This window comes from Ochrobactrum teleogrylli (assembly GCF_006376685.1).
Classification (GTDB): domain Bacteria; phylum Pseudomonadota; class Alphaproteobacteria; order Rhizobiales; family Rhizobiaceae; genus Brucella; species Brucella teleogrylli.
Genome location: NZ_VEWL01000015.1, coordinates 1 through 100,715, shown reverse-complemented (window position 1 = coordinate 100,715; position 100,715 = coordinate 1). Strand labels below are relative to the sequence as shown.

Sequence of the window (100,715 nt, the reverse complement as noted above, 5' to 3'; positions counted from 1 at the left end):
TCGCGTCTCTCGTGTCCACATCGTTAATGTGAATCACGAACCAGAGACCAAGGAAACTAAATTCTCAAACGGACTCTAATCACATTGGGAGAACCCTGCCGATTTTACTGCGGCAGGGATATCTTCTTCGCAGCAAATCACACGACACCGAGCATATGGATCAGTCCGAGGCTGATGATGCCGAGCGCCAGCAGCGAGAGAACCGCCGTCAGCGTTACCCGCCCGCCAGCCTGTGCGACCGAGCGCACATCGACACCAAGACCAAGCGCCGCCATCGAAATGATGGTCAGGAGCGTCGACGCATATTGAATGCCGGGAAGGAGCGCTTCCGGAATGAGACGCAACGAGTGCAGCGCCATCATTCCAAGAAAGCCAATGATGAACCACGGCACCAGTTGGAAAAAGCCAGGCTTTGCATCCGCGTTTTTATTACCGGCAAGAACCGCCAGCGCCAGAATGACCGGACCGAGCATCAGCACGCGCACCAGCTTGACCAGCGTGCCCAACTGCACACTGATGGCGGCGACCGGAGCCGTCGCGGCCAGCACCTGCGGCACAGCATAGACCGTCAGGCCTGCAAGCACGCCATATTGCGTATGCGACAGGCCGAGAAGCGGCACCAGCAATGGCAGGCACAGCACGACAACCACGCCGAGGATCGCCGTGAACGCGATGGAGGCGGCAACATCTTCGCTTTCGGCCCCGATGACCGGGGCCGTCGCCGCTATGGCCGAGTTACCGCAAATCGAGTTGCCGCAAGCCACCAGCACCGCCATGCGATGCGGCAGCTTGAGCAGCCGCCCGATACCGTAGCTCAATCCAATCGCAAGAATGACCACGCAGGCGATGCCAAGTATAAGGCCCGAACCTGCCGCGATCACTGCGCTGACACTGATCGAAGCGCCGAGAAGCACCACGGCGATTTCCAGAATCATCTTTGCCGAGAAGCTGATGCCCTTGCTGAACTGTTTGCCCGGACGCAGGAAAGTCCGCACCGCCGTGCCAAGCAGAATGGCAATCACCAGCGCTTCCAGCCATGCTCTGCCCGCATAATGCACTTCGATCTTCTCGAGACCGATCGCCATCGCGGCGACACCGACGCTGAGCGCAAGTCCGGGCAGAATGTTCTGGATTTTTGAGTATGTCATTATCGGCATTTCATATCGAATGAGAATTTCATTCCGATCTGATGCCTTATTTCCCCTGTTCAATCCATTTCATTATATGGCATACTTCATTCGATAAAATCGAACGAATAACGCTATGACCCTGGAACAACTGCGTATTTTCATTGAAGTGGCGGAGCGGGAACATCTGACCCGCGCCTCCGAGGCTCTACATCTGACGCCCTCGGCCGTCAGCTCGGCAATCCGCACCCTCGAAGAGCGCTATGGTGCAACATTATTCAACCGCATCGGACGTCGTATCGAACTGACCGGAGACGGACGGCTGTTTCTGGATGAAGCACGCGCAACGCTGGCGCGCGCGCGTTCTGCCGAACGTATGCTGTCTGAATTCGGTGGCGGCAAGCGTGGCTTTCTCTCCATCCATGCCAGTCAGACCATCGCAAGCTATTGGTTGCCGCCCTTTCTGGCACAGTTTCACAGCATCTTTCCGCTTGTCGAAGTGCGGCTGACCGTGGGAAATACGGAAAGCGTGACTGCGGCAACGCAGGAAGGCGCAGCCGATATCGGCCTCGCGGAAGGCTCCGTGCACGCGTCAGCGCTCTCCATAAGCAAGGTGGCGACGGATCAGCTTATTCTGGTCACGCGCCCTGACCACGCATGGAGTGGAGCGGGACGTCTCTCGTGGGACCGGCTGTTTGAAGGAAAATGGATATTGCGCGAACAGGGGTCTGGAACGCGCAGTGTCTTTGAAGATGCCATGCGCGCTAACGGTTATACCCCCGCGAGGTTGAACGTGGCGCTGGAACTGCCCTCCAACGAGGCCATTTGTTCGGCCGTGCGTTCCGGCGATTACGTCACCGCCATATCGGAACTGGTCGCTGCCCCGCATCTTGCCGCAGGAACGCTCGTCAAAGCAGACTTCATCCTGCCGCATCGTCAGTTTCTTATTCTACTGCACAATGACCGCTACAGAACAAAAGCGCTTCAAGCCTTTGTCAACTTACTAATTCCATAAAAAGAGCAGCCAAAGCAGTGCAACCCACCGGGCTTATCAAAGATTAACTTAAAAACAAAAATAATAAACTGACAAAAATCATAAGCAATATAACGGCCATTTGGACAAGTTTTACTTTTGAAAACAATGCAATAACAATAAGAATAAAAACAAAAAATAATTCTATATAATTAGTAAAATTATTTCTTACATCAAAATTGTGAATTACAAAATTATTCATGTATGATATCATGAATATGAAAAATAGCCACAATCTTCTCGAAAAGAAATAATCATAATACCCGTCATAATCGTCTATGTTCTCCGGTGTAATGGTTACACATATAAAATACAAAAAAGCTATATTTAAAACCTGAAGAAAATAGAATATACCATCATCTAAATAGTTCGCTCCATCTTCGAGAATTTCCCACCAATATGATGCAACATATATGAATATAAAAATAAGCCAAGCCGTATGGATAGCCGACAGACGCTGCTTTGTTGGATGCTGAATAAATCCCGCAGCGAAAGCGAGAAGTCGAGACATACACAATCCGACACCAAATCCGCTTATAATACGGATGTGAAAAAAAACGTCGGCAGTGCTTAGACCTTTTTCGGAAATAAGCAACGTAAAATCCCAATATTAATATATAAAAACAATAAATAATATATAATACAGATTTACTTAATCATATTTTCTGTTGGGAAGCAAGTCGAAGCCAAGCCGTTCTTTGCCTGCCACATACCGATGGAGCGGCGCGTCTTGAAGCCCGGCAGCCCGTCCGGCTTTCCAACGTCATAGCCTTGTGCCTGCAAGCGCTTCTGCATCGCCCCGATATCCGAGCGATATATCGTCCCGACATTGCCCCATGACTGCTGGAAATCGCCTGCACCATAGGCGATGCGGTCGCCGACATGGCCTATGAAGAGCGCATAGAGATCGCTCATATTATAGTCCTTGAGCACGTAGAAATTCGGGCTTACGATGAAGGCCGGGCCAAAACGACCGGCGGGCATGAGCAGAAAACCTTCGCCCTTCATTTCGCTGGCTGGAAAAGCCTTGCCATTGACGCGGGTGATGCCAAGCCTGGCCCATTCGGCAATCGGCTTGCCCTGATCCGGGCCTTCCAGCGAGCAGGACACGCTCTGCGGTACATTGACCTCAAAGCCCCAGTCGCGCCCCTTCTGCCAGCCGTGCAGCTTCAGATAATTGGCGATGGAAGCCAGCGTATCTGGCACGGAATTCCAGATATCGCGCTTGCCATCGCCGTCGAAATCGACGGCATGTTTGAGATAGGAAGTCGGCATGAATTGCGGTTGGCCGAGCGCGCCAGCCCATGAGCTTTTCATGGCGCTTTCGTCGATATAGCCTTTGGACGCAATTTCGAGCGCCGCGATCAGTTCCTTGCGGAACATGTCCTTGCGCGTCGCCATAAAGGCCTTCGTGCCCAGAACTTCAAACACATTATAGGGAATCTTGACCGTGCCGAAGCCCGATTCACGGCCCCATATCGCAACAATGATCGGGCCCGGAACGCCGTATTTCTGCTCGATGCGTTTCAGAAGACTGGAATACTGGCTGTAACGCGCCTGACCACCGCTTGTGACCGAGGCCATGGTCTTGGCATTGAAATACTTGCCCGGCGCGCCGAACTCAGCCTGTTTCTGCTCTTTGGGCGTCGACGGCTTTTCCCCGGGGATGACCAGATCCGGCAATTTCCAATTGATGGCCACACCGGCAAAGGCCTGATCGAAGGTAGCGCGCGAAACACCCGCCGCCTTGGCCTCAGGCCAGAGATCTTGCTCGATCCAGTTGCGATACTGGCTTTCGACCTGCGCCTTGGAGGGCGCTGCGACGGCAGGAGAAACAGCAAGAATGACGACAAGCCCCAGAGCAGTTTTCAAAGCATGCTTCCAACGGCTTGCTGCCATCATGTTTCTCCTGAATAACTAAAGGGTGGTTCTCGCTCGCAAGGCGGCAGCCAGCGTGCCCTCATCCAGATAATCGAGTTCGCCGCCCACCGGGACGCCATGAGCGAGCCGTGTGACGCGAACCTCGAAATTCGCCAATTGATCGGTAATGTAATGCGCGGTGGTCTGGCCTTCGACAGTCGCATTGACTGCGAGAATCACTTCTTTGATTTCGCCGGTCGCGACACGTTCCACCAGCCCCTTGATATTGAGGTCGTCAGGACCGATGCCGTCGAGCGGCGACAGGCGACCGCCCAGGACATGATAACGGACATTCATCGTGCCCGCCCGTTCCAGCGCCCAAAGATCGGACACGTCTTCCACCACGATCAGCGTGGTGGGGTCGCGGCGCTCGTCCGTGCAGATGGTGCAGGGATCGGACGTGTCGACATTGCCGCAGCACGAACAAATGCGCACCTTTTCGGCAGCTTCCTGCATGGCGCCGCCCAGCGGCACCAGAAGCGCTTCCTTCTTCTTGATGAGATGCAGCGCCGCACGGCGCGCCGAACGCGGCCCCAGACCCGGTACACGGGCCAGAAGCTGGATCAGTCGTTCGATTTCGGGACCGGCGATTCGTTTGGACATTTTTTGTAAGGGAGTAAGGGAATAGGGGAATAAGTGAGTAGGGGACGAGAATGAGGGATATGCGACATGGCGGCAACCAGCCGGCCAAACATACTCCCCTATTCCCTTATTCCCCTACTCCCTTAAAACGGCAGCTTGAAACCCGGAGGAATCGGAAGACCCGCCGTCAGCGACTGCGTCTTTTCGGCCATTACGGCTTCAAGCTTTGCCTTGGCATCGTTGTGGGCCGCGATGATCAGGTCTTCGAGGATTTCGACCTCGTCTTCCTTGGCCAGCGACGGATCGATCTTCAGCGCCGACAAGGAGCCCTTGCCGGACAGGGTGATCGTCACCAGACCGCCACCGGAAGAGGCCGTGGCTTCCAGATTGGCGATTTCGTCCTGCATGGCCTTCATCTTGGCCTGCAATTCCTTCGCCTGCTTCATCATGCCCATCATGTCACGCATGGGTTTACTCCATAGTCTTCAATAATTCAGTCGTCTTCAGACGGCACACCGGGCACGTCAGCAACGGCGTCGAGGTCAATGTCCTCGTCATCGTTCTGTTCCGCCACGGCAATGCGCACGTCGGTGATTTTCGCGCCCGGAAAGGCCGCGAGAATGGCTGCCACATCCGGATCGGCGCGGGCATCGGTGACAAGATTGTCGCGACGCTCCGTTTCCGCTTCGGCAACCGTCTGGCTCGCGACGTCACGCGCCACCGTCACCACCCAGCGAATGCCGGTCCAGTTCAAAAGATGCTGCGCGATCTCGCTCGGCAGCGATTTCGGCGCATCGTCGGTCAGGCCGATTTCAAGTCGTCCCGGCGCGATGGAGGCCAGACGCACGCAGTTCTTGACCAGAATCTTGAACTGCATGTTGCGATGCTTGTCGGCCATCGCAACAATGTCGTTCAGGCTGTTGACCGGCACGGAAGGCTGCGCTGCACTCTCGGCGACCGGCTGCGGAGCAGGCGGCTGAACCGGTTGTGGAGCCGTTTCCACGATACGCATGGCCGTGGCCGGGCCGCCCGAGGCGGATGCCATCGAGGCCGAACCGACGGCATCGGCCGCGAAACGTGCTTCCGGCGCGCCGTTGCCATTGGAGCGAGGATTGCCCGAAGGTTGCGGACGCGGAGCAGAAACAGAACCGTTTTCAAGGCCGCGCAGGGCTTCGTCCAGCGTCGGCAGATCGGCAGCATGCGCCAGACGGATCAGCAACATTTCGGCAGCCTGCACCGGCCTTGTCGCCGTATCCACTTCCGCAATGCCCTTGAGTAGCATCTGCCAGGTGCGCGACAGCACGCGCACGGACAGCTTTTGCGCAAAATCGCGACCGCGCACGCGTTCATCTTCCGACAGCGACACATCTTCCGCCACATCGGGCGTGAAGCGCAGTCGTGTTACCAGATGATTGAAATCGGCCAGATCAGTTAGCACCACCGAGGGATCGGCACCCACATCATATTGGGCGCGAAACTCGGTGAGAGCGCCAGCCACATCGCCGCGCATCAGCATTTCGAACAGGTCGATAATGCGGGCGCGGTCGGCAAGCCCCAGCATGGAACGCACGGCTTCCGCACTGACCTGACCGGCACCATGCGCGATGGCCTGATCGAAGATCGACAGCGAATCGCGGGCGGAACCTTCACCGGCTCGCGCAATCATGGCGAGCGACGCATCATCGACTTCGATCTGCTCGGCCTCCGCAATGCGGCGCAAATGCTGCGCCAGCGTGCCCGATTCGATGCGGCGCAGGTCGAAGCGCTGGCAGCGCGACAGAACCGTGATCGGCACCTTGCGGATTTCGGTGGTGGCGAAGATGAATTTCACATGCGGCGGCGGTTCTTCCAGCGTCTTCAACAGACCATTGAAGGCCTGATTAGAGAGCATGTGCACTTCGTCGATGATGTAGACTTTGTAGCGCGCTGAAACCGGGCGATAGCGCACCTGCTCGATGATCTCGCGAATATCGTCGATGCCGGTATGCGAGGCAGCGTCCATCTCGATCACATCGACATGGCGGCCTTCCATGATTGCCTGACAATGCTCGCCGGGCACGGAAAGGTCGATGGTCGGCTGATCGACAGTATCGGTCTTGTAATTGAGCGCCCGCGCCAGAATGCGCGCCGTCGTCGTTTTGCCAACGCCGCGAACGCCGGTCAGCATCCAGGCCTGCGCGATGCGACCGGTCTCGAACGCATTTTTGAGCGTGCGTACCATCGGCTCCTGGCCGACGAGATCGTTGAAATTCTGCGGACGATATTTGCGGGCGAGAACGCGATAGGCCCCATCGGCAGCAATGCCAGCGGATTTCGTATCCATGGCGACCCTTCCGTTCTTCCTGTTACGCTTTTTTCTCGACCGACAGTTTGGACCGGACGCATGAGCAAGGTCAACAACGGACACTGTTCATCAACAGCCGCCAGATAGCCAAGAAAAGTGGCGAATGAGAAAAAGGTGGGAGGCTGGCACGGCGACCCGTGCCTGGCTCGTTAGGGCTGCTTCCTTCCGGACCTGACCCGGTTGGCGAGTGGCTCGTCCACCACCAACCTCCCACGCTGCATATCGTCAATCGCAGCGCAAAAAGCAAGCGCAGAACGAAAAAAACTGGTAAGTGTCTGAAGCAAAAAGCGGCAGGCCGAGGCGAAAATGGTGATTTCGAGAACCGGAGCGCAGCGTACATAGAAGTACGTGAGCACCGGAAGCGCAGAAATTGCCATTTGCAGCCCGGCATGGCGCTTTTGGATCAGACACGTAGAATCAGCTTATGACACAGTATGAACTCGATAAGCGGCTTGATGCCGACACTTTTTCCGTCGCCGTGCTCGGCCTTTGCGAGTTGCGGCTGATGAATGACCGCCGCTGGCCGTGGCTTATCCTCGTGCCGCGCAGGGCCGATCTTTCAGAAATTCACGATCTGACGCCGCTCGACCAGACGATTCTCACCTTCGAGGCCGGATTGGTAGCGCAGGCGCTGAAAACCGTGACCGAGTGCCAGAAAATCAACACCGGAGCCCTCGGCAATATCGTGCGCCAACTTCATCTCCATGTGATTGCCCGCAACGAGGGCGATGCGGGATGGCCCGGCCCCGTCTGGGGTCATGGCACACGTGAAACCTATGACGAAAAAGACGCCCGCAAGCTAATCGCCGACATTCGCGCGGCGCTGTAATTTTCCCAACAACAGCAATTCGAGAGCATCATGGCTTTCCGCCTCTACGATCTGCCGGAAATAGAACCGAGCCGTTTTGTCGGCTTTGGTGGCAACCGCATCGACCGCCAGTCCGAAAAACGTCAGGACGATTCGGCCTTCACCGCGCTGGAACTGCCGGAAACGCGCGTCATGCTTTTGGGCGGCAACAAGCTTCTGCTCGATTACACCTATGAAAAGACGCCGCGGGCGCTGTTCCGCTTCAGCGAAGCGAGGGACTTTGCACCCGATCTGCATGAGCCGGTGTTTCTGGGGTTGCAGGATGGCACGCCGCTCGTCGCCCTGATGGCCCCCATCGATCCCGAGGCGCTGGAAGTACCGTTTCGGGCGCAGGACTATCGCAGCATCTATATGGAAGGGCTGGTTTCAGCCGATCTGCTGGGCGCGCTGGCGCAAGCAGCGGCACTAACTGCCTGGCACAACAATCACCGTTTCTGCGGGCGTTGTGGCACAAAGACCGAAATGCGCGCCGGTGGTGCCAAGCGTCAATGTCCAAATTGCAGCGCCGAGCATTTCCCGCGCACCGATCCGGTGGCGATCATGCTGCCGGTGCGCGGTGACAAATGCATTCTCGCGCGCAGCCCGCATTTTGCTGCCGGTTCCTATTCCTGCCTTGCTGGTTTCATCGAACATGGCGAGACGATTGAAGCAGCGGTTCGTCGTGAAAGCCTTGAGGAAATGGGGCTCGCCATTGGTCGCGTCGGATATCACGCCAGCCAGCCCTGGCCGTTTCCCTATTCGCTGATGATCGGCTGCCATGCCGAAGTGCTGTCGGACGACTTCACCATCGACCGCTCGGAACTGGAAGACGGACGCTGGTTCGGCAAGGATGAAGTCCGCACCATGCTGGCGGGCACCCATGAAAATGGGCTGCGAGTGCCACCATCCGGCGCCATCGCAACCCATCTGATCAAGGCATGGGCGGAAAACTGATTCTGCCCGATATTTTCGTGAATTATTCCGCGGCGAGCAACTGCGTGCCGCGAATGTCGCTGCCCCGATAGACGCCGAGAATACGTACTTCCTTGGAGAAGAATTCGAGCTCCTCCAAAGCGAGCTGTACATTGCGGTCTTCAGGGTGGCCCTCAATATCGGCATAGAACTGCGTGGCAATGAAACGCCCGCCGATCTGATAGCTTTCGAGCTTGGTCATGTTGACGCCGTTGGTGGCAAAGCCGCCCATCGCCTTGTAAAGCGCCGCCGGAACGTTGCGCACGCGAAAAACAAACGTCGTCATGATGCGTTCGCCGTTTTCCGGGCGTGGTGCCCATTGCTTTTCCTTGGAAAGAACCACGAAGCGGGTCACATTGTCTTCCGCGTCCTCGACATTTTCTTCCAGAATATCGAGGCCATAGAGATCGGCGGCCAGACGCGGCGCGAGCGCTGCCATCGAACGGTCCTGCATGTCGGCGACGAGACGGGCAGCGCCCGCCGTATCACCCGCGATGACCGGCTTCCAGCCGTTCTGGCGGATGACCTTGCGGCACTGGCCGAGCGCGTGAATATGGCTGTGAACCGTCTTGATTTCCTCGCGCTTGACGCCCGGAAGCACCATCAACTGAAAATGGATCGGCAGGAAATATTCACCCACAATGTGCATGTCGGCCAGCGGCAGCAAATAATGAATATCCGCAACGCGACCAGCCAGCGTATTCTCGATCGGGATCATCGCCAGATCGGCAGCACCGGTCTCGACCGCGTTGAAAGCATCTTCAAAAGTCGGACACGGCAAAGGCTCCATACCGGGAAACATGTTGCGCGACGCCGTATCGGAATTGGCACCCGCTTCACCCTGAAAAGAAATCCGGTTGGTTTTCATCGTCGTCGTACTTTCTCAAACGCCCCTCACTCGCGGGGCTTTCCTGGTTGTTGACCTTGTCAAAGACCCTTTGCGACAAGAAGTCGGGCGCGGTCAAGGTCGGCGGGCGTATCGACGCCCAGCGGCACCGTTTTCACCACTTCGACATCGATGCGCATGCTGGCTTCCAAAGCGCGCAATTGCTCAAGCTTTTCGCGCTTTTCCAGCGGCGACGGCCCGAGTTTCACGAATTTCTCCAGCGCTGAACGGCGATAGGCATAAAGACCGATATGATGATAAAGCGGGCCTTCGCCATAAGGCGCCGTGGCGCGGGTGAAATAGAGCGCGCGCAGACGCGAACTGCCCGCCAGCGGCGAGCCGACGATCTTCACCACGCTCGGATTGGTCTTTTCCGATTCTTCCTCAATCTCGACGCCAAGCGTCGCAATATCTGCCGGGCCGTCTTCGAGCGGCAGCAGAGCGCGGCGGATTATGTCGGGATCTATGGTCGGCAAATCACCCTGCACATTGACCACGGCATCGAACTCGCCAGCCGGATCGAGCTTCAAAAGCGCTTCATAGATGCGGTCCGAACCCGATTCGTGATCGGTGCGGGTCATGACGGCTTCGTGGCCATGCGCAGTGACGGCGGCAAAAATTTCCTCGCTATCGGTCGCAACGACGGCGCGCCCAAGTTTGGCGGCGGCGGCTCTGTCGGCCACATGCACGATCATCGGCTTCCCGCAAATATCGGCCAGCGGCTTGTTCGGCAGGCGCGTGGCGGCCAGTCTTGCCGGAATAAGAGTGAGGGTCTTTAGGGTCTGAAGCATGGTCGCCTCTTGTTGTCTCGTCGGATCGTGGCCGTCTTTCGAGGAGTTTTATCCGCACTGTAAATGCTGCAAAAGTGTCAAAAAGTCACGGGTCTGGTTACCCTTATAGGTGTTGCATCGCCCTGGTAAAAGACCTAGTTTCCGCCCGATGCCGCGGAGAGAATTGCAACCTCATATGAGGTGCGCATGTCGGCTGAGGAGAGCGTTCTCGGGGAGAGCGTTTTGGTAGAGGGAGCGCTGACCGGCGATGAATTCAACCCGGACTAACAAGTTTATCATGGCTTTTCTGGCAACGGTTTTCGTTGTCATGACGACGGGCATCCTGTCCGATGCGCTGTTTCATTCGCCGGCACCGGAAAAGCCCGGCTTTATAATCGAAGCGGCGGAAGCGTCGACCGGTGAAGGGGGAGCTGCACCGGCCAAGGAAGAAGTTTCCATCGCAACATTGCTGCAATCCGCCGATCCGGCGCGCGGCGAAGCAGTCTTCAAGCGCTGTGCTGCCTGCCACACCGGCGAAAAGGGCGGCGCAAACAAGGTCGGCCCGCATCTGTGGGATGTCGTGAACCGTCCGGCGGCTTCCGTTGAAGGTTTTGGCTATTCGTCCGCCATGAAGGAATTCGGCGCAGGCGGCAACAAGTGGGACTTCGAGCATCTCAACAAGTTCCTGACATCGCCAAAGGGCTTCATCAAGGGCACGGCCATGGGCTTTGCGGGCGACAAGAAGGACAATGAGCGCGCCGATCTGATCGCCTATCTGCGCACGCTGTCCGACAACCCGGCTCCACTTCCAGCCGCTGATGCCGCACCGGCAGGCGGCGATGCCAAGCCTGCGGATGCAGCGCCTGCACCGGAAGGCGAAAAGCCAGCCGCACCGGCGAACTAATAGCGCAAGAATGATCGAAAAGCCCGGTTTTAACCGGGCTTTTTCATTTGGACGATGAAATTTATTGTCCCGCTGCCTTTCTTCCTCCGCAAAAACCCATAAGACTCATACAGATGATCCGAAGCAGAAACGGAGAGACTGGATGAAAGCGTTTTGGGCGGGTGCATTTGCGGTTGCCATGCTTGCAAGCACAATGTCGTTAAGCCATGCGAGCGACGTGGAACCCCAATGGCGCAGTTCTTCCAGCCTGCTCGGCGAGCCCAAATATCCGGCTGATTTCAAGCATTACGACTACGTAAACCCGCAAGCGCCGAAGGGCGGCACGCTCAATCAGGTGGCCGTCGGCACATTCGACAGTCTCAACCCGTTCGTCGTGCAGGGCGTCGCCGCAGCGGGCCTGTCAGACTTCGGCGGCGGCATGCTCTACGATACGCTGATGACAGATTCGCTCGATCAGGGATCGACACAATATCCGCTGATCGCCGAAGCGCTTCAGTACCCGGATGATTATTCCTGGGTGAAGTTCAAGCTCAACCCGAACGCCAAATGGCATGACGGCAAGCCGATCACCGTGGAAGACGTGATCTGGTCCTTCAATGTGCTGAAAAAGCAGTCGCCACTTTACAACAAATATTATGGCGACGTGGAAAGCGCGGAAAAGACCGGCGACCACGAGGTGAAGTTCAACTTCAGCCAAAAGGGCAATCGCGAATTGCCGCAAATCATGGGCCAGCTTGCCGTGCTGCCGCAGCATTGGTGGGAGGGCAAGGACGCGCAGGGCAAACAGCGCGATATCAGCCGCCCGACGCTGGAAATTCCGCTGGGTTCCTCTGCCTACAAGATCGACCGCGTTGCGCCGGGACGCTCCATCACCTGGGCGCGCGTTGATGATTACTGGGGCAAAGACCTGGCCGTGAATGTCGGTCGCAACAATTTCGACCGCGTCGTCTACGAGTATTACTTCAACGAAGATGCAACCTGGGAAGCCTTCAAGAAGGGCGGCCAGTATGATTATCGTAACGAAAACCGCGCCCAGCGCTGGGCGGAACAGTATAATTTTCCGGCAGTCGAGCGCGGTGACGTCGTCAAGAAGTCCTTCCCGTATAATGCCGTCGGCCGCATGCAGGGCTATTTCCTGAATACGCGGCGCGACAAGTTCAAGGACCCGAAAGTTCGTCAAGCGCTGACCTATGCTTTCGACTTCGAATCCATGAACCGCATGCTGTTTTTCAATCAGTATAACCGCATCAACAGCTATTTCGCTGGCAATGAATTGCAGCTGAGCGGCCCGCCGACCCCGGCGGAGCAGGCCATTCTCGAAACGGTCAAGGATGCGCTCCCCGCAGATGCACTGAGCAAGGAATTCAAGCTGCCTGTTTACGACACGCCGCAGGCCACCCGCGATAATCTGCGAACGGCTCTGAAGCTGTTTGCGGAAGCGGGTTGGAAATTGCAGGGCAACAAGCTGGTCGATGCGAATGGCAATCCGTTCACCATCGAATTTCTCGGCAAGGATCCGACCGACGAGCGCATCTACAATCCGTTTGCGGCGAGCCTGCGCAAGATCGGGATCAATGCCACGGTGCGTATCGTCGATACCGCCCAATATCAGGGGCGGGTCAATGATTTCGACTATGATATCATCACCTCGGTCATCGCGCAGACCGCCTCGCCCGGCAATGAGCAGCGCGACATGTGGGGCTCGAAGGCCGCAGATTTCAAAGGCAGCCGCAATTATGCCGGTATCAAAAACCCGGCCATCGACACGCTGATCGACCGCGTGATCTATGCCAAGGATCGCGAGGAACTGGTGGCCGCAAGCCATGCGCTCGACCGGGCGCTGTTGTGGAATTATTACGTGATCCCGCAATGGTATTCCGACCACATCAATGTGGCCTATTGGAACAAGTTCGGCATGCCGGAAAAGCAGCCGGATTATCTGGGCATCGATCCATTCTCATGGTGGGTCGATCCCGCGAAGGAAGCCAAACTGAAGACCGGCAGCGAATAGGGACAAGCGGAGAATGACGATGCTTCGCATGAACCGCCGCCATTTTCTGGGTGTTTCGGGCAGTGCCGCAATCGCGGCCTGCCTGCCGGGTCAGGCTGTCATTGCCAACGCCTATGCGGAGGTGCCGACCGGCAAGTCCCTGCATGGCCTGTCCGCCTTTGGCGAGCTGAAATATGGCAGCGATTTCACCCATTTCGATTACACCAGTCCAGACGCGCCGAAAGGCGGCACGTTCAGGTTTGCGCCAGCAAGCTGGACCTGGAACCAGAACACGCAGACCTTCAACACGCTCAGCACCTTTACCTTCAAAGGCGACGCGCCGCCGCGCATGGAGCTGACCTATGACAGCCTGATGGTCCCGGCGCTCGATGAACCGGATTCCGTCTACGGACTTCTCGCTGAAAGCGTCACGCTGTCGAAAGATCGTCGGGCCTGCACCTTCAAGCTGTGCAAGGAAGCGCGGTTCCATGACGGATCACCGATCACGGCGAAAGACGTGCTGTTCACCTATACGGTGCTGAAGGAAAAGGGCCACCCGCTCATACGTCAGTCGCTCGCCGGGCTGGAAAAGGTGGAACTGACGGGCAAGAACGATATTCGCATGCGTTTTGCGACGGATCGCGGCCCCAACGCCATCCTTGACGCCGTGGTGCTGCCGATCCTGTCGGAGACCTGGTTCAAGGATCGCGATTTCGAAGCGACCACGATGGAACCGGTGCTCGGTTCGGGCGCTTACAAGGTGGGGAATTTCACCGCCGGTCAATTCATTGAATATGATCGTGTCGAAGACTACTGGGCCAGGGATTTGCCAGTGCGGCGCGGCTCCAGCCATTTCGACCGCATCCACATCGAGTTCTTCCGCGACCGGCAGCCGGAATTCGAAGCCTTCAAGAAAGGCGATATCGATTTCCGTTCGGAAAGCGTGTCCAAGAACTGGGCTACCGGCTACGACTTCCCGGCCATTCAGGAAAAGAAAATCATCAAGCGCACCTTCCCGAAAGAGAAGAGCCCGCTGATGCAGGCCTGGGCGCTGAACCAGCGTCGCGAGCGTTTCCGCGACCCGCGCGTGCGGGAGGCAATCAGCCTCTGTTTTGATTTCGAGTGGACCAATAAGAACCTCTTCTTCGACACCTATGAGCGCTCGCAATCGAGTTTCAACGGGTCGGATTTTCAGGCCAGGGGCCTTCCCACCCCGGATGAGTTGAAAGTGCTGGAACGCTATCGCGGCAAGCTTCCCGATGCCGTGTTCGGCGAGGCCGTCACCCTGCCGGTTTCGGATGGAACAGGGCGGGACCGCGCGCAATTCGGCAAAGCCGTCAAACTGATGGAAGAAGCCGGTTTCGAGCGGCGCAACGGGCAGTTTCACGACAAGGACGGCGCGAAATTCGCGCTGGAAATTCTCAGCGATTCGGAAGCCTTCACGCGCGTCTACAATCCGTTCATCCAGAAACTGCGGGCCATCGGTATCGATGCCAATTTGCGGCTGGTGGATGCCAGCCAATATCAGGCACGGATGCAGGATTTCCAGTTCGACATGGTGGGCATTGCAATGCTGTTTGGCGCGACGCCGACGTCAGAATCGCTTTCCAGCATGTTTGGTTCGCAAGCGGCCAAGACGCCCGGAAGCTATAATCTGCCCGGCACTGCCGACCCGGTGATCGACGCCCTGATCGACGATGCCGGAAAGGTTACGACCCGCGACGATCTTGTCGCGACCATCAGAGTGCTGGATCGGTACTTGCGTATCCGGCGCGACTGGATTCCAAATTGGACAACAGCGAATCATCTCGTCGCCTATTGGGACCGGTTCGGTTTCAAGGAACCGAAGCCCGATTACGGCTTTCCGGTCGAGACGCTGTGGTGGATTGAAGAAGAAAAGGCAAAAGTTGTTGGTAAGCCATAAGAGAAACACGGATCTAACGCGAGAGCCAAGCTAATGGGCGCCTACATCCTCCGCCGCTTGATCTTAATGATCCCGACCATCTTCGGCATCATGGCTATTTCCTTCGCCGTTGTTCAATTCGCTCCCGGCGGTCCGGTCGAGCGCGTGATCGCGCAGCTTTCCGGTCAGGGCGGCGACGCGCTGGACCGCCTTTCCGGTGGGGGCAGCGATTTTGGCCAGAGCGCGGTCGATAGCGGCTCGGTCAATTCGAAATATCGCGGTGCACAGGGGCTCGACCCCCAATTCATTGCCGATCTTGAAAAGCAGTTTGGCTTCGACAAGCCGCCACTGGAACGTTTCGGTCAGATGCTATGGAATTATCTGCGTTTTGATTTTGGGCGCAGCTATTTCCGCGACATCAGCGTCATCGATCTGATCAAGGAAAAGATGCCGGTTTCAATCTCGCTCGGCCTGTGGCTGACGTTTCTGTCCTACATGATCTCGATCCCGCTTGGCATTCGCAAGGCAATCAAGGAAGGCACGCGCTTCGATACATGGACCAGCGCGGTCATCATTGTCGGCTATGCTATTCCAAGCTTCCTGTTCGCCATCCTGCTGATCGTGCTGTTTGCGGGCGGTTCCTTCTTCGACTGGTTCCCGCTGCGCGGCCTCACCTCGCCCGACTTCGCGCAAATGTCGTTCTGGGGCAAGATCGGCGACTATCTCTGGCACATGGTTCTGCCGGTCACGGCGCTGGTGCTTTCCGCCTTCGCCACCACAACACTTCTGACGAAAAACTCGTTTCTCGAGGAAATCCGAAAGCAATATGTGACGACGGCGCGCGCCAAGGGCCTTACCGAAAATCAGGTGCTTTATCGCCATGTCTTCCGCAACGCCATGCTGATCGTCATTGCCGGTTTTCCGGGCGCTTTCATCTCGGCTTTCTTCACCGGCTCGCTTTTGATTGAAACCATCTTCTCGCTCGACGGTCTTGGCCTGCTCGGCTACCAGTCGGTCATCAACCGTGATTATCCGGTTGTATTCGCCAATCTCTTCATCTTCTCGCTGATCGGCCTGCTTGTCGGGCTCCTGTCCGATCTGACCTATACGTGGATCGATCCGCGCATCGATTTCGACCGGAGGGACGTGTGATGACGGATGCTGCCCTCACCCCCACCGTCAAGCCCGTAAAGCGTCCATGGCTGTCGCCGCTGAACCGTCGTCGCTGGCAGAATTTCAAGGCCAACAAGCGCGGTTACTGGTCGCTGTGGGTTTTCCTGTTCCTGCTCATTGCCGCCCTTTGCTCGGAATTCATCGCCAATGATCGCCCCATTCTCGTTTCCTACAAGGGCGAGTTGCTGGCGCCGGTTTTTGTCGATTATCCGGAAGAGAAATTTGGCGGCTTCTATGCGGTGACCGACTATCGCGATCCGGTGATCCAGGAAGAAATCGCCAATAATGGCTGGGCGATCTGGCCGCCCATTCGCTATTCCTACAACACCGTGAATAATGAAATCCCGGAAGCGGCGCCGTCCAAGCCTTTCTGGCTCTATTCCGCCGAGGAACGCTGCCAGCGCTATCCGCAAGGTGTGAGCGATCCCAATTGCCGTTTCGGCAATTTCAACCTGCTTGGCACCGACGATCAGGCGCGAGACGTCTTTGCGCGCGCGCTTTATGGCTTCCGCATTTCGGTGCTGTTCGGCCTGATCCTCACCTTCTTCTCGGCCATCATCGGCGTGACGGCAGGCGCGGTTCAGGGCTATTTCGGCGGTTGGGTCGATCTGATCTTCCAGCGCATCATCGAAATCTGGTCGTCTATCCCCGTGCTTTATCTGTTGCTGATCATAGCGGCGATCCTGCCCCCTGGCTTCTGGGTACTGCTTGGCATCATGCTGCTGTTCTCATGGGTGGCGTTCGTCGGCGTGGTGCGCGCTGAATTCCTGCGCGCCCGAAATTTTGAATATGTGAACGCGGCGCGCGCGCTCGGCGTGAAGAACGGCACCATCATGTGGCGGCATCTTCTGCCCAATGCCATGGTGGCGACGCTGACCTTCCTGCCCTTCATCCTCAACGGCTCGATCACCACGCTGACCTCGCTCGACTTCCTCGGCTTCGGCCTGCCACCCGGCTCGGCCTCGCTCGGCGAACTTCTGGCGCAGGGCAAGAATAATCTTCAGGCGCCGTGGCTCGGCATTACCGGCTTCGTGGTCATCTCGGTCATGCTGTCGCTGCTGATCTTCATCGGCGAGGCGACCCGCGACGCATTCGATCCGCGAAAGGCATTTCAATGAGCGGATCCATGAACAAAACCCTGCTGTCCGTCCGCGACTTGTCGGTGGCATTCCGCCAGAATGGTGAAGAGCGCATTTCCGTAGACCGTGTGTCCTTCGACATTGCCGAAGGCGAGACCGTGGCACTGGTCGGTGAATCCGGCTCCGGCAAATCCGTTTCCGCGCTTTCCGTGCTGAAACTCCTGCCCTATCCGGCGGCCAGCCACCCTTCCGGTGAAATCCTTTTCAACGGCAAGGATTTGATGCAGGCCTCCGAGCCGGAATTGCGACGCGTGCGCGGCAACGACATTGCCATGATCTTTCAGGAGCCGATGACCTCGCTCAATCCACTGCACAGCGTCGAGCGACAGGTGGGCGAAATCCTGCGTGTGCATCAGGGCATGGGCGACGCTCAGGCGCGGGCGCGCACGCTGGAGCTTCTGAACGAGGTTGGCATTCGTGAACCGGAGAAGCGCCTGTCGGCCTTCCCGCATCAGCTTTCGGGCGGACAACGCCAGCGCGTGATGATCGCCATGGCGCTGGCCAACAAGCCGAAACTGCTGATTGCCGATGAACCCACCACCGCGCTTGATGTGACGGTGCAGGCGCAGATTTTGAAGCTGCTGGCCGAGCTCAAGGCCGCGCAGGGCATGTCGATGCTGTTCATCACCCACGATCTCGGCATCGTGCGCAAGATCGCCGACAAGGTCTGCGTGATGAGCAAAGGCAAGATCGTCGAGGCTGGACCGACAACGGAAATTTTCGACAATCCACAGCACCCCTATACAAAACATCTGCTTGCCGCCGAACCAAAGGGCGAGCCGCCCGCTGCCGATCCGGCAGCGAAAACGGTGATGGAAGGCAAGGGTATCCGCGTCTGGTTCCCGATCAAAAAGGGGTTCATGCGCAAGACCGTCGACCATGTGAAGGCAGTGGACGGTATCGATGTCAATCTGCGTGCCGGTCAGACACTCGGCGTCGTCGGCGAATCGGGCTCTGGCAAGACCACGCTTGGCCTTGCCCTTTCGCGCATGATTTCATCAAAAGGCGATATCCACTTTGAAGGGTGCGATATCGCGAAATTCAGCTTCAAGGACATGCGTCCGCTGCGTCGTGAAATGCAGATCGTGTTTCAGGACCCGTTCGGCTCGCTCTCACCGCGCATGACCATTGCGGACATCATCGCCGAAGGTCTGCTGGTGCATGAGCCGAAACTCTCGGCAGACGACCGCGATGCGCGTGTCGTCTCGGCGCTTCAGGAAGTGAACCTCGATCCCGAAACCCGCTTCCGCTATCCGCATGAATTTTCCGGCGGCCAGCGCCAGCGCATCGCCATTGCGCGCGCCATGGTGCTGAACCCGCGGTTCGTGATGCTGGATGAGCCGACCTCGGCGCTCGACATGAGCGTGCAGGCGCAAGTGGTCGATCTTTTGCGTGGATTGCAGAAGAAGCATGATCTCGCCTATCTTTTCATAAGCCACGATCTCAAAGTGGTGCGGGCACTGGCCAATGATGTGCTGGTGATGCGCAACGGCAAGGCGGTTGAATATGGTACGGCGAAGGACGTCTTCGCCAATCCGAAGACCGACTATACCAAGGCGTTGATGGCGGCAGCCTTCCATATGGAGGCGCTCTAGTGGAGTGAATTTGACATTTGGACACCGCCCGACCGATACGCAGGTTCAAATGTCAAATTCAAAACTCCACTAGATACAGAATTGATAAGTGGTCCTTTGATTCCGACATTTGCTCGGAGCTAAAGGCAATTGAAGGCAAATGTCGGAATCGGACCACTTGGGGAGGAGTGAGGCAATGACCACGAACAACGACAAAGGCAATATTCTTCTGGCGATCACCGATTGGGATCCGGAAATCTGGCTGAAGACATTCAAGGACAATGCGCCGGATCGCCCCGTGGTGACCGAGCGCGCCGAGACCGATCCTTCCGTCAAATACGCGCTCGTATGGAAGCAGAAGCCCGGCTCGCTCGCCAATCTGCCCAATCTGAAAGTCATCTTCTCGCTTGGCGCTGGCGTGGACCATGTGTTCCGCGATGACCGCATTCCCGATGTGCCGCTGGTGCGCATCATCTCCGACGATCTGACCATGCGCATGACCGAATATGTGGTCTGGCAGGTGCTGGATCATCACCGTCTGGGCTCGCGCTATCGCAAGCAGCAGCAGAACCACGTCTGGCACGAAGATCGCCGCCAGCCTGCCGCCCATGAGGTGACGGTTGGCATTATGGGGCTTGGCGTGCTGGGTCGCGATGCGGCTGAAAAGCTGACCGCGCTCGGTTTTAACGTGACCGGATGGAGCCGCCGCCCTCAGGAAATCAAGGGCGTCAAAACCTATCACGGTCGCGACGGCTTTGGCGCTTTCCTCAAGACCGCCGATATTTTCGTCTGCCTGCTGCCGCTGACGCCGGACACCAAGGGCATTTTGTCCATGTCGATGTTCGCCCAGTTGAAAAGCGACGGGCCGTTCGGCGCGCCGGTATTGATCAATGCCGGCCGTGGCGGCTTGCAGAACGAGGCTGATATTCTGGCGGCGCTCGACCGTGGGCTGCTTTCGGCAGCAACGCTCGATGTGTTCAATCAGGAACCGCTGCCGGCCACCAGCGCGCTCTGGGATCATCCGCGCGTGACGATCACCCCGCACGCCGCCGCAAGCTCGTCAGCGACCGCGCTGGTGCCGCAGATCATCCGGCAGATCGAAGCTTTCGAGCGCAATGGCACGCTGGAGCATATCGTCGACCGCAACACGCAGTATTGATGTTGATATTCGGCTTGATCGGCAGCCACCGGCTGCCGGTCATTTTGCGCAATCTCCTGGCAACGGTACTCGAAAACGGGCACCGTTGCCTTTTCAATTTCTGCTGTTTCGCTCTCAGCTGGCCCATTCGCCGCGACGCATCACCGGCTCGCGGCTACCATCGGCCTTGATGCCATCAACGTCGATTTCACCGGAACCGATCATCCAGTCGATGTGGATGAGGCTGGAATTGCCGCCCTGCGCCTTGATCTGTTCCGGCGTCAGCTTGGCGCCGTCGATGAAGCACTTGGAATAGCACTGGCCGAGCGCGATATGGCTTGCAGCATTTTCATCGAACAGCGTGTTGTAGAACAAGAGACCGCTTTGCGAGATCGGCGACGAATGCGGCACCAGCGCCACTTCGCCGAGCCTGCGCGCGCCTTCGTCCGTGTCGAGTACCTTCGACAGCACTTCCTCACCACGGCTCGCCTTGGCTTCGACAATCCGGCCCGCTTCGAAACGCACGGCGATATTCTCGATCAGTGTGCCCTGATGCGAAAGCGGCTTGGTGCTGGCGACATAACCATCGACGCGCAAGGCGTGCGGTGTGGTGAAAACCTCTTCCGTTGGAATATTCGGATTGCAGGTAATGCCGTTTTTCGCCGTTGATGCGCCGCCGTGCCACTCGTGGCCGTCGGCAAGCCCGACCGTCAGGTCCGTGCCCGGGCCCTTGAAGTTCAGAGCGCTATAAGCCTTGCCGTTCAGGAAACGGGTGCGGGTGCGAAGCGCTGCATTATGCGCGGCCCATGCGCCGATCGGATCTTCGACATCCACGCGTGAAGCGGCAAAAATGGCTTCGGCCAGCTTGCGGGTCGCAACCTCTTCCGGCTCATTCGGGAACATCAGCTTCGCCCATGCCACATTTGGATAGGAAACGATGTTCCAGTTGATATCGAAGCCCGCGATCTTTTCCAGCGCAGGCTGATAGGCCTTGGAATTTGCGCGATTGGCACGCGAAACCTTGGCGGCGTCCTGGCTGGACAGGAGCATCGGGTTGTCGGCAGCAATCGCAAGACGCGCCGCACCTTCCGAATAGGCCTTGGCCATACCCTGATAGAGCCAGTCCGCGGCGCGGTCGAAGCTTGCATCGGGCGCGTTTTCATAGCGGGCCAGCGCAATCTGATCATCGGCGAAGAACGGCGTCACCAGACCTGCGCCAGCCTTATAGGCGTGTTTGGCAATCAGCCGCACCAGCGGCAGGGCGACAACCGGCGCCGTGATGATCAGATCCTGTCCCTCGCGCAATTGCAGGCCGACGCGCACGGCGACTTCCGCCAGACGTTCGAGCTTTACCGGATCGATGACAGGATTTTGCATATCGTGAGCCATGAGCTGCGGGACCTCTTTTGATGCGAAGACGCGTCCCTTTAAAAAAAGAGCGCGGTTTGGAATCAGTTCTATACTCTCGTTATCAGTTTACCAAACGGCATAATTTCACCACTCTTTTTCATGCACCTGCGCTATTATTGAAGCAGCGGGCAGTTACACAGGACGAATGACGATGAACCGGAAACTACTTGTTTTGTTGGGGCTCGCAGGCCTGCTGGCTGGTTGTGTCACCATGACACCGGAAGAGCGCCGCGCCGCCGACGAACAGACATGTCTCGGCTATGGCTTCAAGCCACGGACCGACGCATTTGCCAACTGTCTGCAGCGGCTCGATCTCGACCGCCGGGCGGATCGCCGCGCCTGGGAAAACCGCGTCGATTTCTACGATCAGCCCATCATGCTCTATCAGCCGATCTATCGTCCGGTCGTGGTTCGTCCCCGCTAATAGCGATGGAATGCAGAGCTCAAATGAAAAATGCGGGCCAATCGGAAAGATTAGCCCGCACCAAATCTGTTCAACTCAACTTATAGAGGCGTTTCCGGACGGTCCTGCGAGAGAAGCAATGCGCCGATTGCATCGACCTGCTTCTGGTCTGCCGCCGCATAGCCAAGCGATTGCGGCTGGCTTGCCGGTGCCGACGTATCGAATTGCGGCTGATAGGATGCGACCTGCTGAATTTGCGGCTGCGCCGTCGCTACACCGTTCTGATGCGCAAGGCGATTGCCCCGCGCCTGCGGTCCAAGGCCGCTGCCACGCACAGAGGTTTCCATCTTGGACGCATCCGCCAGCGCGACCTGTACGGTTGGCGCTGCTGCCGGAACCGGCCCGGCCTGCGGCAAGGTCACGTCATAGGACGGGTCTTGCGGCAGCGAAGGCGATTGCGGCGAATAGGCGAGCGCGAGGTTATACGGTTCCTGCGGGACCGGGTTCTGCAACGAGCCGTCGCGATTGCGTTTTTCGTAGAAGGAATTACCGCCGGCAACCAGCACATAGTGCATGTTGTTGTAGGGGAACTTCAGGCCTGCCGTATGGAAGAACATCGCGTTCTTCAGTTTCGGATGGCGCTGGCCTTTCAGCACGGCGTCGGCTGCGGCCTGAACATCAGGCAGCTTGCTGGATTCCATCTTGCGGGTGAGAACGCCGGGTGCGAACTGGTTCTTCTGGCCGACGACGCCGCAAATCGTATCCGGATAACGGCCCGATGCGAGGCGGTTCATCACAACCGTGCCGACAGCCATCAGACCATCGGAACTGGAGCGGTTCGATTCGAAGAACATGGCGCGCTCGAGACACTCCTTGTCCCTTGCCGTATAGGTATAGGTCTTCACACCGTTGACCGACTTGACGTGACTTACGGCCGCCGTCTTCTCGGTCTTGGCTGTGGTGCCGGTCGTCGTGCAGCCCGTCACTACGAAGGGCGCTACGAGCAGTCCTGCCAATACAGGCAGCTTCCAATTACCAGCGCGCGTCAACGGCTCAGTCTCATATTCAGGACCCTTAACTGAAGCAGTCGATCCGAAGGCCAAAAATGACCAATACGGGTCTAGCTGCGGTGCAAGTCAAAGCAGGCGAAGATCAAAAATCAAACAACCTGCCGTCGCTCGTCTTCTTCAAGGTTTTGGAATTTTTAGGCCAAAAAAAGGCAATGGGTCAAATTCCGAAATTGCTGAAACCATCGAAATGGTCGCAAATGAAACCCGAATCACGAGCGCAATTGTCCACACAAACCATTCAAAACTATTAATATTTTCTTAATGAACCTACGGAAAAGAGATAAACCTTTGATTTGATGGAAATGATATTTCCTCAATACAGGTCACAACCCTGCCTTAATTCGCAACTGCTGTAAAATTTTGATATATCTTGCTTCATCAGATTGGGAAAATCTGCAGCGTAACTGTTTTAGAAAGTCCTGCGCCGGTTCCTTCAACTTTGATACAAGAAGCGTAACATTCCGTGAGATTAGCGATTTTCAGCCTTTTCAGCGTCTCGCCGGACCGAATCGGCTGGCAAGGATAACAGGCCGCAAGAGCGCTTCAGAAAGTGATCGAGCCCGCCTTTCGATGAGGAAAGACGGGCTCGAAAAGAAGTTTTTTATCGACGCACGATCAGCCGAAAGAATATCCCGCGCCGCGTACCGTGCGGATCGGATCGAGCGCACGACCGAGATTGATAGCCTTACGCAGGCGTCCGACATGGACGTCCACGGTGCGATCATCGACATAGATATCCGGTCCCCAGACACCGTCGAGAAGCTGACTGCGCGAGAAAACGCGGCCCGGCGACATCATGAAATATTCGAGCAAACGGAACTCCGTCGGTCCAAGACGGACTTCCTTTTCCTTGCGGTAAACGCGGTGCTGCTGACGGTCGAGCACCAGATCGCCTACTTTCAGAACATGCGACAGCAGGCTTGGATTGGCACGGCGCAGCATCGCCTTGACGCGGGCCAGGAGTTCCGGCGTCGAGAAGGGCTTCACGACATAGTCGTCGGCCCCGACGCTTAAACCCCGAACGCGTTCGCTTTCCTCGCCGCGCGCGGTCAGCATGATGACCGGCAGGCGTTCCGTCTCCGGCCATTGGCGCAGACGGCGGCACAGTTCGATGCCCGATACGCCGGGAAGCATCCAATCGAGGATGAGGAGATCAGGGACGTTCTCGCGCAGCGCGATTTCAGCCTCGTCGCCGCGCAGCATCGTGTCCACCTGATAGCCTTCGGCCTCAAGATTGTAGCGCAGCAGAACGCTCAGCGCTTCTTCGTCTTCCACCACAGCGATTTTGGGTACCTGTGACATCCATTATTCCCTATCTTAAACCGGCGAGCGGAAGATACACGTCCCCCCATCGACCGCGTGCCGCCGCGCTATTCACACATTCTCCACCGCATTTGGGAGCAATCCGGCCATCTGCCCTGATCGCTTCAAATGCAGCGCTTACTCAGGGCTTGCGTGCCTCATCCACGACGATGCCGTGGCTCAGGTCTTCCTTCGGTCGTTCGGCAGGCATCTGCAGGCCGGTCACGATGTAATAAACGGTTTCCGCGATGTTGGTCGCATGGTCGCCGATGCGCTCGATATTCTTGGCGCAGAACAGAAGATGCGTGCAGGCGGAAATATTGCGCGGATCTTCCATCATATAGGTGAGCAGCTCGCGGAACAGCGAGGTGTACATGGCGTCGATCTCGTCGTCGCGATCACGCACGACATTGATCTGCTGTACCGAGCGCGACGAATAGGCGTCGAGCACGTCTTTCAGCTGGGTCAGCGCCAGTTCGGCGAGCGTTTCCAGACCGCGATAGAGCTTGACCGGCTGGCGGGATTCCGAAACGGCGGCAACGCGCTTGGCAATGTTCTTGCCCAGATCGCCAACGCGCTCCAGATCGGCGGAAATGCGAATCGAACCGATGATTTCGCGCAGGTCCACCGCCATCGGCTGGCGCTTGGCGATGATCATCACGGCCTTGTCGTCGATTTCGCGCTCGCTGGCATCCAGGATCAGGTCGTCGGAAATGACGCGCTGCGCAAGAGCGTTGTCGGCATTGACGATCGCTGCGACCGACTGTTCGACCATACGTTCCGCATGTCCGCCCATTTCGGCGATCTTGTGGGTGAGAAACTTCAGTTCCTCATCGTAGGAACGAACGGTATGCTGAGACGGCATGGTAGACCTCGTAATATAAATTGCGGGGAAGCCGCACTTCTGTTTGTTCTGACGCAATCCGCGCGCAAGGGTTGCTTTCCCCTGCCCCCGGTTTGTTAGCCGAAGCGTCCGGTGATGTAATCCTGCGTGCGCTTTTCCGTCGGCGCAGTGAACATCGTTTCCGTGTCGCCCACTTCGACCAGATTGCCGAGATGGAACATGGCGGTGCGCTGCGAAACGCGGGCCGCCTGCTGCATCGAGTGCGTGACGATAACGATGGTGTAGTTCTGGCGCAGTTCGTCGATCAGCTCTTCCACCTTGGCGGTGGCAATCGGATCAAGCGCCGAGCAGGGTTCGTCCATCAGGATGACTTCCGGGCTAACCGCAATCGCACGTGCAATGCACAGGCGCTGCTGCTGGCCGCCGGAAAGGCCCGTGCCCGCATCGTGCAGGCGATCCTTCACTTCCTCGAACAGGCTGGCCTTCTGCAGGCTGGTCACGACGATTTCCTCCAGATCGGCCTTCGTGCGGGCCAGACCGTGAATGCGCGGGCCGTAGGCGACGTTCTCGTAGATCGACTTCGGGAACGGGTTCGGCTTCTGGAACACCATGCCGACACGGGCGCGCAGTTCCACCACGTCGATCTTCGGATCGTAGATATCCTCATTGTCGAGCGTGATCTTGCCAGCGATGCGGCAACCTTCAATCGTGTCGTTCATGCGGTTGAGCGAACGAAGGAAGGTGGACTTGCCGCAGCCGGAAGGACCGATCAGCGCCGTCACCATCTTTTCCGGAACATCCAGATTGACGTCGAAAAGGGCCTGCTTCTCACCATAGAATACGCAAACCTTGTCGCCGCGCATCTTTACGGAACTGGCGTTGGCGTTCATCTTTTCTCCTACGGCTTTCTCGAGAGTTCGTTCAGTCATCAAATTCATAGCTTCGACTCCCGTTTACCAGCGGCGCTCGAACCGGCGGCGCAGAATGATTGCTGCAATGTTCATCACGGCCAGGAACAGAAGCAAGACGATGATAGCGCCGGACGTGCGTTCCACAAAGGCGCGTTCTGCTTCATTGGCCCACATATAGATCTGGACAGGCAAGGCGGTCGCCGGGTCCATCGGCGTGGACGGAACATCCGCCACGAAAGCCACCATGCCGATCAGCAGAAGCGGCGCGGTTTCGCCCAGCGCATGGGCAAGCCCGATGATCGTGCCCGTCAGAATGCCGGGTGCGGCAAGCGGCAGCACGTGATGAAACACCATCTGCGTCTTGGAAGCACCGAGACCGAGCGCTGCTGCGCGGATCGACGGCGGCACGGCGCGCAGGGCGGCACGCGTTGCGATAATGATCGTCGGCAGCGTCATCAGCGTCAGCACCAGACCGCCGACCAGCGAGGCTGAGCGCGGCAGGTTGAAGAAGTTGACGAAGACCGCAAGCCCCAGCAGACCGAACACGATGGACGGTACGGCTGCGAGGTTGTTGATGTTCACCTCGATCATATCCGTCCAGCGGTTCTTCTTGGCGAACTCTTCCAGATAGATCGAAGCGGCGACTCCGATAGGCAGAGCCAGACCCAGCACGATCAGCATCATGTAGAGCGAACCGACCAGCGCCACGCCGAGCCCCGACGTTTCCGGGCGGCTCGATGCGCCATAAGTGAAGAGACCGGTGTTGAATGCCTCCTTCATGACGCCTTCTTCCGAAAGCGTCTTCATCCAGTCAACCTGACGGTCCGATACCTTGCGGCTCGTTTCAGGGACGGTCAGATCGATCTGCCCCTTGAAGGCGGAATCGATATCCGCACCGGCCAGAACCGGAACAGTTTGTGTCGTGCCGATGATGGCGGGATTGTCCATCACCATCTGGCGCAGCTGAACGCGCACGCCGTCGGAATAGAAGCGGCCAAGATCGCGCATGGCCGGGCGGTCGGTGGTTGCGACGCCGAGCTTTTCAGCCAGCGCATTGCGCACCAGAAGCGGATAGTTCGCGGCGATCAGCACGTTCGGATCGGTCGCCCGCTTGTTGCCCGGATCAATCACCTGCGCGTCGATCTGGACCGGAAGGTAGAGCGTCGTCTGCCAGAAGGCGGTGTAGCCCTTGGAGAAAACCGAGAACAGCAGCGCGCAGAGGAAGAACACGCCAATGGCGATTGCTGCGATGCCATAGAGGCGGAAGCGGCGTTCGGCAGCGTAGCGGCGTTTCAGTCCGATATCGCGGCGGGCGGGTTGTGCAGTCGCCGTACCGCTTGCGTTGAAGGTCGTATCGGTCATTATTCGTACTGCTCCCGGTACTTGCGCACGATATGCAGCGCAAAGATGTTCATGATCAGCGTCAGGACGAAAAGCGTGATGCCAAGTGCAAAGGCAACCAGCGTCTGCGGCGAGTTGAACTCAAGGTCGCCGGTCAGCTGATTGACGATTTTCACCGTGATGGTGGTCATCGCGTCGAATGGGTTGATGTTGATACGCGCCGCAACGCCTGCCGCCAGAACCACGATCATGGTTTCGCCGATGGCGCGTGAAGCGGTCATCAAAAGTGCGCCGACAATGCCCGGCAGAGCCGCTGGCAGGACAACGCGCTTGACGGTTTCGGAGCGGGTGGCGCCAAGACCGAGCGAGCCGTCGCGCAGCGTGCGCGGCACGGCGGTGATGATGTCGTCGGAGAGCGACGACACGAATGGGATGAGCATCACGCCCATGACAAGACCAGCGGTCAAAACGCTCTGCGCCATGATGAAGCCCTGACCGCCCGCAATCGCGGCGGAAAGATCACGCAGGAACGGGCCGACCGTCACAAGGGCGAAGAAGCCGTAGACGATACTGGGAATACCGGCGAGCAGTTCAAGCACCGGCTTGACCACCGTGCGCACGCGCGGCGAGGCATATTCGGCCATGTAGATGGCGGCGAACAGACCGACCGGAACCGCGAACAGCATAGCGACCAGCGCGATATAGAGCGTACCGGCCAGAAGCGGGATCAGGCCGAACTGGCCCGTCTCACCGCCGGAACCGGCAGCAGCAAAGCGGGGATCCCAGACCGTACCGAAGAAGAAATTCCACGGCGAAACCGACTGAAAGAAGCTGATCGTCTGAAACAGCATCGAACAGATGATGCCGACAGTGGTCAGAATGGCGATGCCCGACGCGGCGATCAGCCCCCACAGCACGATGCGCTCGACATTGTTGCGGGCGCGCATGCGGCGGTTGATCGTGGAAAGACCGAAAATCAGACCGGCAACCGCAATGACCAGCGCCACGGCAGCGCCGATCGTGTGCGTGAGGTCCGTCGCCTTCTTCAGATAGAGGGCGATCGGCACCATATAGTCCTGCCCCTCGGTTGCGAGAGCCACGCCCTTGTTGCCGAGAACCGAGCGCGCATCCTGATAGTTGGTCGGGAAGCTTTCCAGCTCAGCCGGTGTCAGGCGCTCAAGCCCGTTGGCGAGGCCGCGCACCATTCCGAGCTGAAGGCTGCGATTGGTGTAAGAACCATCCTCGACGGCATCGGGTAGTCGTGCGGTGGCGCTGTGATCGAGATAGACGGACGATCCGACAGCCCAGACGGCAAGAAACAGCACTGCAGGCAATGCAGAAACGAGGAAAACCCACCAGCCATGATAATGCGGGCGGGAATGCATTTTCTCGGCCGTCGATCCTTGCCCCGAACCTTGGGGCGCGACAGGCTGCGCTTTGTCCAGTGCAACGGCGCGCTGACGGCCAATAAAGAAGCCGACCAACCCGATTGCAATGACGCTGACGAGAACCAGAAAGAAGGACATTCAATTTCCCCGGTTGCCCTGAAAAATGCGAAACGACATAGACGTGTCCCCAATGACCAGACTGTCAGTTCCGCGCGATTGCGCCTCTCATATTAGAATGGCGCGAAAGGAGAAGAACGCGGGGAGGTTTCATCCCCGCGTTCCACAGATTTAGACTTACTTTGCAGCCAGCGTCTTGCCTTCGGTGAAGGCGGCGCGCTGTGCTTCGCGTTCTGCATCCGGAGCCGGAACCAGACCATATTCAGCGAGCGGGCCGTCAGGACCGATCATCTGGTCGTTCAGGAAGAAATCGACATATTCCTTGAGGCCCGGCACGACGCCGAGGTGAGCCTTCTTCACGTAGAAGAACAGCGGGCGCGAAACCGGATATTCACCCGAGGCGACGGTCGCAGCCGATGGCGTGATGTCGTTGACGGTCGCAACCTTCAGCTTGTCGGCATTGTTTTCGAAGAAGTAGAGGCCGAAAACGCCAACGCCGGTCTTGTTGGAGTCGATGCGCGCCAGCGTTTCAGCATAGTCGCCGTCGATGTCGACAGCCTTGCCGTCCTTACGCACTGCGATACAGGCCGAAGCGGCGGCCTTGTCGTCAAGACCGGCCTTCTTGATTTCGTCCAGAGCGCCGGAGTGCTTGCAGCCGTCGGCCAGAACCTTTTCTTCGAAAACTTCACGGGTGCCGTGCTTTTCGCCCGGGATATAGGCAGCAATGTCCCAATCCGGCAGGTTCGGGTTCACCTGGTTCCACTTGGTGTTTGGATTGTCGACCAGCTTGCCATCGACAACAACCTTGGCGGCCAGAGCCTTGTAGACGTCTTCCGGCTTCAGCTTCCAATCCGGACCCTTGGCGTCGGTTGCGAAGACGATGCCGTCATAACCGAAGCGCACTTCCTGAACGTCCTTGACGCCAGCGTCAACGCACGACTTCAGTTCCGAATCCTTCATGGCGCGCGATGCATTGGCGATGTCGATGGTGTTTTCACCGACGCCCTTGCAGAATTCCTTGATGCCGGCGCCCGAACCGCCCGATTCAACAACCGGCGTCTTGAAGTTCGGATAGGTTTCGCCGAAGGTTTCAGCGACGATCTTTGCATAAGGCAGCACGGTGGAGGAACCGGCAACCTGAATCTGATCGCGCGCCTGGGCAGCGGAAACCGACAGAACGGCGGCAATGGCCAGCGCCGCGGTCGAGGAAATCATCTTGTTCATGAGCAGCAGCTCCTGTTGTAAAAAGCCTATGACGATTAGCGTCAGTAGCCGTCTACGCGCTCTATATTACATTCATATGACAGTAATGTTACAGGTTTGTAGCAATCCACCCTCCACCAATTGTGTGGGACTTTGGATGCCATGGAAGAGCTGCTGGAACTGTTATGGGAATCAAAGCCGTAAGCTTGGCAAACGGGCTCCCGTGGCTTCGATGCCCGCCACATCGGCGTTGGCAAAGGCAAAGCGCAGAAAGGCTTCCTGTCCTTCACCGAAGAAGACACCCGGCAATGTGACAATGCCGAGCGACTTCGCAAGGCGCTCTGCAACCGTCACCGATGATAGGCCCTCGAAAGGGTGCCGCACGAAGGCGAAATAGGCCCCAACCGCTTCAACACGCCAGCCATCGACAGCCGCCATGACGGAGCGAAGTGCTGCAGCCCGGCGCGCGATTTCCTTGCGGTTCTCGTTGCGCCATGCTTCCAGCGGCGTAAGCGCGCGGGCAACGGCCACCTGCGGCGCACGTGTGGCGCAGATTTGCAGATTATCCATCACCTTGGCTATATTGGCCACCATATCGACGCCTGCAACAATGGCCCCCAGACGATGCCCCGGAATGCAGAAGGATTTCGAGAAGCTGTAGAGCTGGATCAGATGCGACGGCCAGTCGGCCTCACCGAACAACCCATGTGGCGCATCTCCAGCATTCGGCAGAAAATCGCGATAGGTTTCATCGAGGATCAGCCACGTGCCGTTGGCGCGGCACAGCGCATAGATCTGGCCGAGCAGTTCCGGCGGGTAGACCGCGCCGGTCGGGTTGTTCGGGGAAACAAGCGTCAGCGCCTTCACACCGGGATGCAGCGCCGCCCGCACATCCTCAACCATCGGCACAAAGCCATTTTCAGCACGGCAGGGAAAGGAAGCCGGCTTGATGCCAAGCATTTCCAGTGACGAACGGTGGTTGAAATAGAACGGGTCGGTCGTCAGCACCGTATCGCCGCTCCCAGCCACGCACATGATGGCCGCGATGAAAGCCTGATTGCAGCCGGATGTGACATGCACATTGCGCGCTTCAATCGAAGCGCCATAAAGCGAGCCGACATGTCCGGCATAGGCCTGACGCAGCCCAGCCTCGCCTTCAATCGGCCCGTAGCCTGCGCAGGCGAGCGAACCCGCCGCCTCGCCCAGAAAGCGCAGCATGTCGGGATGCGGCGGATAGCCCGGAACCGCCTGCGAAAGATCGATCAGCGGGCCGTGGCTGCCGTCATAATCCCGCGCCCAGGCCTGCACAGCCGGAATGGGCGGCGCGGAGAGTTGATCGATCAGCGGATTGACGGCAGGCAAATTCATCAGTGGCTCCCATAACGATGACGCCACTCTTATCGCGAAGGGATGAGGGTTTAAAGCGGTTACTCGCTGGGCCGAGAAAGCACATAGGCGGCAGAGCCCAGCATGAAGATGGTCACCGCAATCGCCAGCAGCGGACCAGGACGGGCGCCCCACCAGAAAAAACCGTAGCCGACAAGCATGCCCAGGCAGGCATAGAGCTTTGCCTTTGGTGGTATCGCGCCACGGTCACGCCACTTGACGATCAGCGGGCCGAAACGCGGGTCGGCAAGAAGCCGCGCTTCAAGTTTGGGCGAAGACCGCGCAAAGAACCAGGCCGCCAGAATGATGAAGATGGTCGTCGGCATGACTGGCAAGACGGCGCCGATGATGCCAAGCGCCAGCATGACAAAGCCCAGTACGAGATAGAGCGCCCGCTTGCCAGCGGATATCGCCGGAACGGAGGCATTCTTGTTCGTGTCGGGATGATCGTCCTGCATGTTTTCCGTTGAAATCGCACCTGTTCGCAACAGGCTTATAGCAGGATTTCTTCCATAAATTGCACTGGCTGCACGGTCAAAGAAACGTCATAAGCGCCGTTTTCCGGCCTGTGGATAAGAAAAAACCGACCTGTAAAAATTGCCACACACACGGCGAAATTGCATTTTTGCCCGGAAAACGCCGCATTTCGACAACTTTTAGAAGAGGCTTTAAAACTTGCGCTACAAATAAAAATTGTAGGATCAGGCGACAGCGGTAGAACCGCTAAAAGCAGTTTTTCTTGGATTCCACCGCATAAAACAAGGCCACACGAAGCGACGCGTCAGATTCCTAACGAATCGTAAACGCCTTTACAGCAACAGAACCGAATCCTTCAAAATATTCCTCAGTTATGTTTCGAAATATAAGTAAACAACGCATAGTATAGGATGATATTCCGCTGCGGATATAGATTCAATTATCGCATAATGTTCTCATTCGAACCACGTCATCGCCACATTTAGATTCCACTTCGCTCAGGTCTTTCTCAGCAAAACTGTCAAAGCGCCCCGTTAACAACTAGTGGAACTGGTATGAACTTCAAGACCCGTATGGCTATGCTCGGCTTTGCAGCAACCAGCCTTCTCGCTGTCAGCGCAATCGAAGCCTCGGCACAGCAATGCGGCGGTGCCTCCTGGTACGCCCTGACCTCCCGCACGGCTTCGGGTGAACGTATGAACCCAGCCGGATTGACCGCAGCGCACCGCTCCCTGCCGCTTGGCAGCAAGGTCAAAGTTACCAATCAGAGAAATGGCAAGTCGCTCGTCGTGCGCATCAACGACCGCGGCCCGTTCATCAAGGGACGCGTGCTGGATCTCTCCAAGGGTGCTGCAAGCCGTCTCGGCTTCATCGGCGCCGGACATACCAAGGTCTGCTTCACGCCGATGTAATCCGGCGTAAAGCAATGATCAGATTTTAGAGCGCATCCCGAAAAGCGGGAGCCGGTTTTCGGAAAAGATGCGCGTAAAAACGAAGAATTAGAGCAGTACCAGCCTGGGCTGGGCAGGTACTGCTTTCAACTCTTCCGGGATACGCTGTTTGCGATCCAGCCGATCGATGAACCAGCGGGTCAGATTGATCCAGACGTCGTCTTTTTCCGCCGCATCCTCGATGCCGTGTTCGAGATTGGGATTGTCATTGACTTCGATCACCACGACACCGTCATCCGTCTCCTTCAGATCGACACCGTATAATCCATCGCCAATACACCGCGCAGCGCGCAGGCCGGTTTCCAGAACCGCTTTGGGCGCATCCGCCAGCGTATAGGTGCGAAAGCCGCCCTCAAGCGGTTTGCCGCCCGTATCGTGCTTGACGATCTGCCAGTGGTTTTTCGCCATCATATACTGACAGATGAAGAGCGGCTTGCCGTCGAGGACGCCCACACGCCAGTCGAACCGGGTCGGCATATATTTCTGCGCCAGCAGAAGATCGCTGTCCTGAAGCCACAGCATCGCCAACGCCTTCAGCTCGGCAATATCCTTCACCTTCTTCACCCCGCGCGAGAAGGACGAATCCGGTATCTTGATGACCAGCGGAAAGCCCAGCATATCGGCGGCCCGCTCCAGATCCTCCTCGCCCGCAATCATCACGGTCTGCGGCACGGCCACATCGTTGGCCTGCATCAGTTCGTGCAGATAAACCTTGTTGGTGCAGCGGATCATCGAAATCGGATCGTCGATGACCGGCATGTTTTCCTGCTGCGCCCGTCGCGCAAAGCGATAGGTATGGTTGGAAATCGACGTGGTTTCGCGGATGAACAACGCATCGTAATTGGCAAGTCGCGACAGGTCCTTCCTGCCGATGGGGTCCACTTCAACGCCGAGGCGCGCTGCGATCTTCGCCCAATGCTTCAGTGACGCCATGGATGAAGGCGGCATCGCCTCTTTCGGATCGCAGAGCGTGGCGACCGTATAACGGGCCGGAACCTTTGGCTTGGCCGCCCGCCATTCGCGCTGCGTATAGCGGTCGAGCGCATCCTCGAAACGCTCCTTTTGATGTTTTGAGAATTTCGCAATATTGGCAAAGCCGATTTTCTGGATACGCGCCCACTCGCCGGGCTTGACCGTTACTTCCAGCGACGGCGCACGGAACCAGTCGAACAATAGCCTGCCGAAACGCTCGAATTCCGGGTTCTCGGCCAGCCCGAAATGGACGTGGATGGTTTCTGGCGCTTTTTCGGGATGCTTGCCCAACGCCTTGTTGAGCATGTCTTCCAGTTCGGGAATGGCATTCTCATAGAGCCGCCGTTCGGACAGATCAATCATCGTCTCGACGGACGGAATGATCCGGTGACCGCGCGCCTCCGCCAGAAGCGAGGCATAATAGCCGCGGCTTTGATAGGTATAGCTCCGCGACAGGTTGATAATGCGCGGGCGCTGCTGGCCGTTGAACAGGGCCGGATGTGCGAGATAATCGCGATTGGTCATGACCTTGTGCGGTGTCGCGCCATTGTCGATATCCGAGAGGCGCCCAACGAGAATGACGCAGATCGTCATCAGTCTGTCCCTTTTTCGAGAATCACAGCTGCTCTCAGCCCATCGCTGCCGAAGCGGGCGATGCGGTCGAAGATGTGGAAGGGAACCGGCACATTGGCCGCATCGGCGATGCTTTCGCCCTGTTTCTCTTCCACCCACGGATCATGAATAAAAATGTGACGGCCATCTTCGCCATGGACGAGCACCCAATGCGGCACCTTGTTGCCGAACATGAGATAGCCGCTGATCAGAACGATCACCGACGCGCCCCGCCGCAGCGCCGTGATGATGTCGAACAAAGTGAAACCGCGATATTCAACCGGAATGCCATAGGCTTCCGTGCGCTGGCGGAAATCGGTTTGCGCAAGCCGCATCACCCGGCGCTTCTTTTCCGAACGCACCGATTGCAGAAACAGCATATCCTCAATGGAGACGATGATGGATGCCTTCAATCCATGCTCGTGCCCGGCGACGGCAAGGCCGAAAGGTTCGCAGCCGCCCGGCCCGGACATCATGTAGATCGTGGTTGCATCGCGCCACAGGCGGATTTCCAGCACCGGATCGAGCGCGGTTCCGGGCTTGTGCCGGGCAAGCGCCATCATCAGGCAGGCCGCACCACAGGTGAAATCGGTCGTCTGCCGGTAATAGGCAAATGGTGTTGCCAGAGGCACGCCTCCGCGCACCGTCTTTTCGAAACGCAAGGCGTTGGAATGGTCGGCATAATAATCGAGATAGCGCCCAATCGGGCGATAGCCGTGGCGCTTGTAAAGAGCGATCGCCCGCGCATTGTCCTCGCGCACTTCAAGCCGTAGCAGCGGACGGTCATGCTCAAAGGCGGCCGTCTCTGCCGCCTGGAGCAAAAGCGCGCCGATCCCCTTGGCGCCTGCATCCGGATCAACGGCAATCGAATAGAGCCGCGCCAGTGCCGTACCGTGCCGGAAAAGGATCATCGCATAGCCGATGATCTGGCCGTCAGCTTCCGCAATGATGGTTTCCGCAGTGGGGCGCGCGATCAGGGCGCGAAAGGAGCGTCGGGAAATGCGGTCTGTTTCGAAACAGCGCTCTTCGATGCGCAATAACGCATCGATGTCGTCTGCCGTGGCCTTGCGCGTGGTTGCGCTTGTCATCCCGTGGCCTTTGCAAATGGACCCTCAAAGGTCCGGTGGAATGTGCCAACCATTGGCATATTCGCTGGCAAAAACAAGCTCCCTCAGCATGGCAAAATTATGAGTGGTCACCAAGCGTACACAACGCTCAAAAAACCCAGTAGATTCAATCCAGGATTGCATTATCGCAGACCACCCGCGTTAACCATTAATTAAGATGTTGGGCGATGAAGCGGCAAATCGAATTGACTCGCAAGTGTTTCAGATTTTAACGTTTCGTTAATAAAAGAGTTTCCGGCAAGGGCGTTTAGTATGTTTTGCGTTGTTCGCTCGACCAAGAAAATGATGGCAGCAGCTGCTTTCGCGGCTTCGGTGCTGATGACAGGCTTTAGTGCTGAAGCAGCCTCTGGCGACTTCATGCATACCGGGAAGGTCACTTCCCAGCCAATCGGCCATTACGAATTCTGCAAGCGCGAAGCGCAGGAATGCAATATCGTAAGCCGGGACACCAGCCCGTTGCCGCTTGACCATGCCAACTGGCAGCGCATTGTCGAAGTCAATCTCTCGGTCAATGAACGCATCAAGCCGATGACCGATATGGAAATCTACGGCGTCGAGGAATATTGGACTTACCCAACCACCGTCGGCGATTGCGAAGACTATGTGCTTCTCAAGCAGCGCGAGCTGCAAAAGGCCGGTATTCCGATCAGCGACCTTCTGATCACCGTCTTGCGCAAGCCGGATGGCGAAGGCCATGCCGTGCTGACCGTGCGCACCGACCGCGGCGACTTCGTTCTCGACAATCTGACCGACGAAGTTCTGCGTTGGAACGAAACCGACTACACCTATCTGAAGCGTCAGGCCACAAACAATACCGGTCGCTGGGTCACCATCGAAGCACCGGACAATCTGCTGGTCGGCTCGGTTCGTCATTAGAGCGGTTCCGGTTAGCACGGAATCGTGGAACCGCTCTGTCTATTTGTTTTTGCGCATTATCCCACGCAAAACCGCTACGCACTTTTGCTGGAAATGCTCTAAATCGAAAGCTTACCGAAATTGAATTCAGGCCCGGAACGTGATAGACAGTCCGGGTCTAAAAAGGAGAGGTCGGTGCGGTTAGCCCGGCTCCCGTGCAACGGCATAGTATGATGCCAGACACGGGTCCTGACCTTCGCGGTTCTGCGATCGCAATGTGTCCCCTGACCTTCAACTCCGGAGCAATGGTGCGCCGGAGGATCAAGGGTTTGGACAATGAAACAGCAAATTTCCGTTATTACACTCGGTATTGCCGACCTCGCCAATTCGCGTCGCTTCTATGTCGAAGGCTTCGGCTGGACGCCGATATTTGAAAATGACGAGATCATCTTCTACCAGATGAACGGGTTCGTTCTCGGCACCTTCCTCAGATCATCGCTCGAAGCCGACATGAACCGTCGCGGCCTTGTGCAACCGGGGGCATTTTCGCTCGCCCATAACGTGGAGCAACAAGCAGATGTCGCGCCGCTGATGCATCGGCTGACAGAGGCAGGCGGGACGCTGCTGCGCGCCGCCGACGCGCCCCCGCATGGCGGCTTTCGCGGCTATGTCGCCGATCCCGACGACCACGCCTGGGAAATTGCGTGGAACCCGGCCTGGCGCATCGATGAAAACGGGCTGGTGACCTTCGGGATCTAAGCCCCGGAACGCGACCATCTGCGGCGTGAGCAATCACGCCGCAGAAATCAGCCGTTCCGCACCGATGCGGTAGGAAATTGCGCCAGCCAGATGAATGCGGCTGATTTGATCCACCCCATCGAGATCGGCCAGAGTGCGCGCAACTTTCAGGATGCGGTGATAGGCACGGGCGGAAAAGCGCATCTGCTCGCTGGCGTCGCGCAACAGCTTCATTCCCGCTGCATCCGGTCGCGCCACCTCCTCGATCAGATTCGCCGAGCAATAGGCGTTCGCCATCGACGGATCGAGCCCCAGCGCCGCATAGCGCGTGGCCTGCACGGCGCGGGCGCGGGCGACACGCTGCGCCACGGTCTCGCTGCGCTCCGACTGCGCGGGCTGGATCAGGTCGAGCGCCGAGACAGCGGGCATGTCGACACGCAGGTCGATGCGATCCAGAAGCGGGCCGGAAATCCGCGCCTGATAATCCGTCTGGCAGCGCGGCCCGCGCGCGCAACCGTGGCCGGGTTCGCCCGCCATCCCGCATCGGCATGGGTTCATGGCGGCAATCAGTTGAAAGCGCGCCGGATAGCTTGTGCGATGATTGACCCGGGCGATCAGACATTCGCCCGTTTCGAGCGGCTGGCGCAGCGAATCCAGCACCTGCGGTGAGAACTCCGGAAACTCATCCAGAAACAACACGCCATTATGCGCCAGCGACACCTCACCCGGGCGGGCGCGCAAGCCGCCGCCGACCATCGCCGCCATCGAAGCGGAATGATGCGGCGACCGGAATGGTCTGCGGTCGGACAGTTTTCCGCCCGCAAGCTCGCCCGCAATGGACGCGATCATGGACACATCCAGCAATTCGCGCGGCGCAAGGCGCGGAAGGATCGACGGCAGGCGTTGCGCCAGCATCGACTTGCCGGAACCGGGCGGGCCGACCAGAAGCAGATTGTGATTGCCTGCTGCGGCGATTTCCAGCGCGCGTTTGGCCGTTTCCTGTCCCTTGATATCAGCAAGGTCGGGCAGGTTTTCGCTGGAAACCCGCATGGACGGATCGGGCGGCGTCAGCACCTGCGTCCCGCGAAAATGATTGGCCAGCGCAATCAGGCTGCGCGGCGCGAGAATGTCGATATCGGCACCAGCCCAAGCAGCTTCCGGACCGCAGGCATAGGGGCAGATCAGCCCCTTGTCTTCCCGATTGGCACCGATCGCAGCGGGCAAAACACCCGCGACAGGCGTAATCGACCCGTCGAGCGAAAGTTCGCCCAGCACCAGATAGGATTGGATGGCGTCTGCCGGAATGGCGCCGATGGCCGCCATCAGCCCGACCGCTATCGGCAGATCGTAATGCGAACCTTCCTTCGGCAGATCGGCGGGCGCCAGATTGACCGTGACCCGCTTGGTGGGCATGGATAGCCCGGAAGCATGCAAGGCCGCCTGCACGCGCTCGCGGCTTTCCGCCACCGCCTTGTCGGGCAGGCCGACAATCGACATGCCCATCTTGCCCGGCGCGACCATGACCTGCACATCGACAGGCACCGCTTCTATGCCCTGAAAGGCAACCGTTCCAACCCGCGCGACCATAAGCCCCCACTCGCCACGCAGCACATCCCTAAAGTGAGAAAATGCTTAAATACAACCAGAGGATTTAAGCATTTTTCCCGAAACAGATCAAGAACGCTGTGTCGCCAGTGAGGCCTGAATTTACCAGGAAACGCGTGCGCCTATGCGACCGGAAAGAAGCCTGAAGCGCTCGCCGCCGAGGTTGAACTCATAGGATGCATTGGCATACAGCGAGGTATTGTCGGCAACCTTGGTCGTGAAACCGGCACCGAGTTCAAGGCTGGTTTCCTCCCAGGAAGGACGAAGCCTGTCATTGTTGAAATAGATCGTATCGCTCGCCTTGAACTGATGCCAGACATTGGCCAGCACGAACGGATTGAACGGCCGCTCGTTGATCGTGTAATTGCCTTGCAGGCGCGCGCCGACACGGCCTGTCCAGCTATCGTTATTGTCGTAACGGATGGTGCCGCCGGGATCGTTAGCCTCATCGAAATTCTGATACTGCCAATAGATCTGCGCCTGCGGTTCGATCACCCATTTTTCGCTGATCGCGAATTTCTTGCCCGCTTCGAGAGAGGCCGTCCATTCCTTGCCATGGAAGCTGGAACTATAATCTGCGACCGATTCCGTATCGATGCTGAGCCATGAATGCATGACGATGGCGTCGATATAGGCTTCGTCTTCCCAGGTATGGGTCCAGTAGGCGCCGAGGCTGTAAGCATCGACATCGATATTGCCGATCTCGATATTGTTGCCATAGATGTTTCTGGCGCGCATATCGCCCCAGCCGCGCGCATAGCCAGCCATCAGGCCGAGCGTATCGAGCTGACCGTCATCATGTTCGGCACGATAGACCGGCACGCCGAACTGCATGCCCCACTGGTTACCCTTGTAGCGCTGATCGGCGAAGGTGCTGAGATTCTGGCGATATTGATCGCCGAACATGCGGCCCCAGATGACATGCTTGTTTGCCTCATCACCGAACCAGGACTGTTCGCCGTGCCGTTCGTGGAATGTGCCGAGCGCCACGCGCAACAACCCGCGCACGACGGTTGGCGTTGCGCCCAGGATCGGAACTTCGGGACGAACCAGCGTGATGCTACCGCCATCGTCGCCACCGCCCGAACCGCCTCCGGTCCCACCGCCGCTGCCGCCACCCGTGCCGCCGCCAGAGCCGCCGCCTGTACCACCTCCGGAACCACCGCCAGAGCCGCCACCTGTGTTGCCATTGCCGTCGTCGTCATCATCGCCATCGTCAGGGCCGGGCAATAACCAAATCGGCAAATCAGGATTGGTTGCGTCGATGCCGTCGAAATTGTTGCGCAGATACCAATTGTTCTCGGTTCCCGCCGTCACACCGCCTTGCACCAGCTGGTATTCGTAAATACCGGCGGAAGCGCGCCGCGCGAGGTTAAACGTACCTTCGCCGGTGGTCGCTCCATTGATCGCCTCCACCACAAGAATACCGTTCTGCTGGGTTTGCGCACCCGTACCGCCGACATTGGTCACCACGATGCCGGTGGAGCCGGTCGTGGTGCCGTTCGAAATGACCAGCTTGTCGGACGGCGCATTGTCGCTGGCCAGAACCGTGTTCAGCCAGAGCTGGCCCGAATTGCCCTGATAATTGCCGACGATGGTGAGGCTGTCCGACGTGGAATTGGAGCCATTGGTGAGATCGATCACGCCTGCATTCACCACCTGTGTGAGACTGCCACCCACCGCCGGGCTGATGGTCCAGCTGCCGCTGCCAGCGCGAAGATAGCTGCTCGAATCGATGGTGAGCGTGCCGGTAGCGGTGCCGCTGTCGCCAAGCGTCAGATTGCTGTTCATCGTCAGCTCGGACGCATTCTGAAGCTCGATAAGCTCCCAGTTGATCAGGCGCTGCGGATTGCTGCCCTTGGTGTTCTGCCAGGTCAAACGGTCTGTGCCGAGGCCGCCATTGATCTGGATGCTTTTCAGCTGCGTATCGGTCAGCCCCTGAAACACCGCGACATCATTGTCGGCGCCCATGTCGATGCCGCCGATCAGACCACCGGTCCACAGCATGTAATCGGCACCATTGCCCGCCATCAGCGAGCCGGTTACTTCGCCACCAGACAAGAGGAACCGGTCATTGCCGTCATCCTGATTGACCGTCGCACTGACACGACCGCCGCGCATGTCGAAAAGATCGTCGCCAGCCCCTTGCGAAACGCTGCCATTGATCTGGCCGGGATCATAATTGATGATCGTGTCGTTGCCGGAACCAAGCGCAATCGTGCTCTGGATCGTGCCGTAATTTTCCACGAAGGTCTGGCTGGCGCCATTGACGAAAATGCCGTTATTGAAGAATGCGCCGGTGGTGTTGGTGATATTGGTCGCGCCATCGCCATTGATGGTGACGCCATTGTTCAACGTGCCATCATTGGTGATGATGTTCGTGCTGTTGCCGGTGAAGCTGAACGCCGAATTGATATGCGAATTGGCATAATTATGGACCACATAGGTGCCGTTGCCGCTCACAGTCAGGCCGCCATTGATCGTGCCGCGATTGTCGAAAACGAGGCTGGTCGCATCGTTTATGGCAACGCTCTGCGCATTGCCCGAATGATCGACCGTCAGCGCGCCCATGCTGCTGGCCGTGAATGGGCCATTCAGATTGGTGTTCTGCTCGATCACGACATTGAGGCTGCCAAGCCCGCTGGTGCTGAACCCGCTCGGATTACCGTTACAGACAACCGTATCGCCCGATGCAGGCGAGGCAGGCGTACAATCGGCAAGCGCCGTTTCTGTATAGGGGAAGAGAAGAAGAACCCCGATGACCGGTATCGGCATTTTGAACTGAGGGGCGGTAAGGCGCAGTAACGGAAAGGCGTGACTTTTTCGGTTCTCAGTCGAATGACGCATCAAGGTCCCCTCGAATACTATTCGCAAATAACTGAATAGACCGAATTCTGCACTAAAGAACGGGATTGGCAATATTATAAATTAGGGTGTTCTAAATTTGTTGGACGGTGTGTCCCAAAATCGTACAGGGGGTGCAAGCGGCGCAGTCACTTTGATTTTGCAAGTCTGCTCAACGCAATAGTCAATCGAAGTGCATATCTGGCTAAAAAGAAACGGGCCCCCATTGCTGGAGACCCGTTTCACTATACTGGTGGTTCGCAGTCAAAACATCGGCGCCACGGATTTGCGGGGGCCGAGTTTGTCTATTACCGCTTTGCTTCCACTGCGTCCCAGAACAGAGCAGCAATATTGGTGCCGTCAAAACGCTCGATCTCGCGTATGCCGGTCGGCGAGGTGACGTTGATCTCGGTCATGTAGTCGCCGATAACGTCGATGCCGACCAGAATGAAACCGCGCTCCCGCAGGGACGGTCCGATGCGTGCGCAGATTTCACGTTCGCGCGCCGTGAGCTTGCTCTGTTCGGGCCTGCCGCCGACATGCATGTTGGAGCGCGCATCGGTTTCTGACGGCACGCGGTTGAGCGCGCCGACCGGCTCGCCGTCGATCAGGATGATGCGCTTGTCGCCTGCGCGCACGTCTTTCAGATAGCGCTGGGCGATGAACGGCTCGCGGAAAAGCTGGCCGAACATTTCGAGCAGCGAAGTGAGGTTACGATCACCGTCGGCCAGATGAAACACGCCCGCGCCACCATTGCCATAGAGCGGCTTGAGAATGATGTCGCCAAATTCGCGGCGGAAATCCATGACTTCCTGCGGGTCCTTGGTGATGAGCGTTTCCGGCATCAGGTCGGGAAATTCAGTGACGAAGATCTTCTCGGGGCTGTTGCGCACCCAGGCCGGATCGTTGACCACCAGCGTCTTCGGATGGATGCGCTCCAGAAGATGCGTGTTGGTGATGTAGTTCATGTCGAAGGGCGGGTCCTGACGCAGCAGCACCACATCCATTTCCAGCATGTCGCGGCGCTCAGGTTCGCCCAGCGTGAAGTGATCGCCTTTGACGTCGCGCACTTCCAGTTTTTCGAGGCGCGCCGAAACGACGCCGTCGCGCATCGACAGGCGGTCAGGCGTATAATGATAAAGCTCGTGGCCGCGCTTCTGCGCCTCCAGCGAAAGCGCGAACGTTGTGTCGCCCGTGATGTTGATCGTGCTGATATGGTCCATCTGGACCGCGACTTTGAGAGCCATGATTTCCTCGCGATTCGAAGTTGCGGGAAATCTAAAACGGAATGCACCGGCGATATAGTGCCTTTCTGCCGCCGAAACCGTGCCAATTCAGGCTTTCCGGCGTCCACAAAACACAAAAAAGTGTTTGCCATGGGGCCTCACTTCCAAACGAGGCAACCCTCCCCATATGATGGATCACAAATAGATACCCCTAGAATCAAGAGAACCTCATGAAAAAGATTGGCTTTCTCTCGTTCGGCCATTGGTCGCCCTCCCCGCAGTCGCAAACCCGTTCGGCTGCCGATACGCTGCTGCAATCGATTGATCTGGCGGTAGCCGCTGAAGAACTGGGGGCCGATGGCGCCTATTTCCGCGTGCACCATTTTGCGCGCCAGCTCGCCTCGCCTTTCCCGCTTCTGGCGGCGGTCGGCGCCAAGACCAGCAAGATCGAGATCGGCACCGGCGTCATCGATATGCGTTATGAAAACCCGCTTTACATGGCGGAAGATGCAGGCGCTGCCGACCTGATCGCTGGCGGACGCTTGCAGCTTGGTATCAGCCGCGGATCGCCCGAACAGGTGATCGACGGCTGGCGCTATTTCGGCTACGCGCCGGAAGAAGGCCAGACGGATGCGGATATGGGCCGCAAACATGCGGAAGTGTTTTTGCGCACGCTGAAAGGCGAAGGCTTTGCGCAGCCCAATCCTCGACCGATGTTCCCCAACCCGCCCGGTCTGTTGCGCCTTGAGCCGCATTCGGAAGGATTGATCGACCGCATCTGGTGGGGCGCAGGGTCGAACGCCACCGCGGTCTGGGCAGCCAAGCTCGGCATGAACCTGCAAAGCTCCACGCTGAAAGACGACGAGACGGGCGAGCCGTTCCATATCCAGCAGGCAAAGCAGATACGCGCCTATCGCGAAGCCTGGAAGGAAGCGGGCCACAGCCGCACGCCGCGCGTTTCGGTGAGCCGCAGCATCTTCGCGCTTGTCGATGACCGCGACCGTGCCTATTTCGGCGCTGGCGGCAAGGAGCAGGACAGCATCGGCTACATCGATGAGAATACGCGGGCGATCTTCGGTCGCTCCTATGCCGCGGAGCCGGAAGATCTCATCAAGGAACTGGCGCAGGACGAAGCGATTGCCGAGGCAGACACCCTGCTTCTGACCGTCCCCAACCAGCTTGGCGTCGACTATAATGCCCATGTCATCGAAGCGATTTTGAAACATGTCGCTCCGGCGCTTGGCTGGCGCTGAATTGCCGCATTTATGCCATGCCGAAGCTTTTCATTTGGCGGGAAAATGCTCTAGACACAGCGGTTGAATGATACTTTTCGGGAGGAAAAGGTGACGTCCGTCAAAACTGTCATATTCGCCGACCATATCGCAGAACTGGGCGAAGGCCCGGGTTACGATCCGCTGACAGGCCATGTCTGGTGGTTCGATATTCTCGGGCACAAACTCATCGAGCGAAACTGGGAAAGCGGGGCAATGGAGGTCCATGACCTCGGCATGAAAGCCAGCGCCCTTGCCGTCATCGACCGCGAGCGCCAGCTTCTGGTCAGCGAACACGGGCTGTTCATCCGCGAGCGCGCCAATGGTCGTCTGACGATGCATCATCCGCTGGAAGCCGACAATCCGGTGACGCGCTCCAATGATGCGCGCGTCCACCCCTCCGGCGCATTCTGGATCGGCACCATGGGCCGTAAGGCCGAGAAGGATGCCGGTTCCATCTGGTGGTATCGCGAAGGCCAGGTGAAGAAGCTCTTTTCCGGCATCACGATCACCAATTCGATCTGCTTTTCGCCGGATGGAAAGATCGCCTATTTCGCCGATACCGACCGCAATATCATCTGGCGTGTCGATACCGATCCTGAAACGGGGCTGCCGGTTTCGGAAAAGAGCGTCTTTCATCACCGTGTCGATGAAGGCGGCGTTGACGGATCAGTCGTGGATGCGGAAGGCACCGTCTGGAACGCCTGCTGGGGCGGAAAAGCGCTTCACGCCTATTCACCACAAGGTCGCCTGATCCGATCGATAGAACTGCCTGTAAGCCAGCCGTCCTGCCCGGCCTTTGTCGGCCCGGATGCGGCGGTGATGATCGTGACCAGCGCCCATGAAGGCATGAACGACGAGGCTCGTAACGCCGATCCCCATGCCGGAAAGGTGCTGCTGCTTGATCTCACATTGGCGGGGCGGCATGACCCGCCGGTAGCGCTCTAAAAGATAAAGGCCCCTTCCGAGGCCTTTTTCATTGTGGTGTCAGATACCCTCGACAATGACGATCTCACCATCCGCTACGGTCTGGCGAATAGCTTTCGCCGCCTGATATTCCGGCGAGTTGTAGCAATCGAGCGCGTGCTGCATGGTCTCGAACTCGATGATGACATTGCGCGCACGTCCTTGTCCTTCGACGGCTTCCGCCTTGCCGCCGCGCGCAATGAAATTCGCGCCATAGCGTTCGAAGGCGGGTTTGGCTGTGGACACATAATCCTTGTAGCGTTCCGGGTCGCGAACATCCACGCGGGCGATCCAATAGGCTTTCGTCATGCTTTCCTCCTCGAAAACTATTTACGCAGCGGAGCGCATTTCTTCCAGAATGGCAAGGGCAGACGCTTTGCGATCCGCTGCGCCGACAATCGGTCGCGCCACGACAAGATGGCTGGCGCCGGCACGAAGCGCATCCGCTGGCGTCATGACACGCTTCTGATCACCCTTCTCCGCGCCTGCGGGACGAATGCCCGGCGTCACCACCGCCATATCCGGTCCGATGGCCTGACGAATGGCGGCAGCTTCGGCTGCGGAAGCGACGATACCACCCATGCCGGCGTCCAGCGCCTGACGCGCGCGCTTCAGGACCAGCGTTTCCGCATTGTCGGAATAGCCCGCTTCGCGCAGGTCGGCATCATCCATCGACGTCAGAACCGTCACGCCGAGCAAGCAGAGATCTGACCCTCTGGCGGCTTCGACGGCAGCGCGCATGGCTTTTGGATAGGCATGGAGCGTGAGCATCGAAACGCCCATCTTCGCAACATTCTCCACGCCCTTGGCGATGGTGTTGTCGATGTCGAGCAGCTTCATGTCGAGGAAGACTTTCTTCTTCGCCGCAATCAGGCTCTTCGCAAAATCGAGACCGCCCGCAAAAACCAGCTGATAGCCGATCTTGTAGAAGGACACGGCATCACCGAGTTCCTCAACGGCTTTTTCCGCTTCGGCGATAGTCGGCACGTCGAGGCCCACGATCAGCTGATCGCGCAATTCTGTCGTCGTCATGAAATTCTCCGCTGCAATTTTTGTTCTAATCGCACAACGGGGCGCGGTACGAAAGATACCGCGCCCCGAAATATGCAGATTGAACGGAGAATCAGCCTGCCCGGCTGATCACGCTCTGACAGACGGCTGTGAGCATTTTGGCGCTGCGCTCATCCTTGAGGGTGCCGTCCTCGTTGAATGCCACCGAGGCGCGACCGACCGAACATTGTTCGGTCACGACCTGCGTTCCAACCGCCATCAACACCGCGCGCAGGTGGTAGAGCCCGCGCATACCGGCGAACATACCGTCCGACGTCGAACACAGACCGACCGTCAGCCCGCTATAGGGCCGCAGCGGCTGGTCGCCATCCTTGGAAATCCGGCTGACCCAGTCGAGCGTGTTTTTCAGCAGCGGCGGGATCGATGCATTATATTCCGGCGAGCAGATCAGAAGCGCGTCGTGTTCGGCAAAGAGCCGACCGAGCTTCATGGCGTTTTCGGGAACGCCATGCTCCTTTTCCAGATTCTGGTCCATCAGGGGCAACGGATAATCAGCAAGCGTGATGCGGGTGACTTCCGCACCCTGCGCCCGCAATTCCTGTTGGGCGGCATCCGCCATATGACCCGAGAAAGCGCCGATACGGATCGAACCGGCGAAGACAAGAACACGTGCGGTCATGGACAACTCCGAGAATCAGCAAATACAATCACGGACAGTCAATCAGCCGAGTGGCCTGCGGTAAACCCACAGCTGTGCTGGCGGAACATTACGCATGACGAAATCATAGTGCTGAACCGTATAGTTTCCGCGACCGGCTGGAACCGGCGGCAGAGGTCCATAAGTGATCTGCATGAACGGACGGCCACGCGGAATGCGCGTCAGCATATCTTCGATAAGCTGCACACGGCGCGCCATCGGGAAGTTGAGCAGCGGCACGGCAGAAATAATACTGTCGAACTGCTGGTCCTTCATGGTGCCGAGCGTGGTGTCGAGATCGAACGCATCGCCCTGGATGATGTTCACCTCAGGATAGGTCTTGTTCAGATGCTCGACGAAATCCTGCGAATATTCGATCGAATAAAGATCGGATGGCTTCACGCCATGCTTGAGGATCGCCTTGGTGATGACGCCGGTGCCCGGCCCAAGTTCGAGAACCGGCAGGCCGGAATGGATATCGATCACGCTTGCCATGCGCCGCGCGGTGATGGAGCTGGTCGGCAGAATGGCGCCTACCGCTTTCGGCCCGTCAATCCACCCTTTGAAAAAACGGATTTCCTCGTCGAATTTCGCGGCGAGTTTCCTGCCGAGTTGACCTGCCATTCCGCATGCTCCCATTGTCGTTATTGGACAAGCTTATGCCGCTTTCAATTCCTTAAGCAAGGCAGGAATAAGGAAAATATGAAAAAAGGGAGCCGTTTGGCTCCCCTTTTTTACTCACCTATTCCCTCGAAGAATTCCTTCATCCGCGAGAAGAACCCGGCTGATTTCGGGCTGTTCTCCTGCGAGGAGAGCTTTTCGAATTCCTCCAGTAATTCGCGCTGGCGCTTCGACAGGTTCTGCGGCGTCTCAATATCGATCTGGATATAGAGATCGCCCACCGCCTGCTGGCGCAGAACCGGCATGCCCTTGCCCTTGAGGCGGAACTGCTTGGCGTTCTGCGTGCCTTCGGGAACCTTCACGCGGGTCTGGGTGCCGTCCAGTGTCGAGACTTCGAACTGGCCGCCCAGCGCCGCCGTGGTCATCGAGATCGGCACCTTGCAATAAAGGTCGGAGCCGTCGCGCTGGAAGAACTCGTGCGGCTTGACCGAAAGGAAGATGTAGAGATCACCCGACGGACCGCCGCGCATTCCGGCTTCGCCTTCGCCTGCAAGGCGAATACGGGTGCCGTCCTCGATCCCGGCCGGGATATTGACCGAAAGCGAACGCTCCTGCGTCACGCGGCCCTGACCGTGGCACTTGCCGCAAGGATCCTTGATGACCTGACCGCGACCATTACAGGTCGGGCAGGTGCGTTCCACCGAGAAGAAGCCCTGCGCCGCGCGCACCCGGCCCGAGCCCGAGCACATGGTACAGGTGGTGGGCTGCGAACCCGCCTTGGCACCCGAACCGGAGCATTCATCACAGGTGATGGAGGTCGGCACGCGAATCTGCGCCGTCTTGCCGGCGAAAGCTTCTTCGAGCGTCACTTCCATATTATAGCGCAGATCGGCGCCGCGTTCGCGACCGTTGCTGGAACGGCGGCGACCGCCACCCATCATCTCGCCAAAAATATCTTCGAAAATATCGGCAAAACCGCCCGCGCCCGCAAAGCCATTGCCAAAACCGGCACCTGCGCCGCCATTTTCAAAGGCAGCATGGCCGAAACGGTCATAGGCTGCCCGCTTCTGCGGGTCCTTCAGCGTTTCGTAAGCTTCGCCGATTTCCTTGAACTTGCGTTCAGCTTCCGGATTATCCGGGTTGCGATCAGGATGGTACTGCATGGCGAGCTTGCGAAAAGCCGCTTTCAGCGTCTTGTCATCGCAGGACTTTTCTACGCCCAATGCTTCGTAATAATCGATCTTCATACGTCCGTTACCCCGGCGGCTGGACCGGACTCCCAACCGGAGCCTTCGTTATTATTCATCGTCTGCCGAATACCGAAACTGGCAAAAGCCCGGCATGGAGCCGGGCTTTCACTGTCAGCGGCAGATGATTACGACTTCTTCTTGTCGTCGTCGATTTCTTCATAGTCGGCGTCAACGACATCGTCCTTGGACGAAGCCTGCTCGCCGCCTTCGGCGTCCGCACCTTCAGAAGCCTGCGCTGCCTCATACATGGCCTGACCGAGCTTCATCGCCGTTTCAGCGAGCGTCTGGGTCTTGGCCTTGATGTCTTCGGCATCGTCACCTTCAAGCGAGGTCTTGAGCGCAGCGATCGCGCCTTCGATGGCCTGCTTGTCGTCTTCCGAGACCTTGTCGCCGTAATCCTTCAGCGACTTTTCCGTCGAGTGGATCAGGCTTTCGGCCTGGTTCTTGGCTTCAACGGCATCGCGGCGCTTCTTGTCGGCGTCGGCATTGGCCTCGGCGTCCTTGACCATCTTTTCGATGTCGGCATCCGACAGACCGCCCGAAGCCTGAATGCGGATCTGGTGCTCCTTGCCGGTGCCCTTATCCTTGGCCGATACGTTGACGATACCGTTGGCGTCGATGTCGAAGGTCACTTCGATCTGCGGCACGCCACGCGGTGCAGGCGGAATGCCCACGAGGTCGAACTGGCCGAGGATCTTGTTGTCGGCAGCCATTTCACGCTCGCCCTGGAAGACGCGGATCGTCACAGCCGACTGATTGTCTTCGGCAGTGGAGAAGGTCTGCGACTTCTTGGTCGGGATGGTCGTGTTGCGGTCGATCAGACGGGTGAACACGCCACCGAGCGTTTCGATGCCGAGCGACAGCGGGGTCACGTCGAGCAGCAGAACGTCCTTGACGTCGCCCTGCAGAACGCCGCCCTGAATGGCCGCGCCCATGGCGACGACTTCATCCGGGTTCACGCCCTTGTGCGGTTCCTTGCCGAAGAAGGCCTTCACGACTTCCTGGATCTTGGGCATGCGGGTCATGCCGCCGACCAGAACCACTTCGTCGATTTCACCAGCCTTGAGACCGGCATCCTTCAGAGCGGCCTTGCACGGCTCAATCGTGCGCTTGACGAGGTCTTCGACAAGGCTTTCGAACTTGGCGCGCGACAGCTTGATGGCCAGATGCTTCGGACCCGTTGCGTCAGCGGTGATGAACGGCAGGTTGATTTCGGTCTGCTGGGCAGCCGACAGTTCAATCTTGGCCTTTTCGGCAGCTTCCTTGAGGCGCTGCAGAGCAAGCTTGTCGTTCTTCAGATCGATGCCGCTTTCCTTCTTGAACTCGGTGATCATGTAGTCGACGATGTGCATGTCGAAGTCTTCACCGCCGAGGAACGTGTCACCGTTGGTGGACTTCACTTCGAACACGCCGTCACCGATCTCAAGCACCGACACGTCGAAGGTGCCGCCGCCAAGATCGTATACGGCAATAGTCTTGCCTTCGCTCTTGTCGAGACCATAGGCGAGCGCGGCAGCGGTCGGCTCGTTGATGATGCGCAGCACTTCCAGACCGGCAATCTTGCCAGCGTCCTTGGTGGCCTGACGCTGGGCGTCGTTGAAGTAAGCCGGAACCGTGATAACGGCCTGCGTGACGGTTTCGCCGAGGTAAGATTCAGCCGTTTCCTTCATTTTCTGAAGGATCATCGCGGAAACCTGCGATGGCGAATACTTCTTGCCGTGAACTTCTACCCAGGCATCGCCATTGTCGCCCTTGACGATGTGATACGGGACAAGATCCTTGTCCTTGGTGACCATCGGATCGTCGAAACGGCGACCGATCAGGCGCTTGACTGCAAACAGGGTGCCTTCCGGATTGGTGACGGCCTGACGTTTCGCAGGCTGACCAGCGAGACGTTCGTCACTATCGGTGAAAGCAATGATGGAAGGCGTCGTGCGGGCGCCTTCGGCATTCTCGATGACCTTCGCGCTCTTACCGTCCATAACGGCGACGCAGGAGTTGGTCGTTCCCAGATCGATACCAATAACTTTAGCCATATTTCTCTCCATTCAGCAAACCGCCAAGACCTCTACCGAGCGTTCCATGGGCGGCTCCTACGGTTTTTCACAATGCCCGCTTCAAGGTTGGGTTTCCGGAGGTTTTTTCAAGACCCCTCGGCCTGTCATCGAAGCCCTGTGCGAGGCGTATATAAGAAAGGCGCTTTTTCACTGCAAGTCAGAACAGCCGGACAGTCATAAATTCCTTCCCGGCTATTCTGACAGGTCTTTATCCGGACGATCCCTACAGGGAACCTAGAGGTCTACGAAACCATTATTTTTGCCCGCCCGATAGATCGCGTCGATGACGCGCTGATTGGCCTTGGAATTCTCCAATGAAAACAAGGCTACATCCTCGCCCTGCACCGCCCGCACAAAATTTTGCGCCTGCAACTGATAATGGTTTGCGTCCGAAAACGACCATTCCGTCGCTTCCGTATGGCCTGCGTCGTTGAGCGTCACGCGGCCATGACCGTATTTGCCGGTGTTGAACGGCGCATGAACCTCGATGAAGCCCTTGTCGCCGTGGAAAACCATGAACTGACGCCCGGCAAGCTGCGTCGCTACATAGAAAGTCATGTCGAAGCCGTCGAATCGGGCCGCGACATTGGCATAGCGGTCAGTGCCGAAATTCGGGTCGATTTCGACGGAAGCCTGCACGGAGAGCGGCTCCTTGCCCGTGACCATGCGGGTTACGACCATCGGATAAACGCCAATATCCGGCAGCGCGCCGCCGCCGAGGTCGGGCTGGTTGCGCATATTGCCGGGATCGACGTTGAAATAGCTGAAAGCGCCCTGAACATGGCGCAACGTGCCGATGGCGCCTTCGGCCACCAATGCGCGCACCTTGATCCATTGCGGATGGTAATAGACCATGAAGGCCTCGGCGATTGTGACCTTGTGCTTGTCGCGCGCGGCGATGAGCTGGTCGATATCGTCGGCTTTCAGCGCTATCGGCTTTTCACACAGCACATGCTTGCCGGCTTCCGCCGCCTTGATCGTCCATTCGATATGCTGCGATGTCGGCAGCGGGATATAAACGCCGTCCACCTGATCGCTGGCCAGCAATTCCTCATAGGAGCCGAAGGCAAGCGGGGCACCGAAACGGTCGGCCACGGCACGGGCACGGGCGTGATCGCGGCTCGCTATCGCATGGACCACGCCATTATCCGACGCGGCCAATGCGGGAATCACCTGCGTGACGCCGATTTTGGCGGTGGAAAGAATACCCCAACGGAACATGCCATTTCCTTCGTTCAGATCGTTACTCTCATTGCCCGGCGACAATTCATTCTGCTGCGTCCCAGTCCTGAAAAGTCAGTTCCGGCCAGTATGAAAGCGCGCGGCGCGCCTTGGCGCGATGCGTTGCGGCGTTATCGATGGCACGATTAGGCCTGAGACGAAACGAAAAAATGTCATCGAGGCCGAAGGGTGCGTGTAACGTCAGCGTGCCATCGCTTTCCGACCGGGCACCGACACAGTGCGCGATGGTCGAAAAGCGCCCGATTGATTCCGTTGCTGAGCGTAGTGGCTCATAGGGCTGGCCGAAGCGCTGTTCGAACCACAGATGCACCCGCGCCTGATTGCGTATTTCCACCGGCAGGGGAAAATCGCTGAAAACCGCCTTTCCCAGTTCGATCAGCCGGCCTTCCGCCTCCCAGGAGAGATCCCGCGCATCGAAATAGAAAAGATCGACATCCTTGATGCCGTGCAGCAAAGGCCTCTCGGTGAGATGATTCCAGACACTGTTATAGAGCGCGCCCGAGACGATCCAGAATTCCACAGTTTCGGGACCGTCTACAGCCTGAGCGGCAAGGTCTTGCACACGTGAAAACGCGTCAATCAGGAGCGCGTTTTGCAGGACGATTTCCGAGAAGATCGCCCGTTGTTCCTGTTCCGGTAATCCGACATAGCGCAGGTGGTTCATCCTATTCCTCGCATCGGCTAATGAAGCCTATCGATTGCATGATCGTAAACGCAAGAAATAGAAAAACCGGGGATAGCCCCGGTTTTTCACTATCGTTTCGAATTGCAATCACATCCGCCGCAAGGCTGGCGGCGCAAGCGTCAACAGCCCGCCGAGCGTCATGGCGAAGCCAACCCACAGCGGTGCATGGAGACCATATCCCGCTTCCATCGCCAGACCGCCGATCCATGGACCAAGGCCAAGGCCGATATTGATAACCGATGCGTGCATTGCATTCACCAATGCGCCGGGATGGGCAATGCGCATCACACGCGCCACGAAAGCCGGGTTCAACGCAATGCCGGTCAGGCCGATCATCACGATGGCGAGGATTGCAGCAGGCTTGAGTTCGGCGAAAAGCGCGAAGATCAGCATGGCTGCAAGCATCACCACAAGACCTGCAAAGATCGTCACGATCGTGTGCCGATCGGCAAAGCGCCCGGAAACATAGTTGCCGACGATGTTGGCCGCACCATAGATGGCGAGCAGGAATGGAACCTGCATGGCCGAAAATCCGGCCAATTCCACGGTGATCGGCGACAGATAGCTGTAAACCGCAAAAGACGAGCCGATGACCAGCGCGCTGGTGGCATAGGCCGCCCAGAGTTTTGGCTTGCGCATTTCCGCCAATTCCGAACGCAGATCGGCCTGCGGTCCGTCACGGGTCGTTTCGATCTTGAGCGCGATGACCAGCGCGCAAAGCAGAATCAGCACCACGATGCTCCAGAAGCTGGCGCGCCAGCCGAACGCATTGGTGATCGCCGTTGCAATCGGCACGCCCAGCACGGTGCAGAGCATCAATCCGGCAAAGACCAGCGAGGACGCGCGTCCCCGCAGTTCCGGCGCGACCAGCTGCGCCGTAATGGCGAGCATGAGGCCGAAACTGGTTGCGGCGGCCATGCCGGTCAGCACGCGGGCGGCCAGAAGCACCTGGAAATTGCTGGTGGAGGCGGCAACGCTCTGCGCAAGCGCATAGAAGATCAAAAGGCCGAGCAGTCCGCGCTTGTTCTCGATCTTCAGGGCCAGAAACAGCACCGTTACCAGCGGACCGCCGATCATCATGCCCAAGGCATAGAGCGAAATCAGATTGCCGATATCGGCAATGGAGCGGCCAAAAGCTTCCTGAAGCGAGGGCATCATGCCCGAAATCATCAGTTCGGAGGTCGTCAGCGCAAAAACGCCGAGACTGAGACAATAGACCACCAGCGGTATTGCCCGCGCCTCTTTACGGGACGCAACCGTCCCATCCGCCGCAAGGGCAGAATCGCACGAATCGTTCATGGAGACGAATCCTATTTATGTAATAATGATTATATAATTCATATCGACTTGTTCGAGCGCGTCAAGAGAATTATATAAGACAGACTACAGAAAGGGAGGAAAAATGGTTTCGCGCGGTCGCCCGCGCAGTTTCGATCGCGATGCTGCGCTGGACAAGGTCATGAAAGTTTTCTGGGCCAAGGGCTATGAATGCGCCCAGATCAGCGATTTCACGGCAGCCATAGGCATTACGCCGCCGAGTTTCTATGCCGCATTCGGCAACAAGGAACAGGCGTTTCGCGAGGCCGTTGACTATTATCGGCGCACCATCGGCGCTGCCCCCTTCAGAGCTTTGGAAGACGCCGTCACCATTCAGGACGGCATACGCCTCTGGCTTGAATTGAGCGCAGACAGCGCTTTTGCGTGTCCTGCTGGCGGCTGCATGATCAGCGTCAGCTCGATCCAGTGCAAACCGGAGAACGTCCCGGTCAAGGAATTCCTGACAGCCATTCGCCACACCAATCAGGACCTGCTTTCCAAGCGCCTGCAACGCGCCTTGCGCGAGGGCGACCTGCCGCCCGAAACCGACATCGCCCAGATGAGCGAATTCTACCACGCGATCCAGCAGAGCCTCTCCTATGAGGCGCGCGACGGCAGTTCGCGGGCCGCGGTGCAAAACATCATCGACATGGCCATGCGCGCCATGCCCGCAAAAGTAAAGAGCCCGGCTTGAAGCCGGGCTCTTTACTTTTTGCTTATCCGCGCAGCACGCCGCCGGTCTGTTTGGCGACACTTGCCACAACCTGTTTCGACAATGCGTCCAGATCTTCGTCGGTCAGGGTGCGGTCCTGCGGCTGAAGCAGCACTTCAACCGCAATCGACTTCTTGCCTTCGCCAAGCGATGCACCGGTGAAGATATCGAACACCTGAACGCCGACGATCAGCTTCTTGTCGGCTGCCGAAACCGCCTTCACGACATTGCCCGCTTCGACAGTGGCATCCACCACAAAGGCATAATCGCGTTTGAGGCTCTGGAACTGCGACAGGTTGAGCGCAGGCTTGGTGCGGGTCGCCTTTGCCTTCGGCTCAGGGATCGCATCGATATAGATTTCGAAGCCGCAGAGATTGCCCGACACGTCGAGGGCTTCCAGCGTGTCCGGATGGAACTCGCCGAAATAGCCAAGCACGACCTTGGGGCCGAGCTTCAGCGTGCCGGAACGGCCCGGATGGAACCATTCCGGTCCACCGGCTTCGATCTGGATGCGATCAACCGGCGCACCGGCAGCTTCCAGCGCCGCCAGCGCATCGGCCTTGGCGTCGAACACGCCAACGGTCGCCGCATTGCCCGACCAGAAGCGGCCAGCGCCTTCAACGCCCGCCGTTCCGCGACGGATACCACCGGCCACACGGCGCTGCTTCTCCGGCGTGTCGCCTTCATAGATGCCCGAAACCTCGAACAGAGCGATATCGCCAAAACCGCGATCCGCATTGCGCTGTGCCGCAGCCAAGAGGCCCGGCAGAAGCGACGGACGCATATCCGACATGTCGGCTGCAATCGGGTTCGCAAGCTTCAGCTCCGGCTGGCCGCCGCCAAATGCCCTGGCGTGTGCTTCGGAAATGAAGGAATAGGTCACCGCTTCCAGCATGCCGCGCGAAGCGAGCATACGGCGGGCATGGCGCGTGCGAATCTGCAAGGTGGTCAGGATACGGCCATTCACGGCGCCATGGTTTGGCAGCGGCTGCGGCTCGATCTGGTTGATGCCGTGAATACGCATGACTTCTTCAACGAGGTCGGCCTTGCCTTCCACGTCTCCACGCCATGTCGGCACCGTTGCCTTGATGACCTTGCCATCGCCTTCGACACCGAAGCCGAGACGCTTCAGGATATCGAGCGAAGCGTCGTAGGAAACCTCGATACCTGTCAGGCGCTTTACTTCCGTGACCGGGAAATCGATGACGCGCGCAGCTGGCGCCTTGTAACCGACAACGTCGAGAACCGTCGGCTGTCCACCGCACAGGTCCAGCACCAGCTGGGTTGCAATTTCCGCACCCGGAACCATCATTTCCGGATCGACGCCGCGCTCGAACCGATAGCGCGCATCGGTGACGATGCCGAGTTCGCGGCCCGTGCGTGCAATCATGCGCGCATCCCAAAGCGCGGATTCGATCAGCACATCGACAGTGTTCTCGTCGCAGCCAGAATGTTCGCCACCCATGATGCCGGCAATCGATTCGGGACCGTTTTCATCGGCAATGATGTACATGCCGGGCTTCAACTTATACTCGCGCTGGTCGAGCGCCAGAATGGTTTCGCCTTCACGCGCCGCACGCACCGTCAGATTCCCCTTGACCTTGGCCGCGTCGAAAACATGCAGCGGACGGCCCTGATCGAAGGTCACGTAATTGGTGATATCCACCAGCGCATTGATCGGGCGCAGGCCGATTGCCTTCAGACGCTGCTGCATCCATTTCGGGCTCGGGCCGTTCTTCACGCCCTTGACCATGCGCAGCGCAAAGCCAAGGCAGAACGGGTTTTCCGCATCCTGATCGAGAACGATCTTCACCGGCGTTTCGCCTTCGCCCTTGGCGGCGGCTGGCAGCGTGTTCTTCAGCGTGCCGAGACCGGCGGCTGCCAGATCGCGGGCAATGCCGTGAATACCGGTGCAATCGGCGCGGTTCGGCGTGAGGCCGATTTCGATAATCGGATCGTCAAGGCCCATATAGGCCGCAAAGCTTGTGCCCACCGGTGCATTTTCTGGCAGATCGATAATGCCGTTATGCTCGTCGGACAGTTCCAGCTCACGTTCGGAGCACATCATGCCAAAACTTTCGACACCGCGAATCTTGCCGACCGACAGCGTGACATCGAGACCCGGCACATAGTCGCCCGGACGGCCCAGAACACCGACCAGACCGGCGCGGGCATTCGGCGCGCCGCAAACGACCTGTACCGGCTTACCATCGCCCGTATCGACGGAGAGCACGCGCAGCTTGTCGGCATCGGGATGCTGGGTGGCACTCACCACCTTGGCGATCTTGAAAGCCTTGAAGGCGGCGCGGTCATCGACCGATTCCACTTCAAGACCGATATCGGTCAGCTTCTCGACGATCTGGTCGAGCGTCGCATCGGTTTCAAGGTGATCCTTGAGCCAGGAAAGCGTGAATTTCATGATCGTGTTCTTTCCTAAAAATCAGCGTTTGAGCACTTCGACAACGCGAAAGCGCTCGCAAAGCAATTCCATATCTGGAGAGAAGCCGCCGTTGCGGCGAAAATAGGCTTCGTGGCCCTTTCGCCATTCTTCCAGCGGGCCTTCGCCCTCCTGTTCCGCAAATGCGGCATCAACCTCATCAAAGCGGCGGACCGTCAGTTCGACGGTTTCGACCACCGCAGCGGGTCGGCCAAGACCATCCAGAACCACATCGCGACGACCGATGACCGGCATCGGCTCGCCGTCTTCACCGAATGAGGCAAGCGCGGCGCAGGTCGCAGTCTTGCGACCTGCCAGAACCAGCGCAAGCAGCTCATCGGCGAGTTCCGGCGAATCGCCAAAGGCGAAAGTCACGGCATCGCGATAAGGTTCGGGCAATTGCGTCATGCGCTGAGGCCACCAAACAGCGTCGGCAGATCGAGCGGACGGAAACCGTAATGGTTGATCCAGCGCACATCGGCGTCGAAGAAGGCGCGCAGATCCGGCATGCCGTATTTCAGCATGGCGATGCGGTCGATACCCATGCCCCAGGCAAAGCCCTGATAGACGTCCGGGTCATAACCCGAAACGCGCAGCACATTCGGATGCACCATGCCGCAGCCCAGAATTTCGAGCCAGTCATTGCCCTCGCCGAACTTCACATGCGGACCGGAGCGGTCGCACTGGATATCCACTTCGACAGATGGTTCCGTGAACGGGAAGAAGCTCGGACGCATGCGCATCGTCACCGACGGCACTTCGAAGAACGCCTTGCAGAACTCTTCCAGCACCCACTTCATGTTGGCGACATTGGCCGACTTGTCCACGACCAGACCTTCGACCTGATGGAACATCGGCGAATGGGTGGCGTCGGAATCCATGCGATAGGTTTTGCCCGGGATCACGATGCGGATCGGCTCGTCGCGGCCTTCCTTGTCGCGGATCGCTGCGAACTTCTCCATCGTGTGCACCTGCACCGGCGATGTATGCGTGCGCAGAAGCTTGCGCTCGCCCTTTTCATCCGGATTGAAGAAGAACGTGTCGTGCATCTCGCGCGCCGGGTGCCCTTCCGGGAAATTCAGCGCGGTGAAATTGTAGTAATCAGTTTCGATATCCGGACCTTCGGCAATCGAGAAACCCATATCGGCGAAGATCGCCGTGATTTCGTCCACCACCTGCGAAATCGGATGAATGCGGCCGCGCGAGGCAGCGCTTTCACGAACCGGCAGCGTCACATCGACTTTTTCGCGTTCCAGACGGGCCGCAACCGCAGCCTTGCGCAGCGCAGACTTGCGCTCCGTCAGCGCATCGGTGACGCGGTTCTTCAGGCCGTTAATCGCCGGGCCCTGAAGCTGGCGTTCTTCCGGCGACATGGTGCCGAGCAGTTTCAACTTCTCGGAAACCGTGCCCTTCTTGCCCAGTGCCGCGACGCGGACCGCTTCAATCGCCTGCTCATCGCTGGCGGCGGCGATTTCGCCCATGATCGTTTGTTCGAGTTGTTCAAGATCGCTCATTGTCTATATCCCTCTCGTGTCCAAGGGACACTCGACGCCTCTTGTTTACATCCCTGTCGTGCCTTCGGCACTCCACGCCTCTTGTTTGCTTCCCTGTCGCGCCGATGGCGCTCCACGCCTCTTGTCTATTTCCCTGCGCGCCTGCAACACCCACGCCTCTTGATCGGCGATATCGGCACCGGGCACCAGATAAGAAAGAAAAACCCGCGCCAGCCGAGCCAGCGCGGGTTCCCCAAATTCACAATGTCACTTGGGAAGGGCTGGCTTAGCGGACAGCGCCTTCAAAAGCGTTCGGCGTTTCGGTGTTCTTGAGGTACTCAAGAGCCTTCTTTGCCGATGCAACCAGCGCACCGAATGCATCCGGTTCGTGGATTGCGATATCGGACAGGACCTTGCGGTCGATTTCGATACCAGCCTTGGCCAGACCGTCGATGAAACGGCCATAGGTCAGGCCCTGCTCGCGGACAGCAGCATTGATGCGCTGGATCCAGAGAGCGCGGAACGTACGCTTGCGATTCTTGCGGTCGCGATAAGCATACTGCTTCGAACGGTCAACTGCAGCCTTAGCGGTGCGGATGGTGTTCTTGCGACGACCGCGGAAACCGGCAGCCTGATCGAGAACTTTTTTGTGCTTGGCGTGTGAGGTAACGCCGCGTTTTACGCGTGCCATATCATGATCTCCTTAAAGGACAGCGGCTTAGAGGCCGTTAGGCAGGAACTGTTTTACGATCTTCGCATCTGCTTCCGAGAGCACCATGGTGCCGCGTGCATCGCGAATGAACTTGTTCGAGCGCTTGATCATGCCATGGCGCTTGCCTGCAGCCGCAGCTACAACTTTGCCAGTGCCGGTGATTTTGAACCGCTTCTTCGCGGCCGATTTGGTCTTCATCTTGGGCATTTTGCTACTCCTTAATTGCGATCCCCGTCGTGCCTGCGGCACTCCACGCCTCTTGTTATGGAAGGCGCTCGTGCCTGAAACCGACCGAAATCTGTTTTTACTTTCAGACAGACCAAGCCTGAAAAGCATACGAAACCGCCACGGCATGCCCTGCCGGGCGGTTCGAACGCGGCCTTATAGGCTTAAAGCCCATAAAACGCAATGGCTGAATCAACCGAAATTGATCAATAAAGCCGCAACAAAACCGACAAGACATGGATGTCCTGCAGGTACTCGATAAATTCGAAGAACGGATAGGCTACGAAGAATACCAGCCCATCTATGAAAGTACGATAGAGCCGGTCCGGCTTCACCGTGACCGTCGCGTCGTCGCTATAGATCGAAAACTTCGGGAAGAAGCGTGGAACCTCACGGCAATAAGCGCGGTAAGGCTCGCCGAAATTCTGCTCCAGAAATTTTTCTTCTGTGCGGATGACGATGGAAAAGGCGATATAGCAAAGCACGCCGAAGCCGGCTGCCACGATGATACTGCCCGTCTGCGCGCCGATGCCCATCGCACCGATGGTGCTGAACACATAAAGCGGGTTGCGCGTGATCGAATAAGGACCGCTGCGCACGATTTCCGCGCTCTTGCGCCCGCCGATATAAAGCGTGCACCACAGGCGCCCGAGAATCGCGGCGACGATGAAGCTGATGCCGATCGCCTCGATATATTCATGCGCATGCCCGACCCAGGCCGAGCGCACGAAAAGCAGCGCGATCACCAGCAGCGCAATCACAACGCCAATCGCCAGACGGCGACGTTGCTGATATCTTCCCAGTTCACCTATCGTCTTCATAATTGTTCCACGATTGCCACATTGGTTGCCGCCCATCCGATTGCGGGCAAATTTCCGGCAAAGAAAAACCGCCCGAAGGCGGCTTTTCCAAGACAATTCTGAAAAATCAGCGCGGTGCAAGCACCATCATCATCTGACGGCCTTCGAGCTTCGGCTCGGACTCGACCTTCGCGATTTCGACAGTGTCTTCCTTTACACGCTGCAGAAGCTTCATACCGAGCTCCTGGTGCGCCATTTCACGGCCACGGAAACGCAAGGTAACCTTTACCTTGTCGCCTTCCTCAAAGAAACGCACGGCGGCCTTCATCTTCACCTCATAATCATGGGTGTCGATGTTCGGTCGCATCTTGATTTCCTTGATTTCAACCGTTTTCTGCTTCTTGCGTGCCTCGGCGGCCTTTTTCTGGTTCTGATACTTCAGCTTACCAAGGTCTACGATCTTGCAAACCGGAGGCTCTGCGTTCGGCACGATCTCAACGAGATCAAGGCCCGCTTCCTCTGCCATAGCAATCGCTTCCTGAATGGAAACATCACCATGGTTCTGGCCTTCGGCATCGATAAGCTGGACCCGGGGAACCCGGATGTCACGGTTGGAGCGCGGTCCGTCTTTCTGGACCGGCGTCGCTCTGAACGGTCGGCGAATGGTCGTTATCTCCTGATTGTTAACGTTCATACGGCAAGAACTTTTGTCGCTCACACGACATATCCCCGATCAAACCGCAGTTGATCGCGGAAATGTCGTCAAGCAAGCGGCGAAGTCAATAGCATCTTTGACAGGAAAAATCACCCCCACTTGATAAAGAGCTAAATCGGGGGCTGAAAGCGACATATCGGTCACATTTCCTGCAATTTCAAGGGCTGCCAAGCGGTTGGGCTGATCGCGCGGGTTTCCTCGCCAGACAAGACATGGCAAAAGTCATCCCAACAATCAGGAGACTCAGATGAGCAGTGCGGGGCCAGAACTGGAGCCAGAATTTCTTGACGTGGACGGCGCGAAGATTGCCGTTCGCCACAGAGAGGGTAAAAATCGGCCCGGTGTCGTCTGGTTAGGTGGCTATCGTTCCGACATGCGCGGCACCAAGGCCCTCGTTCTCGATGAATGGGCCGAAAAGACCGGCCATAGCGCGCTGCGGCTCGACTATTCCGGTCACGGCGAATCCGGCGGCGATTTCAATCAGGGCACGATTTCGCGCTGGCTCAACGAAAGCCTTGCCGTCTATCGCCATTATGCCAAAGGCCCGCAAATTCTCGTCGGCTCGTCCATGGGCGGCTGGATTGCGCTGCGAATGGCGCAGGAATTGAAGAAGGAAGGCAAGGAGCCCGCCGGCATCGTGTTGATTGCGCCCGCCCCCGACTTCACGGCGGTGCTTGTCGAGCCAACCCTTTCTGACGCCCAAAAGCGCGACTTACAGGAAAAGGGTTATTTCGAAGAGCCTTCCGACTATTCGCCCAATCCGTACGTCTACACACGTGCGCTTCTCGAAGACGGCCGCCAGAACCTCGTACTCAAGGGCATTATCGAAACCGGATGCCCGGTCCATATTCTGCAAGGCATGCAGGACCCGGACGTGCCGTACAAGCACGCGCTGACGCTGGTGGAGCATCTGCCGGTCGATGATGTGACGCTGACGCTTGTACGCGACGGCGACCACCGGCTGTCACGCCCGCAGGATCTCGATCTTCTCATCCGCACGGTCTCCGGTTTGGCCGAACGTGTGACCACAACAGCATAACGGGGCATCATCATGCGCTTTTCGGTCATCGCGTCATCGGCGGTTGCGGCCATTGTTGGCTTCGGGGGCACGCTGGCGCTGATCATCGCCGCCGCACAGGTTCTGGGCGCCACACAGGCCGAAACAGCGAGCTGGGTCACGGCCATTTGTCTTTCCATCGCCGCCACCTCAGCCTGGCTCAGCACGCGCTATCGCATGCCGATCATCGCGGCATGGTCGACGCCCGGACTGGCGTTGATCGGCGCAAGCGCCGGTTTCACCATGGCGGAAGCCGTCGGCGCCTTCATCGTGACGGCGATTGCGCTGATCGCGACCGGACTGATCCGCCAGCTTTCGGTGCTGGTCTCGCGCATACCGGCCTCCGTCGCCTCGGGCATGCTTGCGGGCGTACTGCTCAGCTTCGTCATCGCCGCCGCCAAGACTGTTCCCTTCGATCCCGTTTTCGTGCTGCCGCTGGTAGCGCTGTTCTTCCTGATCCGCCTCTTCAACCCGTCGCTGGCAGTCATCGCCGTTCTGGTGGTTGGCATGATCTTCGCGCTTGTTTCAGGCCGCTCGCCAACCCTGCCCGCACCGGAAATCTCGACGCTCACCCTCGTCTGGCCGGAATTTCACTTAAGCGCGATGATCGGCCTCGCCTTGCCGCTCTATCTCGTCACCATGGCGTCGCAGAACCTGCCCGGTTTTGCGGTGCTGCGCGCATCCGGCTATGAACCGCCGACCAGCGCCTGCCTGCGCGTGACGGGTCTGTTTTCCATACTGTCGGCACCGTTCGGTGCATCCACCACCAATCTGGCGGCGATTTCGGCAGCACTTTGCACCAATCCCGATGCCCATCCCGATCCCACCAAGCGCTGGCTGACCGGGCCGGTCTATGCGGCAATCTATGTTGTGTTCGCTTTGTTCGGCGCATCGCTGGTTGCGATTTTCGCCGTGCTGCCGACAACGCTGATCGCGCTGGTCGCCGGTCTTGCCCTGACCGGCCCGTTCATCAACGCCATGTCGCTTGCCTTGAAGGACGAACCGGAGCGCCTTGCCGCCACGATCACTTTCGCTGTGACCGCCTCCGGCATGGCATTCTTCGGGGTCGGTTCGGCCTTCTGGGCCCTGATAGCCGGGCTTGCCGTAACTTTTCTCGAACATTTTCGGAAAAAAATTTCGAGATAATCACATTGGTTAGCTCTGACTCCCTCTGAATCGGACTGGAATCGGATTGCGACATGCTTGAAATGCCGCAATCCCCTCACCAATTCGAAATCAAGCCGCCAAACACGAAATGTCCGCATGATGTGGACCTGGCAGGCCTGATTTTATGGAGCAGACCATGACCAATTCCGCATTGATACGACCGGCATGGACGCCAGCCACGATTGCGCTGATGGTGCTCGGCTTCTTTCTCTTCTGGCCGCTTGGCCTTGCCATGCTCGCCTATATTCTTTGGGGCGACCGCCTCGAAGGGTTCAAGCGCGGCGTCAACGAGAAGACCGATTCCATGTTCGGTTCTTTCCGCAACTGCCGCAAAAGCGAGAGCTTCAACTTCGGCAGCGCAACTGGCAACGCAGCCTTCGACGACTGGCGTCGCGAAGAACTGAACCGCCTTGCCGAAGAGCGCCGCAAGCTTGACGAAGCCCGCGCCGAATTCGAATCCTATGCCGCAGAGCTTCGCCGCGCACGCGACAAGGAAGAGTTCGACCGCTTCATGGCTGAGCGTCGCGCTGCAGCCAAGAAGACGCCAGCAAAGGGCAACAAGAATGACATCACCGATCTTTGATCGCGGATAACAGCTTGAAAACTATTGAAACGGCGCGGGTTTTCCGCGCCGTTTTGCTTAAAACAGCTTTTTTGTCTGGCTTTTCGCACGAATCGCTTATTCTTACGCGATGGGCTTATCCTTCCTTCGGCAAATCAGCGGCAACAGGGCATCTGCCAATACGGCAACTGTCCGGAGCGAACGCATCCATGCGGTGGCCGGTCGCGAGCTGTCATTGCGTGTCTTCGAAAACCCGCGCGCCAAACGGCTGACGCTGCGCATCGAAGCTGGCGGAAAAGGCCTGCGCATCACTGTTCCGCCCGGACTGCCCGAGCGCGAAGTGCAGAGTTTTCTCAAGCGCCATCAGGGCTGGATCGAAAGCCGCATCACCAAACTGCCGGATCAGCCGGGTGTTCGCCCCGGCGTGAAAATTCCGATCCGCGGCGTGCCGCATCTGATTACACATCAGCCCGGACGCGGCACAGTCGACCTCCTTGAAGGCAATGTGCTGCTGGTTCACGGCGACCCCGCCCATCTGCCGCGCCGTCTGGCAGACTATCTCAAAGGGCAGGTGAAGCGCGATATAGAGGCGCTCGTCATCCGCCACACGGCAAGCGTCGGTCGCAAGGCCAAGGCCGTCCGCTTCAAGGACACCAAGAGCCGCTGGGGGTCGTGCACCTCCGATGGCGTTCTTTCCTTTTCATGGCGGATCGGCATGGCGCCACCGGCCGTCATCAACTATCTCGTCGCGCATGAAGTCGCGCATCTGATCGAGATGAATCATGGGCCGCAATTCTGGAAACTCTGTCAGGAGCTTTGCCCCGATACGGAACGCTGCAAGGCGTGGCTGAAGCGAAATGGCAGCGCATTACAGGCTATAGACTTTACATGAACCCATCGATACTGACCGCCGCCAAGGTGCTGTGGGACTACCACTGCGTTTACGATCCAATTCCGGCATCCGATGTCATCATCGGCCTTGGCAGCTATGATCTGCGTGTGGCAGAGCGCGCTGCCGATCTCTATCTTGAAGGCATGGCGCCGCTGGTGATCTTCACCGGCAAAAGCGGTCACTGGACCGAAAACCTCTATCCTGCCAGCGAAGCGGAAGCCTTTGCCGAAGTGGCGATCCGGCGCGGAGTGCCGGAAGAAGCAATCACCATCGAGCCCAACGCCACTAATATCGGAGAAAACATCCGCTTCTCGCTGGAAAAAATGTTGCCCGGCGTGATCAGCCCGATTTTCGTCACCAAGCCGCAGACCCAGCGCCGCGTGCATGCCACCGTCGCCCGGCAATGGCCGGAAGCAAAGGCAAGCGTGACGGCACCGCTCCTTTCCTTTGAAGAACAGTCGACGCCTTCCTATCCGGTGGAGATGCTCATCAACGAGATGACCGGCGATCTGGAGCGCATTCTGGACTATCCCGCCAAAGGCTACCAGATTGCGCAGGCGGTTCCCATGGAGGTCATGGAAGCGTATGATTTCTTGATCGCACGTGGTTTTGACGGACATACCGCCAGAGAATAGCTGCGAACTGCTTGAGAAGCGCACCGTTTTGTGCGACGGGAAACCATGGTTTTGGATATCAAGATATGCGGGCTGAAAACGCCTGATACAGTCGCTGCCGCTCTCAACGGCGGTGCGACGCATATCGGCTTTATCTTTTTTCCCAAAAGCCCGCGCAATATCACGCCGGACGCCGCAGCCGTTTTGCGCCCTGCCGCGCTTGGCCGCGCCAAAGCTGTCGCCGTGACGGTCGATGCCGACGATGCGACGCTGGATGAAATCGTCAGCGCCGTAAAACCGGATATTCTGCAATTGCATGGCCATGAAACGCCTGAGCGCGTGCGCTTTGTGAAGGAACGCTATGGCCTGCCGGTCATGAAAGCCTTTGCGATCCGCAGCGCCGACGATCTGGCCGCCATCGCGCCCTATAAGGGCATTGCCGACCGCTTCCTGTTCGACGCCAAGCCGCCGAAGGGATCGGAATTGCCGGGCGGCAACGGGGTTTCCTTCGACTGGGCCCTGCTCGATGCGCTTGACGCGGATGTCGATTACATGCTTTCCGGTGGATTGAACGCTGGCAATATTGCCGAGGCGCTGCACGAGACGCACGCGCCGGGCATCGACATATCGTCCGGCGTCGAGCGCGCACCCGGCGTTAAGGACGTGCGTCTCATTGAAGATTTTTTCCAGGCTGTCGCCGATGCGGATGTGTCACCATCCGCAAAACGCGCCTGAACATGACGGAGCTGAAGCGTTGAACAAGCCGGTTGAACCCAATTCCTACAAGACAGGCCCGGACGAAGAGGGCATGTTCGGTATTTTCGGCGGACGTTTCGTCGCCGAGACGCTGATGCCGCTGATCCTCGAATTGCAGGAAGCCTATGAAACGGCCAAGAACGATCCTGAATTCAAGGCCGAGCTTTCCGCCCTTTCGACCTATTATGCCGGTCGCCCGTCGAAGCTGTATTATGCCGAAGGGCTGACCAAGCATCTGGGCGGTGCAAAAATCTACTTCAAGCGCGAAGACCTGAACCACACCGGCAGCCACAAGATCAACAACTGCCTCGGTCAGATTCTGCTCGCCAAGCGCATGGGCAAGACGCGCATCATCGCCGAAACCGGTGCTGGCCAGCATGGTGTGGCATCGGCAACCGTCGCTGCACGTTTCGGCCTGCCTTGCGTGGTCTATATGGGCGCGACGGACGTTGAACGTCAGAAGCCGAATGTGTTCCGCATGAAGCTGCTGGGTGCCGAAGTGAAGCCGGTTACGGCTGGCAACGGCACGCTCAAGGACGCGATGAACGAAGCGCTTCGCGACTGGGTCACGAATGTTGAAGACACCTATTACCTGATCGGCACGGCTGCCGGTCCGCATCCTTATCCGGAACTGGTTCGCGACTTCCAGTCGGTCATCGGCACGGAAGCGCGCCAGCAGATTCTCGAACAGGAAGGCCGTCTGCCGGATGTCATCATCGCGGCTGTCGGCGGCGGTTCCAATGCCATCGGCCTGTTCCATCCTTTCCTTGATGACGCATCGGTCAAGATCGTCGGCGTCGAGGCAGGCGGTCACGGTCTGGACGGTGACGAGCATTGCGCATCGATGAGCGCAGGTCGTCCCGGCGTTCTGCACGGCAACCGCACCTATCTGCTCCAGAACGAAGATGGCCAGATCCTCGAAGGCCATTCGGTCTCCGCCGGTCTCGACTATCCGGGCGTCGGCCCGGAACATTCCTGGCTCAAGGATACGGGTCGCGTCGATTATGTGCCGATCCTCGATCAGGAAGCACTGGATGCCTTCCAGCTTGCAACCCGCGTCGAAGGCATCATTCCGGCGCTCGAATCCGCCCATGCCATTGCGCAGGCCGTCAAGATGGCGCCAACCTTGGGCAAGGATCAGATCATGATCGTCAACCTGTCTGGCCGTGGCGATAAGGACGTTCACACGGTCGGCAAGCTGCTCGGCATGGATATCTGAGGACAGAATGGGCAAAGACGCCGCTGACGCTTCCACCTACAGACCGCGCGCCGCATGGTTCGACGGCCTGACGGAATGCGGCCCGGCGACGATCAAGCTCAACATCATCGAAGCGGACCCTTCCAATCCGCTTGCCGAAGCTGCGGTGGGCATTGCCCGCCGGCAGATCGCAAATGCTGCGGCAAGGCTTGAAGCCCTGCCGCATCTGGACGCTGGTTTCGCCATTCTCCATCAGGGTGAGGAAAGCCTCTGGCTTCTGCTTCACTGGTGGCTGGAAGGCGGCATTGCAACGGAAATGCTGTGGCAGTCCGAACTCGGCGACGAGATCGAATTCATGCCCGCACAGCCCTTGCTGATGGCCTGCGTCTGGGAACTCGGAATTATTGACTTTGAACGGCGCGCTTGGATGGAGACGGCCATGTCCGGCAAACCCATCGCCGATTATCTTGCGCGCACTTTGCCACGGGGCACGGTATGACCACTCGCATCGACACCAAATTCGCCGCATTGAAGACCGAGGGCCGTCCGGCGCTGGTCACCTATTTCATGGGCGGCGATCCCGACCTCGAAACTTCGCTCAAGGTGATGAAGGCGCTGCCCAAGGCCGGTGCCGATGTGATCGAGCTTGGCATGGCCTTCTCCGATCCGATGGCGGACGGCCCGGCCATCGAAGCTGCCGGTCTGCGCGCGCTGAAAGCCGGGCAGTCGCTTTCCAAGACGCTTTATATGGCCGCCGAATTCCGCAAGGAAGACGACACGACCCCGATCGTGCTGATGGGCTATTACAATCCGATCTATATCTATGGCGTCGAGCGCTTCCTGACCGATGCCAAGGCCTCCGGCGTTGATGGCCTGATCATTGTCGATCTGCCATCGGAAATGGATGCGGAACTTTGCGTCCCGGCCATGAAGGCGGGCATCAACTTCATTCGCCTGACCACGCCGACCACCGACGACAAGCGTCTGCCGAAGGTTCTGCATAATTCGTCGGGCTTCGTCTATTATGTCTCGATGAACGGTATCACCGGCTCGGCCATTGCCGATACGGCCCGCGTCGGCGACGCGGTGCGTCACATCAAGAAGAGCACCGATTTGCCGATCTGCGTCGGCTTTGGCGTCAAGACGCCGGAACAGGCTGCCGCCATTGCCGCCCATGCGGATGGCGTCGTCGTCGGCACGGCAATCGTCAATGCGGTGGCCGGCGAACTGACGCCGGAAGGCGCGCTTAAGGGCGATCCTGTGGCCGCTGTGAGCAAACTTGTCGGTGCACTGGCGCAAAGCGTTCGCACGACACGCCTTGAAGCCGCCCAATAAATCGTCCATTTAAGCGGGTAGAGTTGCTTTTCCGCATAAGCGGGCGCAAAAGCGCCCGCACTTTCTGTCGGAAGTGCTTGCCGTCGAAGAACAAGAAACGGAACCAAACGTCATGAACTGGATCACCAACTACGTTCGTCCGAAGATCAATTCGATGCTTGGTCGTCGCGAAATGCCGGAAAACCTCTGGATCAAGGATCCGTCCACCGGCGAGATGGTGTTCCACAAGGATCTGGAAAGCAACCAGTTCGTGATCCCGTCTTCGGGCCATCACATGCGCATCAAGGCGAAGGACCGCCTGCGCTTCTTCTTCGACAATGGCGAATATACCACGCTGGAAGCACCCAAGGTGCCGGTCGATCCGCTGAAATTCCGCGACGAGAAGAAATATATCGACCGTCTCAAGGATTACCGCACCCGCACCGGCATGGATGACGCCATCGTCAACGGCCTTGGCACCATTGAAGGTCTGCCGATCGTCGCCACCGTGCAGGATTTCGGCTTCATGGGCGGTTCGCTCGGCATGGGTGCCGGTGAGGCGATCATTCAGGGCTTTGAAAAAGCCATCGAGCTGAAGCGCCCGCTGGTTCTGTTCGCAGCATCGGGCGGCGCGCGCATGCAGGAAGGCATTCTCTCGCTGATGCAGCTCCCGCGCACCACCGTTGCCGTGGAAATGCTGAAAGAGGCAGGCCTGCCTTACATCGTCGTGCTTACCAACCCGACCACGGGCGGCGTGACCGCTTCCTACGCCATGCTGGGCGACATTCATATTGCTGAGCCGGGCGCGCTGATCGGCTTTGCCGGTCCGCGCGTGATCGAACAGACCATCCGCGAAAAACTGCCGGAAGGTTTCCAGAGTGCTGAATATCTGATGGAACACGGCATGGTGGACATGGTTGTTCCCCGCACCGAGCTGAAGGAAACGATTGCACGTCTCCTGAAGATCATGACCAAGCAGCCGGCCAACACCGACAGTCCTGTAGCGCCAAAACCAGACGCCGATAGCAACACTGGCAGCAAGGCGGCCTGATATGGGCAGCCAGATCGTGGCAGGCAAGGCGGCTGCCGCTATCGAGCGGCTGATGCAACTGCATCCGAAAGGATTTGACCTCTCCCTGGACCGCATTCGCGGTCTGTTGGAGAAGCTCGGCAATCCGCATCTCAAATTGCCGCCCGTGATCCATATTGCCGGAACCAATGGCAAGGGATCAGCGACTGCCTTCTGCCGCGCCATTCTGGAAGCTGGCGGCTTTGACGTCCACGTCCACACTTCCCCACATCTGGTCAACTGGCACGAGCGTTATCGTCTGGCTGCGCCGGGTGGTGGCCAGCTGGTTGAGGACGACGTTCTGGCCGAGGCCATTGAGCGCGTCGCAGCCGCCAATGGCGGCCAGCACATCACCGTCTTTGAAATCCTCACCGCCGTGGCCTTCGTGTTGTTTGCCGAGCATCCAGCCGATGTCGTCATCATGGAAGTCGGGCTGGGCGGACGCTTCGACGCCACCAATGTCATTCCCGAACCTGCCGTATCGCTGATCATGCCGGTTTCCATTGACCATCAGGCATATCTCGGTGACCGTGTAGAACTGATCGCCGCCGAAAAGGCGGGGATCATCAAGAAGGATTGCCCGGTCGTCGTCGGCTTTCAGCCTTTCGATGCGGCGCGCGAGGTGCTTGTTTCCACCGCGGACCGGCTCGGTTGTCCGGTTTCGGTCTATGGTCAGGATTTCCTCGCCTTCGAAGAACATGGCCGCATGATCTTCCAGAACGAGGATGGGCTGATCGATCTGCCGCTGCCGCGCCTGCCCGGTCGTCACCAGATTGCCAATGCCGCCGCCGCCATCGAAACAGTGCAGCTTGCGGGCTTCAACATCCCCGACAAGGCCGTCGAAAAGGCGCTGATGGTGGTGGACTGGCCGGCGCGCATGCAGCGTCTGACGCATGGGGCGCTTGTCGATCTTGCACCGCCAACCTCGGAAATCTGGCTCGACGGCGGACATAATCCGGGCGCAGGCGCGGTGATCGCGGAAGCCTTCGGCGACCTTGAAGAACGCAATGCGCGTCCGCTGTTCCTGATTACCGGCATGATCAACACCAAGGACCCCGTCGGCTATTTTGAGGCCTTTGCGGGCATGGCGCGTCATGTGTTCACCGTGCCGATCCCATCCAGCGATGCGGGTATACCCAATGATGCGCTGGCTGTCGCCGCCCAGAAGGCCGGATTGTCAGCCGAACCGGTTCACTCGGTCGCCAATGCGCTGAAACTTCTGCACGACACCTGGCCAGCCGATGAAATTCCGCCGCGTATCCTGATCGGCGGATCGCTATATCTGGCGGGCGAAGTATTAGGAGAGAACAACACACCACCATCCTAATAAAATTACACTATTATGAGTTACTTTATTAGTCATTATTCCGCCTTTATTTATATCCAAGAATGAATTGTCGTAATTTTAAGAATGGATATATAAATGCGTAATACTCTTATTATTTCTACAATTCTTTTTATGGGTCTTTCGGCTGCTCCGTCCTTTGCTGCCAGTATTGCAAAAGAAACTGGCGCCAAGGAAACGGACACCAAGGCTGTAATGCCCGTTTGTCCCACCGGCACCAAAGCTGCTGCCGACGGGAAATATTATCTTCCCGGTACGCATGAAGAATGCCGGTCGGGCGATAAAGACCATAACGACACCCAGCACAAGTCGAAGTAAGCACACCGCTGATCTTCGAACAAAGAAAAACCCGGCTCAAGGCCGGGTTTTTTATTGCTTGCTATAATTTCTACTTAAGCAGCAGAAGCCTTGATCCAGTCGGCAAGGCGGCTCTTCGGAGCAGCGCCAACCATATTGGCAGCAAGTTCACCGTCCTTGAACATCAGGAGCGTCGGAATCGAACGCACGCCGAACTGGGCTGCGAGTTCCGGATTCTCGTCGATGTTGACCTTGGCGATCTTGACCTGACCGGCCATTTCGGCGGCGATCTCGTCGAGCGCCGGAGCGATCATCTTGCATGGACCGCACCATTCTGCCCAGAAATCCACCACGACCGGCTCGTTCGACTGAAGAACGTCCGACTGAAAATTGCTGTTATCGACCTTAACGGTTGCCATAGGGCTATCCTCTATATGGTTAAGAACGGCAGACATCTTCACAGACTCACACGTAATCCGCTCTTTCTTCGCTATATCATGTGGCGTGTCTGCTGCCATCCGTCAAGTTCTAGTTACTCACCTTTCCTTGAGAGTCTCTCAGCGCCTGCATGGCTTCATCAAGCACAGCATCGGACAGCGGCAGCAGGAACGGCCCCTCGGTAAAGAGCAAGGCCGTTTCCACAACCCGCCCCGGATAAAGCGGCTCCAGCAGTGCCTTATAGAGCGCAAGCTGTGCGCGATAAGCGAAAGGCACCGCCTCGACGGTCTTGGGCGGCGGTCGGTTGGTCTTGTAGTCGACAACGAGAACGCGGGTCTCGTCCACGCTGATGCGATCGACCTGACCGGACACGGCATGATCGCGCCCGCCAAGATTGATCGTGCCCATGATTGCGACTTCGCCACGCGAGCCGGAAGCGAAAACCGGTGCAAATTGCGGATCGGTCAATATAGCTTTCACGCTCGAAACGGCGTTGTGACGCTCAGCCTCCGGCCAGTCGCCCGCTATACGGGCCAGATAATCTTCCGCCAGCTTCTCTCGCTCGCTCTCCGGCACTTCCGGCAGATATTGCAGCAGCATGTGGATCGCCGTGCCGCGCCGCAGGGCAAAGCCGGGCGTGCCGTCGCTGACGATATCCCCGAGCACAGGGGAGCTTGCATCAAGCGGCGGCTCTTCATCCGCCTCAATCAGCGCCGACGCGCCCGATGGTGCCAGCGGGCGCGGGAGCCCCGCCTCGGGCTTGACCGGAAGCAGATATTCCGGCGGCAAACCGGGCAAGGGCGTCGCCTCCGCCTGATCCGGCTCGAAAATCTCCGTTAATCCGCGTGGCGTATTGCGATAGCGTCGTGCGGCGACACCCTGCACGGGGTGCACAAAGGTCTCCGATTTGATGGCAAGCGCGTCCTCGGCCAGCCGGTGCCAGGTTTCTCCGCTCTCGCGTGTGCCGCGATAGCCGCAGATGATGAGGCGATCCTCGGCGCGCGTCATGCCGACATAAAGCAGGCGGCGGTATTCTTCCTCGGCGCGGGCCTTTAGCTCTTCGATACGAGCAGCAGTAAACCCGGTCTGCCATGACCCGTTCGGCTGCCAGAGATAGCCTTTCACCGACGGTCCGTCATGCGCCAGATCATAGGGGATCAGCTTGGGCGCACGGCTCCCGGTCCAGACGGCACTGCCGGGATCGACCAGAAACACCACGGCGCCTTCAAGGCCCTTCGCCGCATGGACGGTCATGAGGCGCACTTCGTTGCGGCCCTGATCCAGCTCACGCTTGATTTCCGGCGAAGCGGCATCCAGCGTTTCGAGGAAAGCCTGCAAACCGGGCAGACCGGCCCGCTCGGCAGAGAGCGCGTAGTTCTGAAACTCATCGATAATGTCGCCCGCTTCCGGCCCAAGTCGCGCCAGAAGTTTTCGCCGCGCGCCGTCAGCACTCAGAATACGGGCATAGAACTCGAAAACCGGCATGGTGTCGGCGATGCCGCGCCAACGGCTCAAGGTCTTGTGGATGGCGGCAAGCGCCTCGTCGTCACGTGAGGCGCGGTAGAGATGTTCGAACAAGGTCGAACCGGCCCCGCGCGGATGCGCCAGTGCAAACAGCCGGTCATCGTCCCAGCCGAAGAGCGGGCTTTTGAGAAGCGAAGCCAGCGAAAGATCGTCGGAGGGTTGCAACACGAAGCGTCCAAGCGCCATCAGATCCTGAATGGCGATATGGCTGGTGAGGCGCAGGCGATCCGCGCCCGCCACCGGCACGCCCAGATTCTTCAACGCCCGCGACAAGGCAGGCATGAACTGATCGCGCTTGCGCACCAGCACCATGATATCACGCGGCGCGATGCGGCGGTTTTGACCGGGAATGGGTTCGCCCCTGTCCAGCCAGTAACGGATGGTGGCGGCGATCTGTTCGGCCAGCCGCACGGCGGGCGCGGCCAGATGATCGACCGGCACGCGCCAGTCATCCGGTTCTTCCACCGCTTCGGGCGTCAGCATATCCCAGATTTCCACCTCGCCCGGCGCGTCGGCGCGAATGGCATCGTGAACCGTGGCACCGGCAAGCCCGCGATTGGCTTCCGGCCTCGCAAACACTTCATCCACCGCCTGCAACACATCCGGTGCCGAGCGGAAGGAGAAGTTGAGGCTGACGCGCTCGAACTTCAATTCGGCATCGCCTGCGCGAAGACTGACGGAACGGCCCTGCGCGGCAAAATCTTCCGGCACAGCCCCCTGGAACGAATAGATCGACTGTTTTTCGTCACCCACTGCAAACAGCGTGCGCTGCAAATTGCGCTGGCCGAGACCGGAGAAGAACTCCTCCGACAACATGCGGATAACCTGCCACTGGTCGGGGCTGGTGTCCTGCGCTTCATCAACGAGGATATGATCGATGCCGCGATCGAGCTTGTACTGCACCCACTGCCCTGCCCCGTCGCGGGCAAGCAGCGCCACGGTGCGGGTGATCAGGTCCTCGAAATCGAGCAGACCGCGCTTACGCTTCAGATCATGATAGCGTTGCAGAAGATCGTCGATCAGCGTCAGCGCGGCCAGATTGAGCCGCACGAGTCGCAATTCCTTCAGCCGGTCGAGGCCCATTTCAACACGGGAAGCGGCTGCATCGAAGGCTTCCTCGAAATCCGGCAGCAGTTTCTTCACCGCCGCCGAGCCGACATAGGACCCGGATTTCGGCTCGCCAGTGCTTTTCAGAAACGCAGCGCGCAGCACGGCTTCGCGGTCACGGGTGACGCTCACCTTGTCGTAACGCTTCAGTTGCAGCGCAAAATCATGCGCGCGCGCAGCACCCTTCTGGATCGAAAGAATGAGATCAAGCGCGTCATCGGAGAATTCAGGAACCGGCCAGAGCTCCGCCAGAATATCGCTTTCGCGCTCATCCCGATCGAAACCGAAGGCGCGATGCAAGGTCTCGGCGCGCGTTTCGGCAACGCCCAATTCCGCGATATAGCGCTGCAAGCCGTTACGCCGGTTCACCGCCTCGTCCAGAAGCGATTGCAGCCCTATTTCGCCCGATGCCTGCAACACATCGGCAAAGGCGGCTGCGATATTCGCATCGCCACCGCCATGCGCCGTTTCGAGCAGCTGACGCCGTGCTTCACCCACGAGTGCGACCTGCATCAGATCGTCCATCATCTCGAAGTGACCGGCGATGTTTGCCTCAAGTGGAAACTGATGCAGGATGGCTTCGCAAAACGCATGGATGGTCTGGATTTTCAGCCCACCCGGCGTTTCCAGTGCGCGGGCAAAAAGCCGCCGTGCCACCGCAAGGCGAGGTGCGCCCGGCCTGCGACCTTCCAGCGACTTCAACCGTTCGGCCAGTTCCGCATCCGGCAGCACCGCCCATTCCGACAGACGCGCAAAGACGCGGTTCTGCATCACCGCAGCCGCCGCCTTGGTATAGGTAAGGCAGAGAATTTTCGACGGATCGGTCCCTTCGAGCAAAAGGCGGATAACGCGCTCGGTCAGAACATGCGTCTTGCCGGAACCGGCATTGGCCGACACCCAGACCGAGGCGGCGGGATCGGCTGCCCGCGTCTGCGCATCGATGGTTTCCGGCGGAATATAGAGTTTCTTCTTCATTCGCCGCCCTCCCCACCGGCATCGCCGCCAGCGGACCATTCCAGCACGCGCGCGAGGTGGTCATAGTCGCCCGTAAGATCGGTTTCGCGGAATGGCAGCGCGCGCGAAAGATAACCCTTATCCGGCTTCTGATATTCAGCCAAAAGCTGGGCAAGGCGCTGCCATGCCTCCTCACCCAAAGCGGGAGCGGTCTTTTCCGATGGCGGTCTGCTGATCTTCAGAATGGATTCCGGCTTCACCTCGCCTCCGGCGCGAAGCCGCACATAGGTGAGATCGGACGCCCGAACCGAGCCAACCTCACGGAACGCGCCCCGCACCAGAAGAGCCGCCTCCAGCGCCAGCTGCGGCGACAGCAGAACATGCGCCTGACGCGGCGATGGCGTGGAGCCGGTTTTATAATCGATGATTTCGGCAGTCCCGTCGCGCATCAGATCGATACGGTCGGCACGGCCCGAAAGCGTGATGCCAAGACTATCGATGTCGCGCTTGTCCGAGGCGATTTCCGCAAACCGCGTCTGCACATTGTAAGCGCGCTCCCGCTCCCATTCCAGAAACTGCGGGATCAGCGCCGTGAAACGCGGCCACCAGACGGCTTCGATTTCGGTCGGCAAATCCATATCTGCAAACAGGATGCGCCCCAGTTCCGTCAGGCGCTCGGCTGCATCCGGTGCCAGCGGGTCGATATTTTCCTGCGTGAAGTGTCCGAGAATGTCATGGAACAGCGTACCGCGTTCCGCCGCTGCCGGATCACGGATCAACGGCTCCAGCGGACGCAGCTTGAGAATGCGCTTGGCGAAGATCGCGTAAGGGTCGCGGCGCAGCGTTTCCACTTCCGTGACCGAAAAATGCTTGGGCCGCGCTGCGACCGGTGGCGCAGGCTCAGGTCTTTTGACGAAAGGCACATCCGGCGCACGGTCAATCTCCCGCGACCAGTGCACGAAACGCTGGCCGCGCTGGCGCATGTCCTTCGTCACATCGGCACCCAGCACGGTTTCAAGTCGCTGCAGCCAGCGCGATGTCACCGTCGGCGCATTATCGGAACGCTGCGAACGCGACAACACCACATGGTCCATGCCAAGCGCCATTTGAAAATCATGCGCGGCAAGGCCGGTGCGCCGCTCTGGCGGATCGAGTGCGATCATCGCCTTCATCGGGCGCGACATGAAGGGATCGTTGCGCGTCTTTGCGGGCCAACTACCTTCGTTCAGACCGCCGATCACCACTGTATCGACCGTCTGGAGACGCGCTTCCAGCGCACCCCAGACAAAGACACGCGGATGACCGCCCGGATGCGGCTTGACGGTTTCGCCAGCCATCAGCGCATCCAGAATAGCGGGCCATTCGCTAGCTTCGAAATCCAGCTCCGACTCGCTCGACACCAGACCGCGCAGGAACGAGGCAATTTTTTCGCCGCGCTCACCGGAATAGAAAGTGGCGACGCTGCCGTTTTCATCACGCGCCATGTTTTCAACGGCTTGCGCCGTCGCACGCGCAATCTCGCCAATATTGGTTCGCCGACTTGTTGTCGCGAAAGGTGCCAGCGGCGCCACCGCCTGGGACAGATTTTCACAGAGGGCCCGGGCGGCAGCGATCATTTCCGGCGTGATGCTGTCATGCCATGCCGGACGCCAGGACTGATTGGCGCTTTCTTCCAATCGCCGGTCGAAAAAGCCTGGCAGGTCGATAACGGAAGCGCGTCCCGTGCCACCACGAAAGGCGACAAGCTCCAGCGTTTCACCAGCGAGACGCCGGTCGATGCGCGGTGTTTCAAGCCGCAGCAAAGGATGCTTCACCAGAGCCAGCAGCGCCACCGGATCACCAGGGTTGAACACCGTTTCGACCGTCAGGCGCAGCAGCGTCGAGGTCTCGACATCGCGCAAATGCCGCCCGCCGGAATCATCGGCATCAATGCCGAACCGCGCCAGTTCTCCAACCACGCGCCGCGCCAAATTGCGGTCCGCCGTCACCAGCGCTGCGATCTTGCCTTCTTGATGGATGGCGTCGCGCAGCGCCAGCGCCACCGACAGCGCTTCCTCGCGTTCGTTCGCCGCCTCAATGAGATCGATTTTATGCGCCGAAGACAGAAGGACGTCCGGTTGCATATCCGGGTGCTGGCTGAGCGCACCCCACGCATCAGTCGTTTCCGCCGGGCGCAGCGCTTCACTGACAACGCGTTCCAGAACACGTTTCTGGCGTGACATGTCTTCGATATGTTCGACGTCTTCGCGGAGCGTCCCGATGGCACGCAGCAACTTGTGCAGGCCATATTGCGGATGTCCGAAGGTCGAAGGATTGTCCTCGGCCTCGCCCAGCATCTTCCACGCCTCATCGTCCAGATCGCGATCAAGCCCCGGCAGCACGACTGCGCCGTTCGGCAGATGCGCGATGACGGAAATCAGTTCCGCTGTGGCAGGAATGGAACCCGTTGAACCGGCCACAATGACCGGCCCCGGAGGCGGGTTATCGCGCAGGCGCGCCACCTCCCCCCAGATCAGGTCGTTGCGGTGCGCTGCCGGATTGGAAAGCTTGCGCTCAGCCAGAATTTCGGGCCACAGCTTGGTGACGATATCGAGAAAACCGAGCGTCACCCGCCACCAGTCGGCAAGATCGTCGGGCGCGATGCTGGCGAGCTCGCTCCATTGCGCGCCATCAGTTTCCACCTGATCCATCAGCCCGGCCAGATCGCGGGCCAGCCAGATGGCATCGGCGGTTGTGGCTGGAACCGATACGTCATCAACGCCGAACAGCGCCCGCACATGGGCGGGCAGAGATTCGCGCCATGGACGGATCAGACGCGCCAGCAGCAGAAGCCGCTCGGCCTTTGCAATCGGCGGATTGAGGTCAAACACGCCCGCCGCCCCGGCATTGAAAAACGCCGCGTCCTCATCCACATCGCCAAGCGGTCTGACGGCGGGCAGAATAGCACTCTTAGCCGGATTCATATCCACGATGACGGAACGCAGAGCACGGGCTGCACGACGCGTGGGCACATAAATCGTGGCGCTGGCTAGCGCCAGAGGATCTGCGGGATTGCCGGGAAAGCCTTCGATCAGTTTGCCGTCAAGCAGGGCTTTGGCGAAGGCTGGGAGAAACGGCGTTCCGGAAGGAATGGAAAACAGCCTTGGCGTGGTTTTGCTCATGCTGTTTCTATCCTTCTCAAATTATTTGGCTCAAATAAACTCGGTTCAAACCAGCGCGGAAAGTGCGGCCTCCGCTTGCGCTATCGCTTCCGGTGTTCCGACCGTCAGCCAATGGCCGACCATGGGCATACCATAAAGACGGCCCTCAGCGATGGCCTTATCGAAATATCGATTGAGCGACGCCACTTCAGGCTCTGCACCTGCAAAAATGCGCGGATGAATGATACCGGCCCCGGCATAGATCAGCGGCGTTCCCGCCACATCGCGGGCGCGACGCAAGCGGCCTGCATCGTCGGCGACGAAATCGCCCTTCCCCTCGAAACCGGTGGCCTGATCCAGCCCCGCCGTCATCAGCAGGATATCCATCTTTGCATCGTCCCAAGCCTCGCCCAAGGACACGAGATTGGGCTTCGATGTATCGCCCACCCAAAACGTATCGGCGTTCAGGAGGTAGAACGGTGCCCCTCCCAATTGCGGCAATGCCTTGACGATGCCGCCTGCAGAATCGAGCAGCAGATCGCGCTCGTCGGAAATGACGATATGCGGCTCTGCGCGGTCAGCAAGATAGGCATCAAGTTGGTCGGCTAAATAATGTACATTCACGACCGCCCTCTGTACGCCAACGGCTTCAAGCGCGTCCAGCCCCCAGTCGATCAGCGGCTTTCCCGCGACCTTGACCAGCGGTTTCGGGATTGTCTCGGTGATTGGGCGCATACGCTTGCCAAGCCCCGCCGCCAGAACCATGGCCGTCTCAGGCATTTTCATTGCGCAATAGCCCTTCCTGCATCAATCCCAATTCGCGGAACCATGCCGCCACGGGCGCCATGACTGGATGAACAAGCACACGACCGAGATAGTCATGGATGCGTGGCAGATGGTTGAGATAAGCCGGTTTACCGTCGCGCTCATCAAGCCGCACGAAGAGACCGAGCAGCTTGGCATTGCGTTGCGCGCCCATGGCCGCATAGGCCTTGCGGAACAGTGCTTCGTCGAAAGCATGGCCCAAGCTGCGGCGCTCATCGCAATAAGCCGCCACGACCGCCTGTTCCAGTTCAACCGGAATCGTCACGCGCGCATCGAGCGCCAGCGAGGCCACGTCATAGGCAGCGGGACCGATCATCGCATCCTGAAAATCGATGGTTCCGATGCGGTCCTTGCCTTCTGCTTCCGGAAACCAGAACAGGTTTGGCGAATGATAATCACGCAGCAGCAGGCTCTGTTCGACATCGGCGATATCGGCAATCACCTTGTCCCACGCCGCTTCGTAAACCTGCTTTTCAGCGTCGGTCAGCTGGCGACCCATCATGCGTGGCGCATACCACTGCCCGACAAGGCTAACCTCGATCAGCATGGCATCGCGGTCGAAGGACGCGATGAGGTGATCGGGATAGCCGTCAAGCGGCACGCGGTTCGGCCAGTGCACCCCATGCAGATGCGCCAGAAAGCGCCCTGCCGCCTCGTAGCGTTCCGCCACCGGCTCACCGGTAGCGGCGCGCACGCCCTCAACGCCCAGATTTTCCAGAACCAAAAACCCTGCGTCCAGATCAGCAGCGCGCATTTCAGGCACGCGAAAACCATGCGCGGCCAAAAGCCCATCAATGGCTGCGAAAGCCAGAATATTTTCGGCCAGATGCGCTATCTGTCGGTAGGTCTTGCCGTCACGCAATATTGGATCATAAGGCATCTGCGGCGCATTCATGAGAATCTCGACGCCATGCGTACTGCGGATCGTTTCATATTTGCGCGGGGATGCATCGCCTTGCAGATAACGCCGTTCCGCACCCTGCCGGTCATGGCGGTCAAGGAAAGCACGAATGGCCAGCGAGCGCTCCAGACGGCTGATCGCGGCTTTCGGCCCGGCAATGGCGATGCGTCGCCCTGCCCCTTCATGCGAAAGCGTGACGGAGAAATTCGCCTCGGGCAAAAAGCCCTCGCCGCGCTCCGGCCATTCGGCAAGCACAACGCCATCGTCCAGAAATTCGACCAGTCCCAGCTCGTCAAGCTCTTCACCCGACGACAGGCGATAAAGATCGGCATGGGCAACCGGTAGACGAAGCGCTTCGTAGCTTTGCACCAGCGTAAAGGTCGGGCTTGGCACTTCAAGCCCCGGATCGTCGGCAATGGCGCGGATGACCGCGCGGGCCAGCGATGATTTCCCCGCCCCCAGATCACCGGAAAGGGTGACCAGATCGCCCTTTTGCAGAGCGAGAGCAAAGTCCTCGCCAAACCGGAGTGTGGCGGCTTCATCGGGCAAATAGAATTCGAGAATCTGTGTTTGGGCGCTCATAAGCACCGTTTACCTTATTCGGCAGCAACACGGAAGCTGCGTGTCTCCGATGGAAAGCGGCAAATCACGGTTGTTCCCCTGCCCGAACCAGTCTCGATATCGACGTTGCCGCCATGCAGCTCAACGAAGCTTTTCACGATGGCAAGGCCGAGCCCGGCACCGCGCTTGCGCCCGCCATTCGGATAGGATTGGAAACGCTTGAAGACAGTATCCAGCACTTCCGGCGGCATGCCGTGCCCATCGTCATGGACAGAGAAGACCACTTCGGGCCCTTCGCGCGCCACCTGCAAGGTGACGGTCGAACCTTCCGGCGCGTAATTGGTCGCGTTGGACAGAAGGTTGAACAACACCTGACGCACGCGATTGGCGTCTGCCTTGAAGACATCCACATCATCGGCAATATCGACATCGAGGCCGATATCATGGTCGCGCAAGCGCTCGCTCACGCGGGAAGCAGCTGCGGAAATCGCCTCCACCACCGAAACATCGCCGATTTCCAGTTCCATGATGCCGGCATCGACGGTCGCGAGATCGAGAATATCGTTCACAATGGTCAGCAGAACCGACGACGACGTGCTGATATGCTCCAGATATTCGACCTGACGCTCGTTGAGCGAGCCGAAGGACGGTGTCTGCAGCAGTTCGGTAAAGCCGATGATGTTGGTCAGCGGCGAACGCAGCTCGTAGGAGACGTGCTGCACGAAATCATTCTTGATCTGGTCGGCCAGTTCCAGCGCTTCGTTCTTTTCCTTCAGGGCACGTTCAACGCGCACCGTATCGGTCACGTCGATGAAGGTAAGCATGGTCTGCCCCTTGGGCAGCGGCACCACCGCGAAGGACAGGATCACACCGTCATCCAGCTCCACCTGCCCCATGCGACCATCACGCTGGTCGAGGAAGCCGGTCACGGAGGACACGAAATCGTCCCAGAGACCGTCTCCGCCGCGCTCACGGCAAAGCTTTGAAATCGTTGATATATGCGTTCCCACCACGACCATGGCGGCGGGCAATGACCACAGGTCCGCGAAGGACGGATTGGACAGGCGCATGCGGCCATCGGACCCGAACACCGCCACGGCCTCGGCCAGATGATCCAGCGTTTCGCCCTGAACCTTGATCAGTGTGTTGTAGCGGCCTTCGAGTTCGAACTTTTCCGTCATGTTCTCGAAGAACCAGGTCACGCCGCCTTGCGGATGCGGATTGGCGACCACGCGCATGGTGCGCGTATCGGGCAGATGCCACATATGTTCCTGCGGCTCGACGGCGCGATAGGCAGACAGTAAACCGTCCTTCCACTTGCGCCATTCCGGCTGTTCCGGCAGCTTGCCTTCGGACCGCAGCCGGTCGAAGAGCAAGGTGTTGCTCGGCTGGGTTTCGAGCCAGGCCGTGTCAAGCGACCAGAGTTTCGCAAATGCCTGATTGAAGAACTGGAGCTTCATTTCCGGATCGAAAATCGCCACGGCAGTCGAGAGCTGATCCAGCGTTTCAGCATGGCTTTTCAGCGTGCGGCTCAGTTCCTCACGCACCTGCTCGACTTCGCTCAGATCGAAGCCAAGACCAGCGGAACCGCCCTCGGCGCTCACATCGGTCACGTCGAAAATCCGGCGGTCGCCACGCACCACTGTCGGCAATTGCTCATGCAGAACCGGCTCGGCGAAACGGTCCCGTTCCAGACGAATCCGCGCCTGCGCGCCGAAAAGCTCGCGACCTTCCGCAATTGCCTGGCTGGTATCGGGCATATCGACAGCACGCGCATAGGCCTGATTGACCCATTCGATGCGGCCATTGCCATCGCGAACCCAGACAGGTTGCTCGATGCGTTCCAGCAAACGGCGCAGAAGTTCGATCCGGTCCGACAATTCCCGATTTTGCGCCTGAAGCGCTGCGCGCTCCGCCTGAACGCCCTGCAGGCTGAAAAAGCGGGCGACAGCCAGACCGCCGGAGGTGCGGCCATAAACATCCAGCAGCGTGCCATTATTGGTTTCGACCGTCAGATCGAAGGTGCGCGCATGTTCGCGCAGCGACGCGACGGCGCGCTCCAGCGCCGTCACCGATTGCGGGCGCAGCCAGCGACCGAAAGCCAGAAAGGCCGAGCGATCCTGCGGCGCGCCGCTTTCATCCGGCAATTGCCCGACCACATCGGCCCGCATCGTATGACCGTCCCAGACGACGATGCGCTGATCCTTGAGATTGAGAAGCGCTTCATTGCGCTGCGCCGTAAGGCTCAGATCAGAGAGTTTGGAACGCAGTTCCTTGTTTTCACTCGCAGCGCGGGCGCGCTCGCGAATGAGCCAGCCTGCGGAAAGCAGCGCCGCGCCCATGGCGCCGACAAACATGGAAAACTGAATGACTTCGAAGGCGCCGACGCTGCCGCCGCCAAAAGGCAGTTCGATGCGCGCGCCATCAGCGCCCTGCGCAAAAGCGGGCATGGCGGCAAGAACGGCGGAAACTGACACGGTCGCCTTCAAGACGACCTGCCGAAGCGGCTTTGCAACACAGGCGAGAGCAACCGTCAGGCTCATGCCTCTTCCGATTGTGGAATTGCCCCGGGTTGTGCCCGATAAGCCGACTTCTGGCATGTTTCCCTTTTCTCCGCCACCCGACTGTGCTTCCGCAAACGGACGCACACCCGCATTTCAATTTCAACACATCAACCGACCGTCGGGCACCGCCACAGTGCCGATAGCCGAACGTGTTTCAGGGACGAAGCGACCAGCCGCTTCCCGCCGAAACCGGCAAAAAACGCACCACGCGAACACCCGCCAAAACACATTGTTTCTTCGCATTCCCGAACATCAAAACCGCAATACACTTTTGCCGGGAATGCTTTTGATTCGTCTTCACAATACCCTTCCGACGAATCCACGTGAAGCGTGTCGCGCGCAAAAAGAAAGACTGGACAGCCTGTCAACTGTCCAGTCTCAACATGTAGTAGAATGCTTAACCGATGGTTAATATCTGTAGTGCTCGGACTTGTACGGGCCCTGTGGAGTGACGCCGATATAGGCTGCCTGTTCCTCAGAAAGCACAGTCAGCTTCGCACCCAGCTTGTCGAGATGCAGGCGCGCCACCTTCTCGTCGAGATGCTTCGGCAGAACATAGACTTCGTTCTTGTAGGCTTCCGGACGCGTGTAAAGCTCGATCTGAGCCAGCACCTGGTTGGTGAAGGAGGCCGACATCACGAAGCTCGGATGGCCGGTCGCGTTGCCAAGATTGAGCAGGCGGCCTTCCGAAAGAAGGATCAGGCGCTTGCCATCCGGGAACTCGATCAGATCGACCTGCGGCTTCACATTGGTCCACTTCAGGTTGCGCAGAGCGGCAATCTGAATTTCGTTGTCGAAGTGGCCGATATTGCCGACGATGCACATGTCTTTCATCTTGCGCATGTCGTCCAGCGTGATGACGTCCTTGTTGCCGGTCGTGGTGATCACGATATCTGCGGTCGGAGCGGCATCGCTGAGCGTCACGACTTCAAAGCCGTCCATGGCGGCCTGAAGGGCGCAGATCGGATCGACTTCCGTCACCTTGACGCGGGCACCGGCACCGGCCAGCGACTGGGCGGAGCCTTTGCCGACATCGCCGTAACCGCAGACGACGGCGACCTTGCCAGCCATCATCACGTCGGTGCCGCGACGAATGCCGTCGACCAGCGATTCCTTGCAGCCATACTTGTTGTCGAACTTCGACTTGGTGACGCTGTCATTGACGTTGATGGCCGGGAAGGGCAGGAGGCCCTTCTTCTGCAACTGGTACAGACGGTTGACGCCGGTGGTGGTTTCTTCCGTCACGCCCTTGATGGCATCGCGCTGCTTTGTGAAGAAGCCCGGCGTTGCAGCCATGCGCTTCTTGATCTGCGCGAAGAGAACTTCCTCTTCTTCCGAACCGGGGTTCGACAGGACGTCTTCACCCGCTTCAGCGCGCGCGCCGATGAGGATGTACATGGTGGCGTCGCCGCCATCGTCGAGGATCATGTTGGACGGCTGGCCATCCGGCCACTGGAAGATCTGGTCGGTATAGGTCCAGTATTCTTCAAGGGTTTCGCCCTTGATGGCGAAAACCGGCGTGCCGGTGGCGGCAATCGCAGCGGCGGCATGGTCCTGCGTCGAGAAGATGTTGCACGATGCCCAGCGCACATCGGCGCCAAGGGCCTTGAGCGTCTCGATCAGAACGGCAGTCTGAATGGTCATGTGCAGCGAGCCGGAAATGCGTGCGCCCTTCAGCGGCTGCGACTTGCCGAATTCCGCGCGCGCAGCCATCAGGCCCGGCATTTCGGTTTCGGCAATGTCGAGTTCCTTGCGGCCCCAGTCGGCCAGGCTCAGATCCTTGACGACGAAATCTTGGCTTGCGGTCATCGCGTGCTCCAATCAAAAACAATTCCAACACGGCAATGAACCGGTTCGGAATGGCGTTGTAGACATGGTTTGGGAGCGGAATATCGTCGATAAAAGCCGCTCCGGCTGCCGCTTTGACTAGCAGATCGCGGGCCGAAGCACAACTTCATATAAACAAATCTTTATACGTGCATATCGAACAATCAGCCGATTGCTGGGTCCACCACGGTCAGATCGAGAGAGATCCCAAGCGTTTCCAGCATTTTACGAAAATCGGACACGGGGTAGGCGGCGCTTTCGGTCACCAGCGCGACGGTGCGGCCCGAGCCGCCTTGCGTGGCGGGAAGGGTAGACACCACGCTGTCCGCCGGATCGAGAAACAGCCAATCGGGGCGCGCTTTCTCGAAGAATGGGCGCAGCCAGGGCAAATGCGTGCTCGACAGGGTCAGAACATCAATGAGCGGATCGTTTGCCGCAATCGCTTCACAGAAACGGGTGACGTCTTCGGCTGTTCTTGCCGGGTCTGACAGAAACAGGCCGCTTTCCACAAGCTCAACCATGGGAGAGGCGTTGATGAGACGGACCTTTTCCGGCTCGCTCGCTTGGGCGCACACAAATGCGCCTAGCTCAGCGCTTTCGATCATCGACCGCACGCCCATGATCGCAACATGGCCGCTGCAGCTCGCCGCAATTGCCTCGCGAACCGGTGGCGCCACGCCATAAACGGGAACGGAGAATTGATCTTTCAGCGCGTCCAGCACCATGATCGACGGCGCGTTGGAGGCCAGAACGACGCTTTTTGCACCGAGACCGGTCAGATAGCCGATGGTGCTGCGCATGATGGACAGCAGCTCGTTTCGCGTCTTCCCGCCATAGGGAAAACGCGCCCGATCTGCAAAATAGATGATGTCCTGTTGGGGCTGTCGCCGTCTGATCAACTCGACCAGCGCATAGCTTCCGATGCCCGCATCAAAAACCGCGACAGGCGCGGCTAGATCGTCCAGAACGCTCAGCATTCCTCGCCGAACTTGTCGGCAATCAGCGTCTGCAGGGCGTCGAGCACGGTCTCGGCCTGTTCGCCCGAAGCGCTGACCTCGATGCAGCAGCCGGGCGAGGCGGCCAGCATCATCAGCCCCATGATCGAGGTGCCGCCAACCGTCATGCCGTCCTTGGAAACGCGCACATGCGCATCATAGCCGTCGACCAGTTGGACGAATTTGGCGGAGGCGCGGGCGTGCAGCCCGCGCTTGTTGACGATCTCAAGCGACCGGGAAATTGCAGTTTCGGGATCGTATTCGCCAGTAAGGGTGACGCTGGACCGCATATATTACTTTCCTGTCAGAACCTGACTTGCGACGTTGATATATTTACGCCCCGCGTCCTGCGCCTCGCGAAGCGCAGTCTTGATGTCGCCGCCGATCCGCACGCTTGAAAGCTTGATCAGCATCGGCAGATTGACGCCTGCGATGACTTCAATCTTGCCTTCCTGCATGACCGAGATGGCCAGATTGGAGGGAGTTCCACCGAACATGTCGGTCAGGATGATGACGCCGCTGCCATTTTCGGCGCGTTCGACAGCTTCGACGATATCGCGCCGACGCTGCTCCATGTCATCTTCCGCACCGATGCATACGGTTTCGAAATTATCTTGCGGGCCTACCACATGCTCAACGGCATGAAGAAACTCTTCGGCCAGCCTTCCGTGCGTAACAAGCACGAGTCCGATCATACTATAAAAGCTCCCGTCGCGCGCCCGCCGCATCACCCCGCCAGATGATCAGATGGCACCTGCTTTGTTCCAGTACGATCACTCCAAAAAACCTGTCTCGTTTTAAGGATCGTACTGCAGCCGGAACCATGCCGGCGAGTTGTGCATCTTGGCAGGGCAAATCCTTATAGCAAGTGAAAAATCTCCACCCCGCCTTGAAAAAAGCAAAATGCCGCAGCGGTGTGAAATCTTCACAGAATCGAAACCATCGCCGGTCAGCGATTCTCCGGCGACCACCGTTCGTAGAACAAAGTCGCCTCTATCGCCCGCGACAGCGCGTTGGAATCGCCATTCGACGACAGTGACGGCAGAAGCAGACGCGGCAGTTCGATCCCTTCAAAGCTCCAGATTCCGCCGCCTGGATAACGCTCCGCTTCTTCACGGGCCACAAGCCAGATCACCAGATCAAGCGTGACGCTGGCAACGAAAGGCACCCTGAACAGGCCAGCGCCGCGAATCTCCACACCGCCCGCAAGGGCAACTGGCGCGCTGGCGATCAGGCGATTGTCTTCGGCGCGCAACATCGTGCGATCATCGCTGACGAGGGCCGCCTGTTCGCTGCGGAGCGATGCGCGCTCCACCAGCGTCAGCGCCAGTTCGGTCTTGCCCGCGCCCGAGCGGCCCATGATCATCACGCCCTTTCCGCGCAATTGCACGGTGGTGGCGTGGAGGCCGCTCCTGGCTTCTTCCGGGGTCATGTGCTGGCCGGAAGATCGACGATGAAACGGGCGCCCCTGAATTGATCGGGCTTTGCAGGATCGATGATGTTTTCCGCCGTCAGCGTACCGCCATGGGCTTCGATGATCTGACGGCTGATCGACAGGCCGAGGCCGGAATTCTGACCGAAAGCCTCCGATGCCGGGCGATCCGTATAGAAACGCTCGAAAATCCGCTCGATATTCTCGATGGGGATGCCCGGTCCGTTATCCTCGACGAGAATGCGCAGGCGGCTGCCTTCGCCCTGCAACGTCACCACGATGCGCCCCGTATCGTCGGGCACGAAGGAGCGCGCATTTTCAATGAGATTGCTCACCACCTGCCCAAGCCGCAGGTCATGGCCCGCGACGTAGAAGGCCTTTTTACCCGCTGGCAGCTTGCCAGTATTGAAGACGATCTCGGTGCCAACCTTGTTGCGGCGCACTTCGCGCGCGGCAGTGACAAGATTGGTGAGCAGCGTCTTCATATCCACGCGGTCGATATGTTCGCGCGCCAGTTCCGCGTCGAGGCGCGAAGCATCGGAAATATCGGTGATCAGGCGATCAAGACGGCGCACATCATGCTGAATGATGTCGAGCAGGCGCTTGCGCGATTCCTCCGACTTGGCGAGCGGCAAGGTCTCCACCGCGCTGCGTAGCGAGGTGAGGGGGTTCTTCAGCTCGTGGCTGACATCGGCGGCGAAGCTCTCAATGGCTTCGATGCGGGTGTAAAGCGCGTCCGTCATGTCGCGGATGGAGGTGGACAGATGTCCCACCTCATCCTGTCGCTCCGAGAAATCAGGAATTTCAACACGGTTCTTGACGCCATGACGCACGCGATCCGCCGCAGCCGACAATTTGCGCAGCGGGCTTGCTATGGTCGATGCGAGGAACAGCGACAGGATCACCATGACCAGCGACACGACACCGAACACGCGGAAGACGGCCATGCGCTCGCCCTCTACGATCTTGTCGATATCGTCGCCTTCGGTCGAAAGCAGCAAGACGCCGAGAATCGCGCGCGAACGCTGGACCGGCACGGCCACAGAGACCACCAGTTCGCCCTTTTCGGTGCGGCGCTGCGCCGTTTGTGGAGAACCAGAAAGCGCCTTGACGATCTCGGGGAAGGCGAGACCATTGCCGCCCGGCTGTTCCTGATAAACGGGCAAGCCGCCACCATAGAAGAAGCCGGTGAACCAGCGGCTGAAACGCTCCCACAGCCCCGGCGTTTCGCCCTCAATCGGTGGCAGAGGGTAGCTCAACACCGGGCTGGAGGATGGGAAACTCGGCGAATAAAGCGCGCGCGAATCCAGCAGCATATTGGCGTAGCGGTCATAGATACGCGCCCGCGTGCTGGTCGGCGAAATCAACCGGCGCAACAGGGGCGAAACCTTTTCAGGATTGATCGGGAATTCCCAATTATCGGGAGAATCGGGCGAGGGGGTCAGGCTTTGCCCGGCTTGCAGTTCCAGAAGCTTTTCCGGATCGACCATCAGCGAGTTGGTATCGACCGTTGCCGAGGCCGAAATCGCCGCAGCGATGATCTTGCCCTGGGTCAGAAGGCTTTCCACCTTCGCGTCGATCAGCCCCTCGCGGAACTGGTTCATATAGAGAATGCCGGAAACCAGAACGCCAAGCGCCGCAAGGTTGAGAAACAGGATGCGACGCGTCAGGCTCGAGAACAGATATTGACCGAGAAACTTGCGAAAGGGCGCAAACAGACGGCGCCAGAACACCGAGCGCTGCCGCCGTGCCCTGCGCTCGCGCAAGTTTGCTTGCAAACTCGTTTTCTGGCCTGCAAGGCCTTCGTTCTGGGTCTCTGCGACCATCTCGCTTTTGTTACTCGTTGGAGCGCATCCCGAAAAATGTGAAACGCATTTCGGATAAGATGTGCGTCAAATATTCCAAATCAATGCCGGGCTATCGCACCCGGCATTGGTAATCCTATGCATCAAGCCTCGCGGAAGCGATAGCCGACGCCATAGAGCGTTTCGATCATCTCGAAGTCGTCGTCAACCACCTTGAACTTCTTGCGAAGGCGCTTGATGTGGCTGTCGATGGTGCGATCGTCCACATAGACCTGCTCATCATAGGCCGCATCCATCAAGGCGTCACGGCTTTTCACAACGCCGGGACGCTGCGCGAGCGAGTGCAGGATGAGGAATTCGGTGACCGTCAGCGTAACGGGTTCACCCTTCCAGGTGCAGGTGTGGCGTTCCTGATCCATGACCAGCTGACCGCGTTCCAGCGACTTGGACGGCTGGCCCGCAGGCTTTGCCGTACCGTCGCGGGCAGCGACGCGGCGCAGAACTGCCTTGACGCGCTCCACCAGCAGACGCTGCGAGAACGGCTTGGTGATGAAATCGTCGGCGCCCATCTTGAGACCGAACAGCTCGTCGATTTCGTCGTCCTTCGAGGTCAGGAAGATAACCGGGAGATCGGATTTCTGGCGCAGGCGGCGCAGAAGCTCCATACCGTCCATACGCGGCATCTTGATATCGAAGATCGCAAGATTTGGCGGACGCGCCATCAGACCATCAAGTGCGGAAGCGCCATCGGTATAGGTTTCAACCCGATAGCCTTCCGACTCCAGCGCAATGGAAACGGAGGTCAGAATGTTACGGTCATCGTCGACCAGCGCAATTGTCTGCGTTGCCGAGGCTTCCTTCATGCGGACCTTTCTCCTTCATGTTTTGCCAGGGCATCCCCCTTTGGGGCTCTGCCATCTGGCATTCCACCCGGAACAACCGGCTGGTGGGGCGGTTCGATCATCGAGCGCCTGATTTGCACGTCGATCTTATTATAGTGATGCAGCTTGTGCAGTACAAATTAGGTACAAAATGTGGCAGCCCTGAAAGAAGCCGTGAAAGGCGCCGTCTCGAATCATTCTTTGGTTAACGCTCGCAAAGATTGTATTCCACAAAAAATACACGCCAAAACGCAAAAGTTAAACGATTTAAAAAAAATTCAAAATTTTTAAATCGATTAAATATTTGAATTGCCACAATTAATCTGTTTCTGACTGCCATTCCTCCGAGAACGGAAAAAACGGAGGGCAGATTAATTTGTCAAACCAGATGGCGGAGACACCATGAGAGAGACCGGCATTCACAATACGGCCGCTTCCATTGCCACTTCGGGACTGAAGGAACTCTCCGCAGTCTTTTATAACCTCGGACCGGCCCGGCTCTATGAGGAAACCGTCCGCCGCGGCGAAGCCGAACTGACGGCACAGGGCGCGCTCGTTGCCCGCACCGGCCAGCACACGGGCCGTTCGCCGAAGGACAAATTCGTGGTCCGCGACGCCAACACCGAAGATCAGGTCTGGTGGGACAACAACAAGCCGATCACGCCGGAAGCCTTCGAGCTTCTCTATGCCGATTTCATCGAGCATGCGAAGGGCAAGGAGCTTTTCGTACAGGATCTCATCGGCGGTGCTGACGCCGACAACAAGATCAACGCCCGCGTTGTGACCGAATATGCCTGGCATTCGCTGTTTATCCGCAACCTGCTGATCCGTCCGGCCCAGGAAGAGCTTGCTTCCTATGTGCCGGAAATGACGATCATTGATCTGCCATCCTTCAAGGCCGATCCGGAACGCTATGGCGTACGTACCGAGACGGTGATCGCGGTCGATCTGACCCGCAAGATCGTGCTGATCGGCGGCACCTCCTATGCTGGTGAAATGAAGAAGTCGGTCTTCACCGCGCTCAACTATATTCTGCCTGCCAAGGGCGTGATGCCGATGCATTGCTCGGCCAATGAAGGCCCGGATGGCGACACCGCTGTCTTCTTCGGCCTGTCCGGCACCGGCAAGACCACGCTTTCCGCCGACCCGACGCGCACGCTGATCGGCGACGACGAGCATGGCTGGGGTGAACACGGCATCTTCAATTTCGAAGGCGGCTGCTATGCCAAGACCATCCGTCTTTCCGCCGAAGCAGAACCGGAAATCTATGCCACGACGCAGCGTTTCGGCACTGTGCTGGAAAACGTCGTGCTCGACGCCAATCGCCAGCCGGATTTCGACGATGGTTCGCTGACCGAAAACACCCGTTGCGCCTATCCGCTCGACTTCATCCCGAATGCATCGAAGACGGGCAAGGGCGGCCAGCCGAAGAACATCATTATGCTCACCGCCGATGCTTTCGGCGTGATGCCTCCCATCGCCAAGCTCACGCCTGCACAGGCCATGTACCACTTCCTGTCCGGTTACACGGCCAAGGTCGCAGGCACTGAAAAGGGCGTCACCGAACCGGAAGCAACCTTCTCGACCTGCTTCGGCGCACCGTTCATGCCGCGTCATCCGTCGGAATACGGCAATCTGCTGCGCAAGCTGATCGCCGAACACAAGGTCGATTGCTGGCTCGTCAACACCGGCTGGACCGGCGGCGCCTATGGCACCGGCAAGCGCATGCCGATCAAGGCAACCCGCGCGCTTCTCGCTGCCGCCCTCGATGGCTCGCTGAACGACGCCGAATTCCGCATCGATCCGAATTTCGGCTTCGCCGTTCCGGTTGAAGTGCCGGGCGTGGATACGTCCATTCTCGATCCGCGCTCCACCTGGACCGATAAGGCCGCCTATGACGCGCAGGCCAAAAAGCTGGTCGATATGTTCGTCACCAACTTCGAAAAGTTCGAGCGTCACGTCGATCACGAGGTCAAGGACGCAGCACCGGCAATCCGCATCGCTGCGGAGTAAGCCACTCAGGAATACTGAGGAGGGAGAGAGCCCGGCCCGCGTGCCGGGTTTTCTTTTGCCCTCAATCCAGCCCCGCACTTTGGCGCGCGTGATTTTTCTCGCATGCCCTTACCCCAAAACCGCTTCGCACTTTTGAGGGGCATGACTTGTCTCCGCATGCCCTTGTCTCAAAACCGCTTCGCACTTTTGAGGGGCATGCGCGTGCAGGGTTTTCTTTTGTCCAACCGAAGCGAAGCGTGTATGCGTTCTCTTATGGAAGAGAACCGGAACATCATCCGCATCACCAATCGCCTGACGATCCGCGAGGACGATCTGGAGGAGAGCTTCATTCGCGCCTCCGGTCCCGGTGGGCAGAACGTCAACAAGGTTTCGACGGCGGTGCAGCTGCGTTTTCATGCGGCACGATCGGGATTGCCGGAAGATATTCTCACGCGCCTCTTCAAACTGGCCGGTCAGAAAGGCACCAAGGACGGTGACATTCTCATCGAGGCCAATCGCTTCCGCACGCAGGAGCGCAACCGTGAAGACGCCCGCGAGCGGCTGATCGCCCTGATTGCCAAGGCCGCCGAGCCGCCACCGCCGCCGCGCAAGAAGACCAGGCCGACCAAAGGCTCCGTCGAGCGACGCCTGAAGGCAAAATCAGGCCGCGCGGATATCAAAAAAGGGCGCGGCAAGGTTTCTTTCGACTGAAACACCGCCGCCAGACCTGAATTCCAATCCATACAAGACCGCATGAGCAGGGGAAATGCATGACCACGAAACTCTACGATCTCGAAACCAGCCACGGCAAAATCGCGGTGCGCGAAAGCGCGGGTGAGGGCGCGCCACTGCTGATGGTCCATGGCAATTCGAGTGCCAGCGCGATCTTCCAGAACCAGCTTGAAGGCGAAATCGGCAAGAAATGGCGCGTCATTGCGCCCGATCTGCCCGGCCACGGCCAGTCGGGCGACGCCATCGATCCCGATCGCAGCTATTCCATGGAAGGCTATGCCGATGCCATGACGGAAGTGCTGGAAAAGCTCGGCATAGAGGATGCGGTGGTTTTCGGCTGGTCGCTTGGCGGCCATATCGGGCTTGAGATGATTGCACGCTATCCCGGCATGCGCGGTCTGATGATCACCGGCACGCCGCCGGTTGCCCGCGAGGAAGTGGGGCAGGGGTTCAAGAGTGGCCCCGACATGGCGCTTGCCGGACAGGAAGTGTTTTCGGCCCGCGACGTCGAATCCTATGCCCGCAGCACCTGCGGCGAGCCGTTCGAGGCGTCGCTGCTTGATATCGTCGCCCGAACGGACGGACGCGCGCGCCGCATCATGTTCGAAAAATTCGCCGCCGGAACCGGTGGCAACCAGCGCGATATCGTGGCGGCAGCAAAGCTCCCCATCGCCGTGGTCAACGGGCGCGACGAGCCTTTCGTCGAACTCGACTTCGTGTCGAACGTCCGCTTCGGCAATCTCTGGGAGGGTAAAACCCACGTTATCGACAATGCCGGTCACGCACCTTTTCGTGAAATGCCAGCGGTTTTCGACGCCTATCTGGCACGTTTTATCGAAGATTGCACGGCATAGAGCCGTTTTCACCGCACTTAATACATTCTTTCGGCGGCGTTGCGCGGCGCCGCCGAATTTAGCTGCTACCATCTCCTCATTGGCGCCCTAGTTTGAAGGCGGGAGTTTCAACGAGGTGATATTATGAGCATGACTGTCGCAGACCTTTTGGTCGCCGTTTAAAGGCAGAAATTGCGTTGCAGAGAAGGCATAAATTACAGAGATTGATATCAATTTTGTATCAATTTTAAAGTTATTCCAACATCATCTGTCGATATTCTAAGTATTTTATTCCCAGCCCCATCCGCATCCCCCGGAATTTTCTTAGACTCAACAGTTGTATAGTAAAATCTATCCACCCCAACTGCATATTTTACTTCATTCAAATCGGGCGGATTCCAGTAATCTTGGAAAATGAAAATATTTATTCTATCTTTTCCTGCAGTAACCCGGATTGCCTTATAACTATCACCATCATTTCCAACCCAAGGAACCCAAAGTGAGCCAAACCTATAACCCAACATGGGTACCGTAAAATCAGGCGGCGAATCTTGTTCAGAATTATGGAAATTTACCGGATAATCTGTGTCGTTTACTATACTAGTTAAATTAGTTACACTTGCCATATTGAAATCCATTCAATAAATAATCCAAAAATTGTACAGAATAATTCTTGTAATTTTAACTGAGATAATTGCTAGACTTTATGAGCTTGAATAACCGTATTCTTCTTTTTTAAAATCAAAAGTTTAGGAGCCGGCGTAAAAAGTTCTGCTGACGACCGCGTTAGTGCCCGACTCAAAATTGCAGCCTTGCGATGCGGCGTGTCATACGTCTGATTGACGAGATGAAGATCCATGCCTCTGACGAGGCGATAAAGGCTTCCCAATCTTTAGCCAGCCGACGGTAACGATAAAGTTAGGCGAAGGTTCGCTCAACGGTCCACCGTCTGGGCAGAATTACAAAGCCTTTGGCCTGATCGGAGCGCTTGACGATTTCAATAGCCAGTGCTTCGCTGTGCCACAGCAGTTGTCAGTTTTTCGCCAGCATATCCGCCATCGGCAAAGAGGTTCCTCACTGTGGGGTGGTTTTGGCAGGCGCGGCGATGAAATCGTAGAACTCGCCCGCACCAATCTGAGGCGCTGATCTAATTGTTTTCACGCATTATCGGACGCATCGAAGCGGGGGCAGAATCAGTCCAGTGAACTGATTTCCCCGCGTAGGCGCTTCGCACTTTTGTTGAAATACTCTGAACAAAGAGGCCGGGTTTCCCCGGCCTCTTTTCATATCTTCCTGAGCGCGACCTCTTCGATCAGATGGTCGCTGCCCTTGCGCAGGATCAGATCGGCGCGCGGTCGGGTCGGCAGGATATTCTCATTGAGATTGCGCAGATTGATATTCTGCCACAGCCCTTCGCCGATGGAGCGGGCCGCATCTTCCGAAAGCTGCGAATAGCGATGGAAGAAGGACTGCGGATCGCGGAAGGCCGTTTCGCGCAGGCGCATGAAACGGTCGATATACCATTTGTGGATCAGTTCCGGATCGGCATCGATATAGATCGAGAAGTCGAAGAAATCCGACACGAAGGGCACCATCTTGCCGTCTTCCGGCAGATCGCGCACCTGAAGGACATTGATGCCTTCGAAAATCAGAATGTCCGGCTTGTCGACGATCTGGTAGTCGTCCGGCAGCACGTCATAGCTCAGATGCGAATAAAGCGGCGCGCGCACACGGCTCATGCCCGCCTTGATCGCCGACAGAAAGCGCAGAACAGCACCGATGTCATAGCTTTCCGGAAAGCCCTTGCGCTCCATCATGTTCTGCTCGCGCAGAACCGCGTTGGGATAGAGGAAACCGTCCGTCGTCACCAGATCGACTTTCGGGCTGGAGGGCCAGCGGGCGAGCAGTTCCTTCAGGATACGCGCCGTGGTGGACTTGCCAACCGCGACCGAACCGGCAACGCCGATAATGAAGGGCGTCTTGAAGGATTCCTCCATATTGAGGAATTGCTGGCGCTGGCGAAACAGCAACTGGCTTGCCTCGACATGGGCATAAAGCAGTCGCGACAGCGACAGATAGATGCGGCGGACCTCATCGAGATCAATGGGGTCGCCGAGCGAACGCAACCGCTTGACTTCTTCATAGGTCAGGGTGAGGGGGGTATCCGCGCGAAAACCGGCCCATTCCTCTGCCGAGAAAAAGCGGTAGGGCGAATATCTGGAAGGGGTGAGCTGATCCACTTTTTCCCACATGAACTGTCGTCTCTCTAGAGCATTTCCAGCAAAAGTGCGAAGCGGTTTTGCGCAGGATAATGCGTAAAAACAAATAGATAGATCGGCTCCACGATTCCGTTTTAACCGGAACTGCTCTGGCCTTCTATTCAGCGCGATCCGTTGCAGGATCACGCCTTCGGGCGAGCAGCCTTTTCCTCAAGGCCGGTCTGGCCCGTGCGGCGGTCGAGTTCCTGCAGAACATCTTCCAGCGGAACACCAGCGATTTTCCAGACCACCATCAGGTGATAAAGCAGATCGGCGCTTTCGGAAACCACGCCCGCGCGGTCGCCGGAAACAGCGGCAATCACCGTTTCCACGGCTTCTTCGCCGAGCTTTTGCGATGCCTTGGTCTGACCTTTGGCGACAAGGCTTGCCGTATAGGACGATCCATCGGTCACGCTGGCGCGTTCCGCCACGATGCGTTCAAGGTCTGCGAGCGTAAACTGGCTCATCGGGGTTCCTCCCGTCATTTCTATTCTGTTCAGCGAACCGGATCGAGCCGCATCGGAATTCCGGCTTCGGCCATATAGCGTTTCGCTTCCCCGATCGAATAAGTGCCGAAGTGGAAAATTGAAGCGGCCAGCACGGCCGTCGCATGACCGTCGCGGATACCGGCCACCATGTGATCCAGATTACCGACACCGCCGGAAGCGATCACCGGCACGCGCACGCTGTCGGCCACTGCGCGGGTCAGCGCCACATCGTAACCCGCCTTCGTGCCGTCACGGTCCATCGAGGTGAGCAGGATTTCGCCTGCACCCAGATCGACCACCTTGCGGGCGAATTCCACCGCATCGATGCCGGTGGTCTGGCGACCGCCATGGGTAAAGATTTCCCAGCGATCCGCTTCGCCTTCGCCCGAAACCTTCTTGGCGTCGATGGCAACGACGATGCACTGGTTACCGAACTTGTCCGCCGCCTCGGCGACGAATGCCGGGTTTTTCACCGCCGCCGTGTTGATCGACACCTTGTCGGCACCAGCCAGAAGCAGTTTGCGAATATCGGCAACCTGACGCACACCGCCACCGACGGTCAGCGGCATGAAGCACTGTTCTGCCGTGCGGGCCACCACATCGAAAATTGTCTCGCGATTGTCCGAAGACGCCGTGATGTCGAGGAAGCACAATTCGTCTGCGCCCGCTGCATCATAAGCGCGGGCGGCTTCCACCGGATCGCCCGCATCGATCAGATCGACAAAATTGACGCCCTTGACGACGCGACCGTCCTTCACATCGAGACAGGGAATTACACGTGCCTTGAGTGTCATACTGTGGCCCTCAACAATGACAGTGCTTCCGCCGGATCGATGCGACCGTCATAAAGCGCACGGCCCGAAATCGCGCCTTCGAGCTTGCGCGCATCCGGCGCGGCGAGACGCCTGATGTCGTCCATCGAAGCAAGACCGCCCGATGCGATCACCGGAATGGAAACCGCCTCGGCAAGCGCCAGCGTCGAATCCCAGTTGATCCCGGCCAGAACGCCGTCGCGGTCGATATCCGTATAGATGATGGCGGCAACGCCTGCGCCCTCGAACTTCTTCGCCAGTTCGATCACGCCAAGCTGAGAGGCTTCGGCCCAGCCTTCAACGGCGACCTTGCCGCCCTTGGCGTCGATACCGACAGCGACCTGTCCCGGAAACGCCTTGCAGGCTTCGATCACCAGCGCCGGGTCGCGCACGGCAACCGTGCCGAGGATAACGCGGCGCAGCCCCTTGGAAAGCCAGCTTTCAATGTGCTGCAAGGTGCGAATGCCGCCGCCCAGCTGCACCGGGTTTTTTGTGGCCTTGAGGATTGCCTCGACCGCTGCGCCATTGACGCTTTCGCCTGCGAAAGCGCCATTGAGATCGACCACATGCAGCCATTCAAAGCCCTGATCTTCAAAGGCCTTGGCCTGCGCAGCCGGGTCGGTGTTGTAGACGGTGGCCTGATCCATGTCGCCGAGCTTCAGGCGCACGCATTGACCGTCTTTCAAATCGATGGCGGGAAAAAGGATCATGTCTTCAAGGTTTCCATTTCAGGAAATTGGCAATGAGCGAAAGGCCGAGCAGCTGGCTCTTTTCCGGGTGGAACTGGGTTCCCACCATATTGTCGCGACCGACAGCGGCGGCAACATCGCCACCGTAATCCGTCACGGCCAGAACCTCGTCAGCCTTCTTCGCGTCGAACATATAGGAATGGACGAAATAGGCGTGCAAACCGTTCTCGCCCGTCTCGATGCCGTCAAAAATCGGATGCGCCTGATGCGATTGTTTCACGTGAATCCGATTCCAGCCGATCTGCGGAATTTTCAGCGTCGGGTCGGACGGTGTCATCTCGCGCACATCGCCCGCGATCCAGCCCAGACCCTCGGTCACGGTCTTTTCCAGTCCGCGCTCGGACATCAGCTGCATGCCGACGCAGATACCGAGAAACGGATGGCCCTTCTGGATGACAACCTCATCGAGCGCTTCAACCATGCCCGACACGGCATGAAGACCGGCGCGGCAATCGGCATAAGCGCCAACGCCCGGCAGCACCACGCGGTCGGCAGACGCCACCCGCCCGGCATCCGCCGTCAGTTCGATTTCGGCATTTATGCCGCTTTCGCGGGCGGCACGCTCAAAGGCCTTGGTGGCCGAGCGAAGATTGCCGGAACCATAATCGATTATCGCAACACGCATTTTCAGTTTTCTCCGCGATGACCCACGAAGCCGATCGTGGAGCCAGTAGAGGAATAAGTGGGACGCAGGGACGCCTTGTCCCATCGATGGGCAGAAACCGGCTCCGATGCAGGGACAGGCTTTTCCGCGAGAGTGGTTTCAGCCGCCGCACGCCCGAAGAAATAGCGGATTTCAGCCTCGTCGAGATCGCTGGCGTCGATTGCCGTCCGTTCGATATAGCCCTGACGCTTCAGTTTCGCGATTTTCCAGTTCGCACCTTCAAAGGCGACGAACAGAGAAACGATCAGCGTCAGCAGAGGAACCGCCTCGGCAATGCCGAAGTAACTCCCGGCAAAACCGAGCAGAGCCGTGACACCGAGAATGGCGAAAGCCTCGAACCAGAGGCGTTGCGCCAGAAGCCAGACAAAGGGCAGAACCAGCGCCAGAACATGGAAACCGTCACGCACGAACACGGAATGTTCAACGCTCGTCCCGCCGCGCTTCTTTTTGAAAGACGCTTCGGTCGGTTCCAGAATGACGAACTGGGCCATGAATTATCCCTTCAGCGACCCCTTGGTGGAGGGGATTGCATCCTTCTGGCGCGGATCGGTTTCCAGCGCCGCGCGCAGAACCCGGGCCACCGCCTTGAAGATCGACTCGGCGATATGGTGATTATTGGCGCCATAATGATTGTTGATATGCAGCGTAATACCTGCATTCATCGCAAAGGCCTGGAAGAACTCACGCACCAGTTCGGTATCGAAGGTGCCGATCTTGGCCGTCGTGAAGTTGACATTCCACACCAGAAAAGCGCGACCGGACACATCGACCGCAGCCCCGGTCAGCGTATCGTCCATGGCGAGATCGAGCGAGGCATAGCGCACGATGCCGCGACGCTCGCCGAGGGCCTTGGCGACGGCCTGACCGAGCGCAATGCCGGTATCCTCAACCGTGTGGTGATCGTCGATATGCAGGTCGCCCTTGGCCATGACGCGCATATCGATGAGCGAATGTCGCGAAAGCTGCTCGAGCATATGATCGAAGAAGCCGACACCGGTGGTGATGTCGAACTTGCCGACGCCATCCAGATCGACAGAAACGGCAATGCTCGTCTCTTTCGTGGAGCGTTCGATACTTGCCTTGCGGGTGCTTTCAGCAGTCATAAGCGGTCCTCATTGGGTACTGGACGCGTTCTAGAACAGCTTGCCCGCTTTGCCAAATGCTTTCGGCAATCCGGCAAGCAGCAATTCGGCATTTGCAATTCAGTATTTGCAATGGTTCTGTCCCATGATCAAACTCTGCGCCATGCTCAGCCATAAGGACGGGGAGACCATTTTTCACAGTTGCTGGGGAGAGAACGGCCGAGCATCTCTTCCTGGCCAAGCCCGGCTGTGCAGGCAGCCGGACAGGGGATTGTCCACTGAAGGCGGTCTGCTTTCGCAAGAGGGATCATAACCCGTATGGGCCGAGACGGGCGAAGCCTGGCTCGGTGAGCGCCAGCGAATAGAGCCCGACGCCGGAGCGGCTTGCCAAGACAATTTGCGGATGGTGCACGACCGCAGGCAATTGATGGACAAAGCCGCCATTCTCGATTTCGTCATCGACGTGATTGAGCCGTATCAGCCATTGATGCAAATTCTCAAACGGACTCTTAGAGTCCGTTTGAGAATTTAGTTTCCTTGGTCTCTGGTTCGTGATTCAGATTAACGATGTGGACACGAGAGACGC

General features: G+C 58.3%; 94 protein-coding genes, 1 other RNA gene and 1 pseudogene. 34 read left to right on the top strand and 62 right to left on the bottom strand.

Annotated features, from left to right (window positions below; genetic code table 11):
• Nucleotides 1-137 precede the first annotated feature (137 nt).
• The gene (locus FIC94_RS19450) at nt 138-1,157 is read right to left on the bottom strand and encodes a YeiH family protein (protein WP_180918061.1); all 1,020 of its coding nucleotides are present in this window, start codon (nt 1,155-1,157) and stop codon (nt 138-140) included.
• A gap of 106 nt (nt 1,158-1,263) precedes the next feature.
• Between FIC94_RS19450 and FIC94_RS19445 the strand changes: the two genes are divergently transcribed.
• On the top strand, nt 1,264-2,142 hold the full coding sequence (locus tag FIC94_RS19445) for a LysR family transcriptional regulator (protein WP_140026104.1): 879 nt from the start codon (nt 1,264-1,266) through the stop codon (nt 2,140-2,142).
• A 666-nt stretch (nt 2,143-2,808) separates the two neighbouring features.
• Here FIC94_RS19445 and FIC94_RS19435 read toward each other — a convergent pair.
• From FIC94_RS19435 to ffs, 5 genes are all read right to left on the bottom strand, one after another.
• Nucleotides 2,809-4,059: a lytic murein transglycosylase gene (locus tag FIC94_RS19435; RefSeq protein WP_140026106.1), complete on the bottom strand. Its 1,251-nt coding sequence runs from the start codon at nt 4,057-4,059 to the stop codon at nt 2,809-2,811.
• A gap of 18 nt (nt 4,060-4,077) precedes the next feature.
• Nucleotides 4,078-4,683, bottom strand: a complete 606-nt coding sequence (recR, locus tag FIC94_RS19430; RefSeq protein WP_078337776.1) for a recombination mediator RecR — start codon at nt 4,681-4,683, stop codon at nt 4,078-4,080.
• Nucleotides 4,684-4,805: 122 nt separating this feature from the next.
• The gene (locus FIC94_RS19425; protein ID WP_140026103.1) at nt 4,806-5,129 is read right to left on the bottom strand and encodes a YbaB/EbfC family nucleoid-associated protein; all 324 of its coding nucleotides are present in this window, start codon (nt 5,127-5,129) and stop codon (nt 4,806-4,808) included.
• Nucleotides 5,130-5,155: 26 nt separating this feature from the next.
• Nucleotides 5,156-6,985, bottom strand: coding sequence for a DNA polymerase III subunit gamma/tau (locus FIC94_RS19420; protein WP_140026102.1), 1,830 nt, complete (start codon nt 6,983-6,985; stop codon nt 5,156-5,158).
• A gap of 135 nt (nt 6,986-7,120) precedes the next feature.
• Nucleotides 7,121-7,217, bottom strand: an RNA gene (ffs, locus tag FIC94_RS19415) — signal recognition particle sRNA small type.
• Between the two features lie 213 nt (nt 7,218-7,430).
• Here ffs and FIC94_RS19410 point away from each other — a divergent pair.
• A complete protein-coding gene (locus FIC94_RS19410) occupies nt 7,431-7,835 on the top strand; it encodes an HIT domain-containing protein (RefSeq protein ID WP_140026101.1) in 405 nt (134 codons plus the stop codon).
• 30 nt (nt 7,836-7,865) lie between these two features.
• Nucleotides 7,866-8,807, top strand: coding sequence for an NAD(+) diphosphatase (gene nudC / locus FIC94_RS19405; protein WP_140026100.1), 942 nt, complete (start codon nt 7,866-7,868; stop codon nt 8,805-8,807).
• 22 nt (nt 8,808-8,829) lie between these two features.
• Here the strand turns inward: nudC and FIC94_RS19400 are convergent, their stop codons facing one another.
• Both FIC94_RS19400 and FIC94_RS19395 read right to left on the bottom strand, forming a co-directional pair.
• Nucleotides 8,830-9,693, bottom strand: a complete 864-nt coding sequence (locus FIC94_RS19400; RefSeq protein ID WP_109368066.1) for a prephenate dehydratase — start codon at nt 9,691-9,693, stop codon at nt 8,830-8,832.
• 59 nt (nt 9,694-9,752) lie between these two features.
• Complete coding sequence (locus FIC94_RS19395) at nt 9,753-10,502, bottom strand: 3-deoxy-manno-octulosonate cytidylyltransferase (RefSeq protein WP_140026099.1); 750 nt, start codon at nt 10,500-10,502, stop codon at nt 9,753-9,755.
• A 247-nt stretch (nt 10,503-10,749) separates the two neighbouring features.
• Here FIC94_RS19395 and FIC94_RS19390 point away from each other — a divergent pair, with 247 nt between their 5' ends.
• From FIC94_RS19390 to FIC94_RS19360, 7 genes are all read left to right on the top strand, one after another.
• Nucleotides 10,750-11,385 (top strand): c-type cytochrome, encoded by a 636-nt coding sequence (locus FIC94_RS19390; RefSeq protein ID WP_140026098.1) that lies wholly within the window; start codon nt 10,750-10,752, stop codon nt 11,383-11,385.
• 142 nt (nt 11,386-11,527) lie between these two features.
• The gene (locus tag FIC94_RS19385; RefSeq protein ID WP_140026097.1) at nt 11,528-13,396 is read left to right on the top strand and encodes an extracellular solute-binding protein; all 1,869 of its coding nucleotides are present in this window, start codon (nt 11,528-11,530) and stop codon (nt 13,394-13,396) included.
• Nucleotides 13,397-13,409: 13 nt separating this feature from the next.
• Nucleotides 13,410-15,299, top strand: coding sequence for an extracellular solute-binding protein (locus FIC94_RS19380; RefSeq protein ID WP_140026096.1), 1,890 nt, complete (start codon nt 13,410-13,412; stop codon nt 15,297-15,299).
• 33 nt (nt 15,300-15,332) lie between these two features.
• Nucleotides 15,333-16,430: a microcin C ABC transporter permease YejB gene (locus FIC94_RS19375; RefSeq protein WP_140026095.1), complete on the top strand. Its 1,098-nt coding sequence runs from the start codon at nt 15,333-15,335 to the stop codon at nt 16,428-16,430.
• Nucleotides 16,430-17,569 (top strand): ABC transporter permease, encoded by a 1,140-nt coding sequence (locus tag FIC94_RS19370; protein ID WP_140026094.1) that lies wholly within the window; start codon nt 16,430-16,432, stop codon nt 17,567-17,569. Before FIC94_RS19375 ends, FIC94_RS19370 begins: the two co-directional genes overlap by 1 nt.
• A gap of 8 nt (nt 17,570-17,577) precedes the next feature.
• A complete protein-coding gene (locus FIC94_RS19365) occupies nt 17,578-19,185 on the top strand; it encodes an ABC transporter ATP-binding protein (protein ID WP_140026093.1) in 1,608 nt (535 codons plus the stop codon).
• A 175-nt stretch (nt 19,186-19,360) separates the two neighbouring features.
• Entirely contained in the window at nt 19,361-20,323 is a 963-nt protein-coding gene (locus FIC94_RS19360) for a 2-hydroxyacid dehydrogenase (RefSeq protein ID WP_140026092.1), read from the top strand.
• 114 nt (nt 20,324-20,437) lie between these two features.
• Here the strand turns inward: FIC94_RS19360 and FIC94_RS19355 are convergent, their stop codons facing one another.
• The gene (locus FIC94_RS19355; protein WP_109370093.1) at nt 20,438-21,691 is read right to left on the bottom strand and encodes an aminopeptidase; all 1,254 of its coding nucleotides are present in this window, start codon (nt 21,689-21,691) and stop codon (nt 20,438-20,440) included.
• A 166-nt stretch (nt 21,692-21,857) separates the two neighbouring features.
• Here FIC94_RS19355 and FIC94_RS19350 point away from each other — a divergent pair, with 166 nt between their 5' ends.
• The gene (locus FIC94_RS19350; RefSeq protein ID WP_121536978.1) at nt 21,858-22,136 is read left to right on the top strand and encodes a hypothetical protein; all 279 of its coding nucleotides are present in this window, start codon (nt 21,858-21,860) and stop codon (nt 22,134-22,136) included.
• Between the two features lie 80 nt (nt 22,137-22,216).
• Here the strand turns inward: FIC94_RS19350 and FIC94_RS19345 are convergent, their stop codons facing one another.
• Nucleotides 22,217-23,164 carry a cell wall hydrolase gene (locus FIC94_RS19345; protein WP_140026091.1) on the bottom strand — a complete coding sequence of 316 codons (948 nt, stop codon included), beginning with the start codon at nt 23,162-23,164 and terminating at the stop codon, nt 22,217-22,219.
• 56 nt (nt 23,165-23,220) lie between these two features.
• On the opposite strand from FIC94_RS19345, the gene FIC94_RS19340 reads away from it, so the two are divergent.
• Nucleotides 23,221-23,436 carry a hypothetical protein gene (locus tag FIC94_RS19340; protein WP_235858892.1) on the top strand — a complete coding sequence of 72 codons (216 nt, stop codon included), beginning with the start codon at nt 23,221-23,223 and terminating at the stop codon, nt 23,434-23,436.
• A gap of 364 nt (nt 23,437-23,800) precedes the next feature.
• Here the strand turns inward: FIC94_RS19340 and phoB are convergent, their stop codons facing one another.
• The 8 genes from phoB to FIC94_RS19300 form a co-directional block, all read right to left on the bottom strand.
• Complete coding sequence (gene phoB / locus FIC94_RS19335) at nt 23,801-24,487, bottom strand: phosphate regulon transcriptional regulator PhoB (RefSeq protein ID WP_078337701.1); 687 nt, start codon at nt 24,485-24,487, stop codon at nt 23,801-23,803.
• Between the two features lie 142 nt (nt 24,488-24,629).
• Nucleotides 24,630-25,352, bottom strand: a complete 723-nt coding sequence (gene phoU, locus FIC94_RS19330) for a phosphate signaling complex protein PhoU (RefSeq protein ID WP_109370090.1) — start codon at nt 25,350-25,352, stop codon at nt 24,630-24,632.
• A 95-nt stretch (nt 25,353-25,447) separates the two neighbouring features.
• Nucleotides 25,448-26,269, bottom strand: coding sequence for a phosphate ABC transporter ATP-binding protein PstB (pstB, locus tag FIC94_RS19325; protein ID WP_121536974.1), 822 nt, complete (start codon nt 26,267-26,269; stop codon nt 25,448-25,450).
• 15 nt (nt 26,270-26,284) lie between these two features.
• Nucleotides 26,285-27,604 (bottom strand): phosphate ABC transporter permease PstA, encoded by a 1,320-nt coding sequence (pstA, locus tag FIC94_RS19320; RefSeq protein WP_140026090.1) that lies wholly within the window; start codon nt 27,602-27,604, stop codon nt 26,285-26,287.
• Nucleotides 27,604-29,109: a phosphate ABC transporter permease subunit PstC gene (pstC, locus tag FIC94_RS19315; protein WP_109370087.1), complete on the bottom strand. Its 1,506-nt coding sequence runs from the start codon at nt 29,107-29,109 to the stop codon at nt 27,604-27,606. The genes pstA and pstC overlap by 1 nt, the downstream gene beginning before the upstream one ends.
• Nucleotides 29,110-29,265: 156 nt before the next feature.
• On the bottom strand, nt 29,266-30,312 hold the full coding sequence (locus FIC94_RS19310; RefSeq protein WP_140026089.1) for a PstS family phosphate ABC transporter substrate-binding protein: 1,047 nt from the start codon (nt 30,310-30,312) through the stop codon (nt 29,266-29,268).
• A gap of 171 nt (nt 30,313-30,483) precedes the next feature.
• Nucleotides 30,484-31,653: an aminotransferase gene (locus FIC94_RS19305; RefSeq protein ID WP_180918065.1), complete on the bottom strand. Its 1,170-nt coding sequence runs from the start codon at nt 31,651-31,653 to the stop codon at nt 30,484-30,486.
• Between the two features lie 65 nt (nt 31,654-31,718).
• A complete protein-coding gene (locus FIC94_RS19300; RefSeq protein ID WP_140026087.1) occupies nt 31,719-32,135 on the bottom strand; it encodes a YbaN family protein in 417 nt (138 codons plus the stop codon).
• Nucleotides 32,136-32,708: 573 nt separating this feature from the next.
• Between FIC94_RS19300 and FIC94_RS19295 the strand changes: the two genes are divergently transcribed.
• Nucleotides 32,709-33,065: a septal ring lytic transglycosylase RlpA family protein gene (locus FIC94_RS19295; protein WP_078337695.1), complete on the top strand. Its 357-nt coding sequence runs from the start codon at nt 32,709-32,711 to the stop codon at nt 33,063-33,065.
• 87 nt (nt 33,066-33,152) lie between these two features.
• Here FIC94_RS19295 and FIC94_RS19290 read toward each other — a convergent pair whose 3' ends face one another.
• Both FIC94_RS19290 and FIC94_RS19285 read right to left on the bottom strand, forming a co-directional pair.
• Entirely contained in the window at nt 33,153-34,670 is a 1,518-nt protein-coding gene (locus FIC94_RS19290) for a RimK family ATP-grasp domain-containing protein (protein WP_121536966.1), read from the bottom strand.
• Nucleotides 34,670-35,776 carry a peptidase C39 family protein gene (locus FIC94_RS19285; protein ID WP_140026086.1) on the bottom strand — a complete coding sequence of 369 codons (1,107 nt, stop codon included), beginning with the start codon at nt 35,774-35,776 and terminating at the stop codon, nt 34,670-34,672. Before FIC94_RS19285 ends, FIC94_RS19290 begins: the two co-directional genes overlap by 1 nt.
• A 291-nt stretch (nt 35,777-36,067) precedes the next feature.
• Here FIC94_RS19285 and FIC94_RS19280 point away from each other — a divergent pair, with 291 nt between their 5' ends.
• Nucleotides 36,068-36,691: a transglutaminase-like cysteine peptidase gene (locus FIC94_RS19280; protein WP_140026085.1), complete on the top strand. Its 624-nt coding sequence runs from the start codon at nt 36,068-36,070 to the stop codon at nt 36,689-36,691.
• 315 nt (nt 36,692-37,006) lie between these two features.
• Nucleotides 37,007-37,429, top strand: coding sequence for a VOC family protein (locus FIC94_RS19275; RefSeq protein WP_140026084.1), 423 nt, complete (start codon nt 37,007-37,009; stop codon nt 37,427-37,429).
• Between the two features lie 33 nt (nt 37,430-37,462).
• Here FIC94_RS19275 and FIC94_RS19270 read toward each other — a convergent pair whose 3' ends face one another.
• The 3 genes from FIC94_RS19270 to gshB form a co-directional block, all read right to left on the bottom strand.
• Nucleotides 37,463-38,995: a YifB family Mg chelatase-like AAA ATPase gene (locus FIC94_RS19270; RefSeq protein WP_140026083.1), complete on the bottom strand. Its 1,533-nt coding sequence runs from the start codon at nt 38,993-38,995 to the stop codon at nt 37,463-37,465.
• Between the two features lie 120 nt (nt 38,996-39,115).
• Nucleotides 39,116-41,860, bottom strand: a complete 2,745-nt coding sequence (locus FIC94_RS19265) for an autotransporter family protein (protein WP_140026082.1) — start codon at nt 41,858-41,860, stop codon at nt 39,116-39,118.
• A 305-nt stretch (nt 41,861-42,165) separates the two neighbouring features.
• Nucleotides 42,166-43,104, bottom strand: a complete 939-nt coding sequence (gene gshB, locus FIC94_RS19260; protein WP_140026081.1) for a glutathione synthase — start codon at nt 43,102-43,104, stop codon at nt 42,166-42,168.
• A 209-nt stretch (nt 43,105-43,313) separates the two neighbouring features.
• Between gshB and FIC94_RS19255 the strand changes: the two genes are divergently transcribed.
• Together FIC94_RS19255 and FIC94_RS19250 are read left to right on the top strand one after the other, a co-directional pair.
• Nucleotides 43,314-44,336: an LLM class flavin-dependent oxidoreductase gene (locus FIC94_RS19255; RefSeq protein WP_140026080.1), complete on the top strand. Its 1,023-nt coding sequence runs from the start codon at nt 43,314-43,316 to the stop codon at nt 44,334-44,336.
• Between the two features lie 90 nt (nt 44,337-44,426).
• Entirely contained in the window at nt 44,427-45,302 is an 876-nt protein-coding gene (locus FIC94_RS19250) for an SMP-30/gluconolactonase/LRE family protein (RefSeq protein ID WP_109370343.1), read from the top strand.
• A 39-nt stretch (nt 45,303-45,341) separates the two neighbouring features.
• On the opposite strand, the gene FIC94_RS19245 is transcribed toward FIC94_RS19250, so the two are convergent.
• From FIC94_RS19245 to FIC94_RS19205, 9 genes are all read right to left on the bottom strand, one after another.
• On the bottom strand, nt 45,342-45,629 hold the full coding sequence (locus FIC94_RS19245; protein WP_109370075.1) for a DUF1330 domain-containing protein: 288 nt from the start codon (nt 45,627-45,629) through the stop codon (nt 45,342-45,344).
• A gap of 21 nt (nt 45,630-45,650) precedes the next feature.
• Entirely contained in the window at nt 45,651-46,352 is a 702-nt protein-coding gene (gene pyrF, locus FIC94_RS19240; protein WP_109370074.1) for an orotidine-5'-phosphate decarboxylase, read from the bottom strand.
• A gap of 91 nt (nt 46,353-46,443) precedes the next feature.
• The gene (locus FIC94_RS19235) at nt 46,444-47,010 is read right to left on the bottom strand and encodes an NADPH-dependent FMN reductase (RefSeq protein ID WP_140026079.1); all 567 of its coding nucleotides are present in this window, start codon (nt 47,008-47,010) and stop codon (nt 46,444-46,446) included.
• A 42-nt stretch (nt 47,011-47,052) separates the two neighbouring features.
• Nucleotides 47,053-47,652 (bottom strand): phospholipid N-methyltransferase PmtA, encoded by a 600-nt coding sequence (pmtA, locus tag FIC94_RS19230; RefSeq protein ID WP_109370072.1) that lies wholly within the window; start codon nt 47,650-47,652, stop codon nt 47,053-47,055.
• Nucleotides 47,653-47,762: 110 nt separating this feature from the next.
• On the bottom strand, nt 47,763-48,896 hold the full coding sequence (dnaJ, locus tag FIC94_RS19225) for a molecular chaperone DnaJ (protein ID WP_109370071.1): 1,134 nt from the start codon (nt 48,894-48,896) through the stop codon (nt 47,763-47,765).
• 128 nt (nt 48,897-49,024) lie between these two features.
• Nucleotides 49,025-50,935 carry a molecular chaperone DnaK gene (gene dnaK / locus FIC94_RS19220; RefSeq protein ID WP_140026078.1) on the bottom strand — a complete coding sequence of 637 codons (1,911 nt, stop codon included), beginning with the start codon at nt 50,933-50,935 and terminating at the stop codon, nt 49,025-49,027.
• 255 nt (nt 50,936-51,190) lie between these two features.
• Entirely contained in the window at nt 51,191-52,177 is a 987-nt protein-coding gene (locus FIC94_RS19215) for a Gfo/Idh/MocA family protein (RefSeq protein WP_140026077.1), read from the bottom strand.
• A 46-nt stretch (nt 52,178-52,223) separates the two neighbouring features.
• Complete coding sequence (locus FIC94_RS19210) at nt 52,224-52,862, bottom strand: nucleotidyltransferase family protein (protein ID WP_140026076.1); 639 nt, start codon at nt 52,860-52,862, stop codon at nt 52,224-52,226.
• Nucleotides 52,863-52,970: 108 nt separating this feature from the next.
• On the bottom strand, nt 52,971-54,182 hold the full coding sequence (locus FIC94_RS19205) for an MFS transporter (protein WP_140026075.1): 1,212 nt from the start codon (nt 54,180-54,182) through the stop codon (nt 52,971-52,973).
• A 103-nt stretch (nt 54,183-54,285) separates the two neighbouring features.
• On the opposite strand from FIC94_RS19205, the gene FIC94_RS19200 reads away from it, so the two are divergent.
• Nucleotides 54,286-54,894: a TetR/AcrR family transcriptional regulator gene (locus tag FIC94_RS19200; RefSeq protein ID WP_140026074.1), complete on the top strand. Its 609-nt coding sequence runs from the start codon at nt 54,286-54,288 to the stop codon at nt 54,892-54,894.
• A 22-nt stretch (nt 54,895-54,916) separates the two neighbouring features.
• Here FIC94_RS19200 and pheT read toward each other — a convergent pair whose 3' ends face one another.
• The 7 genes from pheT to infC form a co-directional block, all read right to left on the bottom strand.
• Complete coding sequence (gene pheT, locus FIC94_RS19195) at nt 54,917-57,331, bottom strand: phenylalanine--tRNA ligase subunit beta (RefSeq protein ID WP_140026073.1); 2,415 nt, start codon at nt 57,329-57,331, stop codon at nt 54,917-54,919.
• Nucleotides 57,332-57,352: 21 nt separating this feature from the next.
• Nucleotides 57,353-57,757: an ASCH domain-containing protein gene (locus tag FIC94_RS19190; RefSeq protein WP_140026072.1), complete on the bottom strand. Its 405-nt coding sequence runs from the start codon at nt 57,755-57,757 to the stop codon at nt 57,353-57,355.
• A complete protein-coding gene (pheS, locus tag FIC94_RS19185; protein ID WP_140026071.1) occupies nt 57,754-58,863 on the bottom strand; it encodes a phenylalanine--tRNA ligase subunit alpha in 1,110 nt (369 codons plus the stop codon). Before pheS ends, FIC94_RS19190 begins: the two co-directional genes overlap by 4 nt.
• A gap of 265 nt (nt 58,864-59,128) precedes the next feature.
• Nucleotides 59,129-59,533 carry a 50S ribosomal protein L20 gene (rplT, locus tag FIC94_RS19180; RefSeq protein WP_105543029.1) on the bottom strand — a complete coding sequence of 135 codons (405 nt, stop codon included), beginning with the start codon at nt 59,531-59,533 and terminating at the stop codon, nt 59,129-59,131.
• A gap of 27 nt (nt 59,534-59,560) precedes the next feature.
• The gene (gene rpmI / locus FIC94_RS19175; protein ID WP_024898386.1) at nt 59,561-59,761 is read right to left on the bottom strand and encodes a 50S ribosomal protein L35; all 201 of its coding nucleotides are present in this window, start codon (nt 59,759-59,761) and stop codon (nt 59,561-59,563) included.
• Between the two features lie 224 nt (nt 59,762-59,985).
• Nucleotides 59,986-60,600, bottom strand: a complete 615-nt coding sequence (locus FIC94_RS19170; RefSeq protein WP_109370063.1) for a methyltransferase family protein — start codon at nt 60,598-60,600, stop codon at nt 59,986-59,988.
• Nucleotides 60,601-60,706: 106 nt separating this feature from the next.
• Nucleotides 60,707-61,159: a translation initiation factor IF-3 gene (gene infC, locus FIC94_RS19165; protein ID WP_318282644.1), complete on the bottom strand. Its 453-nt coding sequence runs from the start codon at nt 61,157-61,159 to the stop codon at nt 60,707-60,709.
• Here infC and FIC94_RS22850 point away from each other — a divergent pair.
• From FIC94_RS22850 to FIC94_RS19105, 13 genes are all read left to right on the top strand, one after another.
• Nucleotides 61,136-61,327 (top strand): hypothetical protein, encoded by a 192-nt coding sequence (locus FIC94_RS22850; protein ID WP_319080802.1) that lies wholly within the window; start codon nt 61,136-61,138, stop codon nt 61,325-61,327. The genes infC and FIC94_RS22850 overlap by 24 nt on opposite strands.
• A 214-nt stretch (nt 61,328-61,541) precedes the next feature.
• Nucleotides 61,542-62,333 carry an alpha/beta hydrolase gene (locus FIC94_RS19160; protein ID WP_109370062.1) on the top strand — a complete coding sequence of 264 codons (792 nt, stop codon included), beginning with the start codon at nt 61,542-61,544 and terminating at the stop codon, nt 62,331-62,333.
• 12 nt (nt 62,334-62,345) lie between these two features.
• Entirely contained in the window at nt 62,346-63,497 is a 1,152-nt protein-coding gene (locus tag FIC94_RS19155) for a benzoate/H(+) symporter BenE family transporter (RefSeq protein WP_140026070.1), read from the top strand.
• Nucleotides 63,498-63,654: 157 nt separating this feature from the next.
• Nucleotides 63,655-64,101 carry a DUF2852 domain-containing protein gene (locus FIC94_RS19150; protein WP_109370060.1) on the top strand — a complete coding sequence of 149 codons (447 nt, stop codon included), beginning with the start codon at nt 63,655-63,657 and terminating at the stop codon, nt 64,099-64,101.
• A gap of 109 nt (nt 64,102-64,210) precedes the next feature.
• Nucleotides 64,211-64,972, top strand: a complete 762-nt coding sequence (locus FIC94_RS19145) for a M48 family metallopeptidase (protein ID WP_140026069.1) — start codon at nt 64,211-64,213, stop codon at nt 64,970-64,972.
• Entirely contained in the window at nt 64,969-65,607 is a 639-nt protein-coding gene (locus FIC94_RS19140) for a YdcF family protein (RefSeq protein ID WP_140026068.1), read from the top strand. The genes FIC94_RS19145 and FIC94_RS19140 overlap by 4 nt, the downstream gene beginning before the upstream one ends.
• 45 nt (nt 65,608-65,652) lie before the next feature.
• Nucleotides 65,653-66,321 (top strand): phosphoribosylanthranilate isomerase, encoded by a 669-nt coding sequence (locus FIC94_RS19135; RefSeq protein ID WP_109370057.1) that lies wholly within the window; start codon nt 65,653-65,655, stop codon nt 66,319-66,321.
• 19 nt (nt 66,322-66,340) lie between these two features.
• Nucleotides 66,341-67,561: a tryptophan synthase subunit beta gene (gene trpB, locus FIC94_RS19130; RefSeq protein WP_140026067.1), complete on the top strand. Its 1,221-nt coding sequence runs from the start codon at nt 66,341-66,343 to the stop codon at nt 67,559-67,561.
• A gap of 7 nt (nt 67,562-67,568) precedes the next feature.
• Complete coding sequence (locus tag FIC94_RS19125) at nt 67,569-68,039, top strand: hypothetical protein (protein WP_109370056.1); 471 nt, start codon at nt 67,569-67,571, stop codon at nt 68,037-68,039.
• Nucleotides 68,036-68,875, top strand: a complete 840-nt coding sequence (gene trpA, locus FIC94_RS19120; RefSeq protein WP_140026066.1) for a tryptophan synthase subunit alpha — start codon at nt 68,036-68,038, stop codon at nt 68,873-68,875. Before FIC94_RS19125 ends, trpA begins: the two co-directional genes overlap by 4 nt.
• A gap of 112 nt (nt 68,876-68,987) precedes the next feature.
• Nucleotides 68,988-69,905 (top strand): acetyl-CoA carboxylase, carboxyltransferase subunit beta, encoded by a 918-nt coding sequence (gene accD / locus FIC94_RS19115; protein WP_140026065.1) that lies wholly within the window; start codon nt 68,988-68,990, stop codon nt 69,903-69,905.
• A 52-nt stretch (nt 69,906-69,957) separates the two neighbouring features.
• Nucleotides 69,958-71,250: a bifunctional folylpolyglutamate synthase/dihydrofolate synthase gene (locus FIC94_RS19110; RefSeq protein WP_180918063.1), complete on the top strand. Its 1,293-nt coding sequence runs from the start codon at nt 69,958-69,960 to the stop codon at nt 71,248-71,250.
• A 96-nt stretch (nt 71,251-71,346) separates the two neighbouring features.
• Complete coding sequence (locus tag FIC94_RS19105) at nt 71,347-71,586, top strand: hypothetical protein (protein ID WP_140026064.1); 240 nt, start codon at nt 71,347-71,349, stop codon at nt 71,584-71,586.
• Between the two features lie 74 nt (nt 71,587-71,660).
• On the opposite strand, the gene trxA is transcribed toward FIC94_RS19105, so the two are convergent.
• From trxA to FIC94_RS19040, 13 genes are all read right to left on the bottom strand, one after another.
• Entirely contained in the window at nt 71,661-71,984 is a 324-nt protein-coding gene (gene trxA / locus FIC94_RS19100) for a thioredoxin (RefSeq protein WP_078337659.1), read from the bottom strand.
• A 109-nt stretch (nt 71,985-72,093) separates the two neighbouring features.
• Nucleotides 72,094-75,609 carry a double-strand break repair helicase AddA gene (addA, locus tag FIC94_RS19095; protein WP_140026063.1) on the bottom strand — a complete coding sequence of 1,172 codons (3,516 nt, stop codon included), beginning with the start codon at nt 75,607-75,609 and terminating at the stop codon, nt 72,094-72,096.
• Nucleotides 75,606-78,749: a double-strand break repair protein AddB gene (addB, locus tag FIC94_RS19090; RefSeq protein WP_140026062.1), complete on the bottom strand. Its 3,144-nt coding sequence runs from the start codon at nt 78,747-78,749 to the stop codon at nt 75,606-75,608. Before addB ends, addA begins: the two co-directional genes overlap by 4 nt.
• A gap of 45 nt (nt 78,750-78,794) precedes the next feature.
• Complete coding sequence (locus tag FIC94_RS19085; protein WP_140026061.1) at nt 78,795-79,514, bottom strand: nucleotidyltransferase family protein; 720 nt, start codon at nt 79,512-79,514, stop codon at nt 78,795-78,797.
• Nucleotides 79,501-81,036 carry a tRNA (adenosine(37)-N6)-threonylcarbamoyltransferase complex ATPase subunit type 1 TsaE gene (tsaE, locus tag FIC94_RS19080; RefSeq protein ID WP_140026060.1) on the bottom strand — a complete coding sequence of 512 codons (1,536 nt, stop codon included), beginning with the start codon at nt 81,034-81,036 and terminating at the stop codon, nt 79,501-79,503. The genes FIC94_RS19085 and tsaE overlap by 14 nt, the downstream gene beginning before the upstream one ends.
• Nucleotides 81,037-81,050: 14 nt before the next feature.
• Nucleotides 81,051-83,558 carry a sensor histidine kinase gene (locus FIC94_RS19075; protein WP_235892071.1) on the bottom strand — a complete coding sequence of 836 codons (2,508 nt, stop codon included), beginning with the start codon at nt 83,556-83,558 and terminating at the stop codon, nt 81,051-81,053.
• A 429-nt stretch (nt 83,559-83,987) separates the two neighbouring features.
• Nucleotides 83,988-85,388, bottom strand: a complete 1,401-nt coding sequence (gene ahcY / locus FIC94_RS19070) for an adenosylhomocysteinase (protein ID WP_140026058.1) — start codon at nt 85,386-85,388, stop codon at nt 83,988-83,990.
• A gap of 182 nt (nt 85,389-85,570) precedes the next feature.
• Complete coding sequence (locus FIC94_RS19065; protein ID WP_140026057.1) at nt 85,571-86,383, bottom strand: glutamate racemase; 813 nt, start codon at nt 86,381-86,383, stop codon at nt 85,571-85,573.
• A complete protein-coding gene (locus FIC94_RS19060) occupies nt 86,377-86,691 on the bottom strand; it encodes an HPr family phosphocarrier protein (protein WP_109370046.1) in 315 nt (104 codons plus the stop codon). The genes FIC94_RS19065 and FIC94_RS19060 overlap by 7 nt, the downstream gene beginning before the upstream one ends.
• Nucleotides 86,692-86,694: 3 nt before the next feature.
• Nucleotides 86,695-87,096 (bottom strand): PTS sugar transporter subunit IIA, encoded by a 402-nt coding sequence (locus FIC94_RS19055; protein ID WP_109370045.1) that lies wholly within the window; start codon nt 87,094-87,096, stop codon nt 86,695-86,697.
• Nucleotides 87,097-87,350: 254 nt separating this feature from the next.
• Entirely contained in the window at nt 87,351-87,833 is a 483-nt protein-coding gene (locus FIC94_RS19050; protein ID WP_140026056.1) for an HPr kinase/phosphorylase, read from the bottom strand.
• Nucleotides 87,830-89,659, bottom strand: coding sequence for a sensor histidine kinase (locus tag FIC94_RS19045; protein WP_121536916.1), 1,830 nt, complete (start codon nt 89,657-89,659; stop codon nt 87,830-87,832). The genes FIC94_RS19050 and FIC94_RS19045 overlap by 4 nt, the downstream gene beginning before the upstream one ends.
• A 122-nt stretch (nt 89,660-89,781) precedes the next feature.
• On the bottom strand, nt 89,782-90,501 hold the full coding sequence (locus FIC94_RS19040; RefSeq protein ID WP_078337648.1) for a response regulator transcription factor: 720 nt from the start codon (nt 90,499-90,501) through the stop codon (nt 89,782-89,784).
• Between the two features lie 420 nt (nt 90,502-90,921).
• Here FIC94_RS19040 and FIC94_RS19035 point away from each other — a divergent pair, with 420 nt between their 5' ends.
• The 3 genes from FIC94_RS19035 (at nt 90,922) to FIC94_RS19025 (ending at nt 94,097) form a co-directional block, all read left to right on the top strand.
• Complete coding sequence (locus tag FIC94_RS19035) at nt 90,922-92,532, top strand: phosphoenolpyruvate carboxykinase (protein WP_140026055.1); 1,611 nt, start codon at nt 90,922-90,924, stop codon at nt 92,530-92,532.
• Between the two features lie 240 nt (nt 92,533-92,772).
• Nucleotides 92,773-93,222 carry an alternative ribosome rescue aminoacyl-tRNA hydrolase ArfB gene (gene arfB / locus FIC94_RS19030; protein WP_171317018.1) on the top strand — a complete coding sequence of 150 codons (450 nt, stop codon included), beginning with the start codon at nt 92,773-92,775 and terminating at the stop codon, nt 93,220-93,222.
• A 59-nt stretch (nt 93,223-93,281) separates the two neighbouring features.
• On the top strand, nt 93,282-94,097 hold the full coding sequence (locus tag FIC94_RS19025; protein ID WP_140026054.1) for an alpha/beta fold hydrolase: 816 nt from the start codon (nt 93,282-93,284) through the stop codon (nt 94,095-94,097).
• Nucleotides 94,098-94,306: 209 nt separating this feature from the next.
• On the opposite strand, the gene FIC94_RS19020 is transcribed toward FIC94_RS19025, so the two are convergent.
• From FIC94_RS19020 to FIC94_RS18980, 10 genes and pseudogenes are all read right to left on the bottom strand, one after another.
• Complete coding sequence (locus FIC94_RS19020; RefSeq protein ID WP_140026053.1) at nt 94,307-94,714, bottom strand: hypothetical protein; 408 nt, start codon at nt 94,712-94,714, stop codon at nt 94,307-94,309.
• 160 nt (nt 94,715-94,874) lie between these two features.
• Nucleotides 94,875-95,160, bottom strand: a pseudogene (locus tag FIC94_RS22730) (transposase); the annotation flags it as partial.
• A gap of 199 nt (nt 95,161-95,359) precedes the next feature.
• Complete coding sequence (gene coaA, locus FIC94_RS19015; protein WP_140026052.1) at nt 95,360-96,328, bottom strand: type I pantothenate kinase; 969 nt, start codon at nt 96,326-96,328, stop codon at nt 95,360-95,362.
• A 149-nt stretch (nt 96,329-96,477) separates the two neighbouring features.
• Nucleotides 96,478-96,801 (bottom strand): phosphoribosyl-ATP diphosphatase, encoded by a 324-nt coding sequence (locus FIC94_RS19010; protein ID WP_121536906.1) that lies wholly within the window; start codon nt 96,799-96,801, stop codon nt 96,478-96,480.
• Nucleotides 96,802-96,830: 29 nt separating this feature from the next.
• On the bottom strand, nt 96,831-97,616 hold the full coding sequence (hisF, locus tag FIC94_RS19005) for an imidazole glycerol phosphate synthase subunit HisF (protein ID WP_140026051.1): 786 nt from the start codon (nt 97,614-97,616) through the stop codon (nt 96,831-96,833).
• The gene (gene hisA / locus FIC94_RS19000; protein WP_121536902.1) at nt 97,613-98,344 is read right to left on the bottom strand and encodes a 1-(5-phosphoribosyl)-5-[(5-phosphoribosylamino)methylideneamino]imidazole-4-carboxamide isomerase; all 732 of its coding nucleotides are present in this window, start codon (nt 98,342-98,344) and stop codon (nt 97,613-97,615) included. The genes hisF and hisA overlap by 4 nt, the downstream gene beginning before the upstream one ends.
• Nucleotides 98,345-98,348: 4 nt before the next feature.
• Complete coding sequence (gene hisH / locus FIC94_RS18995; protein WP_140026050.1) at nt 98,349-99,008, bottom strand: imidazole glycerol phosphate synthase subunit HisH; 660 nt, start codon at nt 99,006-99,008, stop codon at nt 98,349-98,351.
• A gap of 2 nt (nt 99,009-99,010) precedes the next feature.
• On the bottom strand, nt 99,011-99,538 hold the full coding sequence (locus FIC94_RS18990; protein ID WP_140026049.1) for a DUF2628 domain-containing protein: 528 nt from the start codon (nt 99,536-99,538) through the stop codon (nt 99,011-99,013).
• A gap of 3 nt (nt 99,539-99,541) precedes the next feature.
• Nucleotides 99,542-100,150: an imidazoleglycerol-phosphate dehydratase HisB gene (gene hisB / locus FIC94_RS18985; protein WP_140026048.1), complete on the bottom strand. Its 609-nt coding sequence runs from the start codon at nt 100,148-100,150 to the stop codon at nt 99,542-99,544.
• Between the two features lie 286 nt (nt 100,151-100,436).
• A complete protein-coding gene (locus tag FIC94_RS18980) occupies nt 100,437-100,622 on the bottom strand; it encodes a hypothetical protein (protein WP_140026047.1) in 186 nt (61 codons plus the stop codon).
• Nucleotides 100,623-100,715: the final 93 nt, after the last annotated feature.

Bases quoted from the DNA above. Each gene is read 5' to 3' on its own strand.
- FIC94_RS19450 (WP_180918061.1), bottom strand. From the start codon at position 1,157: ATGCCGATAATGACATACTCAAAAATCCAGAACATTCTGCCCGGACTT.
- FIC94_RS19445 (WP_140026104.1), top strand. From the start codon at position 1,264: ATGACCCTGGAACAACTGCGTATTTTCATTGAAGTGGCGGAGCGGGAA.
- FIC94_RS19435 (WP_140026106.1), bottom strand. From the start codon at position 4,059: ATGGCAGCAAGCCGTTGGAAGCATGCTTTGAAAACTGCTCTGGGGCTT.
- recR (WP_078337776.1), bottom strand. From the start codon at position 4,683: ATGTCCAAACGAATCGCCGGTCCCGAAATCGAACGACTGATCCAGCTT.
- FIC94_RS19425 (WP_140026103.1), bottom strand. From the start codon at position 5,129: ATGCGTGACATGATGGGCATGATGAAGCAGGCGAAGGAATTGCAGGCC.
- FIC94_RS19420 (WP_140026102.1), bottom strand. From the start codon at position 6,985: ATGGATACGAAATCCGCTGGCATTGCTGCCGATGGGGCCTATCGCGTT.
- FIC94_RS19410 (WP_140026101.1), top strand. From the start codon at position 7,431: ATGACACAGTATGAACTCGATAAGCGGCTTGATGCCGACACTTTTTCC.
- nudC (WP_140026100.1), top strand. From the start codon at position 7,866: ATGGCTTTCCGCCTCTACGATCTGCCGGAAATAGAACCGAGCCGTTTT.
- FIC94_RS19400 (WP_109368066.1), bottom strand. From the start codon at position 9,693: ATGAAAACCAACCGGATTTCTTTTCAGGGTGAAGCGGGTGCCAATTCC.
- FIC94_RS19395 (WP_140026099.1), bottom strand. From the start codon at position 10,502: ATGCTTCAGACCCTAAAGACCCTCACTCTTATTCCGGCAAGACTGGCC.
- FIC94_RS19390 (WP_140026098.1), top strand. From the start codon at position 10,750: ATGAATTCAACCCGGACTAACAAGTTTATCATGGCTTTTCTGGCAACG.
- FIC94_RS19385 (WP_140026097.1), top strand. From the start codon at position 11,528: ATGAAAGCGTTTTGGGCGGGTGCATTTGCGGTTGCCATGCTTGCAAGC.
- FIC94_RS19380 (WP_140026096.1), top strand. From the start codon at position 13,410: ATGACGATGCTTCGCATGAACCGCCGCCATTTTCTGGGTGTTTCGGGC.
- FIC94_RS19375 (WP_140026095.1), top strand. From the start codon at position 15,333: ATGGGCGCCTACATCCTCCGCCGCTTGATCTTAATGATCCCGACCATC.
- FIC94_RS19370 (WP_140026094.1), top strand. From the start codon at position 16,430: ATGACGGATGCTGCCCTCACCCCCACCGTCAAGCCCGTAAAGCGTCCA.
- FIC94_RS19365 (WP_140026093.1), top strand. From the start codon at position 17,578: ATGAACAAAACCCTGCTGTCCGTCCGCGACTTGTCGGTGGCATTCCGC.
- FIC94_RS19360 (WP_140026092.1), top strand. From the start codon at position 19,361: ATGACCACGAACAACGACAAAGGCAATATTCTTCTGGCGATCACCGAT.
- FIC94_RS19355 (WP_109370093.1), bottom strand. From the start codon at position 21,691: ATGGCTCACGATATGCAAAATCCTGTCATCGATCCGGTAAAGCTCGAA.
- FIC94_RS19350 (WP_121536978.1), top strand. From the start codon at position 21,858: ATGACGATGAACCGGAAACTACTTGTTTTGTTGGGGCTCGCAGGCCTG.
- FIC94_RS19340 (WP_235858892.1), top strand. From the start codon at position 23,221: ATGACCAATACGGGTCTAGCTGCGGTGCAAGTCAAAGCAGGCGAAGAT.
- phoB (WP_078337701.1), bottom strand. From the start codon at position 24,487: ATGTCACAGGTACCCAAAATCGCTGTGGTGGAAGACGAAGAAGCGCTG.
- phoU (WP_109370090.1), bottom strand. From the start codon at position 25,352: ATGCCGTCTCAGCATACCGTTCGTTCCTACGATGAGGAACTGAAGTTT.
- pstB (WP_121536974.1), bottom strand. From the start codon at position 26,269: ATGAATTTGATGACTGAACGAACTCTCGAGAAAGCCGTAGGAGAAAAG.
- pstA (WP_140026090.1), bottom strand. From the start codon at position 27,604: ATGACCGATACGACCTTCAACGCAAGCGGTACGGCGACTGCACAACCC.
- pstC (WP_109370087.1), bottom strand. From the start codon at position 29,109: ATGTCCTTCTTTCTGGTTCTCGTCAGCGTCATTGCAATCGGGTTGGTC.
- FIC94_RS19310 (WP_140026089.1), bottom strand. From the start codon at position 30,312: ATGAACAAGATGATTTCCTCGACCGCGGCGCTGGCCATTGCCGCCGTT.
- FIC94_RS19300 (WP_140026087.1), bottom strand. From the start codon at position 32,135: ATGCAGGACGATCATCCCGACACGAACAAGAATGCCTCCGTTCCGGCG.
- FIC94_RS19295 (WP_078337695.1), top strand. From the start codon at position 32,709: ATGAACTTCAAGACCCGTATGGCTATGCTCGGCTTTGCAGCAACCAGC.
- FIC94_RS19290 (WP_121536966.1), bottom strand. From the start codon at position 34,670: ATGACGATCTGCGTCATTCTCGTTGGGCGCCTCTCGGATATCGACAAT.
- FIC94_RS19285 (WP_140026086.1), bottom strand. From the start codon at position 35,776: ATGACAAGCGCAACCACGCGCAAGGCCACGGCAGACGACATCGATGCG.
- FIC94_RS19280 (WP_140026085.1), top strand. From the start codon at position 36,068: ATGTTTTGCGTTGTTCGCTCGACCAAGAAAATGATGGCAGCAGCTGCT.
- FIC94_RS19275 (WP_140026084.1), top strand. From the start codon at position 37,007: ATGAAACAGCAAATTTCCGTTATTACACTCGGTATTGCCGACCTCGCC.
- FIC94_RS19270 (WP_140026083.1), bottom strand. From the start codon at position 38,995: ATGGTCGCGCGGGTTGGAACGGTTGCCTTTCAGGGCATAGAAGCGGTG.
- FIC94_RS19265 (WP_140026082.1), bottom strand. From the start codon at position 41,860: ATGCGTCATTCGACTGAGAACCGAAAAAGTCACGCCTTTCCGTTACTG.
- gshB (WP_140026081.1), bottom strand. From the start codon at position 43,104: ATGGCTCTCAAAGTCGCGGTCCAGATGGACCATATCAGCACGATCAAC.
- FIC94_RS19255 (WP_140026080.1), top strand. From the start codon at position 43,314: ATGAAAAAGATTGGCTTTCTCTCGTTCGGCCATTGGTCGCCCTCCCCG.
- FIC94_RS19245 (WP_109370075.1), bottom strand. From the start codon at position 45,629: ATGACGAAAGCCTATTGGATCGCCCGCGTGGATGTTCGCGACCCGGAA.
- pyrF (WP_109370074.1), bottom strand. From the start codon at position 46,352: ATGACGACGACAGAATTGCGCGATCAGCTGATCGTGGGCCTCGACGTG.
- FIC94_RS19235 (WP_140026079.1), bottom strand. From the start codon at position 47,010: ATGACCGCACGTGTTCTTGTCTTCGCCGGTTCGATCCGTATCGGCGCT.
- pmtA (WP_109370072.1), bottom strand. From the start codon at position 47,652: ATGGCAGGTCAACTCGGCAGGAAACTCGCCGCGAAATTCGACGAGGAA.
- dnaJ (WP_109370071.1), bottom strand. From the start codon at position 48,896: ATGAAGATCGATTATTACGAAGCATTGGGCGTAGAAAAGTCCTGCGAT.
- dnaK (WP_140026078.1), bottom strand. From the start codon at position 50,935: ATGGCTAAAGTTATTGGTATCGATCTGGGAACGACCAACTCCTGCGTC.
- FIC94_RS19215 (WP_140026077.1), bottom strand. From the start codon at position 52,177: ATGTTCCGTTGGGGTATTCTTTCCACCGCCAAAATCGGCGTCACGCAG.
- FIC94_RS19210 (WP_140026076.1), bottom strand. From the start codon at position 52,862: ATGAACCACCTGCGCTATGTCGGATTACCGGAACAGGAACAACGGGCG.
- FIC94_RS19205 (WP_140026075.1), bottom strand. From the start codon at position 54,182: ATGAACGATTCGTGCGATTCTGCCCTTGCGGCGGATGGGACGGTTGCG.
- FIC94_RS19200 (WP_140026074.1), top strand. From the start codon at position 54,286: ATGGTTTCGCGCGGTCGCCCGCGCAGTTTCGATCGCGATGCTGCGCTG.
- pheT (WP_140026073.1), bottom strand. From the start codon at position 57,331: ATGAAATTCACGCTTTCCTGGCTCAAGGATCACCTTGAAACCGATGCG.
- FIC94_RS19190 (WP_140026072.1), bottom strand. From the start codon at position 57,757: ATGACGCAATTGCCCGAACCTTATCGCGATGCCGTGACTTTCGCCTTT.
- pheS (WP_140026071.1), bottom strand. From the start codon at position 58,863: ATGAGCGATCTTGAACAACTCGAACAAACGATCATGGGCGAAATCGCC.
- rplT (WP_105543029.1), bottom strand. From the start codon at position 59,533: ATGGCACGCGTAAAACGCGGCGTTACCTCACACGCCAAGCACAAAAAA.
- rpmI (WP_024898386.1), bottom strand. From the start codon at position 59,761: ATGCCCAAGATGAAGACCAAATCGGCCGCGAAGAAGCGGTTCAAAATC.
- FIC94_RS19170 (WP_109370063.1), bottom strand. From the start codon at position 60,600: ATGAAGACGATAGGTGAACTGGGAAGATATCAGCAACGTCGCCGTCTG.
- FIC94_RS22850 (WP_319080802.1), top strand. From the start codon at position 61,136: ATGGTTCTGGCCTTCGGCATCGATAAGCTGGACCCGGGGAACCCGGAT.
- FIC94_RS19160 (WP_109370062.1), top strand. From the start codon at position 61,542: ATGAGCAGTGCGGGGCCAGAACTGGAGCCAGAATTTCTTGACGTGGAC.
- FIC94_RS19155 (WP_140026070.1), top strand. From the start codon at position 62,346: ATGCGCTTTTCGGTCATCGCGTCATCGGCGGTTGCGGCCATTGTTGGC.
- FIC94_RS19150 (WP_109370060.1), top strand. From the start codon at position 63,655: ATGACCAATTCCGCATTGATACGACCGGCATGGACGCCAGCCACGATT.
- FIC94_RS19145 (WP_140026069.1), top strand. From the start codon at position 64,211: ATGGGCTTATCCTTCCTTCGGCAAATCAGCGGCAACAGGGCATCTGCC.
- FIC94_RS19140 (WP_140026068.1), top strand. From the start codon at position 64,969: ATGAACCCATCGATACTGACCGCCGCCAAGGTGCTGTGGGACTACCAC.
- FIC94_RS19135 (WP_109370057.1), top strand. From the start codon at position 65,653: ATGGTTTTGGATATCAAGATATGCGGGCTGAAAACGCCTGATACAGTC.
- FIC94_RS19125 (WP_109370056.1), top strand. From the start codon at position 67,569: ATGGGCAAAGACGCCGCTGACGCTTCCACCTACAGACCGCGCGCCGCA.
- trpA (WP_140026066.1), top strand. From the start codon at position 68,036: ATGACCACTCGCATCGACACCAAATTCGCCGCATTGAAGACCGAGGGC.
- accD (WP_140026065.1), top strand. From the start codon at position 68,988: ATGAACTGGATCACCAACTACGTTCGTCCGAAGATCAATTCGATGCTT.
- FIC94_RS19110 (WP_180918063.1), top strand. From the start codon at position 69,958: ATGCAACTGCATCCGAAAGGATTTGACCTCTCCCTGGACCGCATTCGC.
- FIC94_RS19105 (WP_140026064.1), top strand. From the start codon at position 71,347: ATGCGTAATACTCTTATTATTTCTACAATTCTTTTTATGGGTCTTTCG.
- trxA (WP_078337659.1), bottom strand. From the start codon at position 71,984: ATGGCAACCGTTAAGGTCGATAACAGCAATTTTCAGTCGGACGTTCTT.
- addA (WP_140026063.1), bottom strand. From the start codon at position 75,609: ATGAAGAAGAAACTCTATATTCCGCCGGAAACCATCGATGCGCAGACG.
- addB (WP_140026062.1), bottom strand. From the start codon at position 78,749: ATGAGCAAAACCACGCCAAGGCTGTTTTCCATTCCTTCCGGAACGCCG.
- FIC94_RS19085 (WP_140026061.1), bottom strand. From the start codon at position 79,514: ATGAAAATGCCTGAGACGGCCATGGTTCTGGCGGCGGGGCTTGGCAAG.
- tsaE (WP_140026060.1), bottom strand. From the start codon at position 81,036: ATGAGCGCCCAAACACAGATTCTCGAATTCTATTTGCCCGATGAAGCC.
- FIC94_RS19075 (WP_235892071.1), bottom strand. From the start codon at position 83,558: ATGAGCCTGACGGTTGCTCTCGCCTGTGTTGCAAAGCCGCTTCGGCAG.
- ahcY (WP_140026058.1), bottom strand. From the start codon at position 85,388: ATGACCGCAAGCCAAGATTTCGTCGTCAAGGATCTGAGCCTGGCCGAC.
- FIC94_RS19065 (WP_140026057.1), bottom strand. From the start codon at position 86,383: ATGCTGAGCGTTCTGGACGATCTAGCCGCGCCTGTCGCGGTTTTTGAT.
- FIC94_RS19060 (WP_109370046.1), bottom strand. From the start codon at position 86,691: ATGCGGTCCAGCGTCACCCTTACTGGCGAATACGATCCCGAAACTGCA.
- FIC94_RS19055 (WP_109370045.1), bottom strand. From the start codon at position 87,096: ATGATCGGACTCGTGCTTGTTACGCACGGAAGGCTGGCCGAAGAGTTT.
- FIC94_RS19050 (WP_140026056.1), bottom strand. From the start codon at position 87,833: ATGACCCCGGAAGAAGCCAGGAGCGGCCTCCACGCCACCACCGTGCAA.
- FIC94_RS19045 (WP_121536916.1), bottom strand. From the start codon at position 89,659: ATGGTCGCAGAGACCCAGAACGAAGGCCTTGCAGGCCAGAAAACGAGT.
- FIC94_RS19040 (WP_078337648.1), bottom strand. From the start codon at position 90,501: ATGAAGGAAGCCTCGGCAACGCAGACAATTGCGCTGGTCGACGATGAC.
- FIC94_RS19035 (WP_140026055.1), top strand. From the start codon at position 90,922: ATGAGAGAGACCGGCATTCACAATACGGCCGCTTCCATTGCCACTTCG.
- arfB (WP_171317018.1), top strand. From the start codon at position 92,773: ATGCGTTCTCTTATGGAAGAGAACCGGAACATCATCCGCATCACCAAT.
- FIC94_RS19025 (WP_140026054.1), top strand. From the start codon at position 93,282: ATGACCACGAAACTCTACGATCTCGAAACCAGCCACGGCAAAATCGCG.
- FIC94_RS19020 (WP_140026053.1), bottom strand. From the start codon at position 94,714: ATGGATTTCAATATGGCAAGTGTAACTAATTTAACTAGTATAGTAAAC.
- coaA (WP_140026052.1), bottom strand. From the start codon at position 96,328: ATGTGGGAAAAAGTGGATCAGCTCACCCCTTCCAGATATTCGCCCTAC.
- FIC94_RS19010 (WP_121536906.1), bottom strand. From the start codon at position 96,801: ATGAGCCAGTTTACGCTCGCAGACCTTGAACGCATCGTGGCGGAACGC.
- hisF (WP_140026051.1), bottom strand. From the start codon at position 97,616: ATGACACTCAAGGCACGTGTAATTCCCTGTCTCGATGTGAAGGACGGT.
- hisA (WP_121536902.1), bottom strand. From the start codon at position 98,344: ATGATCCTTTTTCCCGCCATCGATTTGAAAGACGGTCAATGCGTGCGC.
- hisH (WP_140026050.1), bottom strand. From the start codon at position 99,008: ATGCGTGTTGCGATAATCGATTATGGTTCCGGCAATCTTCGCTCGGCC.
- FIC94_RS18990 (WP_140026049.1), bottom strand. From the start codon at position 99,538: ATGGCCCAGTTCGTCATTCTGGAACCGACCGAAGCGTCTTTCAAAAAG.
- hisB (WP_140026048.1), bottom strand. From the start codon at position 100,150: ATGACTGCTGAAAGCACCCGCAAGGCAAGTATCGAACGCTCCACGAAA.